This is a genomic window from Prevotella jejuni (assembly GCF_900187995.1).
GTDB lineage: Bacteria > Bacteroidota > Bacteroidia > Bacteroidales > Bacteroidaceae > Prevotella > Prevotella jejuni.
Map to the genome: position 1 here is coordinate 1 of NZ_FZNZ01000009.1, position 114,706 is coordinate 114,706.

Below are 114,706 nucleotides of genomic sequence, written 5' to 3' on the forward strand. Positions count from 1 at the left end.
TACTTGCCGTCCTTGGCCAATACACCAGATATTTGTTCTGGAGACCATTGCTCAGTAATAAGAAGGCACTTCGCCTCTTCCATGACATCCTTGTCGACTGAACGATTGCCTGGCTTTCTGCGCCTTGTTTGTACTGCATTTGCTTGGGCAGTTTCCCAATTATAGTGTCTTCTGACTCCACTATTACGTCTTATTTCACGAGACACTGTACTTGCACTTACATTTATCGCCTTGGCAATATCTTTTTGTTTCGTTCTATTTTGGAGTAGCACAGAAATTGTGTACCTTTGCTCCGAGGTTAATTGTTTGTACATTGCAATGCAAAATTAATTAATCTTTGGGAGACAGAGGTCTCCCTTTCTTATTTTTATGCATTGCTTGTTGATTTTCTTCTCATGGGGGCTTCTCGCCCCCAAACCCCGCGGTGTTTTCAGGTATAGATTATTAAGCTACACCAGCACTTGGGATTGCAGTTCTATGTTGAACTTGCGGAACCATAAAAAAACTCTTGTATAATACGTGGTAAATTCCTTCTTACTTTAGCGGACTTTATCACTCCATATTATCGAAGTATCTCAAAAAAGAAAGGAAAGCACGAATATTAGCTATTTTTTCGTTATCTTTGCAGCAACAAAACATTGAGAACGAGAATGGAAAGTGCAAAGAAGTATTTGTTGGGAATGACACTTGGCGAACTGAAAAAGGTTGCCAAGTCGCTCGGAATGCCAGCTTTTACAGGCGGACAGATAGCCAAGTGGCTCTATACACAGCATGTGAAAAGTATTGATGAGATGACGAACATCTCAAAAGCAAACAGAGAGAAACTCGCTGCAGAATATGCTATTGGCTGTAAGGAACCTATTGATGCACAACATTCTAAGGACGGAACCATCAAATATCTCTTCCCAACTGATAATGGTAAGTTTGTTGAAACGGTGTATATACCAGATGAAGACCGTGCCACACTCTGCGTTTCTTCACAAGTGGGGTGTAAGATGAACTGTCTCTTCTGCCAGACAGGAAAGCAGGGTTTTGAAGGTAGTCTTTCGGCTACAGACATTCTCAATCAGATTTACTCCCTCCCTGAACGTGACAAGCTGACGAATATCGTCTTCATGGGGCAGGGCGAACCAATGGATAATCTTGATAACGTACTTCGTACCACAGAGGTTATGACAGCTGATTTCGGCTATGGATGGTCACCAAAGCGCATTACAGTGAGCAGTGTAGGTGTCAAAGGAAAACTCAAACGGTTCCTTGATGAAAGTGACTGTCACGTTGCTATCAGTATGCACACCCCTCTGCACGACCAGCGTTCGGAGTTGATGCCAGCAGAAAAAGGAATGTCTATAGAGAGTATCATCGAGTTACTCAGCAATTACGATTTCTCACATCAACGTCGTCTGTCGTTTGAATACATTGTCTTCAAGGATTTCAATGATAGTGAGGAACATGCTAAGGCGATTGTACATCTACTCAAAGGATTGGACTGCCGTATCAATCTTATTCGTTTCCATCCTATCCCTAATATTCCATTGCAGGGTGTTGATGACAATAGGATGGAGAGATTCAGAAACTATCTGACACAACATGGTATCTTCACAACAATCCGTGCCAGTCGTGGACAGGATATCTTTGCTGCCTGTGGTCTGCTCTCAACGGCAAAGAAGATTGATGAGGAAAGAGGAAGAAAGAAAAGTAAAAGATAAAAAGGAAACTGAATAAAACAAAACAATACAAGATATAATTATATGAACGAGAATAAAAGAATCCGTATAGCAATCACACACGGAGACACGAACGGCATTGGTTATGAGCTTATCTTTAAGACCTTTGCTGAACCAGAGATGTTGGAACTCTGCACGCCCATCATCTATGGTTCGCCTAAAGTAGCCACCTATCATCGCAATGCACTCAATATTGAAGCTAACTTCACTATCATTAAAGATGCATCAGAAGCACAGAATGGACGGCTTAACCTGCTCCCTGTCTTCGATGACGAGATTAAGGTTGAATTAGGTGTACCTTCTGAGGAAGCTGGTGTAGCTGGTTTACGTGCTGTAGACAAGGCTTTAGAAGACTATCGTCAAGGACTATTTGATGTTCTCGTAACCGCTCCTATCGATAACAATGAACATTTCCACTTTAGTGGTCAGAGTCGATATATTGAAGACCATTTGGACACAGAGGAGCAAGGACTATCTGTATTGATTAATGATGGACTACGTATTGCCCTCGCTACACGTAATCTCCCATTACGCCAAGTAGCAGAGTCTATTTCAAAAGCAAGTATTGTCAACAATGTAAGTGCACTCTTTAAGACTCTTCGTCGTGATTTCCGCCTTTCTTGTCCACGCATTGCCGTACTCGGTTTGAACCCCAAAGCTGGCGACAATGGTTTGTTGGGCTCTGAAGAACAAGAGATTATCTTGCCAGCTATAGACGAACTGGTAGAAAATGGAATACAAGCTTTCGGTCCTTACCCTGCTGACACCTTCTTTGGCTGCAACGATGCAGAACAGTTTGATGGTATATTAGCAATGTATTACGAACAAGGACTTGCTCCTTTCCGTACTCTTTCGTCATGCCATGGTATCATATATACAGCGGGATTATCACTTATTCGTACAGCTGCAGAAATACCAAATAGTCTGGCATTAGCAGGTAAGGGGATTGCAGACGAACTACCCTTCCGCCATGCAATCTATCTCGCTATAGACATCTTCCGCAATCGTGCAGAATACGATGCACCTATGGGCAATCCTCTTCCAAAGCTTTACAAGGAAAGAAGAGATGAAAGCGACAAGGTGCGCTTTGCCATTCCACGTAAGCGTGAGGACCGCACACCAAATAATGGCGAAAGCCGTAATACGAAAGAGACACACTAAGCGTGTCCTCTTTCTACTACTGATATTAATAAAGAAGACCTATGAACAAAAAGTTTCAGAACATCTTCTTCATCTTTGGCTTGGTTGTACTCTGTATTATGGTGTACAACCTTGACTTTACTGATGCATGGCAAAAAATACAGCATGCAGGTTATTGGTTCCTTGCTGTAGTTATACTTTGGGCATTCCTCTACATCTTTAATACGGCAGCTTGGTACACGATTATACGTAGTCAGACACAGGATGCAGAGGAACGAAAGAAGGTTTCTTTCCTATGGCTTTATAAGGTTACTGTGTCAGGCTTTGCCCTTAACTACGCTACTCCAGGAGGACTTATGGGTGGTGAACCTTATCGTATCATGGAACTTACACCAAAGATTGGAGCTGAACGTGCAACCTCTTCTGTCGTCCTTTATGCCATGACCCACATCTTTAGTCATTTTTGGTTTTGGCTTGTCTCCATCTTTCTTTATATCTTCACGCAGCCTGTCAACCTTCCAATGGGTGTGATGTTAACTGCAGTCTTTGCCTTTTGTGTGTCTGCCATTTGGTTCTTCCTCACAGGCTATAAGAAAGGTTTAGCAGTTCGGGGAATGAACCTTGTACGGCATATACCTCTTATAAAGAGATGGGCAGAACCCTTTATTACCAGTCATAAGGAAGAGCTCGACAGAATTGACACACAGATAGCATCATTACACAACCAAAACCCACGTACCTTCTTCACCGTCGTTCTACTTGAGTTTTCATGCCGAATTTGTAGTGCATTAGAGATATTCTTCATCCTTTTAGTATTACTCCCGTCAGTCAATTACTTTGACTGTATTCTCATTCTTGCCTTCACCTCTCTCTTTGCCAACATGCTCTTTTTCATGCCTCTACAATTAGGTGGTCGTGAAGGAGGCTTCCTAATGTCTGTCAAAGGCTTAGGACTTACGCTCGAAGCGGGCATTTTCGTTGCCCTACTGGTACGTATTCGTGAGCTCATTTGGACAGCTATTGGCTTACTACTTATCAAACTGAATAGAAGACAAGACAAGTAATCCGCAATATAAAAACAGTTATAAAAAAGTTCGCGAACAATCATCAAGATGTTCGCAAACTCTTTGTGAATTATTCGCAAACTTTTTTTAACTTGTTATACGACTGACGTTCATAATTCTAAACTATTTGAATTATCCTTTATCAGAGGCGGCAAAGAAAGACAAAAAGAAAGTTGTTAAAGTCTGCCAAAGTTGCAGTTTTTTCAAATTTAATAGGTAAATTTGTCAGTTAAATGAATACAACAGAATTACAGAAAACCAAACAACGATATAATATTGTCGGTAATAGTGACGGACTAAACCGTGCATTGGATGTTGCTCTACAGGTAGCACCCACTGATTTGTCAGTACTTATTATCGGCGAGAGCGGTGTTGGTAAGGAAATTATCCCACGTGTAATACACGACAATTCGCCTCGTCGCCGTGAGAAATACTTTGCTATCAACTGTGGTTCTATCCCAGAAGGAACCATTGATAGCGAGTTATTCGGTCATGAGAAAGGTTCTTTCACTGGTGCTATAGGTGAGAGTGAAGGTTATTTCGGTATAGCCAATAAAGGCACAATCTTCCTTGATGAGGTTGGTGAACTACCAATAGCAACGCAAGCTCGACTGCTTCGTGTACTTGAGACAGGAGAGTATATTCGTGTCGGAGGACAGGAGATTCGCAAGACTGACGTACGCATTGTTGCTGCTACCAATGTAAACATGCGTAAAGCCATCAGCGAAGGAAAGTTCCGTGAAGACTTGTTCTATCGTCTGAATACAATTCCTATCCAAATGCCACCACTCCGTGATCGTGGCGAAGATATCCTACTTCTATTCCGTCTTTTCGCAATGCAAATGGCCGAGAAGTATCATCTTCCAAAGATTACACTTACCGAAGAAGCCCGACAGATACTGTTACAATATAAGTGGCCAGGCAATGTTCGTCAACTAAAGAACATTACCGAACAGATGTCAATCCTTAGTGAGAAACGAGAGATTGATGCTGACACATTGCTGCACTTTATCCCTCGTGATCAGGATAGTACACAACTTGCACCAATACAAAGTGGTGGTACGCATAGTTATGAGAGCGAACGTGAGATTCTCTATAAGATACTCTATGAGTTAAGAGGAAATGTAAGTGACTTACGTCGCGACCTCACCAACGTTCGTAAACAGTTGGAAGAGAGTAGACAACTCAATGGGGCAAGTGGATTCCAACCTGCTCCACAGACAGTCTCAAACCTCCCAGCCACTGCTAACAAGCAACCTATCACCCCTACTCGTACGATAGAACCGGTTGAAGATGCTGAGGCTGAAGAGATCTCTGAACCAGAGACACTCAACCTAAATGATATTGGGAAGCAACTCGTGGAGAAAGCATTAGAACGCAACAATGGCAATCGCAAGAAAGCTGCCTTAGAGTTAGGTATCAGCGACCGCACCCTCTATCGTCGCATCAGACAATACGGGTTAGACAAAGATTAAACAATAACTACGTAAAAGAATTATCCTCTCATAAAAGACAATGAAGATAGGAAAGAACATAATATCTATTCGTCCACTCACATGGGGTGTAACAGCTATCTGCTTGCTCTTGCTTGTAGCGTGCAGTGTATCTTATAAATTCAATGGTGCAAGCATTGATTATAGTAAGGTACATACTATCCAGATTTCAGATTTCCCTATCCGTTCATCCTACGTATGGGGCCCTATGGGACCAATGTTCAACAACCAGTTGAAAGATGTCTTTGCCAATCACACACGCTTACAACAAGTGAAGCGAAATGGAGATATGAAGATTGAGGGTGAAATCACACAATACCAGCAACGTAATAAGAGTGTTTCAAGCGAAGGATATTCTGCACAAACAGAACTTTCCATCACCGTCAACGTGCGTTTCACAAACAATACTAACCATAGCGAAGACTTTGAGCGACAGTTCACAGCCACAGCAAGCTATGAAACAGTACGTAGTCTGAACTCTGTACAGGAGGAACTCGTCACACAGATGGTGAAAGATCTTACTGACCAAATATTTAATGCAACCGTAGCTAATTGGTAAATACAATTCATTTGCACTATCATTCTTACCATTCCCCCTCATAAACGCTTCAACACATGGATATAGCCAATCTGATTAATCACCCAGAAAATCTGAACAAGGAGACCTTATATGATCTCCGAAGTCTGCTTGCGCTTTATCCTTATTACCAACCAGCACGTATCCTACTATTACAGAATCTCTTCCTACTCCACGACCCGACCTTCGATGACGAGTTGAGACGTGCTGCTGTTTATATCTCTGATCGTCACATACTATTTAAGCTTGTAGAAGAAGCTCACTATCGGTTGATTCCACAACAGAAACAAGTAAAAAAGCAATCAGAGACTTCTACTGCTACACAGACAGCCAAAGAGGAACAGGATCGTACGACCTCACTGATAGACAATTTCCTGGAACAAATCCCAGAGGAGGCCGAAAGAGAACAAGAGACAGCTGGTGTACGTAAACCAACACCTGCCGATGCAACTGTAGACTACGTTGCTTATTTACTGGAAAGTGAGAGTAAACAGAAAGAAGAGGTCACCCCGCAGCTTAGAGGCCAAGAACTTATCGACGACTTCATCTTCAACGAAGGAGGTAAGATAACCTTACAAGAGGAAACAGAATACGAACCAGAAGAAAACAATCATAACGAAGCAGCCGAAAACGAAGATACTGGCTACTTCACCGAGACCTTAGCAAGAATATATATAAAACAAGGTAGATATTCCAAAGCATTGGAAATTATTAAGCGATTAAATTTGGTATATCCGAAAAAAAATCGTTACTTTGCAGACCAAATACGGTTTTTAGAGAAATTGATAATAAATAACAATAAAAAATAAGACAAGAAAAATGTACACGTTATTAGTAATCCTTATCGTGATTGCAGCACTTTTGATGATTGGTGTCGTACTGATTCAAGAGTCAAAGGGCGGTGGTCTTTCTTCAAATTTCTCATCTTCTAATGCCATCATGGGCGTTCGCAAGACTACGGATTTCATCGAGAAGACTACATGGGGTTTAGCTATTGCTATGGTAGTTATCAGTGTTGCCAGTGCATACGTGGCTCCAAGAGCAAGCACTGATGAGAGCGTAATAGAGAAAGCTGCAACGCAGGACAATACAACTAATCCTAATAACCTGCCTAACTTCGGCGCAAGCCAGCAGAAGCAGGCCGCACCAGCTGCTCAAGCTCCTGCTGCACCAGCTCAGGCACCAGCATCTCCAGCTAAATAAAAAGAAATAACAAAAAAGTACGGGAAATATTTGGTCGTTCCAAATAAAACCCGTACCTTTGCACTCGCTAAGAAGAAATAGCCAACATGGTGGATGTAGTTCAGTTGGTTAGAGCGTCAGATTGTGGTTCTGAATGTCGTGGGTTCGAATCCCACCACCCACCCTTCTTAAATTAAGCGGAAGTCTTTAATAGATTTCCGCTTTTTCTTTTATACACATGATCAGCAATAGTACTAATACAAAAATTAGTGATTTTGTAGTTTAATAACCGACTTAGATAAAACAAGAAATCTCTATCTCATAACTACCTCCTCATGGATAAAACTATAAAACACTGAGGGAATATAGCTTGTTCAGTATTTGACGTCATAAAGACTTGCTAACAAGAGAAGCTATTACACATATTACAAGAATATTTTTTATTTTAGTTTGCTGTCATTTTTAACATTTTATGTAACCATACTGATAACTAATTAGTTAGATGACGACTCCACATGACAGTAATGACAGCAAATTTAAAACCATCTCAAAACAAAGAAGTAGACTCATCCCCACTCTCACTCCGAAACAACGGGCACTACCCCAAAAGATATAAGAGAGAAGGACACATAGATTGAAGGCGTCTGGTAAGGCAGACTAAGTTCTTTATCAAATGTCATACACTAAATCTCAAAAAGACTACTTATTCACGAAATACTCTCATAACATTTCTTATTAATAGATGTCTACACATCATTACTGAATATAGCTAATTCCCTTTCTTACAACTGCCGAGAACCGTAAACCCACTTTCCAACGCTCGAGCCCATACTCTATTATCACCTTCTTACTCCCACTGAATACAAAGAAATGGGATAATATTCATTTGTTTACTAATTATTTCCTATATTTGCAAAGGGAAAGAAACACCTAAACAAAATGGAAGTACACATTGTAAAAAAGAAATTGGGGAGTAGAAAGGAATTAGGCAGACACCCTATAGAGATTGATGATACCGTCAATACGCTCGAAGCCCTACTCTACACCTTGACCCGACAAGGTCTGACAGAAGCCCAGACTCCGAAAGAGAACCATGCTTTATCCGACAGTGAGATAGCCGAACAAGCAGAAGAAGGACGCATCCGCTTTGCTGAGAACTATGGTGAAAACCATGACACACTTGAAAAGGCTATACAACGAACGCGGCAGGCATACGACGACAGCCTCTTTAGAGTATTCATCAACGGTGAAGAAATAACAACATGGGACGCTCCCATCAAGCTCTGTCAAGGAGCAGAAATCGTTATTATCAGACTCACCATGCTCACAGGACTTTATTTCTAAGACATCCCCTTAGAAATTCTGCCTACAAAGGCAAACTCTTAGTTTCTGCCATTCACCATAATTTCACCAACCCTTTCAGTCAGCAATACCGCATTGACAATAAAGGATTTATCATCTAAGAACCTACTAAAAAGAATAAGATATGAAAACAAAGCAAGAACTACAGGAACACTGTAAACAATATATTGAAAACATCAACCTATATAAATGCAATATATGGGAGGAGAAACTTGTAAAACGCTGCAGGGAGGATAACTATCAATTCGGCAACTATCTGAATATTTTCTATAATCCAATCACTGAGGAAAATTTCTCTTTTCAAACAATAGAAGAACTCCTTTCCTCAGGAGCAAACCTCCCTCACATTCTCCCCAAAGACTTTTCCGAACTCTTAGAAGCGCATTTGAGACAGCTCAAAGACCTCTCCCATACGAAAGGAATCTATCGCATAGACGTAAGAGGCGACCTCGACTTAATGGAGATAGCATCTGACATATCAGACATAATGCGAACTTTCTTTGCCACAGCTGCCTATGGCCTCACTATTGACGAGCTCATCCGTGGACAGTACCCAGATGTTACAAACTATTTCTTCTCGTTCACTCCGGTTCTTACTGCTGCCATCCAACAAGGTAAGCCAGAAACTATCGAAGCTACAAAAGAGGTGTTGACCAGTGAGAACAACATCGGAATCCTCACAAAAAGCCTCATCACAGCCATAGAGTCTAATAACAATGAGGAGTTGCACATGCTCCTACTCAACGTGTTGAGGGCAGCAAAACTACAAGAAGGTCTACGCCAAAGTATCGTAGAATGTGGTAATGAATATAGTCTGACATTCTATAAACGATTGATTGGTGTCATTGCTGAAGAAGGACTCCTACGTTATAGCTCCGTTAGACGGTCTGTGCAGACGTGGGTAGGAATAGGCTACGAGACTGTTACCGACAAAGATATAAAGACCATCTTTGAAGGTATTTGCCTGTTCCTGAGCCACCCTAAGGAACGAGCAAAAGCCTATACAGGTCCGAATGCACTACTCGTTTACGTTGCTTTATATACCGCTGGCGCTGAAGACTTCAATGTTGCACAACATGATGCTATACAGTTAATCAACAATGATGCCCCACTCCAAAATCGTATTGCAGCCATCTACTATCTTGACCGTTCAAGTCATTTCAAAGTTACTGACCACCTCGAGTTCTTTGCGAAGCATCTGGATGATCCTTTCACAAAGGCTTTCTTCATACAACAATTAAGTTGTACAGCCAGGGAGGAAAAGTATGAATATGGGAAGGTTGGCCGTGTCTCGGGAAAACAACGTGAACTTTTTCAACAGCTTTTTGATGAGATTGCGAAATGGGAGAAGGAGGTTAAGAATAACACAGACTTCATCTTCAAAGGCTTTGAATGGTTCAGAATCCGTCTTACACGCGAGACCTTCATCAATGCTTTGTGGGTGTTTGCCTGCCAACTGAAGACGCAAGAGACCATTGACCACATCCTTCTTGAGAAGATTCCTAACTGGAGTGTATCCTTTACCAGATATTATAGATATGGTCAAGACGATGAACGCAAAGAGCCACTACGTGCTTTTATGCAGGACTATTACCCCTTAGGCAGTCCTGAAGCACGTCGCCAGTACCTTACAAAGAATATCTTTAGCTACGAGAAGGAGGGTTTTGAATTTCTCTTGACCTTCTTCCCCAAGGAAGACTTTACCACCACGGATATCAAGGAGATAGAGAAGAAACTGAAATCCAAGGTCTCTGACACACGTAATAAGGCTGTCCGCATCCTTCTCACCTTACCTTACTCGCTGCTGAAAGCATCTTACGAACGCTTGCAGACTACTAATGGAGACTATATCCCAGCCGCTTTGACCGAACTTAGGGAGGGCAACAAACAGCTTGCAAAGGACTTTGCTCCTACAAGTGTAGAGACAAGCACTGTCACACCAACGTCCTATCCTGGCCCTGAAGGTGGTTACGGTCTGTACAAGACGGGGGAGATACCAACCATTAAGCTATCCGATCCTTTCCTGACAAAGAACGATTCGCAGTCGTTCCTTGGTAAGGTATTCAATAAGATTACCGGTAAGAGCCATGCAGATGCAAGCTCTGTCTTTACCTATACCATTGACGAACTACGCAAGCTATACACCGAACTGGAAAAGATTATAGTAGAGAATGCCGACAAGGAGTATAAGAGTCGCTGGGGAGGTACACAAATACTTGGAGATAGCTATCTTTCTTTTACGTCTGATGAGCAAACCCTTGACACCCTTCCCTACCCCGAGCTATGGAAAAGTTTTCTGACCGACCATCCTCTCAAAGACGAAGATTTATTAGGTATCTATCTGATGCTTATTGTGTTTGAAGGCAACTATCATACAGAAATCGTAGACCTTAACGCAGACAACTATCCCTTCAAGGGTCTAAAGAACGTTGAAAGCTGGAAGTATGACTACCATTTCAAACTTATCATAGCGACCTTACTTGCCGACTTAAACAGGAGAAATCCGGCCCTACTATTCCGTCAAGCCTACGCGACACTTGCGCTGATATATTTCTATTGTCCGACTAACAAGTATATAAGAATTTCTTCTTACGATTCAGAGAAAGAGGGATATATATTCAACAGCCATTTCTTCTCAATTGCGATGAGGTATGCCGAAAGTAGTTGGAGAACCGAAGAAGAGTTCAAGCTCTTTGCTGAGATGACATTGGCAATGTATGAGAAGTATGCACCATTGGCCCGAACTGACAAATCGACATATTACTCTGACTATAGCATAGATGCACTCTTACTATCCCGCTACAACCTTCAAGGACATCTATCTGACGATGCCTTTATGGAACTACTGCTGCAGGACGAGGGCAAACAGCTACAGGAAGCAGGGAATTACATCTATAACACACGCGGTCACCGACTCTCTTTACAATATGAGGACGAGAAGATATTTGATGCTCGATACGGCAAAGAGACTTACGAGAATTTGCGGAGAGTCATCAACAAGATAGCTCAACACCTCTTTAAGATTGAGATGACGCGCCTTAATGCACCAACGACAGCCTCCTACCTCATCACCCGTGCGGGCAACGCAATGGTGCTGCAGGGTGCTGAATATATGGTTAAGGCCATGAAGACACTGGGTAAAGACCACCTGATGGCAAGCAGCTATGGCACAGAGAAGCGTGTAGTACTGACCGATATCATCGAACGTACCTTCCCACTCGACACAGACGAGCCTGAAAAACTCAAGTCAATCAAAGACGACAGACTCTTAGAATTAGCCTATTTTGCACCGCAGTGGGTTCCACTTATCAAAGCACATCTCAACTGGGAAGGCTTCGATCTTGCCTACTACTACTTCATTGCGCATACAAAGGAGATGGGCGAAGACGAGAAGAGGGCTACAACAGCGCTCTTCACCGACCTCGACCCAGCTGATCTTGCCGATGGAGCCTTTGACGAAAAACTCTTTCACGAAGCTTATACCGTGGTTGGAGAAAAGCGTTTCGAACTGTTCTACAAAGCAGCACGATACATCGGAAGCAGTAACTATCACAGTCGTGCGCGTCGCTTTGCTGACACGGCTCTCGGCAAGATAGATGAAGAAACCATCACAGAACAGATACATTCCAAGCGCAACAAGGATGCTGTTTGTTCATTGGGACTACTCCCAGACAAAAGCGACAAAGCATTGCAACGCCGCTATCAGCTTATACAAGCCTTTCTGAAAGAGTCGAAGCAGTATGGTGCACAGCGTCAGGCGTCAGAGAAACGGGTATGTGAGATTGCCCTACTGAACCTCTCACGTGGTGCAGGCTATGCTGACCCAATGCAGCTGACGTGGCGCATGGAGAGTCAGCAGGTGACTGATAATGCTGCTTACTTGCAGGGAATCAATGTGGAAGGATACACACTGAGACTGCAGTTGGCCGAGGATGGCACCAATAAACTCATCATCCAACAAGGCGAGAAGGTATTGAAAACAGTACCAACAAAGATTAAGAAGCATCCCGACTACCTCAGTATTGCCGATATGGGCAGGGAATGGACGAAACAGAGAAAGCGTGCTCGCACAATGCTGGAGGACATGATGATACGACAGACACCATTACGTCCACAGGATGTAGAGGTGATTGCGCAAAATCCTATTGTCAGTCCGATGTTCCGATTACTGCTCCTTCGACAAGGGACAACCACAGGCTTCCTTACTGACAAAGGTTTGGAGACCCTCAATGGTGTACGTAAAGTGAAAACTAATGAGCCTCTCACCATTACCCACGCGCAACAACTCTATGCCGACGGTACATGGTCAGCCTGGCAACACACCGTCTTCAATAAGAAGATAGTACAACCTTTCAAACAGATATTCCGTGAGATCTACATCCCTACACCTGCCGAAGCAGAACAGAGTGAGTCGCTCCGTTACAGCGGATACCAGATTCAAGTGAAGCAAGCCGCAGCCGCATTGCGTAGCCGTGGATGGAATGCTGACTACGAAGGAGGCCTCCGCAAGGTGTTCTATCGCCAAGGTATCTCGGTTGAACTCTATGCAAAAGCCAACTGGTTCACACCTGCCGATGTGGAGGCTCCAGCCATTGAGTATGTAAGCTTCTCATCTACACGTTCTGACAAGCAACTGAAGATTGCCGATATCGACCCTATTCTTTATAGCGAGGTGATGCGTGATGTGGATATGACAGTCAGCATAGCCTTCGTTGGTGGCGTCGACCCAGAGACAGGAAACTCAACGAAAGAACTCCGTGCAGCCATTGTCAAGTGTACTGCCGAGCTGATGAAATTCAACAATATAGCGGTTTCTGACAACTTCATCCACGTCAAAGGCACACTTGCTGACTATACTATCCACCTCGGTTCGGGCAATGTGCGACAGGTTGGTGGTGTAGAGATTCCTATCATCCCCGTACATGGTCAGCACCGTGGGAAACTCTATCTCCCCTTTATGGATGAAGACCCAAAGACCGTGGAGATTGTTTCCAAGATGGTACTCCTTGCAGAAGATAACAAGCTGAAAGACCCAACAATTTTGAAGTGGATTAAACGGGAATAACGTTAACAACTCTTCCGAATGACGCTGAAGATTGTAAGGATATTTTAATCATCCCTCTCCTCTCAATTTGAGAAGGGGCCGAGAATGAGCCTAAAAGAGGCCCTTCTACGTTCAAGAACATGCCCTTCAAGGGTTAAGAAGACGCCCTTCTTGCTTCAAGAAGGGCGTCTTCTTCAACACTGTTTGTAATCAACTGATTTGTTGCATGTTACAAACTTACTTTTAAGGGAGATTATACTCCGTCATTAAAGATGTTTTGCTCGATACTATGTAATGATTTTTCATAATCTTATTAATTTCTCTGAACAGTGGAGTGACAGACATTCAAGCTACGTAAGCCCCACTTTCACCTCAAGATAGAACTCTCCGCAGCCTTCGACTCATACTTAGGGGAATGGTTAACCTTCTTACCATAGTCAAGAGAATAGGCTACTTTTACAGAAGCAAAAGAATTATCCCGCTCGCTAACATCACGCTCATAACACTGGTAGTTAGAGGCTAATAAACTTCGTGTACGCTCATTTCCTTGTATAAAGAGATTTCGTGCAGTAACGACTACTGACAGATTTCCGTGACTCCATTCTGCTGACAAATCATAGAGGAATGGTAGGTGTACACGTTCCTGACAACCCATCAAATCCTTGCGAGCTGTCTGTGCAGAAGCTGAGAGCGAGAAATCGCCCAAGTAATAACTGGCTTCCATACGTGCATAACAGCATCCTAAACGTTCGTCGGCAGCTCCGCTTACACGGTAATAATCATATCCGCCCTCCCATTTCACATTGAAATCACTCACAGGTTTCCACGTTGCAGAGAGCAACAGTTGGTATTGATGATAGCGTGTGTCACTCGAATAGGTATTTATCAGTCTGTTATTATCTTTTAGAAAAACATTGGCAATAGCATTACTCATATATTCATAGTTGGCAGACAACAGAGCCGACCACTTCTTAAAGTTGAGTGAATAAGTCAAAGCAGGACCAAGCAGCGTGGAGTTGTCCATCGTTGGGTTACCACGACGCACCAAGACACGATCTACCTGCTGCTCTGCTGCATTCACGGTATTCAGTGTCGGGAACGTATTCCCTAAGGCAAAGAATAGTTGTAAAGCCTGATGCTGATTTGGACTCCACGAAAACATTGAGTAAAAACGTGGTGCCAGATGTGTCACCTCCTGCTCTCCACGCAACTTGTAAGCAAGGTAAGACATACCAGGACGAGCTACCAACATCACCTTTCTCCCCCACCGCTTCGCATAATCAACAAAAAACAAGGATTCAGAAGACCGCAGATGCTGCAGACTCGGAGAACTACCTCTATACTCATCTTGACTTATCTTCAAGAATTCAATCAGACTAAACGTTAGATTATGTCCCTTGGGAAGGGGCATCACATAGCTTGAATTAAAGTTTAGATACGTATAATCTTCTTTCACATCACTCAAGAAAACCCTGTCTTCAAGGCTATTACGCTTATAAGTATTACGTGCATAATAACCATCCAATGAACATTCAAGACTCTTTTCACCCTTGAAATTACGATTAAAGTATAGGGAAAGAGTGGGTTTTACAGTCTTATCATGCTCAAGAACATTATTTGTAAACGACAAAGGAACGGTATAACCCGTATATTCCAAACTACCATTCAAGACATCATCACGCCTTGTACTGACTTCAACACCACTTCTAATCATCCACGTTGTACGCTCCATCCTCCGACTAAGACTGACATTAACGTAACGACCGATACGCTTCATATCAGTATCATACGCTGCTTCTTGTTTGTGAATAGGGTTATCCAGCAGATAATCTGTCGTAGTTTCACCATAAACCTTAGGGTTCTGTACACTGCAACCTGCCCATAGATTAACATTATAATGCCCAAGACTATACTTTGAGGTAAGGTTGTAATCACCCCTCAGATAGCCTACTCCCTGCAAAGCATCCACTTGTGTATAACCACCCGAAGTATAAGTCTTAACAATATAGTTTATCACAGCCTTGTCGTTAGCATACTTTCCCGTAGGCATATCATAGTATTCTACATGCAGGATATCCTTTGGACGTAACGAAGTTATCTCTCTCACAGAAGCCTTCCTACCGTTGATATACAGCGTTGCCGTACCTACTGGCGTTGTTATAACACCATTCTCAGTATCCACATTGACGCCAGCCAACATCATATTCCTTATAAGCTCAAATCCGGAATGAGCATGTTTCCGCTGTTTCGGAGTAGGAATACAGTCGATATGGTCCACCTCTCGTTTCGTCATATCACCAGCAACAACCACCTCCTTCAGCTGAACACTCTTTGATACAGAATCAGTCTGTGCAACAGCAGGAAGTGTCATCACACCAAAGACCACACAAATTATCTTCCTTCTATCCATCTTACTGCTATTTTTCAGTCATATACAAGCATATATGACATTATACTTTAAGCTTTATAACTATCGCTACAAAGTAAGAAAATAAATAGGAAAAAAACAAGTGAAAAGGTGACAAATGATATTGAAAAGTAATATTTTTTGCTCTAATTATATTCTACAATAGATAGAGAAAGATGACATATAGGCGTGAGGTACAGAATAATTGTCTACTGTTTATTGTAAGCTCCTACTTACGGAGCAGGTTCTATCCTCCACGCATCAATACAACGTTTCTCCAAAGAGAAATTCACACCAATCTTATAGAGGTGGCGTTCATCCATCAAGAATGGTTTGTCATAGCCCTTTTCATTAATCTGCTGCAAGGCTACATCAGCCGAACCATCTAACTTAAACTCCACGATATAAACATAATCCTTAGTTTCTATCGTTAGGTCCATCCGACCATTACTCGTCGTCCGTTCCACCTTTGTGTAGAAGCCCATCATCTTTGCGACAAGATAAAAAGCATTCTGAAAATAGAGTTCAGAATTACCTACAATCTTATAGTCTGTATCTGAGAAGAGTGATGCTATTCGTTGCATAAACTGTTCTGGACGACCAGATCGGAGATCACCAATGAACTGGCTCATGGAGAAGGGAGTTGTCACATCGTGCAAACCAGTATAATAAGGAAGAAGATAGCGTAGGAACCCTTCTTCCACCTCCTCATTAGGAAAGCCCAATCTATATTCCCCGAATTCAGCATTGTAATCCTTGATTGTAAGATAGCCACTCTGATAGAGCACAGAAATTGGATTATTAGAAACGACATCAATACTATTCAAAACGTCAGCCGTAGAAACTTCTTCTGTCAGATGTGGCAGAACATAGTCATCACGCTTCAACAGTTCAACAAGATAAGATGGTGTTCCTGTCTCAAACCAGTAACTACCAAACTGTAATCGTTCAAAAGTATTTAAAAGACTGAATGGATTATAGATACCGATACCATTCTCAACAAAATGATAACCATCATAACGTTTCTTCAATTTGGCAAGCGTTTCTTCTTCACTCAGTTTATTCTTGATAGCCAATGCACGGATAGGCTCGCCAAAATAACGTACAACCTCGTCCTCTGTCATACCACATAATGCTTGGTATCTCGCATCCATTGAGAGGTCCTGTAGATTATTCAAATCACTAAATACACTCACTTTTCCGAACTTCGTAACACCCGTGAGTAGAGCAAAACGTATATAACGATCCTGCGACTTCAGGGCACCATAAAATCCTTTTAAAATCCCACGATATTCGTTTTGCAGCTCTTCATTACCAATAGCTTGCAACATTGGCTTATCATACTCATCAACAAGAATTACCACAGGGTGGCCTGTCTTTTCATAAGCATATCGAATGACATACTCAAAACGAGTAGCAAAAGACTTTGCAACTGGGTTCTTACCATACAACTGCTCCCAGTCATTAAGGTTGGCTTCCAACTTGTCAGTCAAGGAGTCAACTGTATTATAACGTTCTGTATTTAGGTCAAGATGTAAGATAGGATGACATTCCCAATCTTTTTCCATTTCATCTATTGCCAAGCCTTTAAACAAATCCTTCCGTCCTGAGAAATAGGCTTCAATCGTGGAAACGAGCAGACTCTTGCCAAAACGACGCGGGCGGCTAAGAAAGTAATACTTTCCTCTTTCAGCCAACTCATATACCATCTCCGTCTTGTCAACATACACATAGTTTTCTTTTCTTAAACTTTCAAAACTCTGTATACCGATAGGATATTTCATAATCGTCTCCTTCTCTTTTAATGGATGATACCGCAAAGATACATATAATATTCCGAATAAATGACTATAAGCCCCTCTTCCAATTGCAATTCTACATTTTTTCTTTTCATGTTATAGCTTCACACGGTGCCTACTGATAGTAAACGCATTTCATGCTGTACCTTAACACAGAATTAAAAGGGCATATACAGAGGCTAAAACAAAATTCTCCTACATCTTATGAGTCAACAGAAAGACAGATATAAGGCGGTGATAAAATATTACATAAAACGGCCATCAATGAAAAAAGGATGCTTTAAAGAAACCTCAAAAGCATCCTTTTCTTTTATATGATAAGGTCATTTTACTGCATATCGTAAACTACCTGCATCAGTTTTTTACCTAACGCATCAGCAGCTTCCACGGTGTTAGCCTCGCTGTAAACACGAATAATAGATTCTGTGTTTGACTTACGAAGATGAACCTAAGTAGGAAGATTATGGAACAGGTAAGAGACTTAAACATGGAGGATGACAATATGCAGGTGGTGCTGTCTGCTATCAGCGGAATAAGCAAGAGAATTAAGGAAGTACACAGACACACAAGCCGCTCTTTGCCGGTGAGCACTTCCTCACAAGTAAAGAAGTATGCGAAAGGCTGTATATCAGCCCAGCCCCCTGCAGAGCTATCGGGACAAGAGGATTATTCCCTATACACAGTTCGCAGGAAAGTTACTCTATAAGGCTTTAGATTTGGAGAGGCTGCTGGAAGAGAATTATAGCGCATAGACAGGAGAAAACTCTTTTATCATATAGGAATTGCATCCATCATGTGTTTTATGAGAAATACGTGACGGATGTTTTTTCATGTTTTTGCCGTTTGCCATGTATGAAACGTAGAAAACGATACGAATATTTGCAGATAAACACCAACCTCTCAAGAAATCGTGAGAAAATTCCTTAGATGGGACATACGGACACATACATGTCAAAACGAACAACTATGAATATGCCCAAAGGTCAATTAGTCTGCATTTTACGGTGGTTTAATTGTTAAATTTTAGATTCCCATTGATATTTCAGGTAAGATTCTTGCACTCTAAAGAATAAAAGACTATATTCGCATAAACAACCATTAGATATTCTTATATATGTTATATAGATATTGTAAGAAGATGGTACAAAAATTGGAATTATCCTGACGTAAATTGTCCAAAGTCCCTATGAAAAAGTATTTATACATTCTTTCTTTTTGTTTTTTGCAATGTGCACTAACGGGCTTTGCACAGAACAAACATACCTCAATATCAGATACAATAAATCTTTCTGAAGTAACTACATTAGCAGAAAGACCATTTGTTCAACATAAAGCTGACAGAATGATAGTTAGTGTAGAACATAGTAAATTGTTAAAGGCACGTTCTCTTTCTAATATTTTGAATTTGATTCCGGGTGTAAATTATGATGGAGAAGGTGGAATTACCATTATGGGCAATGGTATCAAAATATATGAAAATGGAAAATTGGTAAGGTTAAGTGGGGCGCAGCTCAAAAGCTATTTATCATCCTTGCGCGGTAATGATATAAAGAATTTGGAGTTGCTGCCTCAGGCAACAGCCGGGTATGATGCAGAAGGAGGCACGGCTGTTCTTGTTATTAACCGGCAGAAGAAACATGAGTACGGACTATCAGGTTATGTGGGCAGTGAATACGAACGGAAAAGCAAGAATCTATTTTCGGAATTTGCAGGGGTAACCTATTCGTGGGGTAACGTTGCTCTTTATGCTAATATGGCGTTAGGGCAGTCGGCAAATCATAGTAAGATATCCGAAAGCGACTATGGACAAAACATTACCATCAATAGTATGTCTGAATCTACAGATAAAAGTCTTTATTATAGACCTAAGTTAGGCTTTGACTTTTATATTTCTCCGAAGCATTATTTAGGCGTAGAATGGGCGGGCAACTATTCAAAGGATTATGCCAATGCCTGTTGGGTTCATTCTACTATTACCGACAATAGTCCTTATCAAACAAGTATTAGGAGTTATGCACCATATACATTAAAGCCTAATACCAATAATGTTACATTAAATTATGAATGGAAAACAGATACACTAGGCAGTAAACTGAACCTTATTGCAGATTATGTAGGAGAAAGAGAATATGATTTGTACGAGTATGAGAATAAATACACCCAAGGTATAGGTGGGGATAGTATTATATCTAAATCGCAATCTTCATTCGAATACATCAACATCTGTAGTGCACAGGTAGATTTTACAAAGTTCTTCAACCGTCATCAGTTTACTCTTGGTACCAAGTATATCAATTCCTGTATCCATTATGATAATAAGCTATATCTCGGAAACACGACTTTAGGAGGAATGTTATCGGAAGATGTTGACCAATGGGATGATTTCTGTTATGTTGAGCGACGATATGCGATATATGGAATGTACAGGTACTCCTCACGACCTTGGGATTTTCAAGTGGGACTACGTGACGAATATACAGAATGGAATACCCAACAAAGAGTTAGAACCCAATTACATAACAATCAAAAAGGCAATAATATCTTCCCGTCTTTCTTTGTGAGAAAAGGTATGGGGCAAGGGAATGCCCTGTCGCTTAGTTATACGCAATCGATAAACCGTCCGTCGTATCAGATGGTAAATCCATTTGTTTTTCATCTGTCCGAAACATCTTATAAGGAAGGTAATCCTAATCTGAAAGGCGAATTGCTGTACAATGCAGCACTACAATTCGTTTTGAAGTCAAGATCAGTTTTCTCGTTATCTGCTCTTTTTATTGATAGGAAAATCAATGAAGTATACGAACAGATGAACGAACGACAAACACGCTACACATTAAGAAATGATGGCAATTTAAAGAAATTAGCTTTATACATAGAATTTCCTTTTACGTGTGGTCTATGGAATAGCAGAAGTAATGTCGAACTAAGTGAGAACTTCTATCGGAACAGTACCAAACGTGTTAATGACTTTGGGCTTATCCTGTCAAGTTTTAATCGTTTCAGGTTGTCCAAGCAACTTACTGCAATGGCTAATTTACACTATATCAGGCATTATAAACAACTTTATCTTATTCAGAAATCAGATTACCTTGGAGTAGATATAGAGGGGGATTATAGTTGTTTGAAAGACAAGCTGAATATCAATTTTGGTGTAAAAGACTTGCTGAATAGCAGAGGAAAGAACCAACAAATATTCAAGAACGGTGACTTTGAGCACCGTACAGACTTTGATTTCATTTCCCGAAAATTCTTTGTCAGCGTAACATTTAGTTTTTCTACCGGGTCAAAACATGCAATCCAGCATGATAAGATACACTCTAATGAAGAAGAAAAAGATAGAATATAATGAATAACTTCCCTTTTATTAAGCAACATAATGCGATGGAGTGTGGAGTTGCATGCCATGCGATGGTATGTAATTTTTTAGAATAGAATATCTTTCTAAAATTTGCTTTGCAACCACAGAAAGCGTCTCATGACTTGGTATTAATGAAACAGCTTTACAACTTGGATTACGAACCATCAGCGGAAGAATCAGTATTAATAAACTTTGGGAGGCTCATTACCCCTGTATCCTCCACTGGAATCAAAATCATTTTGTAGTACTGTACAAGGACAAGAAGGGAAATACATTCTACATTGCTGATCCTGCTAAGGGACTTGTTAAATACTATCTCAAAGAATTTAAGAAGCACTGGGTAAGCACACAATCGAACGGTGAGGAAAAGGGTATCGCTATGTTCTTAGAACCTACTCCTGCATTTTATGAAAAGAAGATGGACGAAGAACCTAAAGAGGAACACTCGTTTAAGTTCCTCTTTGGTTACATTAAGCAATATCGTAAGTATTTCGGTCAAATTGTTTTAGGCTTACTCGTTGGCAGTCTGCTGCAGCTTATTCTGCCTTTACTCACACAATCAATCGTAACTATTCAGCGGTATTGATCAGTCAGTATTCTCTCCTCTAAGTCTTCGTATAAAGGCTATAAAGAAGCCCATTTCCCTACTGATGGAAGAGGGTCGAAGGTGTTGGCAGACAAGTTTAGCGATAGCTTAGAACGGATGACTGCCGTTACCGACCGCCATAGCGCATACTTTGCACTCCATTTTCTCAATCATCAGGTTTGTCTTGCACACTTGTTCCGTGGACTGCAATATCTCTCAAAGTTGAACACTGAACAAGAGTGGTCTGAGAAGTAACCAATCTTTTCCGTGAGCCCATTCACGAGCGAAACACCAATCCAAATGGTGTTATAGACAAGGTATCATGGATTGAACGTTTGGATAATCTACTCAAACAGAATATAGAACGGCTTGGTAAAAAGTTTATTACGTTCAGAAAAGGTTTGGTCAAATGCAGAGACTACATTTTCAAAATCCTTGAAAATCCGATGATCCCATCTGACAATAACGGAAGCAAACGGGGAATACGCAAGCTAAAAATCAAACAGAAGAACTCCTGTACATTTCGTTCTAACTTCGGAGCAGACGCTTTTCTTGAACTTCATTCGGTTGTAGAAACAGCTAAGAAACACGACAAAACACCATATAATACGATTCAAGCTTTATTTAAGGTTTGATAAATTGATATGCACTGTATAATATCGGGGAGCGCTGAATAACGCAAGTTCAACATAGAACTGCAATCCCAAGTGTTGGTGTAGCTTAATAATCTATACCTGAAAACATAGAGACCCTTGGGGCGAGAAGCCCCCATGAGAGGAAAATCAACAAGCAATGTATAAAAACAAGAAAGGGAGACCTCTGTCTCCCAAAGATTAATTAATTTTGCATTGCAATATACAAACAATTAACCACAAATCTCATACCTATATTGTAAGGGATGCCTTTGAAAATATAGTTGGCTGCATCAGGAGTTTTCATTGGGATAAACACAAGACTCTTCCTATCGAAAAAATATATGGGATAAACCCACTAAATGCTATTCACCAGGAAAGTAAATATAATTTTTGGCATATCAGACGCTTTGCCGATGCAAAGGATTCGGGAATATCAACATTGACATTGTTCAAGCGATTAATGGCATTAGCAGTAAAGCCGATAGTTGAGGACAAGTACAGCTATATGATTGCAGAGATTGACAGCAAACTATTGAAAGTAATGAAGGTGTTGAGATTTGGTACAAGTCAAATCGGAAAATCCATCGACTACCTGACATCCGAGACCATTCCTGTATGTTTCAGCAAAAGAGGTATTATGGGTTTCTTTTCCAAGTATGGTGAACTTTGCAAGGCAGCATGATTACACTTTTGTGTAATATTTCAGGCAACAAATTCAGAATTACACAAAAGTGTAACGATATAATTTGGAGATATAAATATATTTGCAATAGAAATAATCAAGTCGACAAGATTATAAAAACAGACCAAACTGTATAAAGGAAAGCAATGCCTTAAGCTGTAAGACGGCATTCTGACCAGACAGAAAAGAAAAGGGGTAGATGTCGAAAAAACTACGAGTAGACAATTTAAAAATCGTTTTTTAAAACCAACAAGTAATATTGGACGTATAGAATGATAAATAAATTTTAATAGGATTAGTATTATGAACGATAAAATAATATTTTCTTTGATTTGCTTTTCCCTTTGTAGTATGGGGCTACATGCTCAAAGAAAAATAGAAGGCAATGTGAAGGATTCTCAAACAGGTAAAAATATTGCTTTTGCAAATGTGACTTTGCAATTACAGGCCGATACAACAAAGAACTATTCTGGCTCATTAACGGATTTAGAAGGAAATTTCTCTTTAGATAATGTTCCTACGAAATCTTATAGAATTGTCGTGTCTTATTTGGGGTATAAGACAATAAAAGAAAATATCGTTTTATCAGACTCCTCTCGTTTAAACAGAAATTATTCTTTACAACCATTAGCTGTAGAATTAAAGGAGACAGTAGTAACGGCAAATAGAAATATACAACATATCGATCATAGATCTATCACTTTTACCAGTGAGCAAATAAAGCATGCTCAGGTGGGTAGAGACTTGGTCAAGGATATTCCAGAAATAAGAGAAGATGCCTTAACAGGAACTTTAAAGAATGTTGATGGAAAAGCTCCTTTTATCCTTATCAATAACATTCGTTCTTCTGAAGTGGATCTTAAAGCCCTAAAACCAAGTAATATAAAGTATATAGAATATTATGATATACCACCAGCGCGATATGCTACAGCTAGTTCTGTTATAAATGTTATTACAAAAACATTAGAAAAAGGTTACAGCTTCGGACTAAAGACGAGGGATGCATTCAGCACAGGATTCTCAGATGATGGGGTCTACCTCTCTATCACACAAGGTAAGAGTAAGTTTGATCTTTCTTACGATTTTAGCTTACGTGATTACAAGAATGTGGTAAATAGCCGTTCGTATGAATATACGAAGGGTGTGGATAATTATATCGATAAGTCTTCTGGAAAGGAAAAATTCGGGTATATTAATCAAGATATTAGTGTGAAATATGCTTATATCCCAAATATGAAATCTATCTTCCAGATTTCCTTTGAGCCTAATATTCTCTGGGAACATAGTAAAAGTATCCAAAATGGTGTATATGGAGTGCTGGGACATAAAGACGGTATTATTCGTAATTCTCATGATAATATTCATACCTTTAATCCTTCTTTAGATCTCTACTTTGATAGGCAGTTTAATGATAAAAATAATTTATCTGTAAATATTAATGCAGCTACCTTTGGTACTCATAGCACTTCCTATGAAGATGAGAAAATTTCAAATGGAGCAGTGCCATATGTAGATGATATGAGGCTGAAGAATAGAAAGAATAGCATCATCGGTGAGATTGATTATTCGCATCGATTTGCAAATATTAAATTGAATACAGGTTACCGTACAGAATTTTCACATTCAAGATCCAACTTGAATAATTTATCAGGTCAAGATGTATATTCCACCAACCAGTCACAACATTATCTTTATGCAGAATTAGTAGGGGGTAAAGGTAAACTTATGTATAAAGCAAATGTGGGAGTTACAACATTAAAAATTAATTCACCACTTGCGTCTCATTCAGAGATTATGTTTACCCCTAAGGCAGAATTAGGTTATAATGTGTCGAATAACACATCACTGAGATTTGAATTTACTTCTAACCCAATTATTCCTTCTTTAAATATGCTTAGTAGTAATGTTACCATGCTAACAAGAGATATTTATAAGAAAGGTAACCCTCATTTAAAGAATGGACAGGATACTAGAGTAACGCTTATGCTGAATCACTATAGTAAATATATAGACTTAATGATGAAGACAACATATTCCTATCAGTCAAAAGCTATTTATCAATATTTTTATACCGATAACAATGAACTGATATTAGGTTATAAAAATTGTAAGCATGTAAATAGCTATGGGGGATTCATTATGCTCCAGTATAAGCCATTTGGAAATTACTTGTTGTCTTTCTCTCTGGCTGGTGTACCTCAAATGGAGAATGTATACAATGAGGATGATGTTAATAAAATCTTCTCCGTAGACAATCTGTTCGACGTAGACTTTAATTATAAGAATTTCAATGCACATTATCATTTGGTAATCCCGGTATACACTGCCAACGGAAGCTTTAAAAGTAGTACTGAAAATAATAATGATTTTACAGCAAGCTATAGAGTAAATAATTGGAAATTCTCAGCATCAGTATTTTTTATTGGCAAAGATGCGAAATACATTACAAAGACAAATTCTTCTTCTTTTGTAAACTATAACGAAGAGCGCAGAATAAAAGACAACCATTCGATGTTTGCAATAGGGATAGAGTATAATTTCAATGCAGAGAAAAACAAATCATTTACCCGCAGGTTGAATAATAGAGATACAGATTCTCCAACATTCTAGCTATTTAAAGAATGAAAAATAAATGCCTCAAAGAAGCTGATTGATAATAGAATTTAAGGCATAATGGACATTTGGTAGACTGAAAACTCTCTCGGGTTCTAGTAATAGACATTTGGTAGACTGGAATGATCAGCCTACCAAATGTCCATTACGCCGAAAGCATGAAAGGAGCTTTAATGAGTGTTTCAGACAGGCTTTTACTCAGAAAAAGAGCCATTATAGAAACTATGAATGATGAACTTAAGAACATTGTGCAAGTGGAATACTCCAAACATAGATGCTTAAAAAATCATCGTCAACTTATTCGGGGCAATTGCTGCCCATAATCTGTTCCCAAAGAAGCCGTGCATCAATGTGCAAAGGACCATTGACACACAGCTTACATTTTTCTGAATTCGTCGAACTCACGTTAAAATAAACAAGTAGATTATGGAACTGATAAGAGATTTGAATATGGAAGCGGACGATATACAAGTGGTGCTGTCCGTTATCAGTAGTGTAAGCAAGAGAATTAAGGAAGTACACAGACACACAAGCCACTCTTCGGAGATAAGCATTTCCTGACAGGCAAGGAAGTGTGCGAGCGGCTGTATATCAGACCCCGTACCCTGCAGGACTATAGGGAAAGGAAGATTATCCCCTACACGCAGTTTGCAGGGAAGATACTCTATAAGGCTTCGGATTTGGAAAGGTTGTTGGAGGATAACTATAAGGAGTAGCAACACAAACATGTTATCTTCTGAATATGTTATAAAATCTAAAATAATCAACAATGTGATTGATTATTACACTTTTGTGTAGAGTATATATGCTTTATTACATCTACTTTTGCCTAAAATAACTATTTCGTTATGGAAGAAAGATACAGCAAAAACAGGCTCTATGTGAGCGAAAGAGAACAAAGCGTCATCAAGGAATATAAGATATTCCTTGGTGGTGCAGGTATTGGCAGTATTATCTCAGAATGCGCTTTAAGATTTGGTTTTGAACATATCACCATCGTTGATGGCGACATGGTGGAGGAAAGCAACCTTAATAGGCAGAATTATACAGAGAATGACATTGGCAGATACAAGGCGGAATGTTTGGCTGAGCGTTTGCAAAGTATCAATCCTGATGCACAGATAGATTTCCATACAGAGTTTTTGACTCCTGATAACATCGAAGAGATGCTGAATGAGCACGATGTAGCCATCAATGCATTGGACTTTAAGGATAAAACTCCATTCGTCTTTGATGAAATATGCAAAGAAAGAAAAATCCCTATACTGCACCCATACAACTTTGGTTGGGCTGGATTTGTTACGATTGTAGACCCATTGGGGCATTCTTTATCGGAACTGACTGAAGAACCAAAGGGATTTGAATTAAAGGTGGCAGAGTATGTTACCGGACACGGGGCTTTTTGGAATCAACCTAAAGAATGGTTAGACAAAATTGTAACCCAATATAAAAAAGAAAGCGAAATGCTACCGCCTCCACAACTATCCATAGCATCATGGATTGCAGCAGGCTTGTGTACAACGGCAATGTACAATCTTGCTACAGGAAAACCTGTGAACTATTTTCCTAAATTCTATCTCTCTTCGCTTTTGCCGTAAGTTATTTTTTCAGAAGAGTTTGTTTAAGGTAGCTCTTGAAATAGCTTCAGTGATATTCGTCACGCCTAATTTGTCAAAGGCGTGGCGTTTATAGGTTTTGATAGAATCTAACGAGCGGCACATTCTGTTCGCAATTTCCGTCATGGTAAGCCCTGCTGCTGACAACCGTAGCACTTCAAGTTCTTCTTCTTTGAGTGATATTCCATCACATTCTTTCCACCGATGTTCTTCGAAAGAATATTTCCAATAGTTAAGATTACCCTTTTTGTGAAACTCTACATGTCCCACTGTTTTATGTGAAGATAGTGATACGACACACATACCAATCCATATCTTGCCTTCATCTGTCAATAGAATGGGAGTAAGCTGGTGATTAATCAACTTACTTTTTGTTGTTTTACTCTTCAGATGAAAATGATATGACATGGAACATTGGTATTTATCAACATTGTCGAAAGTATCAAAGAACTTAAACCCACTGCTGTTTAACTCAACAAGCATTTTTTGTTCTTCCTCTGATACATGCTCCAAGTAAAAGCTGTAGCCTAATTCCTTCACTTCCTTTGCCGTATGTCCACAAAGAAACAAAGGGTTGTCCGACACATAAAGAAATTCCTGCCTGTAATAGTCTATCAAGTAAACACTCTGATAGGTAACACGAGCAAAAGCCTCTACGGTTTGCACTAATGTAGAGAGTACATTGGAATCATAGTCAGGTGCGTTGCGCACGGTGTTCGATGCTATAAAGAAATCTTTTATGTCTGTCATATATGCTAAACATGTTAAGGTTCTCTGATATATTTCACTACAAAAGTACATTTTTAATGCGGAATACCGCAAACAGATTACACAAAAGTGTAAAAAACAAAGAGAGAGATGCCAAATTACACAAAAGTGTAATAGGTGATATTTGGATAAGAAGTATTTTTGCCATATAAATCAAGAAACAAAAAGCATTATGGAAAAACAGATTGCAACATTTAAGGACTACGCTATCTTCATGGCGGACAAAACGAATCTGTTGGAAATAGCACAGTTTGTGGTCAAGGAAAATTACTCCCATAACTTATTTTCATTTACAGAAATTTTATCAACAGAATTATGAAACACTATCTAAATAAATGTTTTATACCCTGTCTATTGATGTTTTGCTCAACGGGGTTAGCGCAAGAAACAAAGCACCTTGATGAAGTTGTTGTTATAGCATCTCGGACAGTTAATAAAACAGACGGATACATAACCAATCTCAAAGGAATGAACATTGTTAAAGCTAAACCTGCTGCCTCTATACTCTCTTTCCTTCCAAACATTTCATTTGAAGAAGGCAAATTCAAGATAAATGGACTATCTGTTAGTGAAATATATGTAGATGGTGTAAAACTGTCTGACACTTCTGAACTTAACAAGATACCAGGGGAAAGGATTGATAAGGTTGAAGTAAAATACCTTGCTGGTGCAGAAAATAATGCAGCGTTGAGTGGAGGAAGCATTATAATAACTTTACGCCGTCCTGAAAATGGAGGCTTCTATGGTAGTATTATGGGGAACTCCGAGTGGTTTCGATCTTGTGGCTTTGGAAATGAGGATGTAGGATTACTTTTTAATGCCCGCTATAAGAATCTTAGTCTATATGATAATATGGATTTCGGACATAAGAAGATAAAGGAAACTGCAGAGCAATGGCAGGCAGAACAAGATATACAATCATTAATGTCTAATAGTTTGGTTTCCTGTTCTGTTAATTTCAGGAATCGAATCAGCCTTACGCAAGAATTCAAATCTGGAGTTCAGATAGGCGGAAGCTATCTTTATGCCTCTTCAAACCCGTCTCCAACAACTAAAACGTTTGCAAACAACGAATGGACTTCAATTAGCGAGGTAACGAATATTCATCTGCATGAAGGAACCATCAAGTTCTTCATGCCATTAAATAAAAGAGGAAGTTCTATAGAAGTAACCACCGACTATTTGAATAGACATAGTAACAATAATTCGCTATATTATATTGAAGAGGAAAACACTAACAATATTACGGAACAGAATCAGCTCAACTTATGGAAGTTTAAGGCTGATATTTTGTATCCATGTAATCGTTCACTTGTATTTAAATTTGGAACATCTGCCCAATTATTATCTTCACAGTATAGTCCTTCTGGGAATAATATAAGTAATCGTTTTAATACGAGTACAAAGACTACGAAAACCTCCGGTGTGACTCCAATTGTTTATGCTGTAGCACAAGGAAAAATTAGTAAATTCCGATATAGTGCAGGTTTGAACTGGCAACTCAATCATATCGGTTTTAGCGATTTGACCAGCAATATTCATGAACATAACAATCAATGGAGTTTCAATCCTATTATTCAGATAATGATGCCATTTGGAAAAAGGAAAGAACACAGTTTGATGCTTAACTACAAACGAACGATGAGTGACATTCCCTACTCTGCAATATCTTCAGCTATCACGTGGAAAGATGCATACAACTATAGTGTAGGTAATGCAAATCTGAAGGCACCGTCGTCTGATATGCTAATGGTCGGTCTTTCTATGTTTAGAAACAAGGTGACGCTTACTGCTATTTATGCTTACTCGCATAACCGTATCTATTGGCAAACCTTTAATGATGAAATAAATTCTAATATCCTTTATACAAAACCCATTAATATTTCAGGACAATCTTATTGGGGAATGGGAGCTGAATATATGGAAGCTCCGACTAAATGGTGGAACTTTAAATTCTCAGGACGTGTAGAGATAACCCCTGAAAATTTACAAATAGGTACGACCTTTTATAACAAGACCCGTTTCAAAGAATACTTCTCTTTTAACAATAACTTTGAATTTACAAATGGATGGGGAGGTATGCTAAATGCAAGCATTGAACCAAAATACCAAACACTTGAAAGAACTTATCATACAGTATATAGTGTTAATGGGAGAATTTATAAATCATTCTTAAATGATAATCTTCAGTTTGCTATTGACTTTACTCCTCTTGCCAATAGACGTAAACTTGATAGACAAATAGGAACAAGCAAAATTACCTATCAAAATACCTCTTCAACTCAGTATGTTGGACTGTCTATTACTTGGAATTTTTCTAAAGGTAAAAAAGTAAAAGTAAATTCTGTAGATGGGATACAAGAATATCATCAGACAAAAGATAACTGGGAATGAAACATTTTTATGGATTAAGCAAGCTGATTCTATGCCGCAAGTTCAACATAGAACTGCAATCCCAAGTGCTGGTGTAGCTTAATAATCTATACCTGAAAACACAGAGGTATTTGGGGACGAGAAGCCCCCATGAGAGGAAAATCAACAAGCAATGTATAAAAATAAGAAAGGGAAACCTCTGTCTCCCAAAGATTAATTAATTCCGCATTGCAATGTACAAACAAACAGTAGTGAATATATATTATAGAGGAATAGCTATAAAGAAAAATAAAAGAGATACGACGCAAGAGAATAAGAGTTGAAAATGAAGAGATCTGGGAAGAGTACTTGCCACAAAGCATCCATAAATGGCGACTATTATCGCTTACTTTGAATGGAGATAGTATCGCCAATGACAACTATAGCTTGTTTGTTCGTTATTGGTTTTAAGAGTAGATGTCTGTTCTCTCGTATGACTGTCTGTGTTGATTCTTCAAAAGGATAACTTTTGAAATGCACAACAGGATAGAAGTTAACAATACCAAGTGCTGTAAAATCATTAAATCCAGGTGTCATAGAAAGATGATTATCCATTTTCTTCGCATACTCTATATTAGGAGCAAAGACCATAGCACCTGCTGATTCTCCAATATACAGTTTCCCCTCCTCTACCTGTTCAACAATTAACCTGTCAGTCCCTGTCCTCCGTAACTCTTGCATAAGAAAGAAAGTATTGCCACCTGTGATATAGATACAGTCACAGTTCCTCAGCACCTCCCTTATCTCTTTCTGTTCACATTGTGTAATTTCTAATTCTTTTATAGTCAATCCGAGAGATACAAGAGCTTCCCTTCCATCTTCAACATATTGATTAAAATCTTCATGAATACTTGCTGTTGGTATAAATGCTACTATCTTTCCATGCAAAGAATTAGGGATACTATGAGGCAAAAGAGCGGCTACCTCAGCAAAATATGAGCATAAAAAGATTTCTCTCATTGTTATTTTGCACTTTAAGGAACAAGATCATGTTTTCTATTTTTTATACTATAAAAGAATTAAAGATGAGAGGTAAGAGCCTTAAATAGGGATTAGCATACTCATCATTTCAACCTCTTCTAATCTAACAAAACGAAAACACTAATATTTTTTTAAGTAAATAACATTATCTATGAGATTCTAAACTAAAAAAAGATTGTGTAATTAGAAGCTCGTTACATCGTTTTATTCTTATATATCAGACAATAAGTCTATTGAAAGAGAGGGTGTGTCAAAATGCAAATATCATTTTGATAATCTTACAGTTTGAAACAATCCAATAAAAAATGACCATTTCTATACTCGATTTTGAGTAAAGAAATGGTCTTTTCTTTGCCTTTAGAAGAATCCTACTTATAGATTGAAAGTTGTCAAGTTATTAATTTGCATTTTGACACACCCTCTCTTTTATTTCATTGTAAATAGTTTTATCTATTGCATATCGTAAACCACCTGCATCAGCTTTTTGCCTAATGCATCAGCAGCCTCCATGGTGTTAGCCTCGCTGTAAACACGAATAATAGGTTCTGTATTTGACTTACGAAGATGAACCCAAGCATCAGGGAAGTCGAGCTTAACGCCATCAATATCAGTTACCTGTACATCTTTCTCCTTTCCATAGAGTTCTTTCACACGTGCAAGGATTGCATCAACGTCTGTATCAGGAGTAAGGTCAATACGATTCTTTGCTATGAAATACTCTGGGAAAGTCTTGCGAAGTTCGCTTGCCTTCAGTCCCTTCTGTGCCAAAGAACTAAGGAAGAGCGCAATACCAACAAGGGCATCACGACCATAATGGCTTTCTGGATAGATAACACCACCATTACCTTCACCACCAATAACGGCACCGACTTCCTTCATCTTTGTGGTAACATTCACCTCACCAACAGCAGAAGCATAATACTTACCGCCATGTTTCTCTGTTACATCACGTAAAGCACGTGTTGAAGAGAGGTTGCTAACAGTATTACCCTTCACATGCTCGAGGATATAGTCTGCCACTGTGACGAGTGTGTACTCCTCACCATACATCTTACCATCCTCCTGAATGAATGCCAAACGGTCGACATCTGGGTCAACAACGATACCCAAATCATAACCACCCTTGGCAACCTCGTCCATGATACCTGTGAGGTTCGCTGCGATAGGTTCTGGATTATGAGCAAAGTCACCTGTTGCTTCACCATTCAAGAACTTATATTCAACCCCTAAACGATCAAGAAGCTTAGGTAGAATGATACCACCAACAGAATTGATAGAATCAACTACGACACGAAACTTACGATTCTTAACAGCCTCAAGGTCGAGCAATTCAAGGTTCATCACCTCTTCTATATGGCGCTCATCAAATGAATCGTCATCAGTATAACTACCCAAACCATCTACATCTGCATAAACGAAATCCTCACGCTCAGCGATGTCTAACACCTCTGCCCCATCAGCAGCAGTAAGGAATTCACCCTCCTCATTCAGAAGTTTTAAAGCATTCCAGTGGCGTGGATTATGAGAAGCAGTGATAATAATACCACCATCTGCCCCACTCATGCGTACAGCCAACTCTGTGGTAGGTGTTGTAGCCAGTCCGATATTCACTACATCAGCGCCAATACCCATCAGCGTACCGCATACCACATTTTTTACCATTGGTCCAGAGATACGTGCATCACGACCAACAACAATCTTTAATTTCTTTCCTGGGTGCTTGCAAGCAATGAAAGTTGCGTAAGCAGAAACGAATTTAACAATATCCAGCGGATTAAGCGTATCACCCGCACGACCTCCGATAGTACCACGGATGCCGGAAATAGATTTAATAAGCGTCATACTTAAAATATGTTTGAAGGGTATTCCCCTTATTGTTCTCTTATATTGTTGTTCTTTCTCGTCTTTCTAATCCCCCTCGCCACATTCTATTAAAGTCCTCGTTGGAAAGTAAGGTCATAGAAGCAAGGGTAAACAGACTGTGAAGCATTAATCTGTCCTTGCTGTGAAGGAACAATAAGTCTTACGTGTGACAGCTTTGAGTCTGCTCTAACTAATCTGCCCAAACCGATGTAAGGCATTGGAACCAACCAACCATTAGGAACGGAAGTACTCTGATAAACCTCATACATCACACTTGACAAAGGGTCGAAGGAAGCTGTATAAGTACCACTTGTGTTTGTTACAGACATCTTATCAACCTTCGGTCCAAAGACAAGATACTGATTTGACAACTGAACAGTGTCCCTAAGAAGATTACGTTCGGTAAAACGGCAAAGGACAGTCGCAGTCTCTCCTTTTTTAATAACTTCGCCAGTTCCCTTCTCAACAATCTGCATATAAATACCTGTATTAGGGAAGAGAACATACTGATTCTTTGTTGTGTCTGTCGTGTTCCCTTGTTTTGTGAATTGCGCTTCAGTAATTACATTTATTCCTTTCTTAACAATAAATGCGTGAATAGCATCGTTCTCTCGCTCTAATTGGTCTGCATAGGTCTCAGACTTATTACATGAACTAAATGCCAGCACCACTGCCAACACTACAAGGAGAAAATTTATCTTCTTCATTTATGCTTTCTTTTTAATATATTGTGCAAAGATAAGAAAAGTATTTAGAAAGGGGAAATATGTAACAAGAAAATATATTAATCTGTTCAATATATCTCTCTAATCCTTTTAGTATGACGAAAAGAATACAAAATTATTTGTCCCTTTTTAATCATTTAGAGTGATAGTACAAGCCTCAACGTTGTTTGCTTCGAAGCTGAGAATAATTGGGTAGAAACAGGATAAGTCCTCACCGTATCATTCGTGGAATAAGGAGGGACTCAACGATGCACTTTTTATGTGATTGACTAACCTCCCATCAACAAACAATTCCTGCAAAATTAATTGTCCTGTTATGTCTGTCATACATTTGACGGAGATAACTTATTAAGTTATAGTACACTTACAAGGGATACTAAATATGACAGCCAAATAAAATAAAAAAATATTTTATTGTTAACCTTAATTCCGCAGCATAAATTCTTGTAAGAACTCCAAGTATCTGAGAAACAAAGTTCTCAAAACACTTGGATATGTCAGAAATTTCACCTATCTTGGTGCTACAAACATAATAAGTAAGCAAAAATCTGACATGACAAAGGTAGCAATTAAAAACGAGAATATCACTTCTTTCGGTGGAATTTATCATATTATGGATGTTTTCTCAAAGCTGGGCTTTGAAAAACTTATCGAATCCGTATTGGGCAGACGTGGAAGTAGCGGCAAAGCATTCAGCCATGGAAGTATTTTCGGCTCTCTCCTTTTCAGCTACCTTTGTGGTGGAGATTGCCTTGAGGACATATCCCAAAATGTCACTTCAATATATAAAAGTACCTCACAAGGAATAATGCTGCGGAATTGAGGAAATCGGAGAACGAGTAAAAAAATTACTTTATTCTCACAAAGAAAACCTTGTTTATTTCTGTTGGTTTCTTGATTTTTTTTTGCGGAGTTGGCGAATTTATATATATAATCGTATCCCCATCATCAAATTTCCCAAATTGATCTATAATGTCATTATGATAGACAATTTCATTCCATTCATTCATTCCTCCAACCTTCCATGTTCCTACAGTATCAGCCATAAATGGCACGGAAAATGATAAGGAAAATGTCATATCAGAATTAAATATTAATCTTAAATTATTATATTTTTCAATAGAATCCTTATAAATTTCAGAATCAGTATGATTAAAATCTAATTTATAAATTCCTACGATACTATTTATTTTATTGTATCTATAATTATTATCAGATATGCACCAATATAGCGCATATCCAATTATAAAAAAGAAGAATATTATAGTGGGTCTTTTCATTTTGGGTTCTTTATATATAGATTAAATGTTTGACTAACACCTTAATTCCGCAGCATAAATTCTTGTAAGAACTCCAAGTGTCTGAGAAACAAAGTTCTCAAAACACTTGGATATGTCAGAAATTTCACCTATCTTGGTGCTACAAACATAATAAGTAAGCAAAAATCTGACATGACAAAGGTAGCAATTAAAAACGAGAATATCACTTCTTTCGGTGGAATTTATCATATTATGGATGTTTTCTCAAAGCTGGGCTTTGAAAAACTTATCGAATCCGTATTGGGCAGACGTGGATGTCGCAGCAAAGCATTCAGCCATGGAAGTATTTTCGGCTCTCTCTTCTTCAGTTACCTTTGTGGTGGAGAATGCCTTGAGGACATCAATGTGCTTATAGGGCAGTTCAAGCAGAGACCTAATACGCTATTACCCGGTGCCGACACTGTGGGGCGCGGACTAAAGGAGCTTGCTGAAGAGAACATTGTCTACAAGAGCGATACCTCCGGCAAGTCTTACAGTTTCAACACGGCAGAGAAGCTGAACACCTTACTATTACGGATGATACGGAGAATGGGGCTTATAAAGGCGGGCAGTCATGTTGACCTAGACTTTGACCACCAGTTCGTTCCAGCCAACAAGTTCGATGCAAAGTATTCTTACAAGCAGGACTTTGGTTATTTCCCTGGTTGGGCTTCCATTGGGGGAATCATAGTCGGAGGTGAGAACCGTGACGGAAACACCAATGTGAGATTCCATCAAGAAGACACGCTCCGTCGCATTATGGACCGTGTAACCTCAGAACTTGGTGTGGTAATAGAGCGTTTCCGTGCTGATTGTGGATCGTTTTCAAAGGAAATTATCCAAATCGTAGAGCAGCGCTGCAACACGTTCTACATTCGCGCTGCCAACTGCGGCAGTCGATGCGAGGAGTTTCGCCAGTTGAAAGAATGGAAGAGCGTTGAAGTTGGCTATGAGAAATGCGATGTCACATCCATCAGCATGGACAGCTTGATAGAAGGAAAGTCATACAGACTTGTCGTACAGCGTAGTCCTTTGAAAGACAAGGATGGCAAGCAACAGACGGATATGTTCGGAGTAATATACACATACCGCTGTATCCTCACCAATGACTGGCTGTCTACCGAGAAGGACATCATTACATTTTATAATGAGCGTGGGGCAAGTGAAAAGAACTTCGACATACAGAACAATGATTTCGGCTGGTCACATCTGCCCTTTTCCTTTATGGCTGAGAACATGGTTTTCATGATGGTTACTGCCATGCTGAAGAATTTCTATATCTATCTCGTCCGTCATATCAGCGAAAAGGTCAAGCCGCTGAAAAAGACAAGCAGGCTGAAAGCCTTTATCCTGCATTTTGTCAGCATACCAGCAAAATGGGTGAGAACGGGAAGGCAGAACGTTCTGAACCGATATACAAATAAAACATACTACTCTGAAGTATTTCTTGAATAAACAGTATTTCTTTGTGGATATCATATCCCCCATTGGGTTTGGGTGGGGGATTTTATGCCTATGCAAGAACCAAGAACCCCAGAAAAATCCCAAATCAATGGATAAATACCAAAATGTCACGTCAATATATAAAAGTAGATCGCAAAGAATAATGCTGCGGAATTGAGGGTTAAGTATAACAATTGATCATCTCTCACATGTAGGGTTAGCTCCGTCATTTCACGATACACAAAGGACTGGTGTTACAGTAGTTGAGGAAGATTCTCTTTCACAAACTCTTCTCCCAAACGGAAACCTTCTTCATATAGCGCTTCAAGTTTCTCTACATCTTTCTCCATCCGTCCGACAACTACTGGTGCCACTGGACGAATAACAAGTATCTTCCCTTGTTCTTCTAACTCATCTACCAAATCGAGCTGACGATTATATGCTTCTATTCGATGGCTAAGAGCAACCCGAAGACGTGGGTAATTACGATAGATAAACTTAGGCTGTTTATAGTCACGTCCGGTATCTCTCCAACCCTTATTACGCGTACTAATAACGACATTGGTAGTGTGTCCTGTTTCTATAGAACGGAGAACAGGAATAGAGTCAACAATCCCACCATCTAACAAATCCTTACCATCGATCGTAACCATCTTACTTACATAAGGAAGACTTGAAGATGCTCGTGCTAACTCATTGAGTCTCTGTTTGTCTCCTGATGCCTCCGTAAGATACTCAGCAAAACCAGTCTGACAGTTTGTGACCACCATTTCAAATACATCACCATTCTTACAATTACGGAAATATTCCTCATAATCAAATGGAATAATCTCATAAGGGAAACGGTGGTAAAGTAATTCAGGATCAAAGATACATCCCTGCGTAACGAGATAACGCAGTCCTATGTAATCATATTTGGCAAGCATATCAATGTTAGAGATGCGTGCACGACGTGGCTGACGACTGGCATACGACAAGCCGTTACACGCTCCTGCAGAGACAGCAACAGTGTAATGAAAGTAGAGCTTATACTTCATAAAAGCATCCAACACACCAGAGGTAAAGACGCCACGCATGCCTCCCCCTTCTAACACTAAGCCTGTATTCCTATCTATTTGCATAAAATCTCGTTAAAAAACAACTGCAAAGTTAATAACTTTCAAACAAAAATAACTATCTTTGCAATCAAACCAACTAATAATTGAAATATGTTTAACAAAGAAACCTATGTAAAGCGCCGTGCAGAGCTAAAGAAGCTTGTTGGGAAAGGTATTATTATCCTTTTTGGCAACAACGAGTCGCCTGCAAACTTTCCTGCGAATGGATATTATCCTTTCCGTCAGGACTCATCATTCCTCTATTATTTCGGTCAAAAACGTGACGGATTAGTTGGTGTTATTGATATTGACAATGACACCGAGACTCTCGTTGGCGATGATATTGATATTGACGACATTGTTTGGTATGGTAGTGTTGACTCTGTAAAAGATATGGCAGACGCTGTTGGCGTAGCTAACACCGTCAACATGAAGGGATTGAAGACTATCTGCAACAATGCACTAAGAGAGCATCGTAAGGTTCATTTCTTACCACCTTATCGTGCAGACATCATGATTCAAATCTTTGACCTCTTTGGTATCCACCCAAACCAGCAGAAAGAGTCAGCAAGCATGGACCTTATTCATGCGATTGTTAAGATGCGTTCTGTAAAGACACAGGAAGAAATCGAAGAACTGGAGCGTGCTGCTGTTATTGGACATAAGATGCACACAACTGCAATGATACTGGGTAAGCCAGGTGTGACAGAGCTGTTCGTCGGTGGTCAGGTTAGTGGTATTGCCAACTCATACGGCTCAATGGTATCATTCCCTACTATCTTCACCCAGCATGGTGAGATTATGCATGGTAATCCTTCAATGGCTGTATTGGAGGCTGGTCGCCTTGCTCTCTGTGATTGTGGTGCTGAAACCATCAACCACTACTGCTCTGATAATACCCGTACATTCCCTGTAAGTGGTAAATTCACACAGAGACAATTGGAGATTTATAAGGTGGTAGAAGAATGCCACGACGCTGCATTGAAGCTTTCTAAGCCTGGCGTTAAATATATGGATGTTCACTTTGCAATCTGCCGCATTCTCTTTGACCGAATGAAAGAGCTTGGATTGGCTAAGGGCGACACCGATGCTGCCGTTGCTGCTGGTGCTCATGCTATGTTCTTGCCTCATGGACTCGGTCACATGATGGGTATGGATGTTCATGACATGGAGTCATTCGACCAGATTAATGTTGGCTTTGATGAAGAGACACGCCCTAACCTTGAGCAGTTCGGAACAAACTGTCTACGTATGGGTCGACGCTTGGAAGAAGGCTTTGTTGTTACCGATGAACCAGGTATCTACTTTATCCCAGCATTGATTGATGAATGGCGTGCAAAGAAACATTGTGCTGATTTCCTCAACTTTGATAAGTTGGATGGGTACAAGGACTTTGGAGGTATTCGTCTTGAAGATGACCTTCTCATTACCAAGGATGGTTGCCGCTTCATTGGCAAGGATATTATTCCTTATCATCCACAGGATGTTGAAGATTTCATTGCAGCAAACCGAAAGTAATAAAACATTTTAATTAATATTTACATCAAGGTTGCCGCAAGAGTGTCACTCACAACGGCAACCCGATTTATAAGAAACAACTTATGAAAAAAACTTTAGTAGTAGCATTGTTCGCTTTGCTTGCGTTAGGTGCTAATGCCGCAGACAAGAAAGAGGGTGCAACCTCAAACAAGCCTGTTTTCACAGTAGTAAAGCAGAATCCAATTACAAGTATTAAAGACCAGAACCGTTCTGGTACGTGTTGGGACTATTCAACTCTCAGTTATTTTGAGGCTGAGATTTTGAAGAAGACTGGTAAGACTTACGATCTTTGTGAGAGTTTTGTAGCTAATAAGACATATATGGAACGTGCTATCCAAGTAGTACGTTTGCATGGTGATTGCCAGTTTGCTCAAGGTGGCTCTGCATACGATGTATTGCACACCCTTGAGACTCATGGTATTTGTCCAGAGAGTGCTATGCCATTCCCAGGCTCACTCTATGGTGATTCATTGAACAATTTCAATGAGTTCTTCTCATTGTTAGAGCCATACGTAAATAGTATTGCACGCAACAAGGCAAACAAGATTTCAGGTCAGTGGAAGCAAGGCTTGCAGGGTATCCTCGATGCTTATCTTGGCAAGTGTCCAGAGACATTCACTTACGAAGGCAAGCAGTACACTCCAAAGAGCTTCGCAGCAAGTCTTGGTTTGAACTGGAGTGACTATGTAACCATTACTTCTTACACACATCACCCATTCTACTCACAGTTTGCTGTTGAGGTACAGGATAACTGGCGCAACCCATTGTCTTATAACCTCCCAATGGATGAGATGATGCGTATCATTGATAACGCTGTCATGAACGGCTACACTGTAGCATGGGGTGGCGACGTTAGTGAGCCTGGTTTCACTCGTAAGGGTTTGGCTTACATGGTTGACGGTAAGAAGGTTGAGAGCATGAAGGGTAGTGATATGGCTCATTGGCTCGGTCTTTCTGCAGCAAAGAAGAAGGATATCATCGACTCACTCGGTGTAAACGTACCAGAGGTTGTTCCTACACAGCAGCAGCGTCAGGATCGTTTCGATAACTGGGAACTTACTGACGACCACGGTATGCTTATCTTCGGTATCGCTAAAGACCAGAATGGTAAGGAGTACTATATGGTAAAGAACTCATGGGGTGAGACTGGCGATTACAAGGGTATCTGGTATATGAGCAAGAATTTCATCGCAGCTAACACCATGGACTATATGGTAAACAAGAATGCTATTCCTAAGGATATCCGCAAGAAGATGGGTCTCTAAAAGAATAAAACAAGTTGAATTGATAACAAAGAACAAGCCTTACTGATATTATCATTTCAACAATCTATAAATCATAAACAATCCCGCTCTAAGCAATTGGAGCGGGATTGTTGTTTTATTATCAATTGAGCTAATTAGCCTGATAGGGCTAATATCATAAAAAAACAGAACCAAATAATACGCTACATAACATTCTCATTTGGCTTTTTTTTTGTACCTTTACGGACAGAAATAAAAACAACTTAAAATGCAATTTAAATGGAACTACATTCCACCTACAGAGACTCAGGACAATGCAGCTAAAGACTTAGGAGAGAAGTTAGGTATTAGCACTATTCTTGCTTCACTGCTGATACGTCGTGGTATAACGACGGAGAGTGCTGCAAAACGGTTCTTCCGTCCTCAGTTGGCAGACCTCATCAACCCTTTCTTAATGAAGGATATGGATGCTGCTGTCGACCGTCTCAATGATGCGATGGGGCATAAGGAGCGTATTCTTGTCTACGGAGACTATGACGTAGACGGCTGTACAGCTGTAGCGTTGGTATATAAATTCTTACGACAATTCTATTCAAACATCGATTACTACATCCCCGACCGCTATGATGAGGGTTATGGAGTAAGCAAGAAGGGAATAGACTTTGCTAAAGAAACAGGAGTTAAACTTATTATCATTCTCGATTGTGGCATCAAAGCAATCGAAGAGATAACCTATGCCAAGGAGCAGGGAATAGACTTTATCATCTGTGACCACCATGTTCCTGATGAAGAGATGCCTCCTGCAGTAGCTATCCTTAACCCAAAACGACCAGATGACACTTATCCTTTCAAGAACCTTTGTGGTTGTGGTGTAGGTTTTAAGTTCATGCAAGCATTTGCAAAGAACAATAATATTCCCTTTTCTCGACTTGTTCCCCTACTCGATTTCTGTGCTGTCAGCATTGCAGCCGATTTAGTTCCTGTAGTAGACGAGAATCGTATTCTTGCCTTCCACGGACTGAAACAGTTGAATCAAAACCCAAGTCTCGGATTGAAAGCCATTATAGATATCTGCGGATTGAATGGTCGTGAATTATCTATGAGCGATATCATCTTCAAGATTGGACCACGTATTAACGCCAGCGGCCGTATGGAGAATGGCAAGAAAAGTGTTGACCTACTTGTTGAAAGAGAATACAGTCTGGCATTCGATCAAGCAAAGCATATTGACGAATACAACGAACAGCGAAAGGATGTAGACCGTCAGATGACAGAAGAGGCCAACCAGATTGTTGCTCGTTTGGAGAGCCAGAAGCATCAATCAAGTATCGTTCTCTATGATGAGCATTGGAAGAAAGGTGTCATAGGTATCGTTGCCTCTCGTCTGACTGAAATCTATTTCCGTCCGACAGTAGTCTTAACACGTGACGAGAACCTTGCTACAGGGTCTGCACGTAGTGTAGCTGGATTCGATGTATATGCAGCGATTAAGAGTTGTCGTGATTTATTGTTGAACTTTGGTGGACATACATACGCAGCCGGACTAACCATGAAGTGGGCAGATGTAAAGGAGTTCCGTAAAAGATTCCAAGCCTACGTAGAGCAGCACATTGAGCCTGAACAGCGTGAGGCGATCCTCGATATCGATGCTGTTATCGACTTTAAGGATATAACCAAAAAGCTACACACTGATCTGAAACGCTTTGCCCCATTTGGTCCTGGTAATCCCAAACCACTCTTCTGTACGTTAGATGTTTACGACTTTGGAACGAGTAAGGTTGTAGGACGCGAGCAAGAGCATATCAAGTTGGAACTGGTTGACTCTAAATCCAACAACGTAATGAATGGTATCGCTTTCGGACAGAGTGCTTCAGCCCGTTACATCAAATCAAAACGCTCGTTTGACATTGCCTACACGATTGAAGATAACGTCTTTAAGCGTGGCTCTGTTCAACTGCAAATAGAAGATATCAGACCTACTGAGGATTGCTAACAATAGTATAGAGCTGTATTATTTGTATCAACAATAAGGACTATCAACCCTAAAGTCCAAAAGCTCAAAACCTCAATGTTCATCGTTCAAAGCATGTAGTTTAATGTCTTATCTCGACATTCTTCATCAATATTGGGGCTATCCTGATTTCCGTGGTATTCAGAAGGACATCATCGAGAGTATCGGTTCAGGAAAGGATACCTTAGGACTAATGCCAACAGGAGGAGGAAAGTCCATAACTTTCCAAGTACCAGCATTAGCCCAAGAAGGAGTGTGCCTGGTCATTACTCCTCTTATTGCGTTGATGAAAGACCAGGTTGACCATCTCCGTCAACAAGGCATCACTGCTGCTGCTATTTATTCTGGCATGCGCCATGATGACATTGTATCAACCTTGGATAACTGTTCTTTTGGTGGAATAAAGTTACTTTATATCTCTCCTGAGCGTATAGGGTCTGACCTTTTTCAAACAAAACTACGACACATAAAAGTGAGTTTCATCACTGTTGATGAAGCCCATTGTATCAGTCAATGGGGTTATGACTTTCGCCCTTCGTACTTACAGATTGAGAACATCCGAAAGTTAGTACCTGATGCACCTATCCTTGCCTTAACTGCAACAGCTACACCAGATGTCGTTGATGATATTCAAGACCGCTTAGGATTTAAAGAGAAGAATGTCTTCCGAATGAGCTTTGAGCGTAGGAACTTAGCTTATGTCGTACGCCAGACTGAAGACAAAGATGCCGAGATGGTACATATTCTGCAATCCTTACCCAAGACAGCTATTGTCTACTGCCGTAGCAGAAAACGCACAAAGGAGATTGCAAAGATGCTCACAGAACATGGTATCTCGGCTACATGGTATCACGCAGGCTTAGAACCTGGTGTTAAAGACCAACGCCAGAACGACTGGCAGACTGATAAGATACGTGTCATGGTTGCGACGAACGCATTTGGTATGGGTATTGACAAGCCTAACGTACGTGTAGTTATCCATATTGATTGCCCGAGTTCATTGGAGGCTTACTTCCAAGAGGCGGGTCGTGCAGGTCGTGATGGTAATAAGGCATACGCTGTTCTACTTTATAATGGCAATGACAGACGCACACTGCAGAAGCGCATCGAAGATACCTTCCCACCTAAAGACTATATCCAAACAGTCTATGAACACTTAGCCTACTTCTATCAGATAGGCGTTGGGAGTGGCTACGGATGTATATTTGAGTTTCCGATTGACAAATTCTGCAATACTTTCAAGCATTTTCCCATACGTGTTAATGCAGCATTGACCATCCTTCAACGAGCAGGATATATTGATTACGAACTTAACCCAGACACTAAGGCACGTGTTCGCTTCCTTCTCAATAGGGATGAACTTTACCGATTAGACTCGCTGAGCGATAAGGAAGACAATATCGTAACAGCACTACTTCGCAATTATGGTGGACTCTTCTCTGACAATGGCTACATAGATGAAAGTTATCTTGGACAGGAAGCTGGGTTGGATAGAAACCAAACCTACATGATACTCACCAATCTTAGTAAAAAGCGTATCATCAATTTCATCCCTCGTAAGAATATACCACTTATTAGCTACACACAAGATCGTATTGACGGCGTTGATGTTGTTCTTAGTAAAGAGGTATATGAAAATCGAAAAGAAGAATTTATCAAACGCATCAACTCTGTTATCAATTACGCACAAAATGAGCGAGTGTGTCGCAGCAGACAGCTACTATCCTATTTCGGAGAAAATAAATCAACCGACTGCGGACAATGTGATGTTTGCTTATCGCATACCAAAGAGGATGATACGAACGAGAAAGAACAAATCAGAAAACAACTGCTGACACTCTTAGAAGATGGGCATAAGCATGCTATTACAGAGATTCGTCAACTGAATGATGATTGGGACCTTGTTCAGCAAGTTATGCGAGAGATGATTCTGGAAGAGGAAATCCTTTTGGATGGAAGTTTCTTACTTCTACCCTAAAAGATTTGGTCTTCTGATACATGGATTAATGTGGTAGGTCTCAACACATCTCGGTTTATTGGAGTCCTCACTAATTGGACTAAAATTAAAGCTGAAATACAACGTTTATAACAAATTTATTTTTAAATTCATTTGCTGTCATTTTAACATTTAGAACTAACTCATTGCAATCTAATTAGTTAGATACTCATAAAGCATGACAGATGTGACAGGAAAAATTATTTTGTAGATACAGCCTACTTATTGTAGGCTCGCATCAGTAAGAACCAACAGCTTCTCGTTGGTTCTACTAATATTTGATTGGTATCAAACAAACTGAACTCTACAACGACAAACCTCTACTTCTGCGCTGTCTCTATTACTCTTGGTTATTCTAACATTAAAATCAGTATCTGAATCCCGACCCTCTCGATAGAAGTGGAGTCTATCTCCTTGATGAGATTCTGCTACGTATGCTATCTCAAAACGCTTGATACAATGCTGCTTATACCAAGCTACGTCCCACAGATCTAATACATGCTCTATGTACTTGACTGAGTTTATATGCCCATTGATATCTACATCATTATAATAAGTGTCGATTGAACGGATTGGAGTTGCACCAACTAATAGCTTCACACGTGAAGACTTTTCTATCGGACAAGGGTATTCGGTTTCTATATACTCAGTTATCAAGCCGCCACGAACGGCAAGTATGTCGGCAGGATGACGTGTATCAAGGTCTATCATGGCCCACACACTCTTTCCGTAACCATAAACATGCCCAGACTCCCCGACTATCTTAAAGTTACGGCTTGTAAAAGACCTCAGAGCACTGTCCACCCAAGTCTCTACGAAAAACTTATCGTAGGCCTTCGGCATGTCCATCACCTCAATAGCCAGGCGACTCAATACCCACGTCTTATTGACAGTATTGAGATAATTCATACCATAACCACGATCATTACTATGGAAATCAGCAGCATTCAACAAGTGATTGCCTAAGTGACCCATAAACAAATGATTGGAAAAGTCGCAATGAAACGGCTCAGCCAAAAACTCATATCTTCCTATCTTTGATAACTTTTCCATATTACACTTATCTTACACGAACATTTACTTTATGCATTTACCAATGCCTAACTTACTATTATAACGGAAAAATTGTCATTATATTCTATGTAAGCAAGAAAATCTGAAGACTCGTAGTTGCCCTTAGTAGAAATGAATCGTTATATCTAAAGAGGGCATACTCCACTTCTTAGGGAACAGGTCAAACATTTAACCTCACTCTTCATGAGGATTAATAGGATTAAGAAAAATAATTACACATAGTCGAGCAGGACACCCCTTATGTTGGGGTATAATATCCTTTCAGATAAAATTCATAACACACATTGTATCAACATGTTACATATTGCATTAAAGAACATGCCCTTCTTGAGGCAAGAAGGGCGTCTTCATCACCCAAGAAGAGCATGTTCTTGAATACTGTTAGGCCTCTTCTTCTATCTTAAAGACCATGTATTACTCTCTTGAGAGTCGAAAAAAGTTTACGTTAAGACAAGGGATAGGCCCTATATATAGATTCTATTTGCGTGCAAAATTCAGTGTTCCTCTATGGAAAAGAACTTTCCCACTTGATAAGATGACATGTATGGTAGATGTTAAGTGTTATGTTTCTCACAGAGAACACACTATATGACAAGCAGTAAGTTGATAACGAAAAAGCAAAATAAAAAGGGATGCACCTTAAAGATGCATCCCTTATTGTTATTGTTTGAAGGATTGTCCTTCTTAACCTACTCGTTTAGATTACTTTACGTAAACAACTGCAAGACGGTTAGAAGTTACACCCTGTACACCCTTACCAGTTGCCTCGTCAACGATAACGCCACGACCCTTGAGGTAGTTAGCAACTACGTCAGCACGAGCCTGTGAGAGACGATCGTTAAGTTCCTTAGAACCCTCTGGAGAAGCTGTACCAACAACCTGAACGTGAACACCTTCCTTAACGTTGTTGAGAGCAGCCTTAGCCTCTTTAGTAAGAGCAGACTTACCCTGAGCGAATGTTACAAATACAAGGTCAGATACAGTGAACTCCTTAACCTTAACAGAAGGAACCTCCTTAACAATCTCCTTAGTAATAACCTCTGGCTTACGGTTACGGAGCTCGTTAATCTGAGCGTTCAAAGCATCGATCTCAGCCTGGTCACGTGGAGTAACGATTGTGAAGTTGTGTGTACCGTTAGAGTTCTTGAACTTGTAAACAAGACCAGCATTCAACTGAACGAATGAGTTGTTGATGTTGTAAGCTGGCTGACCTGCCTGTGAAGCTGCCTTGTAACCATACTCCTGATGATCAGCTAAAGCTACTGGATTCAAAGCATTACCAGTTGCAACCAATTCCTTGTTCTTTGACTGACCCAAGAATGCGAAGTTGATAGAAGGCTCTACGTAGAACTGGAACTGCTTCTCTGAACCAAAGTTGAAAGCGAAATCAAGAGCTGCCTTAGAAGTCATACGGTTACGGTTGTCAGCAGTAGCATCCTTGAATGCCTTGTTGCTTGTGAATACGTGCATCCAACCAAGACCATAAAGTGCGCTAACCTCGAAGGTACGTGGCTCACCCTTGTAACCACCGAAGAGGTTGCTCAAGTTTACAGTACCGAGCAAGCTTGCGTTTGTAGCGCGAACTACAGTACCTGTAGAAGTCCAAGGCTTGTTAGAGAAGTATGCATTACCCTCAATTGCCAAACCGAATACTGGAGTGAAATAACGACCGATACGGATACCAGCGTTTGGATCGAGGTCGCTCAACCACTTGTGACCAGTTGTCTTTGTTGCAACACCACCGTTAATACCAACGTAGACGTTGTCAAATGCCTTGCTTTCTGCCACTGTCTGAGCAGAAACTGAAGCTGCCATAGAAGCAGCTGCCAACATTAAAACTAACTTTTTCATTGTTTTCTCTGAATTAATTAATATTTGTAAAATCTATAATGTCAGTGTCTTAAACTCGCTGCAAAGTAATAAAAAAATAATGAGACAGCCAAATTTTTTTAGATAAAAAATGCACAGGCCCCTATATTATGAGCATAAGAAACCATAAAGATGGAAATATTGAACAATGTTATATATCTTTTATCTTATTGTAACATAATAACATGTGAAACAATGGGGCTATATCACATATATTGTAGGGAGAACCCTCTTCAATACCGAAAGCGATATTTCAAAATTATTGGAAGTCCACAAAGTGGTTCGAACAGGCCCTTATCGTTTGTTTCACTTACGGCTATCGAAAGTTCTACCTCCGACTTTCTACAATCATGCGAACACACTACAAATATGGTGCTATAAGTTATTATGTTTCGTGCTAACTCGTAACGCCAAGCAACAAATAGCTATAATAGCCTTCTACTTGTTGTTAGAAGATTGCTTGCATGCTAATGAGAATCTATTAGCAAGATAACAGAAACAATATCTGTTCAGCCCTCAACGACAAATATAAGAAGACACAATCTTGAAGGATAAGATGTTTACTAAAGAAAAAGGGACCCGTAGCATCACTGCTTAGGTCCCTTAAACAAATTAGAGAGTTATAAAAAATCAGGTTAAATTCCTTTATTATAACAACAGTTACTATTGTTGTTTACCACTTAATTATTGCTGAGTAATGATTTTCATTCCCTCTTCCACTGCTTCCATATTTAGTGGGATGAGGTTATGATGGCGTTCAGGAAGACTCTTGAAGAGTGCCTTCTTTAGTCCATCAGTGCTGACAACAGGGCAAACCTTAAGCAGACCACCCAGCACAATCATATTAAACACTTTTGCATTCTTCATCTCAGCAGCTTTATCCATAGCATTAATGCGATAGATGGTGATGTCCTTACGCGTAGGAGGATTGAATACACCATAACCATCATAGATAAGAATACCACCTGGCTTAACCTTTGGTTCAAACTTATCAAGCGAAGGTTGGTTCAGCACAATCGCAACATCATACTTACTAAGGATAGGAGAAGAGATGCGTTCGTCGCTTACAATAACAGTAACGTTGGCTGTACCACCACGCTGCTCTGGTCCATAAGCAGGCATCCATGTTATCTCCTTATCTTCCATTAGTCCCGAATAAGCCAGGATCTTACCCATAGAGAGTACGCCCTGACCACCGAAGCCACTAATAATTATCTCTTTTTTCATTTTACACCTTATTTATATAGGGAAGGATTAAAGACCTGTAGTATCTTTCAAATCACCCTTTTCATATTCAGGGAACATATTCTCACGCATCCACTCGTTAGCCTTAACAGGAGAAAGCTTCCAACCACTGTTACAGGTTGCAACAATCTCTACTAATGAGCTTCCCTTTCCTTGCATACTTGCCTCAAACGCTTTGCGGATTGCACGCTTCGCCTTATTAATTGAAGCAACGGTGTCAACACTCTGACGAGTTACATAGCAAGTTCCTTTCAGATGACTTGCCAACTCCGTAATGTTCAGATTATAGCCATGCAGTTCTGGTTCACGACCGTATGGACAAGTTGCTGTCTTCTGACCCATAAGCGTTGTAGGCGCCATCTGTCCACCTGTCATACCATAAATGGCATTATTAATAAAGATGATAGGAATATTCTCGCCACGGTTCAAGGCATGGATTGTTTCTGCTGTACCAATACAAGCGAGGTCACCATCTCCTTGATAAGTGAAAACCAAACGGTCCTCCCAAAGTCGCTTAATACCTGTTGCTACAGCCGGTGCACGACCATGAGGAGCCTCCTGCCAATCGATATCAAGATAACGATAAGCAAATACGGCACAGCCAACAGGGCATACACCAATCGCCTTATCACTCATTCCCATCTCTTCGATAACCTCTGCAACTAACTTATGAACCACACCATGAGAACAACCCGGACAATAGTGCATTGTCGTATCGTTCATCAAAGTAGGCTTCTTATACACCAGATTCTCAGGTGAAATGATATCATTTGCCATAATATACGTCCTCCCTTCTTACTTTACTAACTTTTCCTTGAGTGCCTTGACTATCTCTTCAGGGTCAGGAACGATACCACCTAAGCGACCAAAATGCTCTACAGGTAAGGCGCCATTGATAGCCAAACGAACATCTTGTACCATCTGACCTGCATTGATTTCACTAACCAATACACCCTTCTTACCCTTGCATAACTCTGCAAGTTGCTTGCTTGGGAAAGGCCACAAAGTAATAGGACGGAACAAGCCGACCTTCAATCCCGACTCACGAGCCAGCTCAACAGCCTTCTCACCAATACGTGCTGCACTACCGAAACTAACGATAATATAGTCGGCATCTTCGCATTGCTGCGTCTCAAAGCGTACCTCATTCTCACGAATCTGACGATACTTCTCCTGTAAGTGGAGGTTTCTTTCTTCCATTATCTCTGGCTTCAATTCCAAAGAGGTAATGATATTAGGATTACGATCAGCTGTACGACCCATTGAAGCCCATGGACATTCCTTACGGACTTCTTCCTCTGTACGACGTGGCTTCTGCGGTGGAAGGACAACCTTCTCCATCATCTGACCAATCACACCATCAGAAAGAATCATTGCAGGATTACGATACTTGAATGCTAACTCAAATGCTAAGTCAACAAAGTCAGCCATCTCCTGTACTGAGCTTGGTGCCAATACAATCACATTATAATCGCCATTACCACCTCCACGTGTCGCTTGGAAATAATCACTCTGACTTGGTTGGATTGTTCCAAGACCTGGTCCACCACGCTGAACGTTTACAAAGACGCCTGGAAGTTCGGCACCTGCCATATAGCTGATACCCTCTTGCATTAAAGCTACACCAGGTGATGAAGAACTTGTTAGCACACGCTTACCAGCACCAGCACCACCATATATCATATTGATAGAAGCCACCTCGCTCTCAGCCTGAAGAACAACCATACCCGTTGTCTCCCATGGCTTCAATGCTGCAAGTGTCTCTATTATCTCACTCTGAGGAGTGATAGGGTAACCGAAATAGCCATCAGCGCCACAGCGGATAGCTGCATGAGCGATAGCCTCATTACCCTTCATTAGTTTTACATCTTGTTCTGCCATAAATTATTCCTCCACTTTTTTACGATAGACCGTGATACAGCCATCAGGACAAACCGTAGCACAAGCAGCACAACCGATACAATCATCTGGTCGTGCAGACTCAATATACGGATAGCCGTGGACATTTACCTTTTTCTGAGCCAATGCAATAACATCCTTGGGACATGCAACGATACACAACTGGCATCCTTTACATCGATCTGTGTTTACTACAATGGCACCTTTCATCTTGCTCATAGTTTTTGTATTTTAAGGATTATACGCATCCTTGTTATAGAAGTTGAGAATATTCTCCAGCATCTCTTTTGCGACTACTGCTGGAGAATTAGGGTCCAACTCGATAGCCTCCATATAATTAGCTAAGGCTTCCTGCCAGTCGCCTCTCTGTCGGTATTCATTACCTCGTTGGAAGTATTCTTCTGCTGTCATCTACTTATAATATTCTTTCTTGCCTGCCGCAAGTGTATTTTTCATCAGTGAGCAGATGGTCATAGGACCAACACCACCTGGGACAGGCGTAATGAAAGAGCAAAGAGGAGCAACCTCATCAAATTTCACATCACCACACAGTCTGAAACCACTCTTGCGTGTTTTGTCTTCTACACGTGTCGTACCGACGTCAATAACCACTGCACCAGGCTTCACCATATCAGCTGTTACAAATTCAGGTCTGCCAATAGCTGCAATAATGATGTCTGCCTCTTGGCACTCTTTCTTCAAATCCTTTGAACGAGAGTGACATACTGTTACCGTTGAATCACCATATTGTTTCTGCATCATCAGCTGTGCCATAGGCTTACCAACAATATTGCTGCGACCTAAGATAACACATTTCTTACCAGAAGTCTCAATATGATAATGCTGCAATAAGGTGAGAATACCCAATGGAGTAGCTGAGATAAAGCAAGGTAAACCAATCGCCATACGACCCACATTGATAGGATGGAAGCCATCCACATCCTTGCGATAGTCGACAGCCATAATAATCTTCTGCTCGTCGATATGCTTTGGCAAAGGAAGCTGAACGATGAAGCCATCAACATCTTCGTCTTTATTCAGCTTATCCACACAAGCCAAAAGCTCTTCTTCTGTAACATCAGCCTCAAAACGAATGAGCGTAGACTTAAATCCACACTGCTCGCAGGCAATGACCTTATTCTTAACATAGGTTTCACTTCCGCCATCGTGTCCCACCAAAACAGCAGCCAGATGAGGTTGTTTACCACCCGCGGCAACAATGGCCTCCACTTCTTCGGCAATCTCCTGCTTTATTGCAGTTGCTGTTGCCTTTCCGTCTATTAACTGATATTCCATAGTAATGATATTATTTAATGAATATGTGTTTCTTACATCTTCGGCATCTTTGGCATACCCGGCATACCTTTCATCTTGCCCATCATACCAGCCATCTTCGAGCCAGTAACCATCTTCATCATCTTACGAGTCTGGTCGAACTGCTTAATGAGTCGGTTTACCTCTTGTATATTGGTACCAGAGCCCTTTGCAATACGCTGACGACGGGAGTTATTGAGCAATTCTGGGTTCGTGCGTTCCTTCGGTGTCATACTTTGGATAATAGCTTCAATACCCTTGAAGGCATTATCGTCGATATCAACATCACGGATAGCCTTGCCTACACCAGGAATCATAGAAGCAAGGTCTTTCAAGTTACCCATCTTCTTGATTTGTTGTATCTGGTTATAGAAGTCGTTGAAATCAAATTGGTTCTTCTGTATCTTCTTCTGCAGACGCTTTGCTTCTTCCTCATCGAACTGCTCCTGCGCACGTTCTACAAGTGAGACAACGTCACCCATACCTAAGATACGATCGGCCATACGACCTGGATGGAACACATCAATAGCCTCCATCTTCTCGCCTGTACCAATGAACTTGATTGGCTTTGTGACGACAGTGCGGATTGATAACGCCGCACCACCACGCGTATCACCATCAAGCTTTGTGAGAACAACGCCATTAAAATCCAAACGGTCATTGAACTCCTTGGCAGTATTCACTGCGTCCTGACCTGTCATTGAGTCAACAACGAACAGAGTCTCGTCGGGATGAACATGATTCTTGAGACTCTCGATCTCATTCATCATCTCTTCATCAACAGCCAAACGACCAGCAGTATCGATGATAACTACGTCATTTCCCTTTGCCTTTGCTTCTGCAAGTGCATGATCAGCAATCTCGTTTACATTCTTATTCTCTGGCTCGCTATAGACAGCTACTCCCACCTGCTCTCCAACGACCTTCAACTGGTCGATAGCTGCAGGACGATAGACGTCACAAGCAACCAACAAAGGATTCTTATGTTCCTTTGTTTTAAGCATGTTTGCCAACTTTCCAGAGAATGTAGTCTTACCAGAACCTTGCAAACCACTCATAAGAATGATTGAAGGACGACCTGACAAATTCAGACCGACAGCCTCGCCACCCATCAATTCTGCCAACTCATCATGTACTATCTTAACCATGAGTTGTCCAGGCTTAACGGCTGTAAGCACATTCATACCTAATGCCTTCTGCTTTACAGTATCTGTAAACGACTTAGCTACTTTATAGTTAACATCGGCATCAAGAAGTGCTCTACGCACGTCCTTCAGGGTTTCTGCTACATTTATCTCTGTTATCTTTCCTTCTCCCTTGAGTATCTTAAAGGAGCGTTCAAGACGATCACTTAAATTTTCAAACATTGCTTTAAAAGTAAACTTATATATTTCTGATTCTATCTTACAAAGATAATAAAAAGAGAAATAATACAGCAAGCGAATAACCTCTATTTTAATGTATTTTAAAACACGCTCCTTATAATAATGCGCACATAAATAGACTTTGTGCAAAAAAATGTAAAACATAACCTTCTCTACCCCACTTTCCAACTTCAACAATGAAGGGTACGAATTAATCCTATCTAAGTATCTTTCTTCTACTGATATTGATTACGTTTCTAATCTTGCTGATTAAAAGTAAGACTAATGGTCTTCTAAGAGCGGATACCACCTGTTTTGCATTTACACTCGGCCTAAAGACTAACCGCAAAGGCAAACATCTCTTAAACTAATAAACGAAAATAAGTACTGACAACGCCTTATAGAAGAGGTGGAGACATTGTCAGCACTTAGCTTTTCTTTAAGGAACTACGTTTATAAGACTTTGCTCGTCCATCCATATCTACGAACAATGACAGTATTTATCACCATTCGTCTTCCATGTAACGAACTATTCCTACACCTTTCCTTACCCTACATGTCTATGCCAGACAATTAATGATTTCTGTTACAGACTTACAGCCATGACGGTCGAGCCAATCATTAATACCATCACGCACCTTTATCGTTACTTGAGGGTCAAGGAAATTTGCTGTACCTATTTGGATAGCAGTGGCACCCGCCATAAGGAACTCTATCGCATCTTCCGCAGTTGAGATTCCACCCAACCCAATGACTGGTATCTTTACAGCCTTTGCCACATCATTGACCATTCGGACTGCTACTGGTTTTACAGCTGGACCGCTCAACCCTCCTGTACGAATACTCAACTTAGGGCGACGACGCTCTATGTCGATTGCCATTCCCATCAACGTGTTTATCAGCGACACTGAATCGGCACCTTCATCTTCGCAGGCACGTGCAATGCTGGCGATGTCTGTGACATTAGGTGATAGCTTGACTATCATCGTCTTATGGTAGTGTTCGCGTACAGCCTTTACGATTGAAGCTGCCCCAGAACAGGTGACACCGAACGACATACCGCCTTCTTTCACGTTTGGACAAGAGATATTCACCTCGATAGCTGGTATTCTCTCCAACGCATCGAGCTTCTCTGCCGTCTCAGCATACGTCTCTGGAGAATTTCCACTCACATTAACTATCATATTCGTGTCGATATCCTTTATCTGAGGATAGATATGTTCGATGAAGTAATCTACACCTTTATTCTGCAAGCCTACACAATTAAGCATCCCTTGAGGTGTCTCCACCATGCGCGGATAGTCATTTCCTTCTCGTGGCTTCAGCGTCGTTCCCTTGACGATGATTCCTCCAATCTCTTCCAATGGTACGAAATCGGCAAACTCCAAACCATAGCCAAAGGTACCACTGGCCGTCATCACGGGGTTCTTGAGATGTAAGTCACTTATCTTTACACTTAAATCAGCCATATTATAATCATCTATTTTTACGAAACATTGTGGTATTCTCCTTCTATCAACCTTATTAAGACGATTCATTTTATCGACCGAATAAAAGCAAACAAAGTCTCCTACCACTTCTTTCTGATTTATTCTCCCCACATCAATCTACGTGTATCAAAGACAGGACCTTCCTTACATACGCATAGATTACCTTCTGTTGTCTTCTCTACACAACACAGACAAGCACCGACACCGCAGGCCATCATGTTCTCTAACGATGCTTCGCAAGGGATTGAGGCTTGATAGGCATAATGTGCTACGGCCTTCATCATGGGCTTAGGACCACACGTAGATATACGGTCAAAACGCTCTGTGGACAGGACGGAATGGTTTGTGACAAACCCCTTCTCACCTGCTGAACCATCCTCAGTGGTTATACATACCCTTCCATACTGCTCAAAAAGCGATATTTCTGCTAAGTCGGCTGCTGTACGAGCACCCAACAAGAAGACCGGTGTTCCGCCTGCTTCCTTTATCTGCTTACCGAAATATAATAGTGGAGCCACCCCTACTCCTCCACCAACGAGTAGTACTCGTTCAGACGAACTTGCCAAGGGGGTGAACGTATTACCTAATGGGAGCACACAGTTTAACATGTCGCCTTTGCGCAAACGTGCGAGCGCATGCGTTCCTTCTCCTACTGTTGCTACAAGCAGCCACAGCTCATTACGCTCAATATCAACGAAATTTATGGATATAGGACGGCGAAGAAAGGTAGAAGGTGAGCCGTCCACTCTCACCTCTACAAACTGACCAGGCAGCATCTCTGGGAGTGGTTTATCATCTGTCAACCTGATAAGGACATTCCTTGCATTGACTCTCTCCACAGAAGATACCTTCAAGTCGAGGACATACTTCTTCATCTTTGCTTTGCTTTATAACACAATGCAAATATAGATAAAATATCTCGATTATTAGCTGATTGACGTAAAAAACAGAAATAAATCTTACCAAAATGGGGTTAGCATGTTATTCACTCATAAAAAGACTGTGATATACTTCCTCCATGAATACTATCCCTAAAACAGTCTAACATTAAGCTGTGGGCTCTCTCGCCATGCCTACAACTCAATAATAAATCACGCTGTTTTGAACTCTTGATTGTTAACTGATGCTCTGACATTATGAGGTAATAACTCACCTTACTGACAGAAGGAAAACACAACACATTATACAAGAATTATTTTTATTTTAAGTTGCTGTCATATTTAACACTTCGTGTAACACTACTGATTACTAACAAGTTAAATGACAACATCGAATGACAGTAATGACAGCAAATTTGATTTTGACTGAATAACCTTACTATGACTATAGTTACGCAAGTCTTCCGAGACGGGATATAGTTAAGACTGAGTAAACACTTTTAGCCAGAAGATGATAGCCAAGGTAACAGAGTGAACGATGCTTGGCGGAGTAACAGGTTTCATCATCTTTTTTCCTCACATGTGGAACATCCATACATCATCCGAAAAGCGTGAAAACATTGATAGAAGATAGGAAAGAAGGAGGGAGCATAGACTTACAATAAGTGACAGTAAGTTCACTCTGTAAATCTTTTTCGCTTATCTCACAACCAATACTTGCCCTTCATGCTTCAAGAAGACGCCCTTCTACGTTCGAGAACATGCCCTTCTTGAGGCTTGAAGACGCCCTTCTTATCCCTTAATAACGCCCTTCTCAATAGGTAATCATAACCAACTGACTTATTGAATGTTATGAGCTCTATTCTTACCCATCTTCGTTATCGTTAGCCTCAACCACTCAAATGATTCATGTCAAAACTTTTCCTAATCGTACAAAGTACCATAAATATACAAAGACAATGGGGCATTCGAATGATAAAAAGACGGAATGTACATAGATAGAATGGTATAATAAAAAATGAAACATCGTCACATGAAATTTAGAAGGGGATATAACACAATTAACAGAAGCAGCATATAGCTACGTGTGGCACAAAGGGAAACTACTAATCTAAGCGTAGAAGGTTGAATAAACAGTACTAAGAATTACGCAAATGACATGAATGTAAAGCGTTTATTAAGCTGCATACAATCATACATGGCCCTATCTCGATCATCATTCCTCAACTGATTCGAAGAGAGGACGGGGATAAAATCGCTTGATGGATAGGCGTAAAAAATGACAAATAAACCAAAGGTAGAATAAGCATAACACCCAAAAGAATAAATGAAGATTTGCTTTTAAGAAAAAGAATATGTAGATTTGCACTTGAAACCATTGTTCTGCAATCATCACTAAATAATAAAGTGCATCTGCATGTTCTATGGTAATGAACAAAGATGGGCCTAAATATCAGATAAGAATATGAGAAGACTCATCACTTACCTTTTATTATTTATAGTCTCACTGTCATGTGTTGTTTGAACGATTCCATAACGGATATAAGTGGAGACATTACCTACACATGGAATGCCAAGACTGGTCGACTACTCTGCAAAGAGATGGGACAGGCCATAGAATAAGAGGGTTGAATAAACTAAAAGACTACATCAAGAACCTTAAAGTAGAGGTTGTAAATTATAATACATAAAGTATGAGGATATTTAGTACTGCACCAGAAGGAAATGAAATGGCCGAATTAGAGAATGCACGGTATATCAACTTAGCGTTAAGGCAGATAGAAGAGAACATAGAATGGCTTAAAACAGCTAATAAACCAGTTCAAGCTGTAATGACTCATATCGATATATTAGTGTCCTTAGCAAAGAGGTTTCCTGTCAATGCAAACCTTCTAATCAAGAAAGAGAAGGTACAAGAGTGGAAAAAGGTGTTTAACGATTGGTTCGAACGATGCGGTAATAAAATCCCAGCAAAATACCGAGAAGGAATAAAAACTAACAGTGATGAACTCTTTATTCAATTAGAACAATATGGACACTAAACATTTCAAAAGTAAGATAGCACCCTTTTTCTGGGTCAATCATGAAGATCAATTCTCTGTATGTTTGAGTACAGGAGAATACAAACAAGAACTATTTGAAACAAGAGAAGAAGAGGGCTTTGAAGGGAATGGATATGACTGGTGTGCTTTGGCCAAAGCTTTCTTGAAAGAATATATGCCTGAATTAAAAGCTACCATACACCATGATCCAGAAGCAGGCATGTATTGTGCCTATGCTACAGATGCTGATGCCTTAAGGGATTTCATACTGAAGTTTAGAGAGATATGCGATAAAGACTCTTTAATAAAGGATTTGTTTTTAAGAGTAGAAATCGAATAGCACCTCCCTAACGGGGCATTTCTATTACTGACCTATAGTCTAACTACAAGATAACAGGCGCATCAACAGACTGACTATAACCTCTATGGATAAGCTTGTCAAGCTTCACTCATGCTGAAACATCATCCCTTCCTACTAACTAAGCCAGTATGAGTACAAGGAGTCTGGAGCTTTATTATAACCGCTTCTGCTGATATATATCAAGGATAGATAATCATGTTAGTCAAGACACAATGAGCTTGACAAGGGGCAAACTCACGCTGTATGAATATAATGTAAATTATCATTTCGATCCTAATATATATAGCTGTTATGCCGTCTTAGCTGCCTACAAGGCATGACTACCAAGGAATCATATCACACTTTGGCCCCTTACGCATTAGCCAAGCATTGATATCTTTAAGTTTACACACATGTATAATCTACGCATGCCCATCGTCTTAATGTCAAGGAATTTCGCTCCCTTCGAACACAATACACCCTCTTCATGCTTCAAGAAGACGCCCTTCTACGTTCGAGAACATGCCCTTCTTGAGGCTTGAAGACGCCCTTCTTCGGGCAAGAAGGGCATGTCCTCAAACGCTATTCGTAATATATTGATTCATTGCATGTTATAGACTTAATTCCAAGAGACCTTATATTCCTATTATGAAGGGATATAGCTCGACGCAAAGTAAAGATTTTTCAAGAGCTAACAGGTTCCTAAGATAGGTCAAGTTATTGTCCTCACAGCTCTATGGAGGTACAGATAAGAGTCTTGGGATGTGTCCATCTCCCATAGAGAAAGTAAAACATCCTACGAGTTGCATGCGTATCTTACTAAGAGGGTAAGTAAGTTCGCTGTAACTTTTAGTACATGGCGGGAGGACGCATGGGAGCTTTCTGTTATCATAAAGGCATCTAAAGGCTTGCAGAGAAACTACATTTAAGTACATAAAAGTTGATTAGAACAGCACTTAAAAAGCGAGCTGAAACGAAAAGGGTTCTGTCAATCACACACCTACTGATATATGAGGCTGTGATAACCTTCGCTTTCTACGGCCACTTGATACAATAAACAACAGAAGTGTCCGTTACGATTATAATGCCGCTGGTTATCTGTCTGGCCCCGTGCATATTAAATGTGAAGTATCAAATACAGCAAAAGTATTGAAAAAAAACGTATCTTTGTTGCTGATATAAGGCCTTACTTTACACAAAAAACATTACCAAGCACAAGTAGCAAGAATGAATTTCATCAGCATATAGATAATGTTCGTTGTAGCCTGCAGAGCCTATAGAGCGAACAAAAAGGAGTCTGATATACAGGTTAGTAGTCCAAATCTATTCCACACTCTATGGGCATAAATTCATAAAAGAAATATCATCAAGAATGAAAGAAAGTAATATCAGCGTTTTAGATCTTCAAGGAGAAAGAAGCTTACCGACAGGGGGGAAGACTATTATAAGGAAGGAGTATTTCGGAAAAGAATATGCTTTTATGCAAGCAAATATAGAACAGAAACCCGACATATCTTATATAAATACGAACAATATTGATGGCCTTATAGCAATCTCAGAGGGCATAAACAAGAAGATTGAAAATATTGAAAAGATATCTATTTTAGAGCATATAAGAGCATTAGACCTGAATTCATATACTTATGAAGACCTGTCTCACTTGTCTTGTTTGAGAAAGTTAGAGTATTTAAAGATACATGGTAGCGCAGACAAAGAAATCCCTTTTTCTTCATTACCCTTGCTATGGTGCATTTATCTAAACTATAATAAAAAGAACTGTAAATCAATCTTCCAATGCAAGAACTTAGAATATATCTTTATTGATAACTACTCTGGAACGACCTCAAATGAGTTTGTCTCTTTTGGAAAAGCAAGACGAATAGGATTGATGAAAAGTAAGTTAAGCGAATTTAATGCACTACAGAATATGCCACACTTAGAGCACATCGGAATAGGTTACAATTCTAAAATGGAGTCTATAAGCTGGCTAAAAGATAACAAATCTCTTACCTCTGTTGCATTTCAGAACTGTAAGAAGATAAAAGACTGGGAGATACTTGGCTCATTAACAAACATGGAAAGACTAACAATTGATAACTGTGGAGAGTTACCTTCTATTGCTTTCTTGCTACATTTGTCCAATCTTAAAGAAATAAGGATGATTGGGTCAACAAGTGTTAGAGACTGTAAAGTGAGGGATATTATGAGTATTCCTCATCTCAAAAGTTTCTTTATACCAGTGAAGAAAGAATATGATATTACCCTACAAGACATCACTTTATTCAATAATAAATTGTAGTTTTTTGCGTTTAAGTCATATTACAAAGAGTATGACCATCAGACAGGAAATAACTATATGACAATGGTACGCTGTAGGAAATACGGCCTGCTTACAACAAGACAGCCATTTCACAGCTGCAAAAACTTACTCTTTTCCACCAGTGAGGGCAGTATGAGGATGATGAGGTAGGACTCTACTACAACCGTCTCCAGTATTACAACCTATGGAGAAGGAATGACATTAACCAATAAGTGATAAGCCTGTCAAACGATGAGTTTAATCTCTACTCTTATATATAATAATGATTTGGTAAATACATTGGGCTTAAGTCCAACAAACCCCATTTGATATTATAATATATAAGTACTCAAGTTCAACCCTTGAGAATTATTGTTTTCTTTTTGAACAGCAAACAAGACATGGGATAAGCACAAACTACTCCATAGGAACTCGCATCAATGAATCTCTATAGACATACTGAATATAAATTAAGAAAAGTAATTGAAGAAACAAACTCTTGGTAATATGGATGAAATAAATAGATTTATCAATGGTAAAAGTTATGAACTTCTTCTAAGGAACATACTACAAAAAAGAAATATAGAGATTGAGAGTAATATCCCTTTTGTACTGTTAGATTATGACAAAGAGCAGTTAAAAGCCGCACAAATTGAGGTCGAGGACTTAGAAACCTTGCTCATTTCAAACATGACAGAAATTGTTTCTTTTGTGGAAAGGAAGATGAGTTATGATTTTGAGGATGAGGATGAATATCCTAAAGGAGAAGAACTAAGTGATGATGAGAAGCCTAAACTCATCACAGAACTTCCTTACTATAAAAACTTTCTGGTTGCTTTTCTAATCGAGTACTATCTACTTAAAGAGCATCCAACAACTTTGTGTGGATACTTAAAAAGGATACACATTGCGAATGCAACTAAATATGAAAGGGAATTGAAGGCCATCTGGCAAGACGTTATAAAGACTTAATTCGATTCGGTTAGGGCTGCTACTAAATATAAGAATATGAAGAATAAATTAGATAAAGTAATAGTTGATCTAAAGAACAAACTACCTTACGAGCCTAAATTAGACCTAATTATTTCAAGATTGGAGAGCGTAAAGAGTTTATTATCCGATAACTGTCAGAGCCTGACATTAAATCCAATCAACGGAATAACGAGAGCCTATTTAGATATTGTTAGCGATTATGAAGATCCAATAACGAATGATTTATACTCCTTAGAGAAAGAGATAAGTGCTCTCATAAAGTAATGTAATAATTGGTTAGCTTTACCCATAAACTTAAAGATATGAGTACTTATAAGCAATGTTGCCCATAGTCATTGACCATGAAGAGCGGAAGTACGGCAAGATAGGAGACTACTCTATATCCGCCATTACTACTGTCTCTATGCTGTAGAGGGTCATATCATCATAAAAACTACACATCGTAGATAGACACAGCTCACTAACCGAGAGATATCGAAGGGAGCTGATTGCCATCTTAGTAGCCTACAAGACGTGTCTATAAAGGACTCACATCATACCCAAAGGCCTTAAACCTCAGCCAGCCATCGATGTCGTTAAGTTTACACACAAGTATTATCTACGCACGCCCATCGTCTTAATGTCAAGAAATTTCGCTCCCTTCGAACACAACCCACCCTCTTCATGCTTCAAGAAGACGCCCTTCTACGTTCGAGAACATGCCCTTCTTGAGGCTTGAAGACGCCCTTCTTCGGGCAAGAAGGGCATGTTCTCAAAAACTATTCGTAACTTACTGATTTATTGTAGGTTATTAAGTAGATTGCACGAGATATCATTCCCCTATTTAGAGGGTGTTTTGTTTGTTACAATGTAATGATTTTTCACCTCCTTATTAAAACGCCTCTCTCACAAGCAGCATGTCCCCCAACAGCAGAAATGCTCTGTGCCTTCTGTCGACCGAAGGCTATTCGTACGCTCTACATGTACGCTAATTGGCTCTGTTTCATCTGTGCACTCTGTGAGAGAACGACTCATCCTCTGTGAGAAAACGACTCATCCACCGTGAGAGAAGAACCTACTAACAAACAATACAAACTGTCCAATAGAAGCGATCTCACAGACTATGCGCCTCCCAGCGAGGGACAGAAACCTCATCCCCAGACCCTTTCTTACGCTAAAAAGTATTAAAGAGTACAGGCTAACGGCCGCTGTTTACGTAAGAATGAATACCTTTGATAACAAATGGACAAGTTGGTTATTCCAACTGACTACCTATCAACCTAAACACGTTATGCGCTTTCAGCTATGAGGATGAATGTCGAGAGAATGACTGAGAGTAAGATACATACCCGTAGGGAGATAGGAAAACAAAATATTTACGAACGTTTCAATTAACGATAACACGCTATGAGAAAGGGCAGTTTAGACTGGTTTTGATATGCGTTCAGCAGACTAACCAATTACAAAAGGGCCGTAGAACTATACCTCCCCTACTTAATAAGCAAAGAGGAGTTCAAGGAACGATAGGGAAAGGGAGAGTAGGAATAAAGTAATATACACATCTTTATATAATGAATCATGGTAAGACAAATGTTTGCCGCACTTACATTACTTCTGATTACAGGGTGTTGTAAGGCACAAAATACGGGTTGTAATAACATTAAAAACAAAGAAAGGACTACCGAGAGATTTGATTCTACGAGATACTACACGCATAAGCAAAGAACAGAATACGTTTTTGAAGATAGTATAAAAGGTAGGGTGCGTCAGTTCGGAGGTGAGAATGGATCTGAGTTCGTTGAGTATGCAAGGAAAGATCATGAACTATTCGGTACCTATAAGGAATATTACAACAAGACAAAGACGCTCAAGAAAGTAGGACGCTACTATTATAATCAGTTTAATATAGGCCTCTGGAAACGCTATGATGAGAATGGCTATTTAATAGAAACTATCGATAAAGATGCTCCTTACACGAACTATCCATGGGAGAAAGTAATGAAGTTCGTAAAAGAACAGTTAAAACTGGACTTGTTCGATAAGGGAGTTTCGATAAATCGTTACATTGCTAAGGACCATAATATCCCCGTTTGGTTTATTACATGGAACCCATGTGATGGCAAAATCCATTTTGTTAAGATAAATGCAAATACAGGACAAGTTATAGAACAAGGTGCTAATGAAATAATAGAATAACCTCATGAGGCTATTAATGTTCAATACTCATATAAGTCATCTATCACTTTGTCAATAAATAGATATGTTAGAATTAGGACTTACGAAGGATGCACCAGGTGCAAGTTGGTGTAAGATATGGGAAATAGAAGAAGAGCTATACGAATATGAGGCAGCCGTTTTCCCTAAATACAAGAACTGTTTTCCATTTAAGTTATGGCTATGTTTTCGTTGTCTTCCTAAAGAATATGAGCGGAGATCAATGCGAAGATTTTATAAGGATGACAACGCATTGGGTATAGACATAGCTATCGATGAGGAAATCATCAGACCTTTTATAGATGGAAAATATCATCCACTCCCCAAGAATTGTCAGCGTTTGCTCATGGGAAAAGCCTTTTATAGTTTCTTGGTTGAGACTTTTAAAAGATATAAAAGGAAATTAGATGGAATCCAAACTTACGGAGAGTCTTTCCTTAATGATACAAGAGAGTGGCTATGCAAACATAAATGGTTAGAAGAATAATGGCGTTTGGAATTTGATCCGGATTATCATTAATTGCAATACTTAATGGTCTATAGAATGAGAAGAAGACGATGTGAGGATTTTATCGGATTAGCTTCTTAAACTTAACCTTCCCAAGTCAATGCAAATTATGTCTATGTCTTTGGGTGAGCTTAGGTGTGTATTCTCGTTCTGCCTGTGGATAAATAAACTTTCAGAACATAGAGGGATATAAAGGTGGAAAGCTCTCCTGCAGGTTAAGAAGAGGTGTAGTATTATAAATAAAAAGGGTAAATACATGGAACTATTAACATTAAACGAGATTATTCAAACTATAGTTGAAGAAACTAAGGGACTCGACCCAGAACTGACTGAAGACATGATTCTAAAGGAGGTAGATATTCCCAGTACAGAAATTGTACGTTTGAAAGAAGAGTTAAAGATAGATGTATTGGACCAGAACTTCATAAACAGCATCCTAAAATATAGCTGGGGCAACCTTAGTATACTCAGCTATCAGTTTGGATACAACGATGACAATGGAATAAACTGGCTTATACAAAGAAATAAAGGATATGAGGATTACCCTGTGTTACAAGCAGCTGGTCTCATTATTATTGCTAACGGAGACCCTTACACCATCCTTTTAGAATGTTCTTCAGGTAGGATATATACCATTGATAGTGAGACGGAAGTTGGAGAGAAGATGCTAATAGCTGATAATTTTGAGCAATTAGTTAGAGGTATGGGGACTGCCCAATATGCCTGTTGGAGTCAAAGAGAAACAGAGTTTATACAACTTATGGAGCATATAACACAAGGTGTCGGCATGCCATTCTGGCATAGTTTAGTTGGTTCTTATTAGTCCTCTTGCGTTAAAAGCATAGACACCTGCCATGTAAAGCATATAGACTCAAGGTGGGAAAACATGTGGGTTATGTAAGGAAAGAAGCCTCATTAAAGTGATGGTAAGGAGTATGCAGGGTGCTATGTAAGAATCTTTTGGATTTCACATAAGGCTTAATTAGAACAGAGATTAGTCTTAGGACTACCTTATGCAATGATAGTCTCTATTCACATGTGAGATATCCAATACTATAATTGAGCATGAGAAGCTTACAATACAGCATGAAACTATTGACTATACAAGACATCTGTATTTCTGTCATAATAGGCTAACACTATATGACAAGTCATCTACCAAGGGTGATAATCTCCGCTTTCTACGACCACTTGATGCAATAAACGACAGAAGTGTCCGTTATGATTATAATACCGCTGGGTATCTGTCTGGCCCCGTGTATGTTGACTTCTGTCAGTGGCGTAACCTAAATGTAATGAAATTGAAGAGTATGATGAACTCATAAAACGAGGCGTTGTAAGTTCAAGATAAAAGTGCAATCTTTCAGCGTAATGTAGCTTAATCATCAATTCCTAAAACCACTTAGGACGTGGGAGTGAGTATCTCACAGATATGGAAGAAACAACGAGTAACGCTATAAAAAAGGTGGATATAGTACGACTAAGTGTAAGAATTATTAATTTATAAATAAAGAATTATGTTGTCAGAAAAACTAAAGAAATATTTGATAGAAGCTGGTCTGTATGATTTAACAGAAGACAAAAGCTACCAAGAGGTTATGATCAAGCTTGGAATAGATCTACAAACACCATTCGCCCAATTCAATCTTTATACAAATAGTATAACATTCTCTGGTAGGTATAGTGATATATATAACGTGTGTTGGTTTGCCATAAACTCAACATACTTTGAGCAAATAGGATATATGCAGTCTGCTTTAAAGTTACCAGAAGAGTATATACCACTTGATAGCTTTGAAGGAGAAGGAGGATTCTTTTATAACCGTTTGACTGGTGAAGTCTTGGAACTTGAGCTTGGACAAAAAACTATTGAATTCCAAAAAGGGAAGTTACTCCCTCAATGGAAAGATTTTAATGAGTTCTTAGAATGGTTCTTTGCATTAGATTAACGTAAGCCTTACATACTCAAACTTAACTAATGCAAGAGAAAAGTCCTTCCGTTAAACACGTAGACATTTATCATTAAGTTTATAAAAAAGCCCTGGTATCATGTATCTTTGTTGTGTCCGAACTTCAAGAACACGAATGACAGCATAATATAAAACACCTTAGGTGCCTTCCGACAAGAATACCCTAATCTGCGCTATGGACGTAAGAACTTAGCTTAAAGAACTCAAAGCCCAAAAGAAAAGCTTTGTAGTCCTTCACGTGGAAATCGTACTATTGCTCGCAACAGTAGTTATATTCATCGCTTGGTAAGTGTGCTAATAGAGCTTAATACAACCTCTTTAGACATGCTTGTACAGCTTATACCATGTAAAGCCAGTGGTTGCACAAAACAAGAAAACGTTGATACTCAATGGTCTTAACAGATAGGGTGTTTGACTTATCTCACTTTTCTACAAATAAAGATAGGTCTAAGACTCTTTAGGTTTCTTTGGATGTTGCACGTAATATACTCTAATCTTGCATACAAAAAGAATAGACGCATGCCCCTACCCCACGTCTTAACGTCAAAATTTTTCGCTCCCTTCAAACACAACCCACCCTCTTCAAGCTTCAAGAAGACGCCCTTCTACGTTCGAGAACATGCCCTTCTTGATGCTTGAAGACGCCCTTCTTGGAGCAAGAAGGGCATATTCTCAAACGCTGTTCGTAACTTGCTGACTCGTTGTAGGTTATGAAGATGGTTATAGGAGATGGTATTCTCTTTTTTCGAGGGTACTTAACTCAGTATTAAGTCATGATTTCTGAAGACAGAACTAAGTCAAGGCAAATGTGTAAACAACCAAAAGAATATGATATTACCCATGCAAGCCAAGACCGTATTCAATAATAAAATGTAGTTTTCTACGTTTAGGTTATAATACAAGGAATATAGCCACATGATTGAAGAGAATATACCTTTCAATTGCCCATCACCTATTGTGTCGTTGGTAAACATTAATGTAATGTCCGAAACAACTTACGATATATCAGATGTTTAAGCCTAATAATGATGGTAAGCATAGTGTTATAGACCCCTGTAAGGTCGTTGACACTGGTAGAACAACAAGAAGTATGGAATGGTAGACAACGTAAAATTAAAAACCTTATGTGTCAGATAGATAAAAAAGAAGCCCTTTCTGTTATTGCAGATATTAAAGATTGGCAAGCAAGATATGAGAATGTAGAGAACCTGCCATTAGCGTTTTATCTGAAATATAAGAAACTGTTGTCTTCATATAAAGACGCAGGAAAGAGCAAAGAAGAGGTTTTGTACTTTTTTAGTAAGATAGCAGAAGACTATCAAGACGGCTCTGCATTCGTACATGAGATAATGGATTTAATAGAAGGGTATTGTCGGCCAGATTTTAGAGTGTGGTCAAAATGAAACTAAATGATTGGACTTTAGCTCATTGATGACTCATCTAATAGTAGCATATAGACTAACAACTATGGACTCATATACCTTATTAGCTGAAGATAGGTGATTGCATTAACCAAGACAAGATAAGGTTAACTGGGGAACTACTCGACACCGTTGGGCTATGTGAGAAGCTGTAATATTTGGAGTGATGTCACTGGACTTTCAACTCATCGTCACCCTATAATACTTCAAACTATTTGGGAGATAGGAACAGAAAATACAATAACAGATAGAATATGGATAGGCATAAGAAATATTTTAGGGTCAGACCCTCTATTGAAAGTCGCGTTACTGGGATAAGAGATGGCGTTACCTGCCAGGTTGAGACTCGATTTACTAAATCACAACCTTCATTTATAGATAAAACTGAAAAGGCTTATTTCCAGGATTACTGTAAGTATTTATGGGAAAACAGGAAGAATGACAACTTCCCTTTAATAGACCCTTCAAGAATCAGTAAGATTACATATTATAAAACAAAGAAGGGGGTTAAGGAGACTGATTTCATCTCGAGTCTAACGGATAACTCCTTCAACTTGTTTGACTTTATAGTGTCTGAAGAAACATACAAGCTACTTTTGGAAGCAAACTTACCTATCTATAATAAAATACAAGCTTATATCCCTGAGTTTTCTACTCAAAGGGAATATTTCTTGTTGGGCTTCCCCGAGTTATCGTTAGAGAATGTTGATTATGCCCATTCGGTTATTCTTGACTCCTTCTCAGGCGTCCAATTAAGAATTAACTCCTATGAGGAATATGCAAACAGGACATATAAGTTTACAAAGATGCACAACATACAGCTCAAAGCTGATCATAAATATGATATTATTAAACTACAAAACACAGGCTTATTCTTCTCTAACTCATTGATAGAAGTTATGAGACTCCATAATATCACAGGCTTGGATTATCTTACACAATCTATTATCTTGCCTGTTTAAGATATTTCCTAATGCAGAAAAGAGTAGGATACAACCCTGCAAGACGAGGTAGTATCCAATAATATATCGTAGATTTTTACGTTTAGAATATGAGACAAAGAGTATTACCCTAAGACAGGATAGGAGCCGTTCTACGGTAATAGCAAACAGAAGAAAGTATTGACAATGAGTAACATAACGTGTAAGTAATAATGAAAGCAAAGGAATTAAGGTCTCTCTTTAGAGTCAGTATAGAGAAAGACTTAGCTGATCTACTTTTCAAGTATGGCTTCAAATGGAGACATGGCTCTCTAAAGTTCCAACGAAGTAAGGGCGATTTCGTCCAATCAATATTATTCTTCTTAACTCCTTCCAAATATCCGGACGATAAAAGTATAGGACATATAAGTATCATGATACGTCTTGATTCAAAGGAAATAACTAAAGTAGCAACAACACTGAAAGGCGCTAATAACACTTTTGAAGCTATAGATACTGTCGTAAACATCAATGCGGGCTTTGTTTCTGACACTCAAGCGATAGATTGGCGCCCCACCTCAATTGAAGATATGAATCTTCTCATTGAACAAAAGATTAAGCCTTTTATCATAGAAAAGATAATCCCTTTCTTGGATGAAAGAAGTTCGATGAAGCATGTTCTTAATGATTTTGAAAATCATAATAGATACTTTTTCTTAAATAGTAATGAGGTCGTTGCGCTACTTGCCATAGCCATGTATTGTCTACAAAGTGACTTAGAACGTGCAAGAACAGTTGCTAATGTTTATTTTAAGTCAGATGACATTTATAGAGAGAAGTACAAGAATGTCTTTATGAAGCTGAACACTTGATGTTAGCTTGTAATTTTTATTAAACATAATCATATAGATTTTCCACACAAATGTCCTTAATATAAGGGCCTCATCGGCGCTATATGATACCCTAAGACAATATTTACAACTGTTACATTTGGTAATAATAAACAATAAGAATAAAAATATCTTGGTGCTTTATAACAACATAATACAAGCAATAGTGATGTAAAAGGTGTCAAAATAAAAAACAGAATAAGATGCAAGTAAAAGATATTCATAGTACTTCTGAAACTCCATGGGAGTTCTCTGTACGCCAGAGAATAGGAGATTATATTATCGAGTATAGAGAACTAATAGAGTTTTCTCAAGGTTCACCTTTAATAGGTTCTTTATATATTAATAATGAGAAGATAGGTAAAGAGGAGCTATTTGGTGGCCCGTTTTTACTAAAGAAGAACTATTTATATATACCTAAATATGTCAGAAAGTTATGGATGTCGGGATTTATTTTATGTAAGATAGACCTCAGAACGGGCCAAATGGAAAATATAGGTACGATAAAGTCTTTAATATATTTAGGTTGCAAAGATGAGAGATAATCTATATGATATAATAGACAAGTTGCCATCTAACAAACAATTACTGTTTGGTATAAGTTGCGTGTATAGAATGGAGACTTATCTTCATAAATATTTTGTAAACAAAGAATTGACATCTTTTCTCATTAGATTAATAGATGATATATTCTTTCAATGTACGTCTGAGAGATTTAAGAACATAGCAGATACTATCTCTTTAGATAAAGAAAAGTATATAGAAGAATATATTCCTGATACAGATGATGATGGAAATTGTGTTGCAGTTCTTGCTCAAAATGCAATGATAGCATTGTCATATTGCTTAAACTTTATAAACGAAGAGGATGTAACTGCTATAGAGTACTGTAGCAAAAAGATGATTGAGACTGTAGATATCTATGCGTTAAGTGCGTTACAGATAGATAGCTCCGATGCTCTTGTCTCGCAAGAAAAGACAATTCAATTACGTATATTGAATATGATAAAGAATATGAATTGTCACATTAATGATAATGATATTGACGGTTATAGAAAGCAACTTGAACAATATAAAATGACCTGACTCGGTGAAAACTATGGTAGCGGTAGACAAAAGGAGGTAACGTCTTAACAATAAAACTGTCCACTACACAGTATCAATGAGTTCTGTCACTTTCGTATGGAATGGTAGTAAAAATGAGAAAAAACCAAGTGAAACAAAGTACAGGATTGGAGGCAGAAACTAAAGACCTCCTTACAAAGAATATGAATGATGAAGAGGAAGATACCTTTTGCTATAAATTAATAGAAGAAGGAGTTTATGATGTTAACAAGTTAAAGCGTATCATCGAATATGCTTCGACCAACAAGAATATAGACAAAGAGGCTCTCAAGTGGATAATTAACTGTGTAGACAGATGTTATATCTATCACAAGGATGAGCATGATTATTATACCATAAAGAATTACTCAATAGAAGAAGAGAATATGTGGGAGGGTGTATGGAAAGAAAGACTACTACAGGCATTAAACGAGTGAACCGGTAGAGAACCTTGTCGAGTGGTTGCATGAAGATGTTTTATACACGTTCATTACAAAACATAAAATGGTGAACGCTATACTATCATCACCGATTATATGGGGCACCCTGTGGAGGTACATAGCGTTTATAGCCATGTTGGTTGATAAACAGACTATGATATATACAGTAGTCTCCATAACCTTAACGCCCATAGGGACCTCATTATTTCCCGCCAGTTAGGGCAGTGTGAGGATGAAGAGACATGCCTCTTACCACAATAGGTTCAGATATTACAATCCACCTGAGAAGGATTAAGCAACTCAACAGTGCTTAGCCGTTTCCCTTTTGTCCATCAAGCTCAGAGGACCACTGCCACAGTTAGGTTGACTAACTCCCAATTGAATTGACTGCCTCTAAGGTTGTAAGTATATAAAATCTTTACTTTCTCAATGCCTCACCCAAAGTCACGCATAAATTAAACTCAACTTTCTTATTTTCAAAAGACACTGTATGATGGCACAAAACATGATGAAATAAGGACTAAATGATATAAACCAAAGGGATATTAATATCTCAAATAAGCCTATAGGGAATGCATCTATTAGAAAGAAGCTGTGAATATATTTTACATTAATCACAAAGCCTCTAAATGCTATTACCAAGTTCTATTAAATCCTTTGCAATATTTTTATTCAAATAGTTGCGCCGTATTGAATATTATTATATATTTGCAATATCTTTATCAATGAGACCTATAAAGAAAAGAGACTAATGGACAGTGGATTATCTCTAAACACGTTAATCAAAAATAATGATTATGAAATTATACGCTTTCTGTATCACATTCATGTTGTCACTGCTTAGTTGCTTTGGACAAGAGACACATATCATCGAACCGAGCATACTCGAGATCAGTTATCACACAAAGTATCTTAACAGTTATGATGACTATGCGCTTAGGATAGGGAAAAATGTAAATGAATACTTTAGCTATCATACTTTGCGCTTCGATTCCTTAGGGAGCAACCCTGAGACAGCTTTGGCGATAATTAATGAAAAGATAAAAGCTGCTCGCAATAATAATAAGACTACCCATAAGGTAGAAAGTCCTGGTCATGGTGACTATCTTTATAGAAATCTTGAAGAAGGAAAAATGACAACCTACACACAGGTTTGGGACTCTCATTATAAGATAACAGAAGACATACCCACACCGGAATGGGTTATTCACGAAGACAGTACACGAAGTGTCATAGGCTTTAATTGCACGATGGCGACCACACATTTCCGTGGACGAGACTGGAAGGTGTGGTTCAGTGAGGAGATTCCTTTACCGCTCGGTCCGTGGAAATTAGGTGGACTACCAGGTTTAATCTTAGCTGCACATTGCGATGGCTATTTAGACATAATTGCAAGTAGCATTAAAAGAGAACAGTTGTCACCTGTCAAGTTTTATAATTTCTGGGAGAAAAAGTATAAGGATATAGACCGGCTCTCTTATTTAAAAAAGGCTTCAGACCCTACGATCTATCCAAAGAATACAACCTTTTTTCCAAAAATGGAGTTAGAATAAGATATTACTAATGAAGAAATATATTACCTTATGTTTACTTATCCTACTTGTACAGTCAATAAGTGCACAGAGGATAGTGGAAGGTGTCGTTACTGACGTAGGAGGACACCCTGTGTCTGCAGCTATTATCAAGACTGTAGATGCAACCACAAAAAAGACATTACATTTCTGTCAGACAGATACTAAAGGGAAATTTACTATCACAGCGCAAGAAGGTAATATTCTATCTATTTCAGCAATAAGCTATAAAAAGCAGGAACTAAAGGTTACAATGGATATGCCTGCACAGCATATCACTTTAGAGGAAGATACGAAAACCTTATCGGAGATAACTGTAAAGGCAAAACCAATTAAGATAAAAGGCGATACCATTCAATATCTACTCACTACCTATAAAAAAGAAGGAGACCGAACATTAGCTGACGTTCTTGCGCGTGTCCCGGGCTTTGATGTGAATAAAGAGAATGGCGAGATACAATACGAAGGTAAGTCTATCAGTAACTTCTATATAGAAGGTATGAATCTGATGGGAGGGAAATATGGTTTGGCAACAAAGTCATTGCCCCAAGATGACGTCGCAACAGTAGAAGTAATGAAGCATCATCAACCTATCCGTGTGTTAGATGATTTTACTTATTCTGACGATAACGCTATCAATATTAAGATGAAACAAGGAGCCAAGGCACGCTGGATGACGACCTACAGCGGTGGCATAGGGCTAAAGAGTCATGGAGGATTGTGGAATTTTGAGACCTTTGCCATGCGCCTGAAGCCTTCTTTTCAGACAATTCTCACCTATAAGACAAATAATATAGGTAAGAATATAAGGAGAGAGACGGACAAACTTTTAAGTTTTGATGAGCTACAAAGTCCTTTGTCAGCTATGCTCGCCCTTCCTTCTCCATCGCCTTTATTGCTCAAAGGGCGTTCATTATTTAACCGCTCACATGCTGTTAGTTTGAATGCGCTACAGCGTATAGACGAAAATTCTCAGGTAAGCGTGCAGGTTACATTTGCCAATGACCGCAATGAGGCTACCTCTTTGCGCCATTCAGACTTTTATACGAATAGCGGTATAAAGACAATAGAAAACAGAAAACAGTATTTGGAGAAAAGTAATGACCTCTTTGCAAAGATAAAATACGAGAATAACGCTAAAAACCACTATCTTAAAAATGAGCTTTCTGGTGACTTTTCTTGGAACAAACAATGGCTGAATGAACAGGGGACAAATCCGCACATGATGATGGGTAATCTTCCGATTTATACATTAAAAGATAATTTCAGTATAATGAAGAAATATGGTAAACGCCTTGTTACTCTGCAATCAAAGAATATAATGGATATACGCCCGCAACAACTATATGTCGATTCGCTGGTGCAGTCTATTAATCAACATTACTATGAAACGAATACAGACGTAAGAGGAAGTTTCAGAATAGGTAGGTTTATTCTATCAGGACAAATAGGAGTAAATGCAGGAGAACACCGCTTTACTTCTGATTTAGTGGGAGTTCCAGATAGCGTAGGGCTGCTTATGGGTAAAAGTAGTTTTACCTTTGCGAGATTCTATGCCACACCAAGCGTAGAATATATAGTGAGAGACTTAGACTTTATGTTATCGGGTGATATGTCGTACAACCATTATAAGTATAGTTTAGATAATGGTCAGTCTAAAGTTTTATTCTCCCCTAACCTCCGTATAAGATGGAAAGCCACAGCATCATGGACATTCTCGGCTGATGCATCCATTAATACAATGCAGATTAATGCTGCCCAATTTTATCCAACTTTGGTACTGCAAGATTATCAATATATAAATAAAGGTCTGGCAGGCTATAATCTAAACAAAGAGAAAAGCGTAGGAATAGGAGTTGTTTATAGCGATGCTCTGAAAGGCACTTCTATACGATTACGCATAACAAAGTCGTTTGGAAACTCTCCTTATACATCAACTCAAGATTTTGTGGGCAACTATATCGTAGAATCACTGACACAAGGAGACACGAAGTACAATAGTTGGAATATGTTCCTAATGGGTTCACAAGGCATAGGCTTCTTAAAAGGAAAGCTAAATGTAAAGGCGTTATATAATGCCATAAATAGTTATATGGTTCAGAATAGCCAACGAATGCCTTACGACACAAAGAACTTAAATATAACCTCTAACCTTGATATAGGTTTAATAAAGGGTGTAGATTTAAATTATAAACTTACTTATGGCTTTCATCAGATGAAGATGCCTGCTTTCGGAAAGACGTCTAACCTAAATAGTTGGAAGCATGAGGGAAGCCTTAGAATACCTCTTTGTAAGATTTTAAGTATGGAAACTTTGACGGAATACTATCATAACGAGGTAGCACAAAAGAAGTTTAAGGATATGTTCTTTCAAGACTTCACTTTGATATTTAAAGCCAAACACTTCGACTTAAGTCTTGCGTGGAACAATGTCTTTAATAATAAAAGTTATAGCTATGGGCTTAACAATACGCTTTCAAGTAGCTTTAGCAATCAAGATATTAGAGGTAGAGAGCTGATGCTTAGTTTCTATTACAAACCTTGACAACTAAGTTGAATGATACTACATAAATAAATTTACTAAAAGTTGAGATATATTAGACACAATTGTCATAGTACTGATGGGCTTACAACCGATTATTTTCAGAAGCACCATCAGGCCATATTTTTCTGTCAAATTTGAACAAAGAAGACCTAAATCGAAGCTTAATAGTAAAGAAGACTTAAAAGTCTAAAGAGAATAAACATTACAGTCATATTAGCAGATGTTCCAACTTCATCAAGGTGTCAATCAAAGTCACCCATAGATAAAACATAACTAACTGATCTACAAGATACGCTGTATGATGGCACAGAAACATAATGACGCCAAGGCTTGACTAATCTCAGGCGAATAGTATGCCCCCTAATCTCGTTAGTATATATTGTTATTTCAGTAAGGTATGAGGTTTCTAAAAGGCTGAATGAGCCAGACAAAAGGAATTACCCCCTTATTCTGGTAGCCTTACAAAGCCATCAGCCTCTAAAATACTCTTTGAACTTAAAAGTGCTTCTAAGCCCTCTTTTAATGCTTGATCTACCTTAGAGCCACGACGCGAAAAACCCAACCTCTTTGCAACAAGAAGAGTCAGTGCATCGGTCTTGATAGAAAGCTGCTCTCGTACTGTGAGTATGATTGCATTCATTATTTCTATTAGAGGTATTTCTGTTATATCTCTTCCGTGAGCCTGTCTATATCCACTGAAAGAATCAGCACATGCTTTATCTGTCCACAATATCGTAGAGTTACCTATCTCTTGAACAAATAATAGCCTATCAGCAATGTCCTTAACCGAAGCCACCAAAGAAGAGGTAACTCTTGTAGTATCCCTATGTGCACAGATACATCGACATAAATACATCAATGTCATAGGCTGTTCGCATGCGAGTATCTTTTTTGCAAGAACCTCATCACTCATAGCATCAGTATCTTCCAAACCTTGATACGCATGATAGGCTTTCTCATTGTTTTCAATTTTCTCCACCTTTTCTTTTGTAACATCAAAGGTAGTATTCTTTACGAATGCCTTTTCTAACTTCCCGTTCTGCTGTAGTACCTTTTCAATACGTGCTATAACACGTTCAGGATTATTAATCCAATCGACACTCCACACACGCATTATCTTCCAACCAAGTAAGTTCAAAACAGTTGGTTGGACAATCTCTCTATCTCTTGTAGTCTGCGTATTATAATAGACCTCACCATCAAGTAAAATACCCATAGCATAATTGTCATTATTGACAGCATCTGCAATGGCCACATCAACCTTGAAATTTGAACGCCCTACATTGGTATTTACTATATGGCCATGAGCCCTGAGTTCATCAGCAATCTGCTCAGAGATGATGTAGTCAGAGTTCTCCTTATGATTATTAGAAGTATTAATCAGTACTTGTTGCTCCGCATACTCTAAGAAATGTTTCAACCCTTCTACACCTCGAGCTTTAGTACGTTTCAAATCAATCTGTGATGCTTTCAAAGACGAATAGACATTCATTTCTCTTCTGGCACGGCTTACTGCCACATTCAAACGCTTTTCTCCCCCATTATTATTTAGCGGTCCAAAGTTCATTGACACTCTGCCATCCTTATCTGGACCATAACCAATAGAGAATAAGATGATGTCACGCTCGTCACCCTGTACGTTTTCAAGGTTCTTTACAAAGATAGGCTCGTATAATGCTTCAGCTGCTTCTCTCAGTTTCTTATCCTTGTCGAGCTTTTCAGTTAACAAGTCATCAATTAAGTTTTGTTGTACCTGACTGAATGCTATCACACCAATACTATACTTTGTTTGGTCTTCACTCTGCAATCTTTTGACGATATCTTCTACGATAGTCTCAGCTTCCTTCTTATTAGAACGGCGTCCACCCTTATCATACACACCATCTACATAATAATACTTTACCTTCGTCGTTTGGTCATCAACAGATGGGAATGTGATAAGTTCACCATCATAATACTCATTATTAGAGAAGGCAATTAGCGATTCGTGCTTTGAACGATAATGCCAGTTCAACTGAAGTGATGGTATACCAAGACTATGGCAGTCATCAAGAATACTATCAAGATCATCGATATCAGCTTCATCTTCACTAACACTTGTTGATAAGAAGAAACTTGTTGGAGGCATCTGCTTCGGATCACCTACTACTATTAAAGACTTGCCACGAGCAATTGCACCTATCGCCTCACTTGTAGGCATCTGTGAAGCCTCATCAAAGATAACAAGGTCGAACTTGCTTCGTGATAAATCTAAAAGCTGTGCCACAGACATAGGACTCATCAGCATACATGGGCAAAGTCTTGGTAATAGTGTGTCAATATTATCAAACAAATCACGGAGCGAGACTCCTCTACCACCATTTGCAATGTTTCTATTAAGGAAGCCAATAGGACTACTATTGTCTATACTGTCTGTCACATGGGGTACATTCGCAGCCAATCGAGCGTAAAGTTCCTTCTGACTGAGTAATTGAAACTCTTCTGTCAGTTTTTTGTAGCGTGAGATTGTCTCGTCAAAGATTGTTCCTTCAAAGGTTCGTAAGACCTGTGACGACGCTATCTTCTCACAGGCAAAACTTCGGAAAACTCTCTTAAAGAAGGCATCCTTCAGTTTCTCGGCTGAAATTTCCTTATTTTCAATATATTGAGCGATGATGCCAAGACCATCAACCTCAAGCTCCGTCTTATAAGCACACCACTGATACCAATCTCGTGCTTCATCTGTATGCTGAAGCCAGTTATCGAGCTTCAGTACATAACACTTCAAGTCTTCATGGGTAGGGAGCTTATCATCATCAAAACTTACAGCAAAATACGTATATATAACATCCTGTATTGTTACTATCTCATTATGTAATTGCTGATAATTTAACACTTTAGAGAGGAAAGTATCAATATCTTGCTCAATAATAAAACTATTAAATTGCTTCAACTTAGTTAAGAAACTCCTTTTAGCAAAGAAGCGAGGTAGAAACCACTTAGCCTTGATATTCCTCCACTCATTATATAACGCCTCACCATCTTGAGATAACACTTCATCATTGCAATCTCTTAGTAATTCAGCTTTTATAACTTCAGCCTCCAAAAGCTTATGCCTTTCTTCATCACCCTTACGGAGTGTTTCAGATGCTGTTTTGAGTCGTGATGATAGGTATCCAACATTGGCAAGGTCGCCGTCTTCAATAGTAAGCCCAAGCAAAGGGTGTTTTGAAGGAGTCCCCGTAATACTAAGTACAGCCTGATACTTCTGACTCAATAGATGTGCATAATTATCCATTTTCTCTATTCTGAACAGTTGCTTAAATGCAGCATCGTTCACATCTATATCAAGCTCTGGCCCATCTATGGATTCATATCTGATGATACAGTCAAATAAAGACATCCCCTCCGGTCCTTTAACATCATGGAGTGCCTCCATATACTCAATCAATTTACACCGTTGAGTATAGAGTTCGTCAGCAATACGTGCATATTCTTTTGGATGTTGAATATGAGTTGCCTCCATAGCCTTCTTCAACTGTTCAAGTACATGACGCTTTGTGATTTTGTTTGAATGCATTTCAAGACAGAATGGACCAAGGTTTATCTTCTCCAAACGCTTCTGTACCACATTCAAGGCTGCCATCTTCTCTGCAACAAACAGTACTCGTTTACCTTGGAACAAAGCATTAGCAATAAGGTTTGTAATGGTCTGCGACTTACCTGTTCCAGGAGGACCATATAGAATAAAAGAGTGTCCCTGACCAGCTTCCATTACGGCTGCCATCTGTGACGAGTCTACAGGGACAGGTAATGCAAGGTCAGATGGCTTCACCTCTTTATCCTTATCTTTCAACTCTGATATTACTTGGCTTGGAGTAAAGGTCAGTTTTTGTTCTACAAGACTACATACTATATTGTTCTCAAGCAGTTCTTGTCTGTGGTTATGGATATCATTCCACATAAGGAACTTACTGAACGAGAAAACGCCCAAGATACATTCTTCTTCTACATCCCAACGTTTTTTGTTCTTAAGCACCTCACGTATGATAGCAAAGATTTTCTTCACATCTACCCCGTGCTCATCTGTAGGTAGGGGATTAAGGCCTGGTATGTTGATTTCAAAATTCTGACGTAGAAATTCTATCAAGGTTATATTCAAAGTAATCTCCTCATCTCGAGTACGAATATAGTAATCGCCTTTTTTATACACCATTTCCACAGGCAGCATTAATATTGGAGCATAACGAGACTTCTCACTTATCTCTGTTTCATACCATCGCAGTGTACCTATAGCAAGGTATAACGCATTTGCACCTGTCTCTTCAATAGCATTTTTTGAAGCTCGATAGATATTCTTCAACGTATTGCGTGTATCTGCCTCCGTTTGATAAGTATGTAACATACGATGTTTAATATCATTTGTTATCAACTCATGGAGTTCTGGCAAAGACTTAGAGCGTACAAGGCGTTCCTCGTCATTAATCTTAAAACTTACATCAGGTTTGCAAGAAATTAGGTATTCCATCCCATCTTGCAAATAGTCTTCTACCAGGTCAATATCAAATGAAATAAATTGAATAGCCTTCTGCCTTAGATAAAGATTCAACATTGAGTTACGCAAGGAGAAGTCTAAAAGTTTGCGCTCCCAGATATCCAGCTTGGTTATCTCACGTTTGTTGTCCATTAGCATACTCAGATCAAAACGCGAGTGTTCCTTTACATTTAGCATACACTCATCATGACTTGTTCCCTCTACAGCAACCTCCCATACACCATTATTCATGACACGCTGTGGAAGAGGACGCACTTGTTCAAGTCGACATCGCTTGATATCAATGAACATCTCAAAGATTGCCGTATTGGCAAGATTCTTTATGGCTAAACTCTGAGCATCTTCAAAGGTAGTAGACTCTGCTGTAATTTGTGTACATTCAAGTACAAGCATCTCATCGATGCCGTCAGAACATTTCTTCTCTATATACGAAGCATCATCACAAACACTATATTGACAACAGTCGTCGACTAACCAAACAGCAAGGTAAGCATGCCCTTCTTGTAGTACAATACCACTATTGAGCCCTATACTTTCAAGTACACTTGCAAAGAGTAGCGTAAGTTCTATGCAGTTCCCAACCTTAGAAGTCAAGACTTGGTCAGGTAGTGTAATACGTTGTCCAACAACTTCATACGATGCTGGAGCAGAACGGTATACAATACCCTCAGCATGAAGTGCACCATACACAGCAGCCACCTGCTTTCGTACTTCATTTGAATTACCTGTCTGATATGCTGTAAATGCAGAAGCCCCCGACACTTCCTTCAACTTACTGGCTGCCTTGGCTATAATATTGTTTACAGCAGGATGATTGGGCGTAACAAACGAAGCAAGACATTGCGGTAGAATGCTGGTTCCCAACCATTGGTCGTATGGCATTATATCTATGTCATAACTATGAGTAAACACAATCTTCTTTGCATCTGACAGCGCATCAGCATATACATTGATGGTAAATGTGGACGTAATCTTTTCTGTTACCAAAGCTACCTCTGTTGGCTTCAGAGATAAGCTCATACCCTGTAAACGAATTGACTTACCAGTCTTAAGTGATGCGATGATGCTTGAACGAAAGTCTTGGAAAAAATCACCAGAACATTCTATTATTATATCCCTTAAATCATCAGCCTTGTCATTACAAAGCTCAACAGACTGGCATATTGCTACCCCGTTATTAATTAAGGAATAATTGATAGATGGTAGATATTCTATATTGATAGTTGCCATAACGATTTGATAATTTGTAGATTTTGTTACTTATACCAATATTAATTACTTGGGTTTACGGACTTATTGGATTTAGACATTAACTGCCAAATATTATATGCTTATTACATAACCATTGAGAAAGATATTACAACGGACACTTAGTTATACCCCCTCTATAATACTAACGCTGTCAAAGGTGTTTATCTTATCAAACTAAAGTACTCAACTGCAAATATAGTTATTTGTTTTTATATCTCCTCGTATTATGCTTATAAATATACTATTGGTGCCAGATTAATCAACGAATAACATAAGTTCACCATCATCTCCAATTATATACAAGTCTTAAAGATTGATTAAAATTAAGCAAAATATGGATGAATAGAGCTTCATAAACAGTAAGGAAACTACCTACGTGAGAGCTTGAAAGCATTCTCTAACACAAAACTATACGGCTGTATAGTTATCGCAAGGCTACCCAAAGAACATTACTCTAATTGCTTTCACCATTATTACTATCATATCAAAAACAAAATTGTCCTGTTGTTTCAAGTGAACCTAAAGGCTTTATAAGTTGTAATGCGGTAAAAAAGAACCTATTGACCTATATAACTATGTGGGAATAAGAACGCACCCTACAACACATCTTATGCGTTGTCCTTTAAGAGATGGAATAGTTTTCCGCTCTCATGAAATGTCACAATAATACCAAATAATTTTGATTTCAAGTTGCTGTCACTTTTAACATTTCAAATAAACTCATTATAAATCAATTAGTTGTAACGTCATCTCTAATGACAGCAATGACAGGAAATATTATTCTGGCGGATTTGGTTTGTCGTAGGACAATCCAAATTTCGTGCGAGCTTATTAGGTATATGGAGATTAGTTGGTTAAGAAGCAATATAAAGGTTTACTGAAAAGCAAGGGATGCTACTATCAAGACTTATCACCGTAGCACTTAAAATATAGCATGAATCATTTATGTTCGTCTGTTATCGTTAGACATAACATACCAAGCGAGATAGCGAGAATCACTACTTAAAGGTGTCTCATTATTCTAAAGAATATGACCCAAGGTAGCCTATCGAAATCAATAAAGGTACAACATGACGAAGCAAAAACACTTAACTGAGTACTACCAAGAAAATAAGAATTCATGCTCCGACAATAGATTAGAGAACGTCTAATTGACATATCAGAGACTTACTTCTTCGGAACGAAAGTCTCCCATGTCTGATCATCAAAGAATATACGAATCTCTGTGATGCGTCGTTGCTGCTTGTCAATATATTTTACCTCTGTACGAGAAGGGATTTTATACATATTATCATTATATGGTAAACTTCTCTGTTCTGTCTCTACCAGTGGTGGAGTTGTAGAATTAGAAAAGTCAAGCGTGCCTTCAGAACTTCTAGGAGTCATGGTTGCAGCCTCTCCTGTAGAAGAATTAGGCTCAGCGGTCTGATCCTTAAACATTGGACCTTGTCCATACAAAAGCCAATCAAGATTAATCTTTGTAAACTTACTCTTGATAGCTTCAACAGTATTAAGAGTCGGTTTTGTTCTTCCAGTAAAAATACTACTGAGAGATGCAGACGAGATTCCTATGAAATCTGAGAAAGTTTGCTGAGTCATGTGCTGACTCTCCATAAGCTGTCTTATTCGATCTTTCATTTCAAATTCTATCGTTTGTTAGTAAATAGAGGAGTTTTTAGGCTGATTAGCCACTCTTCTAACAACTTTACAAAGGTAAACATAATATTTTATATACCCAAATAATAAGTTGAATAGATTATGTTTGTATATCTAACTTTTAATATTTACATTTTACAAACACAAAATAGCAAAAGTGTGCATGTGCCTTATACATTTACAAAGTAACATATACAAACCTATAGAGTACAGAACAAATAAATAAACCAGAACTACTAAATTACTGGTTATAAATCACATTATTAAGCATATCTAAACCTAAATAGTACAAATATGCGAATTATAAGGGAATAAAAGAAGGGTTAGGTAACTAAAACAATATTATATTCTTATAATGTACTGATATATTAGTATTTATATGCCATAATTAGTACGTGCATAAAAATACATCTCGATTAATAAAAGTAAATATACACATTTACATAACAAGATAATACACTTATGTGAGCAATAAATAACTTTATTATGTTTACATTTGTATTTACAAATATAAATGATAATGCTCATTTGTAGTTTCCAAACTCTACATAATTAAAGTAAAACAAGTGTGAAAATTAAATTGAGCATTGTCGAAAATTATCATTTTGAGCGTTATTAAAGTATTTGCGAACTGGGGGAAAGATGCAGGAAAATACGCGAAAAATGAATAGGGTAATTTCGCCTATTACGCTATTAATCAAGATAAAACATAAAAAAAGCACTCTTTTCAGAGTGCTCCTTTTAGCTTAAAATAATATGATTTTAGACTGGGAAAGAGTGATTTTACGGCTAAAAATATATCAAATTACCCTCTATTTCTTAATGAAGAATAAAGAAAATGAGCTCTTTCATCAAATCTCCCGCACCAGTATTAGGATTATCTAATCCCTTACTCTTTCCATCTATGTCCCGAATCTTAGAAATAATGTCCATCGTTTTACGTGCAGAATAGTTTTTTAATCCTATAATATAATCCTTCGCTCCCCATGTATTACGTAAATCCAAAGCAGAAGCTATCCCTTGTTCTGTACCTCTCTGAGGAGTATAATGAACTATCATAAGATTCTGAAAATAAGAAAAGAGTAATGGAAGGAAAGAATAAAGAGAACCAGCTTTGGGATTATTGTCAAAATATTTCACAATTTGATTAGCCTTGAAACAGTCCTTCTGAATAATAGCATTTCTAAGTTCAAAAGCATTAAAGTCCTTACTTACCCCTATCTCCTTTTCCACCACCTCTGGTGTTACACGAAGGCTATCTGCCGGAAGAGATATAAGTACTTTATTCAACTCTGAAGTGAGTCGACTCAGATCAGCTCCAATATGATCGGCTACCATCTGGCATGACTTGGGATCAATACTTACATTTCTTTCCCTTAAGTAACTTTGGATAAAATCAGGGAGCTGATAGTCGCGCAACTTCTTACTTTCAAAAACAACCCCTACTGTCTGTGCCAATCCAACAACCTTCTTACGTGCATCAATTTTCCCATTCTTATGACACCATACAAGGATAGTTGATTTTACAGGATTCTTGAGATACTTCTCCAAAGCTTCTAAAGAACGGATATTCTGTGCTTCTTTAACTATTATTACTTGAAACTCGGCCATCATAGGATAACGCCTTGCCATATCGGCTACCTGAACGGCTGTAACATCTGAACCGAAGCAGATAGTTTGGTTAAAGTCTCGTTCTTCAGGAGAAAGAACATGCTCTGCTATATAACCAGAAATCTGATCGATATAATAAGACTCTTCACCCATTAACATATAGATGGGTGCATACTTCTTATTCTTCAGATCCTGCATTATACTCTGAAATGTTGGTCCTTGCTTTGTTGGCATTTACTTTTTTATTAACTTTGCATAAACGATAAACCGTAATACGACCTAAGAGAACAACGGCAATAAGTCCATACTGACAGAAGGTGGTCTAAAGGGTTACACCTCCCGAGCCTCTTACGATACGGTCTTTCATGCAAAGTTAATAGAAAAGAGATAGAAAACAAAATTTTCATTTGACTTTCGCCATACCCTTCCACCTTATTATATATAAGATATTTAGTTATGATACAGCTCAACCTCCCTCCTTACCAGCTTAGAGTAAGGGAGACAAACGGACGAAAGCAGATTCTTGATATACTCCGCAGAAAATATGTAGCACTCACTCCAGAGGAATGGGTGCGACAACACTTTATTCATTATCTTATTGACCACAAAGGCTATCCTGCTCCCCTACTTGCTAACGAAGTTCCACTACAAGTTGGCGAGAAGAAAGTTCGTGCTGATAGTGTGCTTTACGATAATCAGCTTCGTCCGAGGATGATTATTGAATACAAAGCACCTACCATACCATTAACACAAAAAGTATTTGAACAGATATCTGTTTACAACCTCCTACTCCATGTTGATTACCTCATTATATCAAATGGCATAGACACCTATATCTGCAAGATGGATTATGACAACCAGACATACACGTTTCTTGAGGCAATACCAGACTATCAGGACATTTAGTCCAATTTTCCACATTAGCACCTTCATAATAGAATTAAAACAACCAACAAGCTGACTGTATCTTAAGAAGCCAACTGAGCTTAAAACAACAACTCCTCCCTAAGTAAGAAAGTCTACATACGAGCATCTGAGTATCATTACTTCTCACGGCCTCTATTCCAAGAGACCATGCCTTGTTTTTTATAGGCTCAAATCAGTTCATAAACATCTCTTCTTTAGCGAATATCCCTCCGATAACAGGCAGAAAAAATAGTGATAACCCACTTTTTCTTCACCTTGATTTTGTCTATCATCCTTCCATCACAACTACCAAATATTAGGTATTCAATTACCGAAAAATGCAAAAGAATAAGCCTTAATACAACTTTCTTTCTACACAACTAACAGCAGAAGCTTTATCCTCATAGCGTGATATAACACATTTCTAACAAGATCCTACTACCATTCCATCACCCAATACCACAAATCATCACCACCCAACATTCAACATCCAAACCCAAAACGCATAGAGGGAACAAAAAAGAAAGAAAGACAATTCCTATTACTACAAGACATCATAATCCTCTTATGAACAACTAAGGTCAGTTCCCCAAACTATCGTTTGACATGCCCTTTACCCCTATCACTCCCTCCGAGCATATAAACAATTATTCTTCAGTTTATTGACAGGGTATCTTAATCTGTCTGCAAACATAAATAAAAGAGTAAATATAGTACTGAGTTTGTCGCCTTCGTTACTATTATCATGCCCTATATCCTTTGCAATAATCTCCCAGATAGCAAAATTTACATGGCATTACCGATAAAAGATATAAACTTTGGCATTATCTTTGTATCTGAATTAAAATAAAACTTTGATTTGAAGTAACATTGAAAAAAAGAAAAGAATATGGCAATCGCAAAGTGGATTGGTGGCGCATTAGGTTGGATAATTAGCGGAAATACGCTGGGTGCCTTAGTTGGCTTTTACATAGGTAGTTTACTCGACATAGCGCTTTCAAATGGAGAAGACCTCCCTTTTAGTGCAAATAAATATAGAGTATATGATGAACAAGACCATTTTGAAGATACAAATTCTTTCGAAGGAGAGCGAAATTCCTTTTTACTTTCTATGCTTGTCCTTTCCTCCTACATTATAAAAGCCGATGGTAAGATAATGCACTCTGAGATGGAATATGTACGCCAGTTCCTTCGTGTAAACTTTGGTGAACAGGCTGTCAGCCAAGGAGAAGCCATTCTACTGAAGTTATTTGACGTACAAAAGCAGCAAGGACCGGTCCAATTCCAGGAGACCATTCGTAAGAGCTGTGTTGAGATTCGCTTCCACACAAGTGTGAGTCAACGTCTTCAATTACTTAACTACCTTGTCATCATCGCAAAAGCTGATGGTGTAATAAGCCCAGAAGAGGTTGCTGCACTGAAGGAGGTAGCCCTATACATAGGACTTTCTATGCAAGATGTTGAGTCTATGCTCAACTTAGAAAGCGGTGCAGAAGCAAGTAGCAGCATTGAAGATGCCTATAAGGTGTTAGGGGTTTCTCCATCAGCAACTGATGATGAGGTTAAAGCAGCCTATCGTAAGATGGCACTAAAGCATCACCCCGACCGTGTGGCAACCTTGGGAGACGACATACGGAAGGCTGCAGAAAAGAAATTCCAAGAGATTAACGATGCTAAAGAGAGAATCTTTAAGGCAAGAGGATTGTGAGTAAAGTGAACGAGTTGATGGTAGACGAGTTGACAAGTTGATGGTAAACAGGTTGACAAGTTGATGGTAAACAGGTTGACAAGTTGATAGTGAACGAGTTGACAAGTTACTACTAATCAGACTATTACTATTGCCTACAATCATCATTTTTAATAAGAAACAATCATATAATTGCACTATGGCAACAAGACTAAAAATAAAGACAACAGAAGGTGATATCACTATTCGCCTCTATGATGAGACACCGAAACATCGTGACAACTTCCTCAAATTAGTGAAAGAAGAGTATTTCAACGGAACAATCTTTCACCGAGTAATAAAGGATTTCATGATACAAGGCGGCGATCCTGATAGTAAAAACGCACCTAAGGGTAAGATGTTAGGAACAGGTGGACCAGACTACACCATCCCTGCGGAGTTTGTTTATCCACAATACTTCCACAAACGTGGTGCCTTGAGTGCAGCCCGTACGGGTGATGAAGTTAATCCTAATAGGGAAAGTAGTGGTAGTCAGTTCTACATTGTATGGGGAAAGACTTATAAGCCTACTGAACTAAAGCAGATGGAACATCAGATGGCAATGCAACAAGAACAGTTGGTTTTCAATCAGCTTACCAAGGAGCATCATGAAGAAATCATGAATTTAAGACGTAATCGTGACCGAACAGGACTGCAGGAGCTACAAGAGAAACTGATAGAACAGACTAAAACTATCTGTAAGCAACAAGGGAAGCCTGCCTTTACGCCAGAACAAATAGAGGCTTATACGAACGTTGGTGGTACTCCTTTCCTCGACAATCAATATACTGTCTTCGGTGAAGTAGAGGGAGGACTTGATATTGTTGAACGCATCCAAAACTGTGATACTGACCGCAATGACCGTCCAACAAAAGATATCAAAATTGAGAATGTAGAATTACTATAGTTTTACAAATAAAGGCTTTACTACTAAACACAATCCCTTATCTGGCTATTTCACAACGAAAAAACCAGATAAGGGATTACTCTTTTATAGGGAAGGCAGACTATTTCGCAATAGCGAGATAGCGTGACAACCGCTCAAAGTTCCTTTGCTTAGTAGCATCAATTATCAAGAAGATATCTATCAGCCACCAAATATAACACCCTCCACATGTCAGTAGTTTACCAACACCTAAACCAGTGTCACCTATATAAAAACGATCGACACCCAATATTCCAACAAGTATTGACAGAATCATCGCTACAGTAGGGTCACTCATTTGGCTCGTAAATGCCATTATTTCTTCTGCACTTACATCCGAGCTCTCCAATCTTGCACGTACACTCGGAATACATCCCGCAGGTATCTTAGAAGAAAGCAATACCAATATGCTATTAAGTTGTTCTGATTCCATAATATTTACACGAGGTTGAATAGTTAATACATTAATCCATTTAAGGAGGGAAGTCTTATATCTCCACTATATCTTTAATATGTTCCTTACAATAAACCAAATAAAGAAGAGGATTATATACAACCATATAAGCCGTCTGTCTTCTATTACCTTAGTCAGACTATCCTTAGCCTGCCCTTGTGGGAGTAAGGCACGGACACCAAACGACAAGATGTATGGTCCAGAAAACAGAAGGAAATAATTATAATGGATTGCTTCTAAGAAATGCCCTTGCAATAGAGCATGCAATGCACGCTGTATACCACACCCAGGACACTGCAACCCTGTTGCGAGCTTGAACGGACATTTAGGCGTCCATAACGTCGTAACAGGATTATAGAAATAATATAGAGTTAATAGGAAGGCTACCAAACAGAGCCAACCTATAGACTTTACACTACCTTTCAAGATTTAATGAGCACCAGAGAGTGACCCAAGAGCTGCCAAACCACCGCAGAAAACAAGGTAAAGAATAGAAACTATCGCACCTCCAACAATACCGATAATACTCCACTTCTTAGCATCATTAGCTGCTAAATTAGCTTCGTCGTATTGCTTCATCGCATAGTAATCATTCACTTTCATAGCGCGAATAATCGCATAAATACCTGCTGGCAAACAGCAGCAAACAGTTGTGAAAATCGCAAGAGCCAAATAGTTATTTGGCCTAGGAGTATTCATTTCTTCCATAACTTTTTTGAGTCGACTCCCCATAGACTTTATTTTATTGTTTATTATTGAACCACATTGCTAATACGATGGGGAAGTCTTGATAATCATCGCTTCACAGATGGGCCACAGTTTTTGCTTTATTTCTTTATTGTGGACAAAATTAAGTATTTTCGAGTAAATACACAAGCACAAAAAAGAATAATCCTCTTATAGAAAACAAATATATTACATTTTAAGTAAAAATAACATCTAATTATTAATATTCTACCGTCTTACTCATTTATGTGAAAGCCTATATATGCAAGGATATTTGAATCTTGCACCGCTTAAGCGTTTCTTATCAAGGCTAACAAACCCCTTCTCAAATAGAGGACATAAATTTATGACACAGAAGACACCTACAAAATATAATCGGGCCAGAATCTATATAGACTCTAACCCGACTTCTTTTTTATATTCTCTCAATTAATCTTTCTTTCAAACTACTTGCGTAGTTATAGGTCTGAACCATTCTTTATGCCAGACAGTTCGCACGACCTATATTATATTCACTAATGCCATGTGTCAAATAATGAACTAACTTACGCATAAAACTCATATTCTTTACTTTCTTCATCATAATGTTTCCTTTCTTTACTCTGAGTTATACAATCTTTTTTTGTGTTCCCTACTGAGACTGAAGCCCTTTCAGTGGCAACCTCTTGTTATCCTTATGAGGTGCCGTTTGTGTTGTTTTGTGATTGCAAAGTTAGTACACTTTCCAATATCTGACAAAGAAAACTTGCTTTTTCAAGCCGTTTTTTCATCAATAATTGACTGACGTCAATGCTATTGACACGTATCAAACGACCTAATTGATTTATATCAACGCTTCGAGTTGATGTATATCAATTTACCAAACCACCATGATTATGAAAAGGAGTTTCTACCCATAAACAAAGTGATAGAACTTGCAAAAGTAAGACAAATCTCTCCGTGTTTGCTTACATTAGTATCGTAATTAGGCAGTACGAGGTAAGTTATATTCCGACAACGTGGAGTATCACTTTGAAGCGTAGCCTACTATTTCCTTAAGGAACGGCTGTTTTATGTAACAATTAATTTCGTATTTTACAAATAAATATTATCTTTGCAACGAGAAGAACTTTAGCGTTTGTATAAACGTTGAGGTAGATATGCCTCATCAGAATAGAGGCCAACCTAAATAATAGAATTATCTAATTATTAAACTTAATATATTAAAGACTATGAATCGTAACTTTCTTTTAGCATCATCGCTATTCTTATTTCTATCATTGATGTCCTGTAATGCGCAGCGCAATAAGGGACTTTGTTGTGGACATAAACCTGACTCAGCTGCAATAGTACTAAACAATCAGGCAGTAAACGCATATACATATCGGTCGAACTCACCTGACTCCGTGAAAAAGGCGTTGACCCTACTCGACAATGCTATAGCAAAGGATCCTGACTACCAACTGGCTTACGCAAACAAGGCGAAGTACCTCAATGATCAAGGCAATGTTACGCAGGCATTAGAGACGCTAAATGCTTACCTAAAGCGTAACCCAACAGAGCCTTACACAATTCTTGGTGCAGGTATGTTCTATGAGAAGATGGGAAACAAGAAGGAGGCAATGGACTACTACAAGCGTGCTGAAGAAAACTTCAAGAGACTCTACGAGGAAGATCATAACAGTGCACACGAGATAAACCGCTATTTTGCTATCATGTTGATAGAGGGACCTAAGAGGATTAAGGCTCTGTATGAGGCTGAGAGAGACCGCCTTGCTTCAGACGAAGAGAATCGTAAAGCGAATGATACCTTTGTGATGTCTATTATTGAAACTCCACGTGAAGAGTTTATAAAGTAGACAGTTACAGTATTTTTCAAGAGTAGTGACTGGTGGACGAGTAACAAGTTTAACCCGTCAGAAACTAAGTAAACAATAAATGAAAAATAATACTACTGCTTAAAGGGAAATGGTAGAGAGGAAAAGAGAAGATGAGCTTATCTCCCATAACAAAGCAAGATAAAGGGGGGATGAAACGCTAAATGTACAGACTGAAATTGTAGGAGAATTTCGGTAATCATTCCTTTCTCTGTTCAACCATAGGCTGGTAAGAAAACAAGAGGAGGCCTAACTGCATTCGAGAACATGCCCTTCTTGTACGTTGAAGACGCCTTTCTTGAGGCAAGAAGGGCGTCTTCTTCATGCGTATTGGTAACATATTGATTTATTGCAGGTTACAAACGCAACTGTAGAGGATTTCACACTCCTACTTTGAAAGAATATAGTTCGAGTCAATGTGATGATATTTTACGATTTTACTGACTTTGCTTAGATATGGAATGATTACTGAGATTCTTTATAGAAGAGGTGTTCCTCCACAGCTGCCATCAGACGCAAAAGAGTCAGAAAACAGACACATAGGTTAAATGAGATGCTTAAAACGTCACTCGAAAAAGACGGATGAACCATAAAAAAGGGACTGGAAAGAGGTTTATCACATTTTCTTTTCTTATCTTTGCAGTATGAACACGAACGAAAATCATAGCTTCCGATTGCCTGCTGAGTGGGAACCACAAAGCGGGATTATACTGATATGGCCGCATGAGGACACCGACTGGCGCCCGTACTTGAACGAGATTACCGAGGTTTATCTACAGATGGCAGACGCTATCACACGTTTTGAACCATTGTTGATTACGGTACGTGATACGGAAAAAGTACATTCCCTATTAGCAGAAAGGCTGACTGAAGGACAGATAAAGCGTGTGACGCTCTTTGCTTGTGATAACAATGACACATGGGCACGTGACGTTGCACCCATCTCACTCGTATCAGACAAGGAGCCGAAAGGTAGCTTACAAGCGCTTCGCCTACTCGACTTTTGTTTCAACGGATGGGGCGAGAAGTTCGCAGCAGAAAAGGACAATAGAATTAACCGCCAACTTTATGAAGCAGGACTCTTACAAGGTGTATTGGAGAACCACAAGGACTTCGTGCTGGAGGGCGGTTCGATAGAGAGCGATGGAGACCGCACACTCTTCACAACAACGGGTTGCCTAATGGCACCACACCGCAACCAACCGCTCACACAAGAGGGTATAGACAAACGACTGCGCCTTTTCTTCCCCAATGTTGAGCGGGTTGTCTGGTTGGATTATGGTCAGTTGGCAGGTGATGACACCGACGGACATATTGATACCATCGTACGAGTTGCACCCAATCACACCTTATTATATATAGGGTGTGACGACAAAGAAGACGAACACTATGAGGATTTCCGACTTTTGGAGGAACAATTAAAGCAGCTTCGTACAATCGATGGTGCCCCTTATCGTCTACTCCGCCTTCCTATGCCTGATGCTATCTATGATAATGGCGAACGCCTACCAGCGACACATGCCAACTTCCTTATCATCAACGGGGCAGTGCTTGTCCCAACCTACAACCAACCCGAAAAGGACAAAGTAGCTTTGGATATAATTCAAGAGGCTTTCCCCGACCGTGAAGTCATCGGCATAGACAGCCGAACTATCATAAGACAGCATGGCTCAATACACTGTTTGACGATGCAGCTGCCATTAAACGGATAGCCCTACTCGCCTCATTATCGTGACAGAAGACAGTGTTGTAATCTTAAAACACAGAACAATAAACATCAACAAGGCAAACACCTTTATTATGAGAGAACTAAAAATAGGTTTCTTGCAACAGCATAATGTTGCAGACATCAAGAACAATATAGAACGACTGGCAGAGGGTATAACAGACTTAGCACAACGTGGTGCGGAGCTTGTAATCCTTCAAGAGCTACATAACTCACTCTATTTCTGTCAGACAGAAGACGTAAATAAGTTCGACTTAGCCGAGACTATACCGGGTCCATCTACTGGCTTCTATGGTGAATTGGCATGCGAATTGGGTATTGTCATCGTGACATCGCTTTTTGAGAAACGCGCACCGGGACTTTATCATAACACAGCTGTAGTGATAGAGAAGGATGGCAGTATTGCTGGTAAGTATCGTAAGATGCACATTCCAGACGACCCAGCCTATTATGAAAAGTTCTACTTCACACCAGGCGACCTCGGTTTCCATCCTATTGACACGAGTGTGGGCCGTCTCGGTGTACTTGTCTGCTGGGATCAGTGGTATCCTGAAGCAGCTCGCTTGATGGCCTTACAAGGTGCAGACATGCTTATCTATCCTACAGCCATCGGCTATGAAAGTAGTGATACAGACGAGGAGAAACAGCGTCAACGTGAGGCTTGGACAACAGTGATGCGTGGTCATGCTGTTGCCAACGGTTTACCAGTGATTGCTGTCAACCGTGTCGGCCATGAACCAGACCCAAGTGAGCAAACACAAGGTATTCAGTTCTGGGGAAGTAGTTTTGTTGCTGGGCCACAGGGCGAACTACTCTATCGTGCTTGTGACGATGATGAGGAGAGCGTTATCCTCAATATCGACCTCGACCACAGCGAGAATGTGCGTCGTTGGTGGCCTTTCCTGCGTGACAGACGAATAGATGAATATGGAGAGATAACAAAGAGGTTTATTGATTAAAAACCTCCCCTAACCCCTCCAAAGGAGGGGATTATCTAATGGAATAAAGCTCCCCCTCTGTCCCTCCTCCCTAACATTTCATTGATGGCAGAGAATTAATAAGGAGAGAACACTTACTTCTGTAAGGAAAAGAACACTAAACCTATAACAAACATCAGTGTAGCATACAGATTTTATCCATAGACATAGAAAGAGCCACATCCAAACTCTTACAATGAGTTTAGATATGGCCCTTTTTTATTATTAGGTATGTCCTAAACTTGATTATTGGGGTTTCGATGATAGCTTACAAGATTCACTACGCACCTATCGGGCCATCTTCTGCTTCTCATCTTTATGCTCATCACACGCAGTGTTCTTGGTGAACAACAATAGTATGGAGGTTTAATAATATTTGAACATCATACTCTCTTCTTCAGAGATTTATAGGACGCTTTATCCTATTAGTTCGTCATCTCTTTTGGAGAGATAGGAGGGAAGGGACTCTTATATCAATGTCATACCAGCCTCATCACACGCTCTTCTCATATCTTCAGGCCATATACTTGCTTGTATCTCACCGATATGTGCTTTGTGCAACATTATCATACAAAGACGGCTCTGACCGATACCACCACCAATAGACAGTGGCAATTTGTCAGAAAGCAGCTGCTGATGGAAGAAGAGATGCTCACGTTCTTCCTGTTTCTCTATTGCCAACTGACGGAGTAAAGCTGTCTTGTCCACACGGATACCCATAGACGAGAGTTCAATACTACGGCCTAAGATTGGATACCAAATGAGGATATCACCATTCAAACCCACCTTACCATCTTCAGCAATCGTTGACCAATCATCGTAATCAGCAGCACGACCGTCATGCTTCTCGCCATTGCTTAATCTGCAACCTATCCCTTCAATAAACACCGCCCCATACTTCTTACACACCTCATCCTCACGCTCTTTTGCCGTCATCGTAGGATACATATCTAACAAATCCTGCGCATGAATAAAATGAATCGACTTTGGGAGGAATGGTTCCAACTGAGGATAAGTCTCACAAGCAAGGAACTCTGTACGAAAAATGGCTGCATAGATACGACGAACAACAGTCTCCAGATAATGACGTGTCCTATCGTCTTCGGTGATAACAGCCTCCCAGTCCCACTGGTCAACATAAAGAGAATGAAGGTTGTCCAGCTCCTCATCGGCACGGATAGCATTCATATCCGTATAGATACCATAGCCCGGTTGAACGTCGTAGTCGGCTAATGTCAGCCGTTTCCACTTTGCCAATGAGTGCACCACCTCAGCCTGTGCCTCTCCCAAGTCCTTAATAGGAAAGGATACAGGGCGTTCGACACCGTTCAAATCATCATTGATACCTAAGCCTTTCAGTACGAATAGCGGTGCTGTTACACGACTTAGTCGTAGTTCAGTAGCTAAGTTCTGTTGAAAGAACTCCTTTATCAGTTTTATTCCTAACTCGGTCTGGCGTTTTCCAAGTGCTGCTTTATATCCTTTTGGTTTTATCAGTTGACTCATTTTCGTTCCTTTCTATTAATGACTTGACTATTATTTTAATTGCTCACAAAGGTATATATTAATTATCAAACTGCGAAACAAACACCTATCCAATGTTACATAATAATATATTCCGACCACATTTCACAACGTTATGACAGTTTATTAGTCAATTATCTCCTCTCATGTTATTTCTTATCGCCACTGTTAACAAGAACAACCTACCAACCAAAACAACTGCTCTGGCGATAAAGAGTTGATTACCAAACAGCCACAAAGAGAGGAACACAGGGTTCTCTCTATCAGTAAGGGTATTACTAAACCTTCAAAACAACGCATTTATATCAGATACTTTAGTAAGAATGTTTACTGTTCGTTTGGAGTTATGCAAACTTTACTGTATCTTTGCACAGTCATTAGGCTCCGTAGCTTAGCTGAATAGAGCGTCAGATTCCGGTTCTGAAGGTCTTGGGTTTGAATCCCAACGGAGTCACTAAGTCGTAGTGACACTTTGATGACATTTAGCTGAATGAGGCCAGAAAAATGTTCTGAAGGTCTTGGGTTTGAATCCCAACGGAGTCACTAAAAGTGTAAACTCTCTAATGACATTTAGCCGAATGAGGCCAGAAAAATGTTCTGAAGGTCTTGGGTTTGAATCCCAACGGAGTCACTAAAAGTGTAAACTCTCTAATGACATTTAGCTGAATGAGGCCAGAAAAATGTTCTGAAGGTCTTGGGTTTGAATCCCAACGGAGTCACTAAAAGTGTAAACTCTCTAATGACATTTAGCCGAATGAGGCCAGAAAAATGTTCTGAAGAGCTTGGAGTTGAATCCCAACGGAGGCGCTAAGAAGAGAAGACAAAACTCCCATCGGAGTCACTAAGAGAGGAACAAGATGCTTAATGAGGGGCACAGATTGTAACGAAGGATGTATGGTTGTTTACTGTTCATCCTTTTTTTGTTCAACCGAGTTAACTAAGAAATAGATTATTCATCCTAAAAGAAAATAGTATGCAAAAGAAGATCAGAATTGGACTACTCCCACGTGTTATCATCGCCATACTGCTTGGATTATTCCTTGGCTATTATCTCCCAGCCCCAGCAGTAAGAGTGTTTCTGACTTTCAATAGTATCTTCAGTCAGTTCCTTGGTTTTATGATACCACTGATTATCATCGGATTGGTGACACCTGCTATTGCTGGTATCGGTAAAGGGGCTGGTAAGCTACTACTGGCAACAGTAATTATCGCATACGTAGACACGATTGTTGCAGGTGGACTGTCCTACGGAACAGGAACATGGCTATTCCCCTCTATGATAGCCTCTACCGGAGGCGCCATACCACAGATAGAAAAAGCGACAGAGCTAACACCTTACTTTACTATCAATATCCCTGCAATGGTTGATGTAATGAGTAGTTTGGTGTTCTCATTCATCGTCGGACTGGGTATTGCCTACGGTGGTTTGCGCACAATGGAGAACCTATTTAGTGAGTTTAAGAACATTATAGAGAAAGTGATAGAAAAGGCTATCATCCCTCTCCTACCCCTTTATATCTTCGGTGTATTCCTTAGTATGACCCATAATGGACAGGCGCGACAAGTACTCATAGTATTCTCACAGATTATCATTGTCATCCTCGTACTACATGTACTCATCCTTGTTTATGAGTTCTGCATTGCGGGTGCTATCGTCAAGCGTAACCCTTTTAGATTACTATGGAACATGCTACCAGCTTATCTGACTGCATTGGGAACGAGCTCATCAGCTGCAACCATCCCAGTGACACTGAAGCAAACCGAGAAGAACGGTGTAAGCAACGAAGTAGCAGGCTTTGTCGTACCGCTTTGTGCCACTATCCACCTCAGTGGTAGTGCGATGAAGATTACAGCTTGTGCCTTAGCAATCTGTCTACTGACAGACCTACCACACGACCCAGGACTCTTCATCTACTTTATCCTCATGCTTTCTATCATCATGGTAGCAGCACCAGGAGTACCAGGAGGAGCCATTATGGCGGCTTTAGCACCTTTATCAAGTATCTTAGGCTTTGATGAAGAGGCCCAAGCATTGATGATAGCTTTGTACATTGCAATGGATAGTTTCGGTACTGCTTGTAACGTGACTGGTGATGGAGCGATTGCTCTTGCCGTCAACAAGTTCTTTGGAAAGAAGAAAGATAAGTCTACCCTTTCAAGTGAAATATCATAATACGTAATGCTGTAGGAGATGTTACAAATCTAACCATAATGTTTGAAGAATAAGGAGAGACGACAAGTACTGTTGCTTCTCCTATTCTTATCGGAATGACCCATGTATGATAACGAGGCATATCAACCAAAACAAAAGTTGCTGTCATATCTGTCATTCACAACAAGCATTTAACTAATTAGTTTACAGAAGGTTCCCTCCAAATGTTAAAATGACAGCAAACGAAATTAAAACTAAACATATAGAATAAGTAGTAATATCCTTATCAGCATAAGAAATACTAAAAAGAAACGACAGAAGTCCTATCATTAGGCATTATCAAAATTAAATAGTATCTTTGCAAATGACAGACTGCAATTAAGCAGTACTGGCTCAGCAAAAGACATACAATTAAATATCAGTAACATCATGGAAATAGTAGAAAGATTTATCAACTACACCAAGTTTGACACACAGTCAGCCGAGGACTCAGAGACAGTGCCAAGTACACCGAAGCAACTGATCTTTGCGAAATACCTCAAGGAGGAACTTGAGCGTGAAGGCATGAAAGATGTTGAGATGGACGAGATGGGGTACATCTATGCCACCCTCCCTGCCAACACAAAGAAGAAGATACCAACAATCGGCTTCATCTCCCACTATGACACAGCACTTGACGCCAGTGGCGCCAATATCAAAGCACGTGTTGTAGAAAACTATGACGGTGGTGACATACAACTGAACCCTAACATGGTCAGCTCTCCACGCATGTTCCCTGAACTTTTAGAGCATAAGGGAGAAGACCTCATCGTAACAGACGGTACGACACTGTTGGGTGCTGACGATAAGGCAGGTATAGCTGAGATAGTACAGGCTATGTGTTTCCTTCGTGACCACGACGAGATAAAACATGGCGACATCCGTATTGCTTTCAATCCAGACGAGGAGATTGGTATGGGTGCGCATCATTTTGATGTAGAGAAATTCGGATGTGAATGGGGTTACACCATTGATGGTGGTGACCTCGGTGAACTTGAATATGAGAATTTCAACGCAGCTGGTGCTAAGGTGTTTATCCATGGCGTAAGTGTTCATACAGGTTATGCTAAAGGAAAAATGGTTAATGCCAGCCGTTTGGCATGTGAGTTCAACAACATGATTCCAGCAACAGAGATACCAGAGGAGACTGAAGGCTATCAAGGCTTCTATCATCTTATCGGTATCGAAAGCCGTTGTGAAGAAGCAAAGCTCAGCTATATCATCCGTGACCACGACCGTGAACATTTCGAAGACCGTAAGCGTTTCATGGAGAACTGCGTAAAGAAGATGAATGAGAAGTATGGTGAAGGAACTGTTGAACTGAAGATGAACGACCAATACTATAACATGAAGGAGAAGATTGATCCTAACATGCATGTTATAGAGTTAGTTCTTCAGGCTATGCAGCAGGCAAATGTAGCTCCAAAGGTACAGCCTATCCGTGGTGGTACGGATGGTGCACAGCTCTCATTTAAGGGCCTTCCTTGTCCAAACATCTTTGCAGGTGGCGTAAACTTCCATGGTCCATACGAATTTGTTTCAGTTCAGGTAATGGAGAAAGCTATGCAGGTTATCATTAACATCTGCCGACTAACGGCTGAGTTTAATGATTAACTACAGAAAATCAATTAGTTAAAGATATCGTACCGGAGTTAAACCAACACTTTTATGAACTATATATTTATGTTGGTTTAACTCCTTTTCTTTTAACTATGAGATTTTCAACTATAATCCACCTCTTCCACAAACAACACATACAAGATTACTCATAATAAGGTATTGGTTTAACATCCAACTACCCCACTAACTCCTCTAACTCCATAAAAGATTTATGTCAGAACTACCCGAATTGGTAAAAGACCTTGCTCTTATTCTCGTTGTAGCAGGATTTGTAACACTTATTTTCAAGAAACTCAAACAACCATTGGTATTAGGATATATCGTGGCAGGTTTCCTTGTGTCACCTCACATGCCTTATACCATGAGTGTTGTCGACCAAGGCGACATACAAACATGGGCAGACATTGGTGTCATCTTCTTATTGTTCTCATTGGGATTAGACTTCTCCATTAAGAAGATTCTCAAGATGGGAGCCTCCCCCATCATCGCTGCCTGTACTATCATCTTCAGTATGATGCTCTTAGGTGTCATTGTAGGACACAGCTTCGGATGGAAAGAGATGGACTGCATCTTCCTCGGAGGTATGGTCGCAATGAGTTCCACAACCATTATATACAAAGCCTTCTCAGATATGGGACTCACACAGCAAGGCTTCGCTTCTACCGTGATGAGCGTACTTATCTTAGAGGATATCCTTGCCATTGTGATGATGGTAATGCTCAGTACTGTTGCAAGTGGGAACAGTCCTGATGGCGTACAACTTCTTGGAAGCATCATGAAGATTGGATTCTTCCTCGTTTTATGGTTTGTTGTTGGACTTTTTGCCATTCCACTCTTCCTTCGTTCTGTCCGCAAAATCCTTAACAGCGAGACCTTGCTTATTGTGTCATTAGGCTTCTGTTGTCTTATGGCTGTTATATCAACACAGGTAGGTTTCAGTGCAGCCTTTGGTGCTTTCGTCATGGGAAGTATCTTAGCAGAGACGGTTGAGGCTGATAAAATCATCCGCCTTGTAGATCCGGTAAAGAATCTCTTTGGAGCAATCTTCTTCGTCTCTGTTGGTATGTTGGTAAAGCCCAACGTTATTGTAGAATATGCTATACCAATTCTCTTACTTGTCATAACAATCCTCGTCGGACAGGCGCTGTTTGGAACCTTAGGCTATCTTCTCGGTGGACAGACCCTCAAGAATGCTATGCGCTGTGGATTCTCAATGGCACAAGTTGGCGAGTTTGCCTTTATTATTGCAACATTAGGAAAATCCTTAGGTGTTATCAGCGAATTCCTTTATCCAGTTGTCGTAGCCGTATCAGTCATCACAACCTTCCTCACTCCGTATATGATTCGTGCGGCAGAACCATGCTATAATGTCCTCGTTAAGCATCTTCCAAAAAGATGGGTACGTCGTCTTACCCATATCCAAACAAATAGTGCGGGAGAGAGTGCATCGACTAATAATCTATGGAAGGTTTTAATGAAGAAGATGATATTCAACACCCTTATTTATGGTATTCTCTCTGCAGCTGTCATCGCAATCATGTTCTCTGCTGCCCTACCTATCTGTAGAAACTTATCCATAAAATGGACGGGCAGTCACTGGATTGGTAATGCAGTGTGTGGATTCCTTACAATCCTCTTCATCGCACCATTCCTACGTTCTATTGTAATGAAACAGAATCACTCAGAAGCGTTTAAGGCACTTTGGACAGACCGCCGTATCAATCGTCTACCTCTCACTGCAACCATTCTTGCACGTGTACTTATTGCACTCAGTTTCATCTTCTACGTATGTAACTATCTCACACGCTTTAAGAATGCATTGATGATTGCTGTTGCGGTGGGCTTATTGATATTGATGCTACTATCTCGTTGGCTCAAGAAACGAAGTATTACTTTGGAACGTCTCTTTATCCAGAACCTCCGAAGTCGTGATATAGAGGCACAGATACAAGGAAAGAAGAAACCACTCTTTGCCGACCATCTGATAGACCGAGATATTCATATTGCCAACCTTGAACTGCCCGACGATTCTCTATGGGCTGGTAAGACATTGTATAGTCTAAAGTTACGTAACCGATTCGGTGTACATATCAGTAGTATTCTTCGTGGTTCTCAACGTATCAATATTCCGAATGGTGGTACGATTCTCTTCCCTGGCGACAAACTGCAAGCCATTGGTGATGACGAACAGCTTACAAAGCTTTCGAAAGCAATGAAGGCTGAACTACAGCCAACGATTACGGACATAGAGAAACATGAGATGAAACTCCGCAGTTTCACTATCTCTAAAACAAGTCCTTTCATTGGTAAGACCCTTAAAGACAGCGGTATTCGTGATGAATACAGCTGTATGGTTGTGGGTGTTGATGAAGGCCAGAAGAACCTCACACTCATCACTCCTTCCCGCTGTCTGCAGGCAGGTGACGTCCTATGGGTAGTAGGTGAAGAAAAAGACTTAGAACGTATCCTTGCATTAGGATAAAGCCTTTCAGGCTTATTAGCCCTTGTTACTCGATTAAGTAATTGGACTAATAAGCCTGAATTTTATAGAAACAAAAATTGGATTAACGTTTTTTTATTAACTTTGCAGTTGATAAAAGAATGACTATTTATAAATTTTAATTATATTGTATATGAAGAGAATCTACTTATTACTTATTACCCTCATTGTGTTTAGTCAGACCATCAGTGCACAGAACGACAGGAAGTTGTTGAAGATGACCGACGGCAAATCTTACTTTGAATTAAAGTATGATGAAAAAGGAAGACTTATAGAGTCTGTTGAATATATTGCTGACGACGACTTAAAACGTAGTAGCAAGTATGCTTATAGTAATGACAAGGTCGTTCAAACATTCTATGAGAATGAAAATATCAAAAATAAAGATATCCGAACAACTATTCTCCAGAATAATAGAGTTGTTTCAGAAAAGATAAACTTAATTCCGTATGAAGGAGAACCTGAATATTGGGCAGAATATAACTACACATATAATACAGCTGGGGAACTGACAAAGATTGTAATAACAAACAATGAACGTACTGGAACAGAGTATAAATTAACATGGACAGACGGAGATATTACACTCGTAGAGCATTTTTGGGATAACAAAAAAGTAGGACAGGTAGCTTATGAATACAACAAAAGCATTACCAACAAATATCTTTCTCTATTTGTTAATCCAATTACCTCAATTGCCGATCATGAAGGTATCGCACCATACGGACAACTTTTAGCAGGATGCTTTGGTAAAGTATTCCAACATCCAGTGTCTGCTGTGCGCTATACGGTGATAGATAAATACTATTTTGGGTGGACAAGTGATGATGATTTCACAATTACGTATAACCTAAATGCAAGTGGTATTGTAGAAAAGGGCATACAGTCAGGAGAAGAAGGAGTGACAGCAACGTTTATTTGGGAAGAAGACAATCCAACTCCAACAGATATTAGCGTTTATAAGCAGCAGAAAGAAGGCACAAGAACTATTTATGACCTATCTGGTAAACGTCTTGAAAATATACAACATGGTGTGAATATTATCAAGGAAACGAATGGTAAGATACATAAGATTATTGTAAGATAATATTCGTCTGTTTATCAAAGAAATAACGAAATTAAAGGAGAAGCACACTATTGTTTCTCCTTTTATTAGTATTTTTAATACATAATCTAACGTTTCTTCGTATAATTAGAGTATCTTTGCATTGTCATTCGATGATTATACAGATGAAACGTAATAAATTAACAGCTCTGATAGTGTTCGTAGGTATGATAGCTTTCACGTCTTGTGAGGATGTGAAACGTCCGGCTCCTGTCAGAGAACGTATCAATGTCACACCTCCATCCAGAGAGGCAGAGGCGATAAGTCAGCTGACAGCATCTATAGACGAAATATCAGCTAACCTTGATGCCATCTCTTCTCAGGAAGCTATGCTCTGCAAGACTACTGAGCATACGGATAAGAAATCGAAGATTATTCAGCAGATAAGAGGACTCGGTGCACTGCTCAAAGAAAAGCAGAGCCAGATTGACAAACTGCTAAGCGAGAAGGCTAAGAAGGTGGATACACCATCAGCATCTAATCCCACCATAGACAACCTTTATAAGGTGATAGAGTTTCTTTCATCACAGCTGAAGGAGAAAGGAGACCGTGTAACCCAATTAGAACAGGTTGCAAGTCGTAAGGATGTCACTGTAGACCAGCTTAAATATATCGTTATGAACCAAGCTAACAGTGTTGATGCAATGCGTTACAGGTTCAATATGGCTGCTTTAGAACGTGAATATGCCCAGTTGAAGGCTAAGGAAAAACAAAGAAACAAAGAAGAAAAAGAGTCAGGCAGCGTCTACTATATCATTGCTACCAAAGAAACACTAAAGGAGAAAGGTCTTTTGAAAACATCACTTTTTTCAAAGAAGGTGAATAATAACAAGGTTACAAAAGAACTGTTTACAGAAGCTAACAGTAAGGAACTGAAGACACTGACAATAAGCTCATCCAATCCTAAGCTCCTTTCACAGAACCCAGAAGGTAGTTACACACTCACAGAAAATGAGGATGGAACAACAACCCTCACCATCACCGATGCAGATAAGTTCTGGAACGTATCACGTTATCTAATTATTCAAGAGTAATTCTACTTTGAAAGAGAATGAAAAGAAATTAGACTACAAGGTTGTGAAAATCGAATAATTTTCTTATCTTTGCACTCTAAAACTTATGCGTAGCGTGAAAATTAAGGAAGTAATTGATGCCCTTGAACGATTTGCGCCTTTGCCCTTGCAGGAGAGTTATGATAATGCTGGCCTACAAGTTGGATTGACAGAGGCGGAAGTATCAGGGGCTTTATTGTGTCTTGACGTGACTGAGAAGGTGGTAGACGAAGCTATCCGTCGGGGGTGTAACTTAATTGTTGCACACCATCCACTCATCTTCCGTAAGTTAGCACAGGTGACAGATGCAGACTATGTGCAGCGTACAGTGATAAAGGCAATTAAGAACGACATTGTCATCGCTGCTATGCACACAAACTTAGACTCAGCTGTGGGTGGTGTCAACTACAAGATAGCAGAGAAGTTAGGCCTTAAGAATCCACGTTTCTTTGGTCGAAATAAACAGGTGGTAGACCCACAGACAGGCGAATCAGTAACAGGTGGCGATGGTGTCATTGGTGAGTTTGAGGAGCCATTAGCAGCAGACGACTTAATACTGTTGCTTAAGAAGAAGTTTGATGTAGAATGTGTTCAGACCAACGAACTACTCCGTCGTGAGATACGCAACATTGCTCTCTGTGGAGGTTCCGGCTCGTTCCTCTTGAAAGATGCGATAGCAGCAGGCGCAGATGCCTTTCTGACAGGCGAGATGGGTTATCATGAATACTTTGGTCATGAGCAAGAAATACAGATATGTGTCATTGGTCATTATCAGAGTGAACAATTCACAACAGAGGTGTTACGTGACATCATCGTACGAGAATGCCCAGGAGTGAAGTGTTGCTTATCAGAGATTAACACAAATCCTATCGGCTATTTTTAGTTAACAAGTTAATGAATTGACGAGTTGACGAGTTAATAGTGACGAGTTGACGAGCCAACAGCGAACAGCGAACAGTGACAATCCTATTTTGAATGATTAATATAGCATTTTGAATTAAATAATACATAAGAACTATGGCAAAGAAAGATCCAAAAGAGTTATCAGTAGAGGATAAATTGAAGGCCCTTTTCCAGTTGCAGACGACCCTATCAGGAATCGATGAGAAACGAGCTTTGCGTGGTGAGTTGCCACTTGAGGTACGTGACTTGGAAGACGAGTTGGAAGGCTTGCACATTCGCATTGAGAAGATAGAACAAGACATCAAGGACTATCAGAGCGCAGTAACGCAGAAGAAGGCTAATATCCTTGAGGCTCAAGCAAGCTTGGAACGCTATAACAAGCAGTTAGACTCTGTTGCAAACAATCGTGAATACGATACACTGACAAAGGAGATAGAGTTCCAGACCTTGGAGATTGAGCTTTGCAATAAGAAGATTAAGGAAGCTCAATACAAGATTGAAGAGAAGCAAAGAGACTTAGAGGCTAACCGTGCTCTGCTCGAAGACCGTCAGCATGCCTTAGAAGAGAAGCGTAATGAGCTCGATGAGATTATGCAGGAGACTCGTGAAGAGGAAGGTCTCTTGAAAGAGAAGGCTGCAGAATTAGAGACAAAGATTGAGCCTGGATTGCTCCGTAGCTTTAAGCGCATCCGTCGTGGTGCTCGTAATGGTTTAGGTATCGTCTATGTACAGCGTGATGCTTGCGGTGGTTGTTTCAATAAGATACCACCTCAGCGCCAGTTGGATGTGAAGATGCACAAGAAGATTATCGTTTGTGAGTACTGTGGCCGTATCCTCATCGATCCTGAATTGGCTGGTGTAAAGGTTGACAAGACCGAGGAGAAGCCAAAGAAGCGTAGAGCTACTCGCAAGAAGAAGGAAGAGGAGGGAGAATAATTAAGTCCTTCTTTCCATAGAGAACCAAACGTTTTCTACTTCTGAAAGATAGAAAAGAATAGCCTCAATATATTTGAATGAACACAAATTATTCAAATATATTGAGGCTACTTTGTATCATCACTCTGCTTAAACCGCTCAATAAACAACAGGCTAACTTGTCATCTTGGAGGACACTTACAAACAATTGCATCCAATAAGACGACATATTGTAAGGCTTCAGTAGTCTGGCATAATCTATACAATCCTCAACACCACTGTCGCTGACCATAAACACGACTTGTGCGAGGCTTCAACACGTAGGTTGAAAACGTAAGAGAATATCCAGCTTCACCTTATTATATATAGCAGGGCACAGCCGATTAACTTCTACGGAAATATTAATTTATTAGTAGTCTGCCAAATTCTTACCTCACGTAGAAGATACGGTTTGCCTTACGTGGTGCCGTCTTACCCTCCTTCGTAGTATAGCCAAGAATACAGAAACCAATACCTTCATAATCGCCTTCTACTCCCCACTCTCTCAGCATCTGCTTGCCTTCTTCACGTTCAAACATTTCCTTGGCACGATTAATCCAACAACTGCCTAAGCCTACCGCATGGGCAGCGTTCATAAGGTTGCCCATCATCAACGCACCATCATAGACATGGTTAGGACTACTCTTATCTGCTAACACAGCAAGGACAACGGGTGCACCATAGAAAGGGTCACTCGTTACGCCCATTATCTCAGCATTTATCACAGACAAACGGTCGCGTACTTCCTTATTGGTCACTTCTACGATGATAGCGGTCTGCATATTCTTTCCACTTGCAGCATAAAGACCAGCCTCCATCACCTTATCAATCAACTCCTGCTCAGGCATACGTGCCTCATAAGAACGTACACTGCGACGTGTTAACAATGCTTCTAATGCTTCCATAACATCTTTGTTTTATAATTCATTTACAGCTTTCGCCAACTGTTCCAACGCCTGACGAAGTACAGAACGTGGTGTACCCACATTCAATCGCATAAAGCCTTCCCCACCAGGGCCAAACATCTCACCATCATTGAGGGCCAGATGTGCCTTATCAATGAAAAGGTCAAGCAGCTTGTCATGGCTTAATTCAAGTCCACGACAGTTCAACCAAACGAGGAAACTGGCTTGCGGACGGAGTGGACGAATACCAGGGATACGCTCTCGACAGTAATCCTCCACAAAACGAACATTATCTTCTACATAAGCCAACATCTGCTTACGCCATTCTTCTCCTTTCTGATAAGCAGCTATAGTAGCTATCGGAGCAAATATCGTAGGCTCGTCTAATTCATTAGCCTTTAGCCATCCATAGAAGCGTTGACGCAAGTCATCATTAGAAATAACGGCATACGAACTAACAATACCCGCCATATTGAAGGTCTTAGTCGGTGCTGCAAAGGTGATACTTATGTCAGCAGCACGTTCAGACACACTCGCAAACGGGACATGACGATTACCGAAGAGTGCCATATCACTATGTATCTCATCACTAATGACAATGATATTGTGTTCATAACAGAAGTCGGCTAAACGTTGCAAAGTCTCTTTTGACCAACATACTCCCGCAGGATTATGTGGATTAGAGAGTATCAACACACGACATTTATCATCACATACCTCCGAAAGGTTATCAAAGTCCATATCATAATAACCATCCTCACGCAGACGAAGCGGGTTGAAAACAACCTCACGACCGTTATCTTCAGGCGTCATACGGAACGGATGATAGACAGGAGGCTGTATGATAACTTTCTCTCCTGGCTTTGTAAACACATTCACAACGAAGCCAATGCCTTTAACAATACCTGGAATAAAACTTATCCACTCTGGTTTTATCTTCCAACAATGATGTGATTCGTTCCAATCAATAATTGTTGGGCGATAGTCAGCAGGCTCAATAGTATAACCAAAGATAGGATGTGAGAGACGAGCCTTAAGTGCATCAACAACGAAATCAGGTGTGGCAAAATCCATGTCAGCCACCCAAAGGGGTAATAAGTCATTGCGTCCCCAACGTGGAAGGAGTGCCTCATGCTTCAAGTCACCACTTCCCGAACGATCAATTATCTCATCGAAGTTATATGTCTTCATTATGCTTCCAAAGCTTGTTTTATATCATTGAATAGGTCGTCAACATCCTCTAAGCCAACACTCAGTCGTATCGTCGTATCAAGGATATCCATTGCTGCACGCTCCTCAGCCGAGAAGAGTCCGAAGATAGTACTTGCTGGATGAATTGCTAAAGTGCGATTATCAAAGAGATTAGTTGCACGATGAATGAGTTTGAGGTTATTCAACAGTTTGAAGCAAGCCTCCTGACTCTCCAAGTCAATCGTTATCATCGCCCCAGCCGTTTCACCATACTGACGTAGAGAGAGCTGATGATAACGGTTATCCTCCAAGCCAACATAATTGACATTACAGATAGGCTTAAGCGTACACAACCGTTTTGCTAACGCTAAAGCATTAGCAGCTTGTACACGATAGCGAGCATCTAAGGTCTCCAAACCCAAAGTCTGCATATATGCAACCTGTGGTGTCATGTAAGAACCAAGGTTGAAGAGCATCTCATTCAAGAGTCGTTTTCCAATGAAAGGAAATCTTCCATAATCAATAATCAGACCACCTAAAGAGGTAGCCCCACCACTAATATACTTTGTACTTGAGATAACCTCAACGTCAACACCTAAGTCCTTTGCAGAGAACTGAGTAAAAGGAATAATAGTAGTATCGGCAATAACAGGAATACCATGTCGGTGAGCCATCTCCGTCAAAGCCCGTACATCGACGACTTCAAGCTGTGGATTCGTCATCACTTCAAGGAAGAGACAGCACGTATTATCATCCACCAACTTCTCAACAGCGTCTACATTCGTAAGGTCACATAGCTTTGTCTCTACGCCAAAGCGGCTTAGTGTTGATGTAAGTAAGGAGAAGGTATTCCCGAAGAGATGACGCGAAGTAATCACGTTCTTCCCCTGTTCGACAATAGCAAACAAAGTGTTACTAATAGCAGCCATACCCGAATTAAGTGCAATCACATGCTCTGCGCCTGTCAAAGCCTTAACCCGTAGTTCAAAGTTAGTTACTGTTGGGTTCTCTACACGTGAATAATCAGGCGCATCAATACGTCCGCAAAAGGCATCAGCCATCACTTCCGCATTATCAAACTCATAAGCAACAGCGTTATAGATAGGCATACTTAAAGCGTCGTAAGCATCTCTACGCTTATAAGGGAGATGTATAGCTTGTGTCTGTTTCTTCATATTCAATCAATTATTTGTGTTGTTTATAGAGGGTTCTGTATCAAAGGTAGATAGCAAAGACATCCACCATAGAAGTTATCATCACACAACTTAATACCACTGCACAGCATTGACAATACCGCTTCGCTTATCATACTTAAGTGCATCCGTCAGTGTTGCTGCATTACAACGGAAGGTAAAGTTGTAAGAGGTATAGGGTGCTAACACGATAGAAGCACTCATATTAAAACAGTGAAGGTCGCGTGACAGACTCGCTGTTGTCATACTCATCGCATGGTTTTCAAAGTCGTAACCACTTGAGAAGTTAATATTCCAGCCATCACTGATACGAATGTTACCAGAGAGGTTCAGCGTCTGTGTGAACTTATAAGGGTAACGCATCGTCTTAGTATTGAACTTACCCGCAGTGTTCTCACGCATCGTAATACCATAACCAATAGTCAATGACCACGGCATATTAAATCTCATATAACCGTTATCGTCCGTCTCAGCAATATTACCACGTTTCTTCTTAGCAGCATACTTTCCCTTTTCAAGGTCATCATCCATGTTTGACTCGATATCGGTATCCGGTCCGTCGCTATCTGCTGATACCTTGTCATCATCTTTTTCATCCTTATGTCCAAACCACTTCTTCAACTTCTCTGGGTTCAAAGTGAATGAGAAGTTCTGCGACATACCCTGAAAACGAGGCAAACGACCATACCCCCACTCCGTATGATTACCTACATAAGGTTTACCATTGGCGTCAAGTTCATAAGCATAGGTGGCAAACTGTGCATTCATAGAGAATGTATAGTTCTTCCACCACTTCAAACGTAGACGCATACTAAGGTCGCTCCAACGATGATAGTCAGCTGCCGCATTGTAAGACATACTTGCCCCTAACTCATCAATGATACTTATCTTCTTATAACCAGTTGTATCCTTATCACTCTTAACCTTCATTTCGATGTTATTGCTAACATCCCAACTAATCATCTCAGTCTTGTACTTACCCGGCACACTATAAAGCTCATCTTGATAAGGTGAGTATTCAACAAGTTTCACGTTACCACTTGCATCTGTGTACTGATAGCTATCATAGTAGCCATACCGGCGTGCAGCAAAGTTAGGAGCGTATGAGAATGTCACCTGAGGTGTGATGACATGACGGATAGCCTGAATCTTATCACCGAACAGCTTCCTGTTAGGTGTCCAGAAGCCATACACCTTTGTACTGGCACCCACGCTCATACTCCAGTTGTAAACATTATGGAAACCATAGGTAGTATCTCTCACCACCTCTTTCTGAAGGGTGTTATCCCATCCACGTGTCACCTTCTTAGAATACATACGGTCTGTGAAATTGAAAGATGGTGTCACATTGATATAATTAAACAAGGTGAAGTTTGCCTGTACAGGGATTGTATGCTGAAAAGCATTCTTCCAGTCTTTAATCAGATTAGAGTGTAGGATTTTATCTTCTGTCGTTGAGATAGAATTAGCCAACTGACCCGTATAGCTCATAGAAATCTTCTCATACCAACGTTCCTTACCTACAAGATGCTTGCGCTTGAAAGGATAGAATCGGCTCAAGCTAATGTTCAAGTCTGGCAGTGTTATCTGTATAGAAGAAGTACGCATGTTCTGTGCAAGGTTCGTAGTAGCACTCAGAGAGAGTCCAATACTTGAGAAGCTCGTATTCCAACTCACGGAAGAAGTTCTCGTAGACTGCGTGAGTGTCTGCGGATTATACAAACTATTGAGGTTGTTACGTTCATAGCTTGATGTCGCAAAGTTTACACTTGCCGCCAAAGAACTATAAGGATTAGCCTTTGGGTCTTGGCGATGATTCCACTGAATCTTAAAGCTCTCCTGCTCAGCAAAGTCTGGTAATCCCTTATCACCAGTCTTTGAATCCTGATAACTAAAGAGGAATGAGCCCGAATATCTATACCTCTTGCGGTAGTTGCTGGCTGCAGACACACCCCATGACCCCTTAGTATAAATCTCTCCAATGAGCTTTAAGTCCCATTTATCACTAATAGCAAAGTAGTAACCACCATCACGAAGATAGAAACCACGGTCGCTTTCATCACCATAACTTGGCATGATAAAACCGCTTGAATACTTTTTTGAGAACGGGAAGAAGCCGTATGGGATAGCCAAAGGCAGAGGGACATCGGCCACTACAAGATAAGCCGGTCCGAAGACAACATCCTTGCCCGGACGAACCTTTGCACGAGAAAGGGCGATATAGAAGTCAGGATGGGGTTTATCACAGGTAGTATAACGGCCATGCTGCAAGAAGACAGCCCCAGTAGAGTCACGTTTCCCCACTTCTCCACTCAAGAATCCATCTTGTTGCTCGGTATAGATTCCTTTTATCAAGCCTTTTTTCGACTTGAAATTGAAAGCCATTGTATCACTCTGATACTCGTCTTTACCCATCGTAAATACTGGCTTTCCTTTAATACCACCCTCTGCAGTAGAGTCGGCAGTACCTGTCGCACGTACTGTACTATTATCAAGATTCATGTGAACCTTGTCACTCGCAAGCTTCATATTCTCATAATCAACCTTCGAATTACCATAGAGATAGGCAGTACCCGACGCAGCATCATACACAATAGAGTCTTCTGCTGAATACTTAACAGGTGCATCAATTCCATTCGAACGTGCACGCATCACACTATCAGCACGAATAGAATCGTCTATAGCCTTATTATGATGATAGATAGCCAACTGAAGAGAATCCATCTTCGTGGTATCTGGAATATTCTTATCAACCGCCTTACTATCCTTTGAACCTTGTCCTTTCAGTAATGTATCAACCACAACTGTGCTTGCCTTAGCCTTCTTGGTTTTCTTACCTTGAGGCACAGGCATGTTGACACTTGCCATTGCAAAAACAACAACAAAGGATAATAGGAATATAATGCTCTTATTTCTCATTGCCTAAATAACGTACAAAAATACTGAAATAATGCCGAATAGAACTACCATTACGCTATTTTAACTTTTACAATAATGTACGTACACACTAACTGAAAAGATTTTGTTCATATATTGCGTTCCGTTAAGACTTGAATAGTACACCCTCATTACGGTCTGTTATTGATAATAATAACACTGTAAAACACCTAAAGAAGCAAGTTTCTCAACCCCAAATAAGACTGATACTAAGCCTTCTCACTAACTGTCCGGAGCCTCTGGACAACTTGTACGGGGCGTCCGGACAACTTGTCCGAAGCCTTCGGACAATAGTTAAAAACAAGTAGCAAGGTTCACTAAAACACCTAAAAACCAACTATTAGAGCACTAAATATCAGCTACCTGTACACTACTTATGGGACGATATTAGCCGTGACAACACCAAAGGTGGATTTTCTTAATCCAAATACAAGTCCAACGCATCAATAAGTTCCTTTACAGGATGATTTGTCTCCAACAGTTTATTCAGAGACTCACGAGGCGTAAGCATTGGCTTGATTTCTTCAAACTTAGCAAGACGAATATCTACTTCAATCTGTCCGTTGTGCAGTTCTTTTGCCAATGTAGCACGGATGCGCGATTTAATAGTTAGCATTTCGTTGAGCTGAATATTGTTTTCTGCAAGTACCAAGATTGTTGGATACTCTGTGACAGTAGGTGTAATATTCTTCATACGCTGTGCCAAAGCCTGCATACGCTCAGGCATTCGTGAACACATAGCCCGCCAACTCACAACCAACTCTTGCTGTGTAAACCGCTCATTCTCATCCTTATTGGTTATTTCAAGCTCCTCTTCTTGCTTTTTCTTCTTATCGGCTTTGAGCAGATTATCGAATGACATCGTCAACGAACTGAGATTAACAGCATTCGGGACACCTGAATTTACATTCACATTAGGACGTTCGCCAGAAGTCTCAGCAACAGACTTTTCAGACGAAGACACAACCTCAACAGGCACTGTCCCACCCGCATTAGCATTGTGAACAGTGTCATTATCATGTTTCAGGCTCCCAACCACCTGCGGAGTCGGTTTCTGTTGAGCCTTCAGAATAAGATTCTTGAACAGGGATTTTAATCGTTTAGGGCTACGCCCCGAGGCAGGAATATCATCTTCCTTCTGCGTAATCTGCGCCACTTGGATAAGCGTTAGTTCAACCAACAAACGCTTATTAGAACTCTGTCGATACTCCACATCACATCGATTCATAATCTGCAATGCAGTGTAAAGGAAATTAACAGGACACTTCTGTGCCTGCTGCTGGTAACGATTTCTCAACTGTTCGCTCACCTCAAGCAACGGGAGAGTCTGCGCATCCTTTGCCATCAATACGTTACGAACATGAGAAGCCAGACCGTTCACAAGGTGCCCACCATCAAATCCCTTATTGATGACAGTATTTAAAAGTACCATTATCTCACTTACCTTATTCTCTAAGGCAAGGTCGACAATGTTAAAATAATTTTCAGTATCAAGTACATTCAAGTCTTCTATCACCTTTTGATAAGTGATATTCCCCTGAGAGAAACTTGCAGCTTGGTCGAATATAGAGAGCGCATCACGCATTCCGCCATCCGCTTTCTCCGCAATCACGCTCAGAGCCTCTTCCTCATACTGTATATTCTCCTTCTCAGCAACACGCTTTAGATGGTCGATAATATTTGGAACCGTCATTCGTTCGAAGTCATAAATCTGACAACGCGATAGGATCGTTGGGAGAATCTTATGCTTCTCAGTCGTAGCAAGGATAAAGATGACATGTGCTGGCGGTTCCTCCAGCGTCTTGAGGAACGCATTGAAGGCTGCAGTAGAAAGCATGTGAACCTCGTCAATGATAAAGACCTTATAACGTCCTACCTGTGGTGGGATACGGGTCTGGTCCATCAATGCCTTGATATTCTCAACAGAGTTATTGCTGGCAGCATCTAACTCGAAGATATTATAACTGCGTCCTTCGCTGAAAGCCTTGCAACTTTCACACTCATTGCAAGCCTCACCGTCAGCCGTAGGGTGTTCGCAATTAATAGCTTTCGCAAAGATACGGGCACAAGTAGTCTTACCCACACCTCGTGGACCACAAAAAAGATAAGCATGAGCCAGCTTACCACTCTTCACAGCATTCTTCAGCGTAGTAGTCAGCGCCTGTTGTCCTACGACAGCATCAAAGGACAACGGGCGATACTTTCGCGCCGAAACAATATATTCATCCATAAAATAGTAAAGTCTGATTATCAATGCAAAGGTAATAAAAGTTAAGAAAACAGTAAGGAGGTAAGAAGAATTAAATTGTTAATTTGCTAAAAATATATATCTTTAATGCTCCGATATGCAATCTTTTCCTTACTTTTGCAAAAAAGAATGTAAAGAAGTGAGTAAGATTACTGGACATATCATTAGTTTCTTCAATCGGTTTAAGTTTCATATTGTTATCATTCTCGGTGTACTCATTGTTGGTATCGTGGATGAAAACAGTTTTATGAAACGAATAGAGTATGCCTATCAGATTGATGATTTGAAGAGAGAAATCCAAAAGTACGATTCTCAATATAAGCATGACATGCAACAACTTAAGGAACTAAAGACTGATCCCAAAGCTATTGCACGTGTCGCTCGTGAACGTTATTTTATGAAAGCTGACAATGAAGACATCTTCGTTCTAAGCGATGATGAGCATCCAACCGAAAACACTGGTAAGAATGAAACAACTGACTAAAGTAGAATCTATCGTTTACCTCTTAGGAGGGATAACAATGGTTGCAGGGGCAGGCTTGTATGCCTTCCTTTTAATCCAGCCTATTGCTTGCTGGCTAATGCTTGTAGGTGCAATCTTATTTGCACTTATGCAGTCACGACAACGTTACTTAGGTACAGTATTAGCTATTCGTCGTCTACGCAAGATTATGTCGTTGGCAGGATGGGGATTTATCCTTGCTGGCATCTTTATGGTAGAAGACGCTTATCATTTTCTTCGCCCTATTTTCACTGGCTCATTAGATGGATACAGCAGTTATGTGAGTATCTTCCATCATAATTGGGTCATACTCCTACTCATTTCTGCTGTTATTGAGATGTATACTACTCATCGTATCAGCTACGAATTGAAGCGGGAAAGCAGCAGCACAAATACCTAAAAAAAGCGGGTCAGTCCTAAAACCCAGTTGCAAGTCTATCCTCTTAAGCACATAATTTCATAAGTATTTATTACCTTTGCATCATGAAGAATCACCAATTAT

Annotated in this window: 86 protein-coding genes, 2 tRNA genes and 6 pseudogenes; 61 read left to right on the top strand and 33 right to left on the bottom strand. The window is 39.7% G+C overall.

Features of this window, described 5'->3' with window-relative positions; translation table 11 throughout:
• A partial coding sequence (locus tag CHB62_RS04330) for a helix-turn-helix domain-containing protein (protein ID WP_141240402.1) occupies nt 1-314 on the bottom strand: 314 nt, incomplete at its 3' end.
• 336 nt (nt 315-650) lie between these two features.
• On the opposite strand from CHB62_RS04330, the gene rlmN reads away from it, so the two are divergent.
• The 10 genes from rlmN to CHB62_RS04380 all read left to right on the top strand — a co-directional run bounded on the left by rlmN (nt 651) and on the right by CHB62_RS04380 (nt 13,610).
• On the top strand, nt 651-1,709 hold the full coding sequence (rlmN, locus tag CHB62_RS04335) for a dual-specificity RNA methyltransferase RlmN (protein ID WP_089365843.1): 1,059 nt from the start codon (nt 651-653) through the stop codon (nt 1,707-1,709).
• Nucleotides 1,710-1,751: 42 nt separating this feature from the next.
• Entirely contained in the window at nt 1,752-2,888 is a 1,137-nt protein-coding gene (locus tag CHB62_RS04340; RefSeq protein WP_089365844.1) for a PdxA family dehydrogenase, read from the top strand.
• A 41-nt stretch (nt 2,889-2,929) separates the two neighbouring features.
• Nucleotides 2,930-3,931, top strand: a complete 1,002-nt coding sequence (locus CHB62_RS04345; RefSeq protein WP_089365845.1) for a lysylphosphatidylglycerol synthase transmembrane domain-containing protein — start codon at nt 2,930-2,932, stop codon at nt 3,929-3,931.
• A gap of 233 nt (nt 3,932-4,164) precedes the next feature.
• Nucleotides 4,165-5,406 (top strand): sigma-54 interaction domain-containing protein, encoded by a 1,242-nt coding sequence (locus tag CHB62_RS04350; RefSeq protein ID WP_009012026.1) that lies wholly within the window; start codon nt 4,165-4,167, stop codon nt 5,404-5,406.
• Nucleotides 5,407-5,446: 40 nt separating this feature from the next.
• Entirely contained in the window at nt 5,447-5,983 is a 537-nt protein-coding gene (locus CHB62_RS04355) for an LptE family protein (RefSeq protein WP_009012027.1), read from the top strand.
• Between the two features lie 56 nt (nt 5,984-6,039).
• Complete coding sequence (locus tag CHB62_RS04360) at nt 6,040-6,810, top strand: DUF8458 domain-containing protein (protein ID WP_089365846.1); 771 nt, start codon at nt 6,040-6,042, stop codon at nt 6,808-6,810.
• Between the two features lie 10 nt (nt 6,811-6,820).
• Nucleotides 6,821-7,204 (top strand): preprotein translocase subunit SecG, encoded by a 384-nt coding sequence (gene secG / locus CHB62_RS04365; protein WP_089365847.1) that lies wholly within the window; start codon nt 6,821-6,823, stop codon nt 7,202-7,204.
• Nucleotides 7,205-7,293: 89 nt separating this feature from the next.
• Nucleotides 7,294-7,367 (top strand) — tRNA-His (locus CHB62_RS04370).
• Between the two features lie 755 nt (nt 7,368-8,122).
• Nucleotides 8,123-8,527: a hypothetical protein gene (locus CHB62_RS04375; protein ID WP_009012030.1), complete on the top strand. Its 405-nt coding sequence runs from the start codon at nt 8,123-8,125 to the stop codon at nt 8,525-8,527.
• 142 nt (nt 8,528-8,669) lie between these two features.
• Nucleotides 8,670-13,610: a DUF4132 domain-containing protein gene (locus CHB62_RS04380; protein ID WP_089365848.1), complete on the top strand. Its 4,941-nt coding sequence runs from the start codon at nt 8,670-8,672 to the stop codon at nt 13,608-13,610.
• A gap of 346 nt (nt 13,611-13,956) precedes the next feature.
• Here the strand turns inward: CHB62_RS04380 and CHB62_RS04385 are convergent, their stop codons facing one another.
• From CHB62_RS04385 to CHB62_RS15455, 3 genes and pseudogenes are all read right to left on the bottom strand, one after another.
• Nucleotides 13,957-15,999 (bottom strand): TonB-dependent receptor, encoded by a 2,043-nt coding sequence (locus CHB62_RS04385; protein WP_089365849.1) that lies wholly within the window; start codon nt 15,997-15,999, stop codon nt 13,957-13,959.
• Between the two features lie 230 nt (nt 16,000-16,229).
• Nucleotides 16,230-17,780 carry an ATP-binding protein gene (locus CHB62_RS04390; RefSeq protein WP_089365850.1) on the bottom strand — a complete coding sequence of 517 codons (1,551 nt, stop codon included), beginning with the start codon at nt 17,778-17,780 and terminating at the stop codon, nt 16,230-16,232.
• A 343-nt stretch (nt 17,781-18,123) separates the two neighbouring features.
• Nucleotides 18,124-18,243: pseudogene (locus CHB62_RS15455) on the bottom strand (hypothetical protein); the annotation flags it as partial.
• 15 nt (nt 18,244-18,258) lie between these two features.
• Here CHB62_RS15455 and CHB62_RS04395 point away from each other — a divergent pair.
• From CHB62_RS04395 to CHB62_RS04435, 10 genes and pseudogenes are all read left to right on the top strand, one after another.
• Nucleotides 18,259-18,547: pseudogene (locus tag CHB62_RS04395) on the top strand (helix-turn-helix domain-containing protein).
• A gap of 434 nt (nt 18,548-18,981) precedes the next feature.
• The gene (locus CHB62_RS04400; RefSeq protein ID WP_089365851.1) at nt 18,982-21,141 is read left to right on the top strand and encodes an outer membrane beta-barrel family protein; all 2,160 of its coding nucleotides are present in this window, start codon (nt 18,982-18,984) and stop codon (nt 21,139-21,141) included.
• A pseudogene (locus tag CHB62_RS04405) lies at nt 21,141-21,727 on the top strand (cysteine peptidase family C39 domain-containing protein); the annotation flags it as partial. The gene CHB62_RS04400 and the pseudogene CHB62_RS04405, both read left to right, overlap by 1 nt.
• A 96-nt stretch (nt 21,728-21,823) precedes the next feature.
• Nucleotides 21,824-21,994, top strand: a complete 171-nt coding sequence (locus CHB62_RS15145) for a transposase (protein ID WP_240616164.1) — start codon at nt 21,824-21,826, stop codon at nt 21,992-21,994.
• A 191-nt stretch (nt 21,995-22,185) separates the two neighbouring features.
• Nucleotides 22,186-22,374 (top strand): hypothetical protein, encoded by a 189-nt coding sequence (locus CHB62_RS15150; protein WP_240616257.1) that lies wholly within the window; start codon nt 22,186-22,188, stop codon nt 22,372-22,374.
• Between the two features lie 460 nt (nt 22,375-22,834).
• A complete protein-coding gene (locus CHB62_RS04415; protein WP_240616165.1) occupies nt 22,835-23,056 on the top strand; it encodes a hypothetical protein in 222 nt (73 codons plus the stop codon).
• Nucleotides 23,057-23,359: 303 nt separating this feature from the next.
• Nucleotides 23,360-25,666, top strand: a complete 2,307-nt coding sequence (locus tag CHB62_RS04420; protein ID WP_089365852.1) for a TonB-dependent receptor — start codon at nt 23,360-23,362, stop codon at nt 25,664-25,666.
• Between the two features lie 158 nt (nt 25,667-25,824).
• A pseudogene (locus tag CHB62_RS04425) lies at nt 25,825-26,059 on the top strand (transposase); the annotation flags it as partial.
• A 36-nt stretch (nt 26,060-26,095) separates the two neighbouring features.
• Nucleotides 26,096-26,385 (top strand): annotated as a pseudogene (locus CHB62_RS04430) (helix-turn-helix domain-containing protein).
• Nucleotides 26,386-26,517: 132 nt separating this feature from the next.
• Nucleotides 26,518-27,267: a ThiF family adenylyltransferase gene (locus CHB62_RS04435; protein WP_089365853.1), complete on the top strand. Its 750-nt coding sequence runs from the start codon at nt 26,518-26,520 to the stop codon at nt 27,265-27,267.
• 9 nt (nt 27,268-27,276) lie between these two features.
• On the opposite strand, the gene CHB62_RS04440 is transcribed toward CHB62_RS04435, so the two are convergent.
• Nucleotides 27,277-28,035, bottom strand: coding sequence for a response regulator transcription factor (locus CHB62_RS04440; RefSeq protein WP_089365854.1), 759 nt, complete (start codon nt 28,033-28,035; stop codon nt 27,277-27,279).
• 190 nt (nt 28,036-28,225) lie between these two features.
• On the opposite strand from CHB62_RS04440, the gene CHB62_RS14815 reads away from it, so the two are divergent.
• Both CHB62_RS14815 and CHB62_RS04445 read left to right on the top strand, forming a co-directional pair.
• Complete coding sequence (locus CHB62_RS14815; RefSeq protein WP_167386054.1) at nt 28,226-28,372, top strand: hypothetical protein; 147 nt, start codon at nt 28,226-28,228, stop codon at nt 28,370-28,372.
• Nucleotides 28,369-30,447 carry an outer membrane beta-barrel family protein gene (locus CHB62_RS04445; protein ID WP_089365855.1) on the top strand — a complete coding sequence of 693 codons (2,079 nt, stop codon included), beginning with the start codon at nt 28,369-28,371 and terminating at the stop codon, nt 30,445-30,447. The genes CHB62_RS14815 and CHB62_RS04445 overlap by 4 nt, the downstream gene beginning before the upstream one ends.
• A gap of 357 nt (nt 30,448-30,804) precedes the next feature.
• Here CHB62_RS04445 and CHB62_RS04450 read toward each other — a convergent pair whose 3' ends face one another.
• The 3 genes from CHB62_RS04450 to bamK all read right to left on the bottom strand — a co-directional run bounded on the left by CHB62_RS04450 (nt 30,805) and on the right by bamK (nt 34,016).
• The gene (locus CHB62_RS04450) at nt 30,805-31,425 is read right to left on the bottom strand and encodes a Type 1 glutamine amidotransferase-like domain-containing protein (RefSeq protein ID WP_089365856.1); all 621 of its coding nucleotides are present in this window, start codon (nt 31,423-31,425) and stop codon (nt 30,805-30,807) included.
• Between the two features lie 471 nt (nt 31,426-31,896).
• Nucleotides 31,897-33,288, bottom strand: a complete 1,392-nt coding sequence (gene glmM, locus CHB62_RS04455; RefSeq protein WP_089365857.1) for a phosphoglucosamine mutase — start codon at nt 33,286-33,288, stop codon at nt 31,897-31,899.
• A gap of 89 nt (nt 33,289-33,377) precedes the next feature.
• Entirely contained in the window at nt 33,378-34,016 is a 639-nt protein-coding gene (gene bamK / locus CHB62_RS04460; RefSeq protein ID WP_089365858.1) for a BamK family beta-barrel-assembly machinery protein, read from the bottom strand.
• Nucleotides 34,017-34,587: 571 nt separating this feature from the next.
• On the opposite strand from bamK, the pseudogene CHB62_RS04470 reads away from it, so the two are divergent.
• A pseudogene (locus CHB62_RS04470) lies at nt 34,588-34,800 on the top strand (IS1380 family transposase); the annotation flags it as partial.
• 82 nt (nt 34,801-34,882) lie between these two features.
• Here the strand turns inward: CHB62_RS04470 and CHB62_RS04475 are convergent.
• Nucleotides 34,883-35,314, bottom strand: a complete 432-nt coding sequence (locus CHB62_RS04475) for a hypothetical protein (RefSeq protein WP_089365861.1) — start codon at nt 35,312-35,314, stop codon at nt 34,883-34,885.
• Between the two features lie 171 nt (nt 35,315-35,485).
• Here CHB62_RS04475 and CHB62_RS04485 point away from each other — a divergent pair, with 171 nt between their 5' ends.
• A complete protein-coding gene (locus CHB62_RS04485; protein ID WP_089365863.1) occupies nt 35,486-36,787 on the top strand; it encodes an IS1380 family transposase in 1,302 nt (433 codons plus the stop codon).
• A gap of 242 nt (nt 36,788-37,029) precedes the next feature.
• On the opposite strand, the gene CHB62_RS04495 is transcribed toward CHB62_RS04485, so the two are convergent.
• Entirely contained in the window at nt 37,030-37,896 is an 867-nt protein-coding gene (locus CHB62_RS04495) for a patatin-like phospholipase family protein (RefSeq protein ID WP_089365864.1), read from the bottom strand.
• 87 nt (nt 37,897-37,983) lie between these two features.
• Here CHB62_RS04495 and CHB62_RS04500 point away from each other — a divergent pair, with 87 nt between their 5' ends.
• The 4 genes from CHB62_RS04500 to CHB62_RS04515 all read left to right on the top strand — a co-directional run bounded on the left by CHB62_RS04500 (nt 37,984) and on the right by CHB62_RS04515 (nt 44,644).
• Nucleotides 37,984-39,390: an aminopeptidase P family protein gene (locus tag CHB62_RS04500; protein ID WP_089365865.1), complete on the top strand. Its 1,407-nt coding sequence runs from the start codon at nt 37,984-37,986 to the stop codon at nt 39,388-39,390.
• Nucleotides 39,391-39,473: 83 nt separating this feature from the next.
• The gene (locus tag CHB62_RS04505) at nt 39,474-40,676 is read left to right on the top strand and encodes a C1 family peptidase (RefSeq protein WP_089365866.1); all 1,203 of its coding nucleotides are present in this window, start codon (nt 39,474-39,476) and stop codon (nt 40,674-40,676) included.
• A 247-nt stretch (nt 40,677-40,923) separates the two neighbouring features.
• Nucleotides 40,924-42,648, top strand: a complete 1,725-nt coding sequence (gene recJ, locus CHB62_RS04510) for a single-stranded-DNA-specific exonuclease RecJ (RefSeq protein ID WP_089365867.1) — start codon at nt 40,924-40,926, stop codon at nt 42,646-42,648.
• Between the two features lie 103 nt (nt 42,649-42,751).
• Nucleotides 42,752-44,644, top strand: a complete 1,893-nt coding sequence (locus CHB62_RS04515) for a RecQ family ATP-dependent DNA helicase (protein ID WP_089365868.1) — start codon at nt 42,752-42,754, stop codon at nt 44,642-44,644.
• Nucleotides 44,645-44,950: 306 nt separating this feature from the next.
• Here the strand turns inward: CHB62_RS04515 and CHB62_RS04520 are convergent, their stop codons facing one another.
• From CHB62_RS04520 to CHB62_RS04570, 11 genes are all read right to left on the bottom strand, one after another.
• A complete protein-coding gene (locus CHB62_RS04520; protein ID WP_089365869.1) occupies nt 44,951-45,715 on the bottom strand; it encodes an acyl-[acyl-carrier-protein] thioesterase in 765 nt (254 codons plus the stop codon).
• 723 nt (nt 45,716-46,438) lie between these two features.
• Nucleotides 46,439-47,587, bottom strand: coding sequence for an OmpA family protein (locus CHB62_RS04525; protein WP_167386055.1), 1,149 nt, complete (start codon nt 47,585-47,587; stop codon nt 46,439-46,441).
• A gap of 702 nt (nt 47,588-48,289) precedes the next feature.
• Entirely contained in the window at nt 48,290-48,832 is a 543-nt protein-coding gene (locus tag CHB62_RS04530; protein WP_009012055.1) for a 2-oxoacid:ferredoxin oxidoreductase subunit gamma family protein, read from the bottom strand.
• A gap of 27 nt (nt 48,833-48,859) precedes the next feature.
• Entirely contained in the window at nt 48,860-49,627 is a 768-nt protein-coding gene (locus CHB62_RS04535; protein WP_089365871.1) for a thiamine pyrophosphate-dependent enzyme, read from the bottom strand.
• A gap of 18 nt (nt 49,628-49,645) precedes the next feature.
• On the bottom strand, nt 49,646-50,731 hold the full coding sequence (locus tag CHB62_RS04540; protein ID WP_089365872.1) for a 3-methyl-2-oxobutanoate dehydrogenase subunit VorB: 1,086 nt from the start codon (nt 50,729-50,731) through the stop codon (nt 49,646-49,648).
• Nucleotides 50,732-50,734: 3 nt separating this feature from the next.
• Nucleotides 50,735-50,968: a 4Fe-4S dicluster domain-containing protein gene (locus CHB62_RS04545; protein WP_089365873.1), complete on the bottom strand. Its 234-nt coding sequence runs from the start codon at nt 50,966-50,968 to the stop codon at nt 50,735-50,737.
• A gap of 12 nt (nt 50,969-50,980) precedes the next feature.
• Nucleotides 50,981-51,160, bottom strand: coding sequence for a tetratricopeptide repeat protein (locus tag CHB62_RS04550; protein ID WP_089365874.1), 180 nt, complete (start codon nt 51,158-51,160; stop codon nt 50,981-50,983).
• Nucleotides 51,161-52,045 carry a bifunctional methylenetetrahydrofolate dehydrogenase/methenyltetrahydrofolate cyclohydrolase FolD gene (folD, locus tag CHB62_RS04555; protein ID WP_089365875.1) on the bottom strand — a complete coding sequence of 295 codons (885 nt, stop codon included), beginning with the start codon at nt 52,043-52,045 and terminating at the stop codon, nt 51,161-51,163.
• A 32-nt stretch (nt 52,046-52,077) separates the two neighbouring features.
• Complete coding sequence (gene ffh, locus CHB62_RS04560; protein ID WP_089365908.1) at nt 52,078-53,430, bottom strand: signal recognition particle protein; 1,353 nt, start codon at nt 53,428-53,430, stop codon at nt 52,078-52,080.
• A gap of 557 nt (nt 53,431-53,987) precedes the next feature.
• Nucleotides 53,988-54,896: a dihydroorotate dehydrogenase gene (locus CHB62_RS04565; RefSeq protein WP_009012060.1), complete on the bottom strand. Its 909-nt coding sequence runs from the start codon at nt 54,894-54,896 to the stop codon at nt 53,988-53,990.
• Nucleotides 54,897-55,015: 119 nt separating this feature from the next.
• Nucleotides 55,016-55,792: a dihydroorotate dehydrogenase electron transfer subunit gene (locus CHB62_RS04570; protein WP_089365876.1), complete on the bottom strand. Its 777-nt coding sequence runs from the start codon at nt 55,790-55,792 to the stop codon at nt 55,016-55,018.
• A gap of 1,697 nt (nt 55,793-57,489) precedes the next feature.
• Between CHB62_RS04570 and CHB62_RS04575 the strand changes: the two genes are divergently transcribed.
• The 17 genes from CHB62_RS04575 to CHB62_RS04655 all read left to right on the top strand — a co-directional run bounded on the left by CHB62_RS04575 (nt 57,490) and on the right by CHB62_RS04655 (nt 75,031).
• Nucleotides 57,490-57,837: a hypothetical protein gene (locus tag CHB62_RS04575; RefSeq protein ID WP_089365877.1), complete on the top strand. Its 348-nt coding sequence runs from the start codon at nt 57,490-57,492 to the stop codon at nt 57,835-57,837.
• A complete protein-coding gene (locus tag CHB62_RS04580) occupies nt 57,827-58,177 on the top strand; it encodes an immunity 51 family protein (RefSeq protein WP_089365878.1) in 351 nt (116 codons plus the stop codon). Before CHB62_RS04575 ends, CHB62_RS04580 begins: the two co-directional genes overlap by 11 nt.
• Nucleotides 58,178-59,549: 1,372 nt before the next feature.
• On the top strand, nt 59,550-60,476 hold the full coding sequence (locus CHB62_RS04585) for a leucine-rich repeat protein (RefSeq protein WP_089365879.1): 927 nt from the start codon (nt 59,550-59,552) through the stop codon (nt 60,474-60,476).
• Between the two features lie 483 nt (nt 60,477-60,959).
• Complete coding sequence (locus CHB62_RS04590; protein WP_232214087.1) at nt 60,960-61,448, top strand: hypothetical protein; 489 nt, start codon at nt 60,960-60,962, stop codon at nt 61,446-61,448.
• A gap of 36 nt (nt 61,449-61,484) precedes the next feature.
• Nucleotides 61,485-61,733, top strand: a complete 249-nt coding sequence (locus CHB62_RS04595) for a hypothetical protein (RefSeq protein ID WP_089365880.1) — start codon at nt 61,485-61,487, stop codon at nt 61,731-61,733.
• Nucleotides 61,734-63,026: 1,293 nt separating this feature from the next.
• Nucleotides 63,027-63,644, top strand: a complete 618-nt coding sequence (locus tag CHB62_RS04600; RefSeq protein WP_167386056.1) for a hypothetical protein — start codon at nt 63,027-63,029, stop codon at nt 63,642-63,644.
• 64 nt (nt 63,645-63,708) lie between these two features.
• Nucleotides 63,709-64,149, top strand: a complete 441-nt coding sequence (locus CHB62_RS04605) for an Imm44 family immunity protein (protein ID WP_089365882.1) — start codon at nt 63,709-63,711, stop codon at nt 64,147-64,149.
• Nucleotides 64,150-64,426: 277 nt separating this feature from the next.
• Nucleotides 64,427-64,993, top strand: a complete 567-nt coding sequence (locus CHB62_RS04610) for an SMI1/KNR4 family protein (RefSeq protein WP_089365883.1) — start codon at nt 64,427-64,429, stop codon at nt 64,991-64,993.
• 694 nt (nt 64,994-65,687) lie between these two features.
• A complete protein-coding gene (locus CHB62_RS04615) occupies nt 65,688-66,119 on the top strand; it encodes a hypothetical protein (RefSeq protein ID WP_009011615.1) in 432 nt (143 codons plus the stop codon).
• A gap of 1,085 nt (nt 66,120-67,204) precedes the next feature.
• Nucleotides 67,205-67,543, top strand: coding sequence for a hypothetical protein (locus CHB62_RS04620; RefSeq protein WP_233251308.1), 339 nt, complete (start codon nt 67,205-67,207; stop codon nt 67,541-67,543).
• Nucleotides 67,544-67,815: 272 nt separating this feature from the next.
• Nucleotides 67,816-68,523, top strand: coding sequence for a hypothetical protein (locus CHB62_RS04625; protein WP_089365884.1), 708 nt, complete (start codon nt 67,816-67,818; stop codon nt 68,521-68,523).
• A gap of 191 nt (nt 68,524-68,714) precedes the next feature.
• On the top strand, nt 68,715-69,353 hold the full coding sequence (locus CHB62_RS04630; protein ID WP_089365885.1) for a hypothetical protein: 639 nt from the start codon (nt 68,715-68,717) through the stop codon (nt 69,351-69,353).
• A gap of 221 nt (nt 69,354-69,574) precedes the next feature.
• The gene (locus tag CHB62_RS04635; RefSeq protein WP_089365886.1) at nt 69,575-69,916 is read left to right on the top strand and encodes a hypothetical protein; all 342 of its coding nucleotides are present in this window, start codon (nt 69,575-69,577) and stop codon (nt 69,914-69,916) included.
• On the top strand, nt 69,906-70,457 hold the full coding sequence (locus tag CHB62_RS04640; RefSeq protein ID WP_089365887.1) for a DUF416 family protein: 552 nt from the start codon (nt 69,906-69,908) through the stop codon (nt 70,455-70,457). The genes CHB62_RS04635 and CHB62_RS04640 overlap by 11 nt, the downstream gene beginning before the upstream one ends.
• 113 nt (nt 70,458-70,570) lie before the next feature.
• Nucleotides 70,571-70,912 (top strand): hypothetical protein, encoded by a 342-nt coding sequence (locus tag CHB62_RS04645; RefSeq protein WP_089365888.1) that lies wholly within the window; start codon nt 70,571-70,573, stop codon nt 70,910-70,912.
• A gap of 794 nt (nt 70,913-71,706) precedes the next feature.
• The gene (locus tag CHB62_RS04650; RefSeq protein WP_240616167.1) at nt 71,707-72,468 is read left to right on the top strand and encodes a GLPGLI family protein; all 762 of its coding nucleotides are present in this window, start codon (nt 71,707-71,709) and stop codon (nt 72,466-72,468) included.
• A gap of 10 nt (nt 72,469-72,478) precedes the next feature.
• Nucleotides 72,479-75,031 (top strand): carboxypeptidase-like regulatory domain-containing protein, encoded by a 2,553-nt coding sequence (locus tag CHB62_RS04655; RefSeq protein ID WP_089365889.1) that lies wholly within the window; start codon nt 72,479-72,481, stop codon nt 75,029-75,031.
• Nucleotides 75,032-75,476: 445 nt separating this feature from the next.
• On the opposite strand, the gene CHB62_RS04660 is transcribed toward CHB62_RS04655, so the two are convergent.
• The 3 genes from CHB62_RS04660 to holA form a co-directional block, all read right to left on the bottom strand.
• Nucleotides 75,477-80,795 carry a DUF4011 domain-containing protein gene (locus tag CHB62_RS04660; RefSeq protein WP_089365890.1) on the bottom strand — a complete coding sequence of 1,773 codons (5,319 nt, stop codon included), beginning with the start codon at nt 80,793-80,795 and terminating at the stop codon, nt 75,477-75,479.
• 1,188 nt (nt 80,796-81,983) lie between these two features.
• On the bottom strand, nt 81,984-82,454 hold the full coding sequence (locus CHB62_RS04665; protein ID WP_089365891.1) for a helix-turn-helix domain-containing protein: 471 nt from the start codon (nt 82,452-82,454) through the stop codon (nt 81,984-81,986).
• Between the two features lie 837 nt (nt 82,455-83,291).
• Nucleotides 83,292-84,317 carry a DNA polymerase III subunit delta gene (gene holA, locus CHB62_RS04670; protein WP_089365892.1) on the bottom strand — a complete coding sequence of 342 codons (1,026 nt, stop codon included), beginning with the start codon at nt 84,315-84,317 and terminating at the stop codon, nt 83,292-83,294.
• Nucleotides 84,318-84,539: 222 nt separating this feature from the next.
• Here holA and CHB62_RS04675 point away from each other — a divergent pair, with 222 nt between their 5' ends.
• The 3 genes from CHB62_RS04675 to CHB62_RS04685 all read left to right on the top strand — a co-directional run bounded on the left by CHB62_RS04675 (nt 84,540) and on the right by CHB62_RS04685 (nt 87,622).
• A complete protein-coding gene (locus tag CHB62_RS04675; RefSeq protein ID WP_089365893.1) occupies nt 84,540-84,989 on the top strand; it encodes a type I restriction enzyme HsdR N-terminal domain-containing protein in 450 nt (149 codons plus the stop codon).
• Nucleotides 84,990-85,878: 889 nt separating this feature from the next.
• Nucleotides 85,879-86,697 (top strand): DnaJ domain-containing protein, encoded by an 819-nt coding sequence (locus tag CHB62_RS04680; protein WP_089365894.1) that lies wholly within the window; start codon nt 85,879-85,881, stop codon nt 86,695-86,697.
• A gap of 178 nt (nt 86,698-86,875) precedes the next feature.
• The gene (locus CHB62_RS04685) at nt 86,876-87,622 is read left to right on the top strand and encodes a peptidylprolyl isomerase (RefSeq protein ID WP_089365895.1); all 747 of its coding nucleotides are present in this window, start codon (nt 86,876-86,878) and stop codon (nt 87,620-87,622) included.
• 100 nt (nt 87,623-87,722) lie between these two features.
• On the opposite strand, the gene CHB62_RS04690 is transcribed toward CHB62_RS04685, so the two are convergent.
• The 3 genes from CHB62_RS04690 to CHB62_RS04700 form a co-directional block, all read right to left on the bottom strand.
• Nucleotides 87,723-88,073 carry a TM2 domain-containing protein gene (locus CHB62_RS04690; protein WP_089365896.1) on the bottom strand — a complete coding sequence of 117 codons (351 nt, stop codon included), beginning with the start codon at nt 88,071-88,073 and terminating at the stop codon, nt 87,723-87,725.
• Between the two features lie 66 nt (nt 88,074-88,139).
• Entirely contained in the window at nt 88,140-88,520 is a 381-nt protein-coding gene (locus CHB62_RS04695; protein ID WP_317042973.1) for a DUF2752 domain-containing protein, read from the bottom strand.
• A gap of 3 nt (nt 88,521-88,523) precedes the next feature.
• Nucleotides 88,524-88,793 (bottom strand): CD225/dispanin family protein, encoded by a 270-nt coding sequence (locus CHB62_RS04700; protein WP_232214074.1) that lies wholly within the window; start codon nt 88,791-88,793, stop codon nt 88,524-88,526.
• 1,238 nt (nt 88,794-90,031) lie between these two features.
• Between CHB62_RS04700 and CHB62_RS04705 the strand changes: the two genes are divergently transcribed.
• The 3 genes from CHB62_RS04705 (at nt 90,032) to CHB62_RS04715 (ending at nt 93,361) form a co-directional block, all read left to right on the top strand.
• Complete coding sequence (locus CHB62_RS04705; protein ID WP_089365897.1) at nt 90,032-90,658, top strand: tetratricopeptide repeat protein; 627 nt, start codon at nt 90,032-90,034, stop codon at nt 90,656-90,658.
• A gap of 662 nt (nt 90,659-91,320) precedes the next feature.
• On the top strand, nt 91,321-92,388 hold the full coding sequence (locus tag CHB62_RS04710; RefSeq protein ID WP_089365898.1) for an agmatine deiminase family protein: 1,068 nt from the start codon (nt 91,321-91,323) through the stop codon (nt 92,386-92,388).
• Nucleotides 92,389-92,476: 88 nt separating this feature from the next.
• Nucleotides 92,477-93,361, top strand: a complete 885-nt coding sequence (locus CHB62_RS04715; RefSeq protein ID WP_089365899.1) for a carbon-nitrogen hydrolase — start codon at nt 92,477-92,479, stop codon at nt 93,359-93,361.
• 486 nt (nt 93,362-93,847) lie between these two features.
• Here the strand turns inward: CHB62_RS04715 and asnA are convergent, their stop codons facing one another.
• On the bottom strand, nt 93,848-94,885 hold the full coding sequence (gene asnA, locus CHB62_RS04720) for an aspartate--ammonia ligase (protein ID WP_089365900.1): 1,038 nt from the start codon (nt 94,883-94,885) through the stop codon (nt 93,848-93,850).
• A gap of 398 nt (nt 94,886-95,283) precedes the next feature.
• Between asnA and CHB62_RS04725 the strand changes: the two genes are divergently transcribed.
• From CHB62_RS04725 to CHB62_RS04760, 8 genes are all read left to right on the top strand, one after another.
• Nucleotides 95,284-95,357, top strand: a tRNA-Arg gene (locus tag CHB62_RS04725).
• A gap of 519 nt (nt 95,358-95,876) precedes the next feature.
• On the top strand, nt 95,877-97,076 hold the full coding sequence (locus tag CHB62_RS04730) for a dicarboxylate/amino acid:cation symporter (protein WP_089365901.1): 1,200 nt from the start codon (nt 95,877-95,879) through the stop codon (nt 97,074-97,076).
• A gap of 408 nt (nt 97,077-97,484) precedes the next feature.
• Complete coding sequence (gene pepT, locus CHB62_RS04735; protein WP_089365902.1) at nt 97,485-98,708, top strand: peptidase T; 1,224 nt, start codon at nt 97,485-97,487, stop codon at nt 98,706-98,708.
• A gap of 217 nt (nt 98,709-98,925) precedes the next feature.
• Nucleotides 98,926-101,196, top strand: coding sequence for a cation:proton antiporter (locus CHB62_RS04740; RefSeq protein ID WP_089365903.1), 2,271 nt, complete (start codon nt 98,926-98,928; stop codon nt 101,194-101,196).
• A gap of 151 nt (nt 101,197-101,347) precedes the next feature.
• Nucleotides 101,348-102,301 (top strand): DUF4595 domain-containing protein, encoded by a 954-nt coding sequence (locus CHB62_RS04745; protein ID WP_089365904.1) that lies wholly within the window; start codon nt 101,348-101,350, stop codon nt 102,299-102,301.
• A gap of 143 nt (nt 102,302-102,444) precedes the next feature.
• Nucleotides 102,445-103,353 carry a Cbp1 family collagen-binding glycoprotein adhesin gene (locus tag CHB62_RS04750; RefSeq protein WP_240616168.1) on the top strand — a complete coding sequence of 303 codons (909 nt, stop codon included), beginning with the start codon at nt 102,445-102,447 and terminating at the stop codon, nt 103,351-103,353.
• A gap of 85 nt (nt 103,354-103,438) precedes the next feature.
• On the top strand, nt 103,439-104,254 hold the full coding sequence (locus CHB62_RS04755; protein ID WP_089365906.1) for a Nif3-like dinuclear metal center hexameric protein: 816 nt from the start codon (nt 103,439-103,441) through the stop codon (nt 104,252-104,254).
• Between the two features lie 134 nt (nt 104,255-104,388).
• Nucleotides 104,389-105,210, top strand: a complete 822-nt coding sequence (locus CHB62_RS04760; RefSeq protein WP_009011578.1) for a zinc ribbon domain-containing protein — start codon at nt 104,389-104,391, stop codon at nt 105,208-105,210.
• Nucleotides 105,211-105,617: 407 nt separating this feature from the next.
• Here CHB62_RS04760 and CHB62_RS04765 read toward each other — a convergent pair whose 3' ends face one another.
• From CHB62_RS04765 to CHB62_RS04785, 5 genes are all read right to left on the bottom strand, one after another.
• On the bottom strand, nt 105,618-106,133 hold the full coding sequence (locus CHB62_RS04765; RefSeq protein WP_009011577.1) for a nitroreductase family protein: 516 nt from the start codon (nt 106,131-106,133) through the stop codon (nt 105,618-105,620).
• A 12-nt stretch (nt 106,134-106,145) separates the two neighbouring features.
• On the bottom strand, nt 106,146-107,324 hold the full coding sequence (locus CHB62_RS04770) for a MalY/PatB family protein (RefSeq protein ID WP_009011576.1): 1,179 nt from the start codon (nt 107,322-107,324) through the stop codon (nt 106,146-106,148).
• Nucleotides 107,324-108,499, bottom strand: a complete 1,176-nt coding sequence (locus CHB62_RS04775; protein WP_009011575.1) for a trans-sulfuration enzyme family protein — start codon at nt 108,497-108,499, stop codon at nt 107,324-107,326. Before CHB62_RS04775 ends, CHB62_RS04770 begins: the two co-directional genes overlap by 1 nt.
• Nucleotides 108,500-108,589: 90 nt before the next feature.
• Nucleotides 108,590-111,436 (bottom strand): putative LPS assembly protein LptD, encoded by a 2,847-nt coding sequence (locus CHB62_RS04780; RefSeq protein ID WP_009011574.1) that lies wholly within the window; start codon nt 111,434-111,436, stop codon nt 108,590-108,592.
• Nucleotides 111,437-111,872: 436 nt separating this feature from the next.
• Entirely contained in the window at nt 111,873-113,684 is a 1,812-nt protein-coding gene (locus tag CHB62_RS04785; protein ID WP_009011572.1) for a DNA polymerase III subunit gamma/tau, read from the bottom strand.
• Nucleotides 113,685-113,841: 157 nt separating this feature from the next.
• Between CHB62_RS04785 and CHB62_RS04790 the strand changes: the two genes are divergently transcribed.
• Both CHB62_RS04790 and CHB62_RS04795 read left to right on the top strand, forming a co-directional pair.
• A complete protein-coding gene (locus tag CHB62_RS04790; protein ID WP_042856124.1) occupies nt 113,842-114,186 on the top strand; it encodes an FtsB family cell division protein in 345 nt (114 codons plus the stop codon).
• Nucleotides 114,170-114,604, top strand: a complete 435-nt coding sequence (locus CHB62_RS04795) for a hypothetical protein (protein WP_009011570.1) — start codon at nt 114,170-114,172, stop codon at nt 114,602-114,604. The genes CHB62_RS04790 and CHB62_RS04795 overlap by 17 nt, the downstream gene beginning before the upstream one ends.
• Nucleotides 114,605-114,706 lie beyond the last annotated feature (102 nt).

Excerpts from the sequence above, each read along its gene's own strand:
- rlmN (WP_089365843.1), top strand. The coding sequence starts at position 651 with ATGGAAAGTGCAAAGAAGTATTTGTTGGGAATGACACTTGGCGAACTG.
- CHB62_RS04340 (WP_089365844.1), top strand. The coding sequence starts at position 1,752 with ATGAACGAGAATAAAAGAATCCGTATAGCAATCACACACGGAGACACG.
- CHB62_RS04345 (WP_089365845.1), top strand. The coding sequence starts at position 2,930 with ATGAACAAAAAGTTTCAGAACATCTTCTTCATCTTTGGCTTGGTTGTA.
- CHB62_RS04350 (WP_009012026.1), top strand. The coding sequence starts at position 4,165 with ATGAATACAACAGAATTACAGAAAACCAAACAACGATATAATATTGTC.
- CHB62_RS04355 (WP_009012027.1), top strand. The coding sequence starts at position 5,447 with ATGAAGATAGGAAAGAACATAATATCTATTCGTCCACTCACATGGGGT.
- CHB62_RS04360 (WP_089365846.1), top strand. The coding sequence starts at position 6,040 with ATGGATATAGCCAATCTGATTAATCACCCAGAAAATCTGAACAAGGAG.
- secG (WP_089365847.1), top strand. The coding sequence starts at position 6,821 with ATGTACACGTTATTAGTAATCCTTATCGTGATTGCAGCACTTTTGATG.
- CHB62_RS04375 (WP_009012030.1), top strand. The coding sequence starts at position 8,123 with ATGGAAGTACACATTGTAAAAAAGAAATTGGGGAGTAGAAAGGAATTA.
- CHB62_RS04380 (WP_089365848.1), top strand. The coding sequence starts at position 8,670 with ATGAAAACAAAGCAAGAACTACAGGAACACTGTAAACAATATATTGAA.
- CHB62_RS04385 (WP_089365849.1), bottom strand. The coding sequence starts at position 15,999 with ATGGATAGAAGGAAGATAATTTGTGTGGTCTTTGGTGTGATGACACTT.
- CHB62_RS04390 (WP_089365850.1), bottom strand. The coding sequence starts at position 17,780 with ATGAAATATCCTATCGGTATACAGAGTTTTGAAAGTTTAAGAAAAGAA.
- CHB62_RS04400 (WP_089365851.1), top strand. The coding sequence starts at position 18,982 with ATGAAAAAGTATTTATACATTCTTTCTTTTTGTTTTTTGCAATGTGCA.
- CHB62_RS15150 (WP_240616257.1), top strand. The coding sequence starts at position 22,186 with ATGATCCCATCTGACAATAACGGAAGCAAACGGGGAATACGCAAGCTA.
- CHB62_RS04415 (WP_240616165.1), top strand. The coding sequence starts at position 22,835 with ATGGCATTAGCAGTAAAGCCGATAGTTGAGGACAAGTACAGCTATATG.
- CHB62_RS04420 (WP_089365852.1), top strand. The coding sequence starts at position 23,360 with ATGAACGATAAAATAATATTTTCTTTGATTTGCTTTTCCCTTTGTAGT.
- CHB62_RS04435 (WP_089365853.1), top strand. The coding sequence starts at position 26,518 with ATGGAAGAAAGATACAGCAAAAACAGGCTCTATGTGAGCGAAAGAGAA.
- CHB62_RS04440 (WP_089365854.1), bottom strand. The coding sequence starts at position 28,035 with ATGACAGACATAAAAGATTTCTTTATAGCATCGAACACCGTGCGCAAC.
- CHB62_RS14815 (WP_167386054.1), top strand. The coding sequence starts at position 28,226 with ATGGAAAAACAGATTGCAACATTTAAGGACTACGCTATCTTCATGGCG.
- CHB62_RS04445 (WP_089365855.1), top strand. The coding sequence starts at position 28,369 with ATGAAACACTATCTAAATAAATGTTTTATACCCTGTCTATTGATGTTT.
- CHB62_RS04450 (WP_089365856.1), bottom strand. The coding sequence starts at position 31,425 with ATGAGAGAAATCTTTTTATGCTCATATTTTGCTGAGGTAGCCGCTCTT.
- glmM (WP_089365857.1), bottom strand. The coding sequence starts at position 33,288 with ATGACGCTTATTAAATCTATTTCCGGCATCCGTGGTACTATCGGAGGT.
- bamK (WP_089365858.1), bottom strand. The coding sequence starts at position 34,016 with ATGAAGAAGATAAATTTTCTCCTTGTAGTGTTGGCAGTGGTGCTGGCA.
- CHB62_RS04475 (WP_089365861.1), bottom strand. The coding sequence starts at position 35,314 with ATGAAAAGACCCACTATAATATTCTTCTTTTTTATAATTGGATATGCG.
- CHB62_RS04485 (WP_089365863.1), top strand. The coding sequence starts at position 35,486 with ATGACAAAGGTAGCAATTAAAAACGAGAATATCACTTCTTTCGGTGGA.
- CHB62_RS04495 (WP_089365864.1), bottom strand. The coding sequence starts at position 37,896 with ATGCAAATAGATAGGAATACAGGCTTAGTGTTAGAAGGGGGAGGCATG.
- CHB62_RS04500 (WP_089365865.1), top strand. The coding sequence starts at position 37,984 with ATGTTTAACAAAGAAACCTATGTAAAGCGCCGTGCAGAGCTAAAGAAG.
- CHB62_RS04505 (WP_089365866.1), top strand. The coding sequence starts at position 39,474 with ATGAAAAAAACTTTAGTAGTAGCATTGTTCGCTTTGCTTGCGTTAGGT.
- recJ (WP_089365867.1), top strand. The coding sequence starts at position 40,924 with ATGCAATTTAAATGGAACTACATTCCACCTACAGAGACTCAGGACAAT.
- CHB62_RS04515 (WP_089365868.1), top strand. The coding sequence starts at position 42,752 with ATGTCTTATCTCGACATTCTTCATCAATATTGGGGCTATCCTGATTTC.
- CHB62_RS04520 (WP_089365869.1), bottom strand. The coding sequence starts at position 45,715 with ATGGAAAAGTTATCAAAGATAGGAAGATATGAGTTTTTGGCTGAGCCG.
- CHB62_RS04525 (WP_167386055.1), bottom strand. The coding sequence starts at position 47,587 with ATGAAAAAGTTAGTTTTAATGTTGGCAGCTGCTTCTATGGCAGCTTCA.
- CHB62_RS04530 (WP_009012055.1), bottom strand. The coding sequence starts at position 48,832 with ATGAAAAAAGAGATAATTATTAGTGGCTTCGGTGGTCAGGGCGTACTC.
- CHB62_RS04535 (WP_089365871.1), bottom strand. The coding sequence starts at position 49,627 with ATGGCAAATGATATCATTTCACCTGAGAATCTGGTGTATAAGAAGCCT.
- CHB62_RS04540 (WP_089365872.1), bottom strand. The coding sequence starts at position 50,731 with ATGGCAGAACAAGATGTAAAACTAATGAAGGGTAATGAGGCTATCGCT.
- CHB62_RS04545 (WP_089365873.1), bottom strand. The coding sequence starts at position 50,968 with ATGAGCAAGATGAAAGGTGCCATTGTAGTAAACACAGATCGATGTAAA.
- CHB62_RS04550 (WP_089365874.1), bottom strand. The coding sequence starts at position 51,160 with ATGACAGCAGAAGAATACTTCCAACGAGGTAATGAATACCGACAGAGA.
- folD (WP_089365875.1), bottom strand. The coding sequence starts at position 52,045 with ATGGAATATCAGTTAATAGACGGAAAGGCAACAGCAACTGCAATAAAG.
- ffh (WP_089365908.1), bottom strand. The coding sequence starts at position 53,430 with ATGTTTGAAAATTTAAGTGATCGTCTTGAACGCTCCTTTAAGATACTC.
- CHB62_RS04565 (WP_009012060.1), bottom strand. The coding sequence starts at position 54,896 with ATGGCTGATTTAAGTGTAAAGATAAGTGACTTACATCTCAAGAACCCC.
- CHB62_RS04570 (WP_089365876.1), bottom strand. The coding sequence starts at position 55,792 with ATGAAGAAGTATGTCCTCGACTTGAAGGTATCTTCTGTGGAGAGAGTC.
- CHB62_RS04575 (WP_089365877.1), top strand. The coding sequence starts at position 57,490 with ATGAGGATATTTAGTACTGCACCAGAAGGAAATGAAATGGCCGAATTA.
- CHB62_RS04580 (WP_089365878.1), top strand. The coding sequence starts at position 57,827 with ATGGACACTAAACATTTCAAAAGTAAGATAGCACCCTTTTTCTGGGTC.
- CHB62_RS04585 (WP_089365879.1), top strand. The coding sequence starts at position 59,550 with ATGAAAGAAAGTAATATCAGCGTTTTAGATCTTCAAGGAGAAAGAAGC.
- CHB62_RS04595 (WP_089365880.1), top strand. The coding sequence starts at position 61,485 with ATGAAGAATAAATTAGATAAAGTAATAGTTGATCTAAAGAACAAACTA.
- CHB62_RS04600 (WP_167386056.1), top strand. The coding sequence starts at position 63,027 with ATGGTAAGACAAATGTTTGCCGCACTTACATTACTTCTGATTACAGGG.
- CHB62_RS04605 (WP_089365882.1), top strand. The coding sequence starts at position 63,709 with ATGTTAGAATTAGGACTTACGAAGGATGCACCAGGTGCAAGTTGGTGT.
- CHB62_RS04610 (WP_089365883.1), top strand. The coding sequence starts at position 64,427 with ATGGAACTATTAACATTAAACGAGATTATTCAAACTATAGTTGAAGAA.
- CHB62_RS04615 (WP_009011615.1), top strand. The coding sequence starts at position 65,688 with ATGTTGTCAGAAAAACTAAAGAAATATTTGATAGAAGCTGGTCTGTAT.
- CHB62_RS04625 (WP_089365884.1), top strand. The coding sequence starts at position 67,816 with ATGGATAGGCATAAGAAATATTTTAGGGTCAGACCCTCTATTGAAAGT.
- CHB62_RS04630 (WP_089365885.1), top strand. The coding sequence starts at position 68,715 with ATGAAAGCAAAGGAATTAAGGTCTCTCTTTAGAGTCAGTATAGAGAAA.
- CHB62_RS04635 (WP_089365886.1), top strand. The coding sequence starts at position 69,575 with ATGCAAGTAAAAGATATTCATAGTACTTCTGAAACTCCATGGGAGTTC.
- CHB62_RS04640 (WP_089365887.1), top strand. The coding sequence starts at position 69,906 with ATGAGAGATAATCTATATGATATAATAGACAAGTTGCCATCTAACAAA.
- CHB62_RS04645 (WP_089365888.1), top strand. The coding sequence starts at position 70,571 with ATGAGAAAAAACCAAGTGAAACAAAGTACAGGATTGGAGGCAGAAACT.
- CHB62_RS04650 (WP_240616167.1), top strand. The coding sequence starts at position 71,707 with ATGATTATGAAATTATACGCTTTCTGTATCACATTCATGTTGTCACTG.
- CHB62_RS04655 (WP_089365889.1), top strand. The coding sequence starts at position 72,479 with ATGAAGAAATATATTACCTTATGTTTACTTATCCTACTTGTACAGTCA.
- CHB62_RS04660 (WP_089365890.1), bottom strand. The coding sequence starts at position 80,795 with ATGGCAACTATCAATATAGAATATCTACCATCTATCAATTATTCCTTA.
- CHB62_RS04665 (WP_089365891.1), bottom strand. The coding sequence starts at position 82,454 with ATGAAAGATCGAATAAGACAGCTTATGGAGAGTCAGCACATGACTCAG.
- holA (WP_089365892.1), bottom strand. The coding sequence starts at position 84,317 with ATGCCAACAAAGCAAGGACCAACATTTCAGAGTATAATGCAGGATCTG.
- CHB62_RS04675 (WP_089365893.1), top strand. The coding sequence starts at position 84,540 with ATGATACAGCTCAACCTCCCTCCTTACCAGCTTAGAGTAAGGGAGACA.
- CHB62_RS04680 (WP_089365894.1), top strand. The coding sequence starts at position 85,879 with ATGGCAATCGCAAAGTGGATTGGTGGCGCATTAGGTTGGATAATTAGC.
- CHB62_RS04685 (WP_089365895.1), top strand. The coding sequence starts at position 86,876 with ATGGCAACAAGACTAAAAATAAAGACAACAGAAGGTGATATCACTATT.
- CHB62_RS04690 (WP_089365896.1), bottom strand. The coding sequence starts at position 88,073 with ATGGAATCAGAACAACTTAATAGCATATTGGTATTGCTTTCTTCTAAG.
- CHB62_RS04700 (WP_232214074.1), bottom strand. The coding sequence starts at position 88,793 with ATGAATACTCCTAGGCCAAATAACTATTTGGCTCTTGCGATTTTCACA.
- CHB62_RS04705 (WP_089365897.1), top strand. The coding sequence starts at position 90,032 with ATGAATCGTAACTTTCTTTTAGCATCATCGCTATTCTTATTTCTATCA.
- CHB62_RS04710 (WP_089365898.1), top strand. The coding sequence starts at position 91,321 with ATGAACACGAACGAAAATCATAGCTTCCGATTGCCTGCTGAGTGGGAA.
- CHB62_RS04715 (WP_089365899.1), top strand. The coding sequence starts at position 92,477 with ATGAGAGAACTAAAAATAGGTTTCTTGCAACAGCATAATGTTGCAGAC.
- asnA (WP_089365900.1), bottom strand. The coding sequence starts at position 94,885 with ATGAGTCAACTGATAAAACCAAAAGGATATAAAGCAGCACTTGGAAAA.
- CHB62_RS04730 (WP_089365901.1), top strand. The coding sequence starts at position 95,877 with ATGCAAAAGAAGATCAGAATTGGACTACTCCCACGTGTTATCATCGCC.
- pepT (WP_089365902.1), top strand. The coding sequence starts at position 97,485 with ATGGAAATAGTAGAAAGATTTATCAACTACACCAAGTTTGACACACAG.
- CHB62_RS04740 (WP_089365903.1), top strand. The coding sequence starts at position 98,926 with ATGTCAGAACTACCCGAATTGGTAAAAGACCTTGCTCTTATTCTCGTT.
- CHB62_RS04745 (WP_089365904.1), top strand. The coding sequence starts at position 101,348 with ATGAAGAGAATCTACTTATTACTTATTACCCTCATTGTGTTTAGTCAG.
- CHB62_RS04750 (WP_240616168.1), top strand. The coding sequence starts at position 102,445 with ATGAAACGTAATAAATTAACAGCTCTGATAGTGTTCGTAGGTATGATA.
- CHB62_RS04755 (WP_089365906.1), top strand. The coding sequence starts at position 103,439 with ATGCGTAGCGTGAAAATTAAGGAAGTAATTGATGCCCTTGAACGATTT.
- CHB62_RS04760 (WP_009011578.1), top strand. The coding sequence starts at position 104,389 with ATGGCAAAGAAAGATCCAAAAGAGTTATCAGTAGAGGATAAATTGAAG.
- CHB62_RS04765 (WP_009011577.1), bottom strand. The coding sequence starts at position 106,133 with ATGGAAGCATTAGAAGCATTGTTAACACGTCGCAGTGTACGTTCTTAT.
- CHB62_RS04770 (WP_009011576.1), bottom strand. The coding sequence starts at position 107,324 with ATGAAGACATATAACTTCGATGAGATAATTGATCGTTCGGGAAGTGGT.
- CHB62_RS04775 (WP_009011575.1), bottom strand. The coding sequence starts at position 108,499 with ATGAAGAAACAGACACAAGCTATACATCTCCCTTATAAGCGTAGAGAT.
- CHB62_RS04780 (WP_009011574.1), bottom strand. The coding sequence starts at position 111,436 with ATGAGAAATAAGAGCATTATATTCCTATTATCCTTTGTTGTTGTTTTT.
- CHB62_RS04785 (WP_009011572.1), bottom strand. The coding sequence starts at position 113,684 with ATGGATGAATATATTGTTTCGGCGCGAAAGTATCGCCCGTTGTCCTTT.
- CHB62_RS04795 (WP_009011570.1), top strand. The coding sequence starts at position 114,170 with ATGAAACAACTGACTAAAGTAGAATCTATCGTTTACCTCTTAGGAGGG.